This is a genomic window from Lactobacillus sp. WILCCON 0149 (assembly GCF_057197965.1).
Genome location: NZ_JBUBHO010000001.1, coordinates 1 through 113071, shown reverse-complemented (window position 1 = coordinate 113071; position 113071 = coordinate 1). Strand labels below are relative to the sequence as shown.

The following is a 113071-nucleotide window of genomic DNA, read 5'->3' as shown; positions in this document are numbered from 1 at the left end:
TCAGCTTTTCAACAGTATTTGAACTGTTATTATCTCTAACTGAAATTGAATCGAAAGACTTCAACCAACCCGCTACTTTATCAGCAACACCATACTTTTCCAATTTTTGATAATTGGTATTTCCAAAAGATGCTGCATATGAAATGATTCTATTTGCATTAGAATCTTGTCCAAATAGTTCTGGTGAAAATCCAACATTAGCATTACTTTGCACGCAGTTGAAGACTTCATCGCTTCCTATTATCAATAGATCAAGCTTAGGACTATAATTCATTTCCTCAGAAATTCCAAGGTACGGGTAATAGTTCTTAGCATAATTCTTCTTATACCAAATGAAACGAATCTTTTCTGACAAAGGTGCCTTACCATGAAACGCCTCTAATGCCTTTGAAAGCTTACGCTTAAAGCCTCTTCCACCATCAACAGGAATTAATGTTTTCCCGGGGTGATAATCAACAAATTGAACTTCTGCACCTAATTCCTCCATAATGCTTTTTAACCCATATGCTTGCAAAAAAGAGCCATAGTTCTTAATTCGTTGCATTGAAAGGATTCCTACTCTCATACTATTTTTCCCCCATTAGTTGATCCACAATCTTCTCTAGATTTGCATTGAATTTCTTATTATTGCTACTTTCACCGCTATTTTTAGTCTTAACAATATTATCGTAATTAGCAATTGTAGCAGCTAGATCAGCAATATCATAAATAGGAATGATGTTGTTCATTCTTTCAGCAATCAATTTGGTAAAGTCAACTTGGTGATTATTAACGTGTTCATTGAATTCCAACTGTCTTGGTACTACGATTGGTACTTTACCATACTGAAGAGCTTCAACAAAGCTAGATGGACCACCGTGAGTAATAACAATACGCGCATCTTTAAAAGCTTGCTGCATTTCATCAAAACTCATCATTTTGTGCATCTCACAGTGCTTGGCTTCATAAGTACTGAACCCGTACTGAATAACAACTTTTTCCTTAATTTCACCGCTTGCAACCAGTTCGTCCATCTTCTCAATTAGACGGTTAAAAGGCTGCTCGTGCGTTCCTACTGTAACAAAAATCATACAATCCTCTAGAAAATACTACCAAGGTTAATCGCTTTAGGGTAAACCTTCTTCATTTCTTCCCATTCAACAATAAACTTATCGGTAATCGGGTAGACAAGTTTCCCTGTTACAGTCGGCTTATCATAGCGGTCAAACACTTCAATGTAAACCAATTTTGCACCCATTAATTTCCCAATATAGAAGAACGGCGCCGCAACTGCAGCACCACTGGAAATGATTAGATCAGGTCTTTCTTTCCGAAGCACTTTTATTGCTAGAAAGGTATTCTTGATCAAATTCTTTAAATTACGGTTAGTAGGATAATAGCAGGGATAGAATTGCTCACCTTTAAGCTTGCTTCTAGCATCTTCTTTATCAAAAGTTACCCAGAAACGATCCTTGTTTTGCCAAAACGGCTTTAACATATACAAGTGTGTCAAGTGACCGCCACTTGATCCAACCAAACAAACTTTGATATTTTCTTTAGACATTGCTTGCTTCCTAATAAAAAAGCGAGGTTCTTTAATCCTCGCTAACTCTTACTCTTCATATATCCCGTTCGGGTGGAAGATAACACCGATTGTCTTAAAAATGATCCACAGATCAAAGAAGACGCCACTCCGGTTGATGTACTCAATATCGAGCTGCACCATATCCGCAAAATCAGCCGCATTCCGGCTAGTTGCTTGCCAAAGGCCACTGCATCCCGGCTTAACCAGCAATCTCTGTTTGTCATAGTCGGTATACTGGTCAACCTCATTTGGCAGAGGCGGCCGAGGCCCCACCAGTGACATATTCCCAATCAGCACATTCCAAAGCTGAGGCAGTTCATCCAAGCTGTGCGCTCTGATGAACTTGCCAATCTTAGTGATCCGCGGGTCGTCATGCATCTTAAACATGGCCCCTTCGACTTCATTTTGCTCCAACAGATCCTTCTTCAGCTTCTCAGCATTGACCACCATGGACCGAAACTTGTAAATCCGAAATGGTTTCTCATCTTTGCCAATTCGGATCTGTGAGTAAAAGACTGGTCCGCCGTCTTCGCCATGAATCTTGATCGCCAGCCACAGAAAAAGCGGCGACAACAGAATCAAAGCAACCGCAGAAGCCAGAAAGTCAAAGAGACGCTTGATCCCATGGTAGAGAGGACGGCCCTTGACTTTGGACTGCTTAACATATGCTGGACTACTGCTATATCCCATATCCATTTTTTCCTCTCCTTCATCCAAATTTCTACTTTAAAACAGTCCTAAGAATTTCTTCCGCTTCTTAGGCAATGGCTGCCAATTTAGGTAAACTGGATCGCCATTGATTACCGCTTGCGCATTGTCCAAGTACTTCTGCTTCTTTTCTTCACCAAATTCTTTCGCCAACTTGTCTAGCGCCTCACCCAATTGGTATTGCCGTCTTGGCAAGTCATGAGCATCGCTGGCAAAGAAGGCGCATTGTCCAGCCTTGATAAACTCCCGGCTGCAGTCTTCAATTTCTTTGCCAAACAAGCCGGTATATGAGCTGGCAGTGATCTGTACCAAAGCTCCCATTTCCAAGAATTCCTGCAATTTCTGCGGATTTGCCAGAATTTCTTTATTCCGTTCTGGGTGAACTATGATTGGCGTAATTCCTCTTCTGGTCAGTTCGTACACCATATTCTTGGTGTAATGTGGCACTTCATTGCTTGGCAATTCCAAGAGCATATAATGGCCATCTTCATCGCAAAAGAGGATGTCATCATTATCAAGGGCTTCAGTTAAGCCACCTGACAATCTGACCTCTTGTCCTGGAAAGACCGTCAGCGGAATACCCGCTTGGTCAATCCGGTCTTGAAACTCTTCCGTCAACTTGATCACATCTTGTTTATGGTTGGTGTAGCGGCCATTCAATGTGTGTGGAGTACACAAGGCGTGGGTTACGCCATCAGCAACCGCGGCTCTAGCGAGATTGAGCGAAACCTCCCAGGACTTCGAGCCATCGTCGATCCCTGGCAAGATGTGACAGTGTAAATCAACTACCGGCATGAGCTACTTCTTTCTGCCGAAGAGGCCCTTCTTCTCCTCTTCTTCACCGTAGCCATAGCCGTAACCGTATCCATAACCATATCCATAGCCGTCATCCCCATCGGCATCAACATCGTTCATAACATAACCCAAGATTGGTGAGTTAGTCAGCTTAAGCAACTCAACTGCCCGCTTAACCGCTGACTTCTGTGACTTAGCCTGCCGCACAACCAAGATCGTTCCGTCCAAAGAACTAGTCAGTTGCTGGGTTTCAGCCGCGTCCAAAATTGGCGCCAAGTCAAGCACAACCATGTCGTATTCTTGCTTCAGGTCTTCAATCAAATCCAACATGTGCTTGGAAGACAGAAGTTCTGAAGGGTTCGGCGGGATCGGACCTGCCGTCAAAATTGACAGATTCTCTACGCCACTTTCCCGAATCACACTGTTTGCGTCCATTTCCTTTGCCCGGCTAGTCAACAGAGTCGTCAAGCCGTTGCTATTGGATACATTGAAAGTGGAGTGCAAGGTTGGCCGGCGCAAGTCCGCGTCGATCAAGATCGTCTTCTTGCCAGCTTGTGCCATGGTAATAGCTACATTAGCGCTGACCGTTGACTTGCCGGCGCTGGCCATGGCTGAAGTAAAGGCAATCGTCTTTACTTCCTTGTCAACGTTCATGAAGTTGATGTTGGTCCGGATATTTCTGAACTGTTCAGAAATAACGCTTTGCGGGTTAGCCAGAGTAATCAGCTTGGCCCCGTTCTTCATCGTTTCGTTGTCTAAATGCTTCTTTCTACCGAATGCCATGCTAACCTCCTAAACCCGTCTTCTGGAACTGCCGCGCTTTTCAGCCGTATTAGCCGTAAAGGTCCAGTCCTTCGGCATCGTGATGCTTGAAATCTCACCCAAGTTGGTCAAACCAAGTTCGTTAGTCATAAATGAATCTTCCCGAACAGTCGTGTCTGACAAGTCCTTGATGATGATGATCAACAAGCTGATTACCAAACCGGCCAAAACACCAACCATAGTAATCATCTTTACCTTTGGGTATGACTTAGTCCCCTTAGAAGCTTCCGCAACGATAGTCACGTTGTTAACGTCCATGATCTTTGGAATCTGTTCTTTGAATTCCTTGGCAACCGCATTGGCAATTGCCTGTGACTTGGCTGGAGTTTCAGCCGTGGCTGACAAGGTGAAGACCTGAGAAGAAGTCGTAGTGGTTACTGAAACCGCACTGGACAATTCACTGGCTGAAACTGAGTAGCTCTTGCTTTCACGCTTGTAAACCGCTGGCTTGGCCTTAACAGCCTTCTTAACCAGGGTTCTAGTCCCATCATCATTGGTCTTGTAGACGGCCTTCTTGGCTGGAGTAGCCTTCTTAACCAGGGTTACTGGGTTGGCCAGGTACTTGGAGGCACCCTTTAAAATGACGTTACTAGTGATAATGTCCTTGTAAGTGGTAACGGCATTAACGTCAGCTTGTTGGTTGGCATAAGCCTGGTTGGCATCTGTTGACTTACGGTTGACCAGGAGCTGAGTGCTGGCTGTGTACTTTGGCACCAGAACATATTCTGAAACCCCATAAGCGATCAAGCCCAGACCAATCATCCAAATCAAGATGCTGATGATGTGCTTTCTGATTAAGATGAAGAGCCTGCGCAGGTCAATGGTTACTTCTTCATTATTCTGTTGTTCAGCGCTCACTAGTTGTCCTCCTTATAAACGTTGACATTCTTAATTCCTAAAGTCTGCCGGATGTTGTTGGAAATCCGCTGTCTTTCCTTAGTCGACATGATTTCAACTTCCATGTTGCCAAATCTTTGATTGTTGACGCTGCTGCTTGTCCCCTGTGCATAGTCCGACTTAATATTATCGGTTGCACCCCGGTAGTTCATCGCCAGGCTAATCATGTCGTTCATGCTGAGGTCAGTTTGCATGCTGTTGCCGAGGGACTTCATAAAGTCAGCGTTCAAGATGGTCTTGTAAGACACGCTCTTCTTCAAAGCTGCCATCATTACCAGCCGTTCCCGCTCCTGGCGACCATAGTCTTGCCGCGGATCACCGTGACGCAGCTGAACGAAGGCTAAAGCCTTTTGCCCAGAGATATGGTAGGTTTGCCCCTTCTTAAAGCTGTAGCCCATGTTGGTGAAGGTCAGAGGGGATACTACGTCCACCCCACCCAGCTTGGTGATGATCTTCATCGTGGACTTCCAGTTGACCAGGACGTAACCGTCAATTGGCACGCTGTAGTACTTGTCCAGGGTCTTGATGGTTTCCGTGACCCCGCCTAGGGAGTAGGCACTGTTCAGCTTGATTGGGGAAACCTCCGGATAGTCCGGCAGGTTGACCTTGGAGTCCCGGGCAATCGTGGTTACCCGCGTCTGCTTCTTGCTTGGGTTGACCGTAATAAACATCATCAAGTCAGTCAAACCGTGATATTTCTTCACGCTCCGGCCTTCAGCCCCGGTGTCAGTCCCCAGAATTAAGAGGTTGACTGGCTTCTTGGCATCCAAGATCTTGTCTAAGCTAGACCGGTTCTTGTTTGACTTGGTGTTCTTCGAGACCGGCGTGTACATCGTCGTCGCTGCATCCCTGGCATTCTTATAAGCATAACCAGCTACTAATAATATTGCAAGTAGCAGCACTCCAACAATCCCCGCGATCCAGCGGCCGATATGGCGCTTGCGGCGGCGGTGATGGTGGTGATGATGATGATGAACATGCTGTTGATCAGGTTCCGTCATAATACTCTTTTCTTACTCTCCTTACATTCCATACCCATTTTTTATCTCTATCTTTTCAAGAAATTAATTATTCTTGTAGGATAAGCTTCGCTACTAAACCAAGCACAATCCATGATATTGTCCTATTATACATCACATCTCGTTCACAAAAAAGGTCTAAACCGTTTCCAATCTATTTCCATGAATCAAATTTTCTTAACATTTATCTTGTTGATCAGTCTCTGCCTAAATTTAGGCAAATTCAGCGATTTTTCTTGTCAGCTTCTTTACAATAGATAGTAAATAGATGGACAAATTCTAAGTCTTGCAATATAGAAAGGAAGCTATAGATGATCGACAATCAAAATCATACAGTCAAGGCCTATTTGGCCGGAGTCAACCTTGACGATCCCAACTTTGACTACTCCATGACCGAACTGGCCAATTTAGCAGAGGCCAATAATTTCACCGTCGTTGGCTCTAGCCAGCAGAAGGCGGAAAACATCGTCGCCTCCAGCTACCTGGGCAAGGGCAAGGTGGCGGAAATCAAAGACCTGGCCCAGGGACTCGGGGCCTCCGTCCTCATCGTCAACGATGAACTGACCCCAGTCCAGATCCGCAACCTGGAACACATGACCAAACTCCGCGTCATCGACCGGACCGAACTAATCTTGGAAATTTTCTCTTCCCGGGCCCGAACCAAACAAGCCAAGCTGCAGGTCCAATTGGCGCGCCTGCAGTATGAACTGCCCCGCCTCCACCCTTCTGAGAACAGCCTCGACCAGCAACGCGGCAGCGGCGGTTCCACCGGCGGGGGCTTCGCCAACCGCGGGGCCGGGGAATCCAAACTGGAAATGAACCGGAGAACCATCGGCAAGCAGATCTCCGCTATCAAGCATGAATTAAAGGAAATCTCGGGCCAGGAGGAAATCAAGGCCGCCCGCCGCAACCAAAGCCACCTGCCTAAGGTTGCCCTGGTCGGCTACACCAACGCCGGCAAGTCCACCACCATGAATGGCCTGCTCAAGGCCTTCGGGGCTGGCAATGAAGACAAGCAGGTCATGGCCAAGGACATGCTCTTTGCGACCCTGGACACGTCGGTGCGCCGGATCGACCTGGACGGCTTCTCCTTTATCTTGTCCGACACAGTCGGCTTCGTCTCCAAGCTCCCTCACAAGCTGGTCGACTCCTTCAAAGCGACCCTGCAGGAAGCCAAAGACGCTGATCTCTTGATCAATGTCGTTGACGCCGCTGACCCGAACATGAACCAGATGATCAAGACTACCCTAGAAGTCTTAGACGAAATCGGGGTCAAGGACCTGCCAATGATCACCGCCTACAACAAGGCTGACCTGACAGACCGGAACTACCCGCAGATTGAAGGGGGCGACCTTCTTTACAGCGCGGTTAACCCAGCCTCAATCCAGGCCCTGGCCAAATTGATCACGACCCGCCTCTTCAGCAATTACCAGATCACTGACCTCCGCCTGCCACTGACAGCTGGTAAAGACCTAGCCTACCTGCACCAGCACTCCCGGGTCTTAAAGGAAGACTACCAAGCTGACGGAATCGAAGTTTCCGCCCGCCTGTCACCCCAAGACCGGGCCCGTTTTTCCGCTTACCAAATCTAGACCGCATAAAAAGCCAGACTCTATCTCTAGAGCCTGGCTTTCCTATTGCTAGAGGACTCTTCTTGCCCGACTAGGCCAGAAGTAGGTGGACAGGCTGGCTTGTACGACCCCTTGCTGGTCTCCAGCAGCGGTAACATACTTCCCGTCCCCCACGTAAATAGCTACATTGTATGGTTTGTTCTTGGAACCCCAAAAGAGCAGGTCCCCTTCCGCAAAGCCAGAACTTGGATCTACCGCGATCCCCTTCTTGACCTGGCTCTTGGTGCTGGAACCTGTGTTGACGCCAGCTGCCTGCTTGTAGACGTAAGCAACCAAACTGGCATTGTCAAAGGCATTTGGGCCCTTGGAACCCTTGACATAGGCCTTGCCGACCTGCTGCTTGGCTAAGGTTACGACTGCCTTAGCCCGGGCCTTAGACCCCATCGGAGCAGACCAAGAAGCTGCCAGACTGGCAGCACTGCGGGCCTTCTTGACCGTCTTTTTCTTGGTTTTGGCCTTGGTCTTCTTGACCTTCTTTGCCTTCACGGCCTTCTTGGCAGACTTGACCTGGTTAAAGTACTTGGCCATGACCCATTCCTTCTTGCCAATCCGGTACCACAGATTGCCCATGGAGTCAGTTGCCGTCTGGTAGACGAAATGGCTGCTGCCCTTCTTTAAATGAGTCGCAACATGCCGCCCCTTCTGGTAGTTGGTCCAGACGGTGACGTATTGCTTGCTGATAACTTTGATCCGCTTGCTGGCGGCCTGGGCCGGCTGCTTGACCGGCTTGACCCCTGTCGCTGAGATCCCTAAGAAAGTCAGCGCTGCAGCAGAAAATTTGATCATATTAGACTTCTTCATGCTCATTTCCTCCCTTACACCGCTAACTCTATTTTAACACGGAAACTAGAGAATCCGCCGGGCCGTTGACGGCCAGAAGTAACTGCTGATGGTTGCCAAGATGACCCCTTGCTGCTCATCAGCGGCGGAAACATATTGACCATTGCCCACGTAAATTGCAACGTGATATGGCGCTGCCACATCCCCCCAGAAGAGGAGGTCGCCTGGCTGCAGGCTGGCCGTTGATACCGGCACAGCCACGCCTTCATTAACCTGGGTATAAGTAGTCCGGGAAACGGTCTGCCCGATCGCGGTCTTGTAGACCCATTGGACTAAGCCGGAGCAGTCAAAGCTGGTCGGGCCAGTCGCACCCCAGACATAAGCCTTGCCGACTTGCGCCTTGGCTAAGGCTACCACGGCATTCTGCCGCCAAGATGAACCAACGGGTGCCTGAGAAGAAGCAGCTTGCGTCAATTGATTGGTGTTTAAGACCGGGTTGGAAGGAGTCTTGGATGCAGTCTGCTTGGTCGTCGTCAAGACAACCGTGTACTTGCTGGCAATCCACTTTTTATTTCCAACCTTCAGCCAGACCTTGTGCTTCTTGTCAGTAGCTGAGGCCTTGACCTGCTTGACCGTACCCTTCTTAAGGTACTTGTGGGTCTTCTTGCCCTTCTTGTAGTTGGTCCAAACCGGAGCCTTCTTGACTACCTGGACCTTGGAAAGGTGACCCTTAACTTGCGCGTTAGCTGGCTGGCCGCCTAGGCCCAGTCCCCCGAAAAAGAGCGCCGCCGCGCCCATGAATTTAATCCATCTTGCATTACCCATATTTTTTCCTCCAGCGGAAGCAAAATTTATACCTAATATTAATAATAAGCGCTTGCCCCCCTGGCCCGCAAGCCCCCTGATGATTACAAAATGATTACAAAAACGGGGAAGGCGCTGTCGCCCTCCCCGCTGGAAATATGCAAGTGTTGAATAATCGCTGTAGCTTGTCCTAGTGGAACAAAAAAGCCGTCGTAATGACGGCTAAATAAAAACCAAAAATTTTAAAATCGGCCGTCACCGGCTCAATTTTGGGTGTTCCAGCACAAGTTCATTCTACGCAGTTTGAGAGAAAATAGCAAGCAAAGTTGCTAGTTAATACTAGCCTTTTGCCAAACACACGTGCTATAATATTTCCGATTGAGCATAACGGTGGCGGCCTCTACGGAGGGAGTGATGCCCTTGATCTTTTCATCGGCTCCTTCCTATCATTACGGAAAGGAGCCACCGGTAATGGTTTATGCGATCGAAATCGTAAACGAGCTTACCGTGTTTCTGTTAGGCCTTGGCTGTCTATTTGAAGCCGGTGCTTTTGCGTCAGCGAAAGCTTGCAAGTTTATTGATAGCCTACGAGGACTGCGTGGAAAGTTTCACCGGAAGAAGCGCCGGAAGAACAAGAAGCGTAAGAATCAAAAAAGCCGTCGTAACGACGACTAATTTCTTAATTTAACTAAATTGAAAATTGGCCGTCACCGGCTCGATCAATGAAAGGATGGGTGTTCCCGCACTCGTCCTTTTTCTATTGCCTATTTTACGCAGTTTAGCGGAAAAATGCAAGCAAAGTTGCCGGCAAACAAAAAACCGTCGTAACGACGGCTAATTCAAACGTGTAAACTTTTAAATTGGCCGTCACCGGCTCAATCAACGAAAGGATGGGTGTTCCCGCACTCGTCCTTTTTCTATTGCCTATTTTACGCAGTTTAGTGGAAAAATGCAAGCAAAGTTGCTGGCAATCAAAAAAGCCGTCGTAACGACGACTAATCAAAAGATTTAAATAATTTTAAAATTGGCCGTCACCGGCTCAAGTTCATTCTACTTAGACTGAAGGAAAATAGCAAGATAAGAACACGGCTTAAATTACTCTCCGCGCGCTGGATGGGTAGAACGCACTGGAGCGGTTCGTGCTGACCTTGGACTTGATCACCCCAACCGTCGGGCTGGAGGCATGGACAAACTTGCCGCCGCCCACGTAAATCCCGACGTGGCTTGGAGCTGACTTGGAACCAAAGAAGAGCAAGTCACCCTTAGCCAACTTCTTGGTTGATACCGCCTTGCCGTAGTAGAGCTGGCTGACTGAGTAGTGCGGCAATGACAAGCCAGTTGCCTTCTTGTACACGTACATGGTCAAGCCTGAGCAGTCAAAACTGTAAGGGCCAGTTGCCCCCCAGACGTAAGCCTTGCCGACTTGCGCGTTTGCCAATGCAACTACCTTCTTTTGCTTAGCCGTCTTAGCCGCGGCTGCCTTAATTGAAGCGTACTTGCTAGTAGATACAGTGTTAGTGCCCAGAATCCACTTGTTGCTCTTGATCCGGTACCAGGTCCGCCCCTTGTACTGGGCTTGACCCGTGGCCGTAAACTTATAGCCGGACTTAACCTGGCCAACATTTTTCTTGCCGGCCCCGTAAGTATTCCAAGTGTTGATCTTGTTGCCCTTATTGTAAGCAACCAAGGTCTTCTTCACGATCGTAATATTGCTGTCCTGGCTGTCACTTGCCGCGTAGGCCGGCTGCGCCCCGCCCAGCCAAGCTGCCAATAACAAAAGCACTAAACTGAATTTCCGTTTCATCTTTCTTTTTCCGCTCCTAAATTGAATTCGCTTTTTCTAGTTTAAGCAAGTTGTGTTACAGAAAGGTTACAGAAAAAATACAGTTGTTTTTTAATCGCCAGGCAAAAGAAAAAGGACGCCAGCTGGCGTCCCATATAAAGGATATTTCTCGATTAAATCAAGCGCTTGGCGGTTGATGGCCAGAAGTAGTAGCTCAGGCTCTGCTTGATCACGCCCTGGCTTGGAGTAGCCGCGTGAACAAACTTGCCGCCGCCCACGTAAATCCCGACGTGGTATGGGGAAGACTTGGAACCCCAGAAAAGCAGGTCCCCCTTCTTCAAAGTTGCAGTAGAAACAGCAACCGTCTTGCCTTGGTGCACTTGCGTGTAAGTGGTCCGGGTAATGTACTTGCCCAGAGCGTGGCTGTAAACATAGCTGGTCAAGCCTGAGCAGTCAAAGCTGTAAGGACCAGTTGCGCCCCAAACGTAAGGCTTGCCTACTTGCGCCTTGGCCAAGGCAACAACCTTGTTTTCCTTAGCCTTCTTGCTCTTGGACAGCTTCTTAGCCGCCGCAGCCTTCTTAGCTGCCTTGGCAGCGGCCTTCTTAGCTGCGGCTGCCTTCTTGGCCCAAGCTTCAGGACTCAAAGTGTAAGAAGCCAGAACCCATTCGTTGTCAGCGATCTTGTACCAGGTTTGCTTCTTGTACTTGACTTCGCCGATTACCGTCAAAGTGGTCCCGTGCTTGAAGCTGATGCCAGTATCATTGGCCGCGCCGGTCTTGACCTTGTAATTCTTCCAGGCCTTAACGCTGTAGCCGGCCACGTAGTTGATCACTACTTGCTTGTTGACAGCCTTAACAGTAGCTGCCTGGGCTGCCGGAGCTTGGGCAGTAGCTGCTGCAGGAGCAACCAGGGCCAGGGCCAGTAAAACTTTGACTAATAAACTCTTGAACTTCAAAACTTTGATATCCTTTTCTATTCTGATTTTTTACGCAAGATCTATAATAGGTTACCAATGTTACAAGAATGTTACAAAAAGAATACTAGACTGTTAAAATTAAGCCCATTTTAAAAAGGCCAGCGATTTTTGCCTCGCTGACCTTCTTTTTTATCGTTGTTATCGTAATTTTAGCAGGTAATGGTAATTTAGATGACCCGCTTGGCGGTTGATGGCCAGAAGTAGGAGCTCAGGTACTGCTTGCGGACCCCTTGGCTTGGAGTAGCCGCGTGCACGTACTGGCCGCCGCCCACGTAAATCCCAACGTGGTATGGAGATGACTTGGAGCCCCAGAAGAGCAGGTCGCCCTTCTTCAGCTTGGCAGTTGAAACCTTAACGGTCTTGCCCTTCTTTACCTGGGTGTAAGTGGTCCGGGAAATGGACTTCTTGATCGCCTTCTTGAAAACGTACTGGGTCAAGCCTGAGCAGTCAAAGCTGTAAGGGCCGGTAGCGCCGTATACGTAGCGCTTGCCAACTTGCTTCTTGGCCAAGGAGACAACCTTGTTCCGCTTGGTCGTCACACTGGCTGCCTGGGCCTGGTGGCTGTTTGCCTGGATTGCGACAGGAACAACCAGGGCCAGGGCTAAGGTTAATTTTGCTAAGATCTGCTTAAACTGCTTCATTACGTTGTAACTCTCTTTCTCTTTTCTCGATGCTTATATCATAGCCGATGAGTGTTACAGGAAATTTACAGACCGTTTGCAGTTTCTTTAATAAGCCTTTGCAGTTTTTTAACATCCGGCAATTTTTCCGTAAAAAAAGGCCCTGGTCAAGAGCCAGAACCTTAATTTATTAAGCCCGCAGCTTCTCAGAAGCAGCTGAAGAGCTTTCAGGCGCGGCCACGACTTCATTGCGGGCATCAACTGCCCCCTCAGTGGCCATGTTGTGGAAATTGTTAAAGGACAAAGAGATCATGTCTTCCAGGGCTGGTTCAGTAAAGGAGCCCATGTGCGGAGTCAAAAGCACCCGCGGGTAAAGGTCCATCAAGGACTGAACTTCTGAGTCCGGCACGTCGCTTTCAGAGGCGAAGCTGTGGCCCATGATCTTCTTTTCATTGGAAACCACGTCAGCGCCGTAGCCAGACAGGTGGTTGCTGGAGACAGCAGCAGCGATGGCGGCTTCATCAGCCAGTTCTCCCCGGGCCGTGTTGACCAAAACCGCCCCTTCCTTCATCTTAGCGATGAATTCGGCGTTCATCAGCTTGTCGTTCTTGCCTGGGAAGTATGGCACGTGAACGGAAACGATGTCACAAGTTGCCAGCAGTTCGTCTTCTGTGACAAAAGTGCAGTATTGCTTGGCGAAGTCGGATGGGTATGGGTCATAGGCATAAACTTCAGCGCCCAGAGCCTGCCACATCTTGCCTTCTACTGCCCCGATCTTGCCGGCCCCGTAGATGCCAACCTTCAAACGGTTGAATTCCGTAGCGAAGTAGTCTGGGTGCATCCCAAAGTCCTGTTCATGGACATGATGGGCAGCTTCACCAACGTGTCTTGACAAAGTCAAACCCAGGGTAAAGGCCAGGTTGGCTACCGCATATGGGGAATAGTTTGGCACGCGGGCAACGGAGATCCCCAGGTCTTTAGCAGCTTCCAGGTCAAAGTGGTCCACGCCGACTGACCGGGTAAAGACCCAGGAGATCCCGTAGTCCTTGAACTGCTGCAGGTTGGTCCGGTCACAGAGGCAGTTGCCCCGGACCAGGACGGCGTCGCAGTCAGCAGCTTGCGTGACGTTTTCCCGGTTCAAGTATTCAGGAATGAGCTTCAAGTCGTAGTCGTACTTGTTCAGTTTTTCAAAATAGCTTCTTTCAAGCGGCCTAACGCCGTAACATGCAATTCTCATCTTGAATACCTTCTTTTCTAGGACTTCACTTTACTTGTTTCAATAATTGCCCCTATTTTATTTAATTCCTTTCTCATTTACAAGCCCTTAGCTTAACTTCTTAACTATTTAATTTTCTCCCGCCTCCCTAAGGCAGGTAAGGGCTGACAGACTTTGCTTTCCGTAAATTCTTCCCTTAAAAGTCCAACTTTTCTTTTTAATCTAGCAGAAAAAAGGCAAAGAAAAGCGCCCCTGAGGCGAGTGCCTCAAGGACGCTGATTTGGTCATTTTGAAGTTTGCTAATTAGATGATCCGCTTGGCAGTTGATGGCCAGAAGTAGGAGCTCAGGTACTGCTTGCGCACGCCCTGGCTTGGAGTAGCGGCGTGAACGTATTGGCCGTTGCCGATGTAGATACCTACGTGGTATGGGGAGGACTTGGAACCCCAGAAGAGCAGGTCGCCCTTTTGCAGGCTGGCAGTTGAAACGGCAACCGTCTTGCCTTGGCGAACCTGGGTGTAGGTGGTCCGGGTGATGTACTTGCCAATAGCGTGGCTGTAAACGTAACTAGTCAAGCCGGAGCAGTCAAAAGCGTTAGGACCGGTTGCCCCGTAAACGTAGCTCTTGCCGACTTCCTTCTTGGCCAGGGATACGACCTTGTTGCGCTTGGTGGTCTTAGAAGCAGCTTGCACGGTGCTGTTTTGAGTATTTGCAGTGTTGACTACAGCGAAACCGGCGAAGGCCAGGGATACGGCTGCTAAAACTTTGGCTAATGACTTCTTGAACTTCAAAATGATTTACTTCCTTTTCTTAACTTGATGTTTAACATCTTACAGGAGAAATATTTCAATTCTGTTTCAAAAAGGTCACGCCTTTTTTACAGTTTATGAAAAAAAGCTTAATCTTGCATTTTTTTGACCAAGGCAGCCAAGCTGGCATAGGTCGCTTCCAGGTCGTCGTTGACCAGGACATGGGCGCGATTTTCCAGGTCTGCCGGCAATTCATTCAATTCGCTGCCGGCCAGCCGCTTCTTGATCTGGTCACTTGAATCGCCTCTGTCAGCCATTCTTTTGGCCAAAGTATCCAGGCTGCAGGTCACATAAAGGAAGTAAACCTGGTCACCTAAGGCCTTTATGTAGGACCTGGCCCCCTCGATGTCCACGATCAAGCTGACCAGGTCGCTCTTTCCCCAGGCTCTTTCCAGCCCTTCTTTACTGGACCCATACTGGTAGTCCCCGTATTTGACATGTTCAAAAAAGTGCAGCTTGGCAAAAGAGGCATCGTCTTCAAAATAGTAAGCTGACTCGCTTTCCCCAGGCCGCCTTGGCCGGGTGGTGTGGGTAATCACCCGGGGGATCTGGTAGCGGTCAGCCAGGTATTCAGATATGGTTGTCTTGCCAGCCCCGCTGGGACCGGCGATCAAGATAATTTTTTTAGCCAAAAAGAGAGTCTCCTAACTTGAATTTTTTCGCTCTATACTATATCATAGCCTAGTTGAAATTTTAACCGTTTGAGAATTAAGGAGATTGCCATGAAGAAAGCCGATGTTGAATTAGGTGCCGTCGTTAACGCCAAGTCAGAAGAAGAACTGAAGAAGCAGTTCCAAGGCACGGTGGAAAAGATCTATGAAAACTCCGCCCTCCTGGCCATCACTTCCTTTGACGACGTTGACGCTACTGCCGTCAGCGACCTCAACTACAAGCTGGTCGTCAACTTCAAGAACATGAAGCCGGCCCGGTCAGCCAAGAAGGCCAAGGCCCTCTCCACCAACAACATTACCATCGAAAAGGTGGCCCCGACCATGAAGGCTGACGACAAAGATAAGGACAAAAAGGAAAAGAAGGCTCCGGCCAAGAAGAGCAAGTAAGAGAACTCCGCGGTTATCCCGCGGAGTTTTTTGTTAAGATAGTAGGGAAAGCGAGTTGACTATAAATGAAAGAAAAAACTAAAAGCCTGCTCTACTGGTTCATCATCCTCCAGCCTTTCCTGGATTTGGACTTCTTCTACCGGGGGAAATTGGCGACCATCCTGCCCTTCACCATCCCGACCATCATCCGGATCGCCGGAGTAGTCGTCCTGGTTGGCCTCCTTGTCTGGGGGCAAAAGAAATTGCCCCCGGCCTGGCTCTGGGCCTACCTGGCTATTCTGGTCCTCTATGGGATCTTCCACCTCTGGCACATGCAGAACTTTAAGAGCCTCAGCCCGAACGACTACGGCTACTCGAATTTCGGGGAGATTTTTTACCTCTTCAGAATGCTCCTGCCCCTGGCCTTGATCTGGGTGACCAAGAATCTGGAAATCAGCCAGGACTTCTTGTTAAAAGCCTTCGCCTGGGTCAGTGGCCTCTTCACCGGCACTATTGTCTTGAGTAACCTCTTCGTGATTTCCCTGAAGTCCTACGAAACCGGGGTGATCTCCGGCAACATCTTCACCTGGTTCATGGGGCCGCTTTACGGCTACTCCCACAGCGCCTCCAAGGGTTTCTTCTACTTTACCAACACCTTGAGCGCCATCCTCTTGATGCTGGCTCCGGTCGTCTTCTACCTGCTGCTTGAGCGCTTCTCCTGGAAGAGTGGCCTTTTGGCTCTCAGCCAGACTTTGGCCATGCTGGAAGTCGGCACGAAAGTCGCCCTCTACGGCTTAGCCGGGACCCTGACCGTCAGCTTGATCGCCTGGCTAATCCACCTGCTTTTCTTAAAAAACGTCAAGTTTTCAAAAGGCGGTCTGGTCACCCTCTTGGCCTTAGCCGGGATCACCGGGGTCTGCTGGCAGGTCTCCCCGGCTGTCCAGCGCTACAAGTACGAGATCTACTGGGCAAACAGCCATGACTCTAAGATCGACAAGGAAAACGCGATCTTAAAGGCGGGCCTGGCCAAGTACAAGAATGACCCGGACAAGCTGAAGGAGTTTGAGCAGGACTTTTTGGCCAAATATTACCAGAAGTACGCCTTAAACAAACGCTTCATCACTAAGTCCTACCCATATAAGTACGACCCGCAGTTCTGGATCGACTTGCTTAAAGAGCCGGCCAGCGTCCGTTTAGCCAACCGCAAGGTCGAAGAAGCCATGCTTAAGCAGGTGGTCAAGTACGACAACGATCCTTTGGACAAGTGGCTGGGGATCGGTTATATGCGGCAGACCAACATCTTCAACCTGGAGCGGGACTTTACGGCCCAGTACTACTCCTTAGGGATCATCGGCGCCTTTCTTTACCTAATCGCCTATCCAGCCATCATTCTTTACGGGGCCTTTGCCTGGCTGAAGGAAAAAGCCTGCCGGACCTTCTATTTAACCAGCCTGCTGATCGCTAGCGCGCTACTGCTGGGGGCCAGCTACATGTCCGGCAATGTCCTGGACTTCCCGACCTCTAACCTGCTTTTGGCCTTCCTCGACGGCGGAATTTTGTCCTACATCAAGGAAGAAAAAGGCCGAAGCACAGGACTCCGGATAGTCAGATTTGAGAAAAAGTAATAGCAAACCAAAATAAAAAATCGTCTTCTAACTTAGAAGGCGATTTTTGCTTTGTTTTCAATTCTTACTTGCTTTCCTTGTCAATAAAGGAACTGTCCGGGACCCGGATCAGGTAGAAGCGCTTGGCCTGGCGGCCAGCGTGCAGGCCGATCCCGTTAACCGCGGTGTTCTTGTACTTGGCCGTATAGATGGCCACGTAAGCCTGCTGGTAGCGGGAATCTTCCTTCTTCAGCTCCTTAGTGCTGAAAGGCAGAGCCGCCGCCGTTACGTTGATTGGATCCTTGCTATAGGAAACCGTAGCCAGGTGGCTGGGCACGGTGTACTTTTTCCCACTGACGTAAAAAATGTACTGCTGGTTCAAATCCCGGTTCTTGGTAGACTTGACCTTGACATAGTAGCTCTGGCTGGCGCTGGGCTGCAGGACCAGGGGCTGGTAGGTCACAGATGAAGTAATCCGGGAAGTATCCGTCAAGTTCGGGTCGTCAAAAAGGCTGATGGCCAAGAGCCAGCCGGCCAAAAGGCAGAAGCTGACGACTTCCAGCAGGCTGATCAGGGAGTTGCCCCATTCAAACTTGTGCTGGCGCTGGATAATCATCTTCAGCCGCCGGCGCCGGATATTTTGCACGATAAAGACCAGGTAAACGATGGCTCCCACCCAGAGGGCCACCCCCAGTACGTTCCAGCTCCACATAATTATGCCTCTTTCTTAGTCTCGGCCTTGGCTTCTTTGGCCGCTTCCTTGGCGGCTGCTTCGCCTTCCTTGACCTGCTTGATCTTTTCGCTCATGGCGTCAGCCAGGCGGTCAGCTGCTCCTTCAACGTCAGCCACTAATTCGTCGCCATCCATGAAGAGGTCGATTCTGAAGTGGGAAGCGTTCAGGTATTCGCTGGCCGTTTCAAAGTAAACCTTGACCGGCTGGGCTTCTTCTTCGTCAAAGAAGTTGATCAGCTTCTTGTAGTTGGCCAAAGGCAGGTTGATGATGTTGGTTTCCAGGGCAAAAGTGATGGGGTTCTTCCCTTCCAAAACCAGCTGGACCTGCATGAGCCGGTCCTTCTTCAAGGCCGTGGCCACTTCCTGGACCATGGTCAAGGCGTGTTCACGCAGCTTCTTTTTGCTCCGGGAGACTTCGGAATACTTGATGGTCTCCATGTCAGACAGGTAGGTCTGTTCTTCGATTGCTTTAGTTAAGTCTTTCAGGTTGATCTGCATTTTTTCTCTCACCGTCCATTTATGTCTGTATCTACATTAACTAAAAAAGTCCCCGGGTGCAAGCGAAAAAAAGAGCCGGCCAGGGGGCCGGTTCTCATTAGGATTAATAGGAAATGTAGGTTGTCACCAGCACTCGACTGATTTATAACCTCCGGGGCGGCAGAAACATGGGGAAAATACCGCCGCTCCGGGAAATAGAGCCCGCCGCGCGGCAGGTCCTCTATTACCATGCTATTTTACCATATCTGCCCGCATTAATCCTTTATCATGTGCGATTAACGCGAAAAAAAATCTAACTATACTTGAATTATTAAGGGCTTATTCTGGCCAGAAGAGATCGTTCAAAGTTTTGCCAAGAGCCTGGCAGATGGCAATGCAAAGGTTGACGGTCGGGTTGTAGTTGCCCTTCTCAATGGCGCTGATGGTCTGCCGGGAGACCCCGACGATATCAGCCAATTGCTGCTGGGAGAGGTCCTTTTCCGCCCGGGCCGCTTTAAGGCGTAAATTTTTCACGGCTAGGCCTCCTCATGGCGGTCAATCACGGCCTTGAGCAAGAGGCTGCCCACGATCGCCAGATAAGAGACCAGAACCACCGGGCCAACTGCCGCGTCAGTTGCCGCCCCATTCTTGAAGTAGACGATTCTGCCGCTAGTTATGTCGCCAATCTGGCTCATGAACTGGGAAAAGAAGATAAGGGTCCAGGCAGCCGCCAGGCTCAAGCGGCCCTTAACCGGGAAGGCATCCTGGAAGATGCAGTAGCAAGTCAGAACCGTCCCGCCCAGCATGACGGTCGTCAGGCTGGAGGCAAAAGGCGTGGCCAGGGGCCGGTTAAAATTGATGCAGGCCAGGCTGTAAAGGATATTGGCGACAAGCACCGTCCAGAAGGCGTATTTGTAGCCCCGCCCCCGGAGCAGGAGCTGGCGTTCGTCCAGCCGCTGGTGATTCTGCTGGTCTTTAACGGCAAAGAAGACAGCTAAACAGACGGTCAAAGCACAGATCAAGAAAAGTGTCATGATTTTTTCCTTTCATAAATCCTGATGTCAAATATACTTTACATTGATTATCAACTATGTCTGTCATAATGTCAACTATATTTGACATCATTTTTTGACAAGTTGGATAAATATGTTACACTTAGGATGTCAACAAATAAAGCGGTTACATTTTTTATCTATAGAAAGGTGATTGTCATGTTTGATTTCAAGGACTACGGACCGGATCCATGTGCTTTAGACTTAAAGCAGGCGGCCTTAGAGAATGAGAAGTATCGTGAAACTTTGTGGACAGGAGATCACTTCCAGGTAACCCTGATGTGCATCCCTGCCGGCGGCGGCGACATCGGCCTGGAGATCCACCACGACAACGACCAGTTCATCTACCTGGTCAGCGGGACCGGCCGGGTACAGCTGGGCAAGGAGAAGGACAACTTGACCGTGGACAAGATCGTTCACGCTGGTGAAGCTGTCTTCATTCCAGACAACACTTGGCACAACGTCACCAATGCCGGTGACGAGCCAATGAAGTGCTTCAGCTTGTACGCTCCGGTAAAGCACGCGCATGGCACGACCGAATCGACCAAGGCCGACGCGATCGCCCAAGAAGGGCCACTGGAAGGGTCTAACGAATAATTTTTAAGCACGTGAATCTTTCACGTGCTTTTTTGTTGGAATATGCTGATTTTTTTAATAAGGAGACTATAATTTGAAGTAGAAAATGGTTGTCGGGTATTTTTTATTAGGAGGAAGAAAATGAAGGCAATTAAACAGCTCTACCATGAGCACAAGATCATCACGCTGATTCTGACCTCGCCAATCTGGCTCTTTGTCCTCTTCTCCGTCTTGTTTACGGCCAACGAGATCTACAAGTCAACCCAAGAAGGCGTGGTAACTGAAGTTCTGAACAAAACCCTGCCCAAGCACGGCTATAGCGACATCTACTATTTAAACCAGGTCAAGGCCGACAGCCATTTCGGCATGGGGACCACTTATGTCAGCAGCTTCTCAACCAAGCGGACAGTTAAAAAGAACCAGGCCCTCTTCGCCAAATCCGGCAAGAAGATAGACAAGGGCGATGCCGACCTCCCCTACTACAAGGAAGTCACTGTCCGCCGGAGCGGGATAGGCTGGAAGGTCACTGTTTCTGACTCGATTGGACAAGAGGAAAGCAGTTATAGCGTAAAATGACAGCAAATAACAAAATGGAGCAAGGTTGGCCCTGCTCCATTTTTCGTCTGCTCATCTATTTAAATTGTTCCCAGTAAGCATCATCTGCTTTAACTATTGGGTCCTCCGGCAAAAGTCCCTGCCGGATCAACTTGTCCCTGGCAAACGCGTAGTCCAGGGATTCCTTTTGTTCTTTTTCTGAATCCATAAGGCATCCCTCCCCTGCTGCTATCCTACTTCATTTTTTACCCAAAACCAACAAAAAAGCCGCCAGAAGCGTACTTGCTTCTAGCGGCTTTCTTACTCAAGGCACTTGCCAAACGGCAAATGTGACTCCTTCTCGTTCACATCAAGGGTGTGTCAGCATCGACGCTTCCCGCGTCTGGCCAAAGGCCTGATGCCCTCTATCTCAAAAATACGCACCTTTGCGTTTTCCTCGACTCGTCGATATTTGATTATACGCTCTTTCCCAAACCTTGTAAAGCTACTTGCCCAGCTTCTCCCGCAGCTTGAGCCGCTTGATGTACTTGTTCCAGGCTTCTTGAAACAGGGTCGATAGCAAGAAGCCCAAAGCGATCGACACCGTCACGATAGCCACCCGCATCATCATCTGCTGGGCAGCGATATACTTGCCGTCAATGAGCCGCCTGACCACCATATAAGCCGGCGCTCCCGGCACCAGCGGCACCAGACCCGGTACACTGAACAGGGTGACGGGACACTTTTTCCACTTGGCCAAAACAACAGCGACCAAGCCCACGGCAAAAGCGCCCAGGGTGTTGGAAATCATCCGGCCACCTGACGCCTCCGTCACCAGCCAGTAGACCATCCAGCCCGCGCAGCCGCAGATCCCGCTCCAGTGAATCACCCGGTGGGGGATATTCACCGTCAAGGCAAAGCCGACCGTGGCAATGTATGAAAAGACCAAGTTGATCAAGACGTCCCAGATGTTGAAACTAACCTGCATCCCCAGCATGACTATGCTCCTAAAAATCTAATCATGATCCCGACGCCGCCGCCCAGGGCAATCGCCGTCATCGCCGCCTCACACATGCGCACGATCCCTGACACCCAGTCGCCCATGAAGAGGTCTCTCAAGGCGTTGGTCAAGGCCAGCCCTGGCACCAGAGTCATCAAGGCCCCGATCAAAATATTGTTCACGTTGCAGGCCGGGAAAATCCGGCTGATGATAATAGTGAGCAGGCCCATCTCCATGGCCGCGATCAGTTCAGCCAAAAAGCGGACCTTGGTGTGACGTTTAAGCCAGGAGTCCATTAAATAGCCGCTGGCCCCGATCAGGCCGGCAACCGGGAAATCGGCCCAGTCATAGACATCCAAAAAGAGGACCATCAAGGTGGCACTCAAGATCCCGGCCCCAATGACCTGCAGCCATAAAGGGAAAGTCGGGGTCTGCTCCTCGACTTCCCGCAGCTTTTCTTCCAGCTGCGCCAGGTCAATCCGCTTGTCGGCAAATTCCCGGGAGAACTCATTGACCCGGTCAACCAGTTCCAGGTTGATGGCCCGCTTCTTGACCGATTCCAGTTCCGTCACCGTGCTGCATTCCCCATCATCCAGGCTGACGAAGATCCCGGTTGGCATGGCAAAAACGTTGACCTCCTTGATGCCGGCGTTGATGGCGATCCTGCGCATGGTGTCCTCCACCCGGTACATTTCGCTACCGCCGGCCAGCATGAGGCGGCCAGCCTTCAAACAAGTATGAACGACTCTTTTCATGTACGCGTCTGTGCTCATTTTTTTCACCGCGAGCCTGCCTAAAGGCAGCTAAATCAATTATTCATGGCTTCAATATCGACGACCTTGTCGACCCAGTCACCTCTGAAGAAGTCCCGTTCGTGACTGACGACGATGACCCCGCCTGGGAAGTTGACGATGGCCTTTCTAAGGCTGTCCTTAGTTTCATTGTCCAGGTGGTTGGTCGGTTCGTCAAGGAAAAGCAGGTTGGCCGGCTCAAACTGCATCTTAGCCAGCTTCACCTTTTCCTGCTCGCCCCCGGACAGTTCCTTTAAGGGGCTCATGACCAATTGGGCTGTCAGTCCCATCCGGGCTAAAGCCTGGCGGAGTTCCTTGGGCTTCTTCTGGTCAAATTCACTCTCTAAGTACTGCAGAGGTGTCATATTCTGGTTGGGCCAGGTCAAATCCTGCTTAAAGTAGGCCAATTTAGCCGTGGCCGACAGGTCAAAGCCCCCATAGATAGGCGAAATCTGCCCCAAAAGGGTCTTAAGCAGGGTAGTCTTGCCGATCCCGTTAAAACCGGTGATGGCCACCTTTTCCCCATTGCCTACGGAGAAGTTGAAGGCTTCCTTAACCAAAGCCTGGTCATAGCCGATCACCAGGTCCTGCGTTTGCAAAAGCAAGTTGGAGGCTGTTTCAACGTATGGGAAGTCAAATTTAGCCTTCTTGCCGTTTTGCGGAGGCGTCAAAATTTCCATCCTGTCCAGCTGCTTTTGCCGGGACCGGGCGCTTTTGGCCCGGGTGCCGGCCTTGTTTTTTCTGATATAGGCTTCAGTCTTGGCAATCTGCCGCTGCTGGTTGGCATAGGCCTTCAGGTAGGTCTGCCGGTTGGCTTCCTTTTGCCGCATGGCCTGCTTTAATGTCCCGGTATAGCGGGTAATGGTCCCGAAGTCGATGTCGATAATACAGTTGGTGATCCGGCCCAAAAAGTCATAGTCGTGGCTGACGACGATAAAAGCACCGGTAAAATCATTCAGGTAGTCGACCAGCCAGTCGATGTGGCCGACGTCTAAGTAGTTGGTTGGTTCGTCCAGGACCAAGACCTGGGGCTGCTCTAAGAGGAGCTTGGCCAGGATCAGCTTGGACCGCTGGCCCCCGGAAAGCTTGGAGACGTCCCGGTCAAAGCCCAGTTCGGCCAGGCCCAAGCCACTGGCCACCCGGTCGATTTCAGTGTCCAGGTCGTAGAAGTTGTTTTCTTCCAGGTAGGTCTGCAAACGGCCTGCTTTGGTCAACAGGGCCTCATCGCCGCTTTCGCTGTAGTCGATGTAGAGCTGGTTCAACCGGGCTTCATCTTGGTAGAGCTGGTCAAAGGCAGTTTTTAAAAAGTCCCGCATGGTCAGGCCGGGCGTCAGTTTGGCGTACTGGTCCAGGTAGCCGACGGAGAGCTTGTTTTGCCACTTGACGCTCCCTTCATCGGGGAGGATTTCCCCGGTCAGGATTTTGATCAAGGTGGACTTGCCGACCCCATTTTGGCCGGTGACCCCCATGTGGTCTTCCTTGTTTAAAACAAAATTGGCGTCTTCATAGAGGGTCTTTTCCGCAAAGCCCTGGGTCAAGCCGCTGACGGTCAGTAAACTCAAAATTTTTTCCTTTCTTACAGGTGGAAGTCTTCCGCCTGCTTGCGCTCACGGTCGTACTTCTGCAAGGTCTTGAGGATCCGCGGCCAAAGATAGCGCGGAGCGGTCAAGTGCAGGTGGTCGTCAGCCACCCGGAAGTAGCTGGGACTGAGCTTGGTCAAGCCGGAGAGGAATTCCTCATCCAGGTGGTACTTGTCAGAGATCCGCTGGATTTCGGCAATGGCGTATTCGGTGTAAGACGAGCTCACGAAGACCAGGATGGCGCCGATGATGCCCCAGACCAGGGACTGGGTATTGGTCAAGGCGAAAGAGTGCCGGCAGATGTAGAACATGGCGATGAAAGTCATTACGCCGGCGATTCCGCCATAGATGTATGGATAGTAGCGTTTTTTCACGAAAATCCCTCCTAATTCTATCAACTATCTTAACGTATTTTGCCCCCTGGTTAGTAGGAAAATTATTGCTGAAAAGGAAAAAATAAGAGGGATCCAGAATCCCTGGACCCTCTTATTCAACCACAATATTTACCTTGTCATGCTTTTGGGCAGCTTGGGCAAACATTTCAATGAGCCGGTCACAAAGCTGCCGGGACTGGTCAAAGCGGAATTTCTTCTTGCGATAATTCAGCAAGTCATTGTAATACTCTTCCGCGTCCACGTAGCAGTCAGGCTCTTCTGCCCAAGGGCCTTGCTCAAAGAAATAGTCACGGCTCATTTTTCCCCATTCTGACTTAGGAATTTTAGGATATTCAAAAAGGTCTTCCACAAATCCCTCCCAAACCCGCAGTTTAGTTCTGCCATAGGAAAAATCAACTTCGGGTTCATCTTGTAAGTCTCCATTATAAAAAGTCTCATCAACTTTGGTCTGGCCAGTGTCCATTTTTGAGCAGCTCCTTATCACTATTTCTCTTGAAAAAGCTGGCGGACCTTCCGGCTGTTTCTTACCGAAAAATATTGGACGTCGCCAGTGATGAAGGTCAGCTTTTTCTCCTTCAAATCCACTTCTTTAACGTTGGCGGGGTTGATGACGCAGGATTCGCTGACCTGCACCAGGGCCGGGTACTTCTCTGGCAGTTCCTTCAGCTTGCCGATGAATTCCGCCCAGCCGGTCGTCTTGACCAGGCGAAGCTTGTGGGGAACCGACGTCGTCTCCACGTAAACCACATCTCCCATGCTCATGTTTCTGACGTCATGGCCGAATCTGTAGCTGAAGGTGTTTTTCTGGATATAGCGATACTTGGCGATTGCGTCCACTGCCTGCTCCAGGGAATAAGTGACATCCCGGCGCAAATCGTCCACGTTGCCGTTTTTGACGATAAAATTGCTGGCCCCCAGCCGTCTTTGGAAGGTCAGGAAAGCCATGTCCTGGTGGCTGGTCACAAAAATCAGCTGGGCCTTGGGGTCATGCTTCTTGATGATCTCGCCCAAGTCCAGGCCGTTTTGCTCGTCCAGCTTCTTGCCGATTTCAATATCCAAAAAATATATGCCGGACGCGAGCGGCTTTTTGGTCAAAAAATCCAGGGCCTCATCGTAGCTGCCTGCCGCCTTGACGACAGCAAAGTCCAGCTCTTCTTCATCGCTTAAAATAATCTGCGCCCGCTTGATGCAGTCCTTGACCAAATCGATCTGGTCTGGCTCATCGTCGCAGATAAAAACTGGATACTTTATTTTTCTCCCTCCTTCAGAACCATCAGACTAAATGTAAAAGTGTTGCCTGTCGTATCTATATCAACGATCATTTGCCCGGCATACTTGTTCACGATCTCCAAGGCGTTGCTTAAGCCCAGGCCGGCATGCTGGTCCTTACTCGTGTAGCCTGGCTCAAAAATCCGCGGAGATGGGATATCGGCGGTCTTGTTTTTGATGACAAATTCGAAATCGCCGTTTTCTTGGTAGAACATAGCTTCAATCCGGCCGCCTTTTAGGCCGTTGCTGGCCTCAATAGCATTGTCAAAAGAAATCCCGATGACCCGGACCAGGTCCATTTTTTCCATTTCAGAGACCAAAGGCAGGTGGTCGATGTCCTTCTGGCAGCTGAAGCGGTAGGGAATCCCTTGATCGTAGATTTTCGACAATTTGGTAATCACGATGCTTTTAAGCAAATCGTCATGGATATGGTTGACATCTTGAAACTTGGCCAAGGCATGCTCATCAAAGTTTTCCCTTGAGTACTCATTCAGCTTCTCCAAAAGCTGCTGGGAGTCGTTTTGGGCCGCTGCCAGCTTGAGGCTGCTCAGAATATTGCGGTAGTCGTGCTTGAAGCGGCGGAGGCGGTCCTCATCCTGCTCCAAAGAAGCCGCGTAGCTCTTCAGCTGCTGGTTGGACTCATAGAGCTGGCGGTTCTGCGCTTGCAGGTGCCGCTCTTCTGCTTCGTTTAAAAGGGCGGTCTGATTTTTGATACTGAGACTAAAGCTGAGCACGGCATAGATGCCTTGAACGGCCAAGATGCCCAAGAGGATCGCCAGGCCAACCGACATCTTCTTCACCTGCATCCCGACGACGTAGGCAAAAATTGTCGAGACATACAGGTAGGACAGCAGAAACAAGCAGTTCGTCTGATAGCGGACGTCGCTGATATATTTGCGGATTTTTGGCAAAAGCGGCCAAGCGAGCAAAAAGCCAGCCAGCAGGAGACCAAGATCAATCCACAAGCTGGCCGCAAGAGTTTCCGGAAAAGACCAGCTGATGATATTTACTATAATGTCTTCTAGCAAGCCAATAATACCAATAATTAAGGCCGCGCTTACTGCCTGCTTGACCTTTTTGCCTTTGATCTGGGTTAAAACCAAGAGGGTCAGCTCAAAGATTTTTAATTGCAGGTCAATGAAATAGGACGGAACCGACTCAATTGTGATCCCGTCAATCACACCAATGAGCCAGATGCCAAAAAACATGGTCCAAGCTCGGCGGCTAACTAGCCGCTGGTCAAGCAGCCGCAAAAAGCAGGCAATATCAATCATAGGCGCCAGCATCATGGTGCCGGCATCAAGCAGATACAATAAAATCATCTATCCATCCTGTTTTCGCTTCGTTCCCTTTTCAGTCCTCATGATACAACAAAAAGCGCAACTGAGTTGCGCCTTTATGCCTTAATATTAACCAAAAATTGCCTTAATTCTGTTCCAGCAAATGAGTGAAATCTTGTAAGTACTACCTCGCTTATGACTCTTTCTCTTAATAAAGCTAACCGTTGGATCTAAGCCTTGTAAGCCTAAAATATCCTGATTACTGTTTTGCATCTTCTTTCACCTCTTTTCTAATCCGCAAACAAGAACCTTTCATTCCCAATGACTGGCAGCCACTTGCCCCAATTGTGGTCCCTGGCGCCCAGCAAGATGGCCAAAAGTCCAACGGCACCGGTGGCCAGGTCCAGGGAATTTTTCAAGCCATAGACTCCAGGAAGCAGAATCCTGTCTTCATCAAAGACCAAGTAGTTGGCCAAGTGCTGCAGTTTTTCTTCCAAAAAGCCCTCATAACCCAGACTTTCTGCCGCGATGTCGCCCAGCATAAGTCCCGCGAAGCCGTCAAAGAGGCCATTCATGTAGGCTAATTTGACCCGGTTAGTCGCGATCAAGCCCTTGATCATCCTGCTGTCGCCTTTAACCTTGACCCCGTCTTTCGCGAAGTCCAGCAGGACCAGGAGCAAGCCACAGGAACCCGAATTAAGATAGGGCAGATAGCTTTCCTCGCCATTGACTTCCCCTTTTAAAAAAGTTCCGCCTTTTATTTGACTGACTTCCTGCTCTAAAAAAGTACTCAGCCTTTCTTCTGCAGCTTTTAGCAAGTTATTCTGGTCCAGGTACTTGCCAGCTTTTTCAAGATAAAGAAGCATCCCTAATTTTCCAGTAAGCAAGCCAGCTTCCTCCCAAGCATCATAGCCAGCTAATAGCTCTTGGGCAATTTTTACCAGCTCCTGCTTTCTAGCCTCATCTGGTTCAAGCAGCTGCAGGGACAATTTGGCCAGACCTATCCCCGCCAGGCCGCTCTCTAGCGACAAGTCTTTCATCTGATCAACTTCAATTCCATCGATCAGCTTTTTGCCTAATTCCTGGTCAACTTCTGAATACAAGACTGCCCCCATCCCGGCCGCGCCGGTAAAGAGTCCATGCTCCATTTCACTTGCCTGGCAAATTGCCTTTTGATTATTCAGACACCACTTTTTAAAAGGCTCCCGGTCCTCCGGCAAAGCGGACAAGACCAAGCCCAGACCCAGCGCTCCATTTTCAATATTCAGCATCCCTGCCGGCTCAATAAACTGGACAATATCGCCCTTAATCAAGCGCTGACTTGTCCAATCGATATTTGCTTCTATCCCTTTCGCGATGCCCGCAATCAGCTGGTCCAGAGACTTCTGCTCTACCGCTGGCAACTTCGGCAAAGTCAGGTCAGCTTTTTCAAAACACTCTCTTTTGAATTTCCGTAAAAAATCTCCCGCCGCCTGGTCCAGATTTTCCAGCCTGACTGCTTCGCTTACTTCCGGCTTTTTGGCCAAATGACTGACGTCGATGACCGGCAAAAGGGTGTATTCAATCATTTTGTATAAAGATAACCAATCCTGCTGGCCCATGGTTTTGGCCTGCAGGTCGCTGAAACCTGGCGTGGACAAGCCTGGTTCATAAGTCTGATCAAGTGGCCCTGCCTGTTCAAAATCAATCAATACCGGTCCCTTTTTGCCCAAAAGAACATTGCCTGGCTGCAAGTCACCAATGGCTATCCCTCGCTGGTGGATGTCCTCTACCGCCGCAAACAGCTGCTTGGCCAGCTTTTTTACCATTTTCAGATAGCGGCCATGATCTTGCTGGAAAGGATACTTTTCCTTGATCAGCTGGTCCAAGTTTTCTGCTGGCAGATAGTCCTCGACCAGATAATAATGAATCCAAACCTGGAAAGAATCCCGCAGCTTAATGACATATGGGGAGTCTTGCAGCTGCCTTAAGAGCTCTGCTTCATGCTTGATCCGGCTGAAGCCATCCCGCAGGTTCGCGTCGATCCCGGCTCCCTGCCGGCCTTCCTTGATCAAGTACTTCTGCCCGGATTTTTGCCCCAGGTAAATCCCGCCGGCATTGCTAAAAAGCAAGGCTGACGAAATATTGTACTGACTCAAGCGGGAAAAATCGCCGCGGCCTGCCCTTTTTTCAGCTGGAAAAGGATCTGACACAAAATCTGGCTGCTGGTAATAAGGCAGACGCTGGTCTGGCACTAACTGACCTTGCTCGTCCCTTATGCAATAGTTGCCTGCCTCATCGCGGAGCTCCTTAAAGGCTCCATAGCGGTAATAGACGTTGCTTCTTTTATACCGCTTGTCAGACAGGATATAGGGCCCTAAATCATACTCACTCGTTAAAGCCGCCAGGTCAGCCGCGGCCTGCTTGAACTGCTCCGTATCCTTTGGATAAGCCGTGATAAACTTGCCCGACTCAGTCCGGTCAGCGTTTTTGGAGTTTTTGACGATCCATTCGCCCCGGCTGACCGTGAACTTGAAGCTGATTTTTTGCTTAAAAAGATAGTCAGCTGCTGCCCTTAAAAGCTCTCCTTCGTCCTTGTATCCGGCTGACAAGTGGATCTTCCAGCCCTGCGCCGGCAGCTCGCCAGGCGCCAACATATAGGTCCAGTGGCGGTCACTCCAGGTCTGCCAAGCTGCTGGCTTAGTTACTTGACAAGGCTGCATTTTAGGCGCCGCGTCTTCAAAAAAGCTGCTCTTTTCAGCCAAGAGAAAGGGCACATAGTCCTCGATCGCGTACTTCATTTTTACTTGAACAAGTTGTCAAAAAAGCCGTAGAAGCTGCCATAAATGGTGTGAAAGCAAATCAAGCTGCGGCGGACGTCACCATTTTTATCCTTCTTTGCCTTCTTCAGCTGCAAATTCAAAACTTCTTCAATCAGGTTTTCCATTTTTCCCTGCCTCCTTTTGCCTATTAGTTTAGTGCCTTCCCTCTTATTTTTTTCAAGAAGTCATTATCGGGCAAAAAAGACTCATAAGCGCAAAAAATACCCCTAGCTGAGCTAGAGGCATGATTTGCTGTCTTTTTTCCACTTCCTACCAAGAATCACTGCTTCTTGGCGTAATTGAGTTGGCTTCGTAAATCGTGTAGTTGGTGATGGTCTCATTGCTGGAGAAGTCGACCCCATTGTAAGTCTCGTTCAGACTGTTCTGCCGGGTTTCCTGGTTGGTCAAGGTTTGCGTGGCCAGCCCCAGGCTCTTTCTCAGCTTGTTGGACCACTTCTGCAGTTCTGCAGTTGACGCGATCTGGAAGCTGGTCCCGGAAATCGTCGCGTCGTGGCCCTGGATATAGCCGCTGGAGATGTTGCTTGCCGCGCTTCTGTAGTTGATGGCCAGGCTGGTCATGTCGCCAAAAGTCAAGTTAGTCTTGACGTACTTGGCAAAAACCTTGAGCAGCTTCTGGTAGTTGGCTAAACCGTTGACGGACAGGCCCTTCTTGACCACGGCCTGGATGATCTGCCGCTGCCGCATTTGCCGGCCATAGTCACCCCGGGGGTCGTCATAGCGCATCCGGGCATAAGCGATGGCGTGGCGGCCATCCAGGTGCTGCTTGCCCTTATGGAAGTCACACCAGTCATAGCTGAAGCTGAAAGGCACGTTGACGTCGACCCCGCCTAAAGCGTTGACCAGGCTCTTCAAGGCCTTCATGTTAACTTCCACATAATAGTTGATCGGCACGTTGAGCATGGCCGAAACGGTCTTGACTGACCCGCTGCTGCCGCCAAACTGATAGGCGGAATTGACCTTGAACATGTAATAGCTCTGGCTGCTCGTTTCACCCAGAATCTCCGTCAAGGTGTCCCGGGGAATCGAGGTCATGGTCGCCTTCTTGGTCGTCGGGTTGACGGTCACCAGGATGATGGTGTCCGAATTCCCTTGGTCATGCCGCCCTTCCAGCCCCTGGTCGACCCCTAAAACCAAAATCGAGATTGGCTTCTTGGCCGCGATCCGGGCGCTGGTCGCGGTATTGCCGTTATTGCCGTTCATGCTCACCAGGGCTGAATGCAGGGAGAAGTAGGCATGCGCCCCCCAGGTCGCCGCGATCATAACGACAAAGGTCACTAAGAGACCGATAATCGTTGGCACGGGGCGGCGGGATTTTTTCAAAAGGCCGGCCTGGACGAGCGTCACATTGCGAAATATTTTATTTTGTCTTCTACTGTGTTGCTCTTCCATGGATTGACCCCTTTAGTAATTTGCTATTATTTATTTTCTCATTAAAAAGCCGTTTAATAAACCAGACGTGGGAATATTTAGACTATCTTATTTTTTTGGCAAAAAGCCGCTTTGATAGTAGAATATCTAGTATCGTAAAATAGAACGTAAAGTAATGAGAAAAAGAAGAGGTACTTGTATGGAAATCCCTTATCGCAGCGAGGTTCCCAAAGAGCAGACCTGGGACTTGACCCGGGTCTTCAAGACTGAGGCGGACTGGGAGTCCGCTTTTAAGGCAGTCAAGCAGGAAGTCAAGGCCCTGCCGGACCTGGAAGACGGCTTCACGGAAAGCGCGGCCGTTCTCTATGACCGCTTGACCCAGATTTTCGCCGTTGACCGCCGCTTGTCCAAGATCTACGTCTATGCCAGCATGGCCAGCGACGTCGACACCAGCAACCAAAAGAACTTGGCCCTCAATTCCCGCGGCCAGAGCCTGGCTGCTGAATACCAGGCCGCTGTCGCCTTCATCCAGCCGGCTGTTTTAGCCTTGGGGAAAGAGGCCCTGGACGCCTTTTTCAAGGAAGAGCCAAGGCTGGAAAACTACCGGCACTATTTGGAACAGATCGTCAAGCAGGAAGAGCACGTTTTGCCAGCTGAAGAGGAGAAGCTGGTATCGGCGGCCGGGGATGCCCTGTCAGCTTCAGCCAACACCTTCAACGTCTTGACCAACTCCGACCTGCAATTCCCTTACATTGAAGATGAAGACGGAGAAGCAGTTGAACTGACGGAAGCCAACTACGACATCTTGATCCAGTCCCAAAACCGGGAAGTCAGAGAGGATGCCTTTGACGCCCTTTACGCTGGCTATGGCCAGTTCGCGTCAACTTTTGCTTCCACCTTGGCCGGCAATGTCAAGGCCCACAACTTTGACGCCCAGACCCACCACTACCAGGATGCTTTGGCCGCGGCTCTGTCTGAAAACAACATCCCTGTCGAAGTCTACAACCAGCTTTTGACCAGCGTCCACAAGCACCTGGACCTCCTCCACCGCTATGTTAACTTGCGGGAAGAGATCCTGGACCTTAAGGGCGACCTGCAAATGTGGGACATGTACGTGCCAATCACGGGCAAGCCAAGCCTCAGCTACACTTTCGATGAAGCCAAGGCTCAGGCAAGAGAAGCCCTGCAGGTTCTGGGTGAGGACTATGTCAAGCACGTCGACTACCTCTTCAACAACCGCTGCATCGACTACGTGGCCAACATGCACAAGCAAAGCGGGGCCTACTCCGGCGGCGCTTATGACACCGACGCCTATGAGCTCTTGAACTGGCAGGGGGACCTGGATTCCCTCTACACCCTGGTCCATGAGACTGGCCACTCCGTCCACAGCATGTACACCCGGGAGAACCAGCCATACGTGTACGGAGACTATCCGATTTTTGTCGCGGAAATCGCCTCAACGACCAATGAAAATCTGCTGACCAACTACTTCCTGGACCGGGTAACGGATCCAAAGACCCGGGCCTTCCTGCTCAACTACTACTTGAGCTCCTTTAAGGGAACGATCTACCGGCAGACCCAGTTCGCGGAATTCGAGAAGTTCATCCACGAAAGCGACCAGGCGGGTGAAGCCTTGACGGCTGACTACCTGTGTGGCTTCTACGACCGGCTCAACCAGCAGTACTACGGCCCGGCGATCAGCCTGGGCAGCGACATCGACCTGGAATGGGCCCGGATCCCCCACTTCTATTACAACTTCTACGTCTACCAGTACGCGACCGGCTTTGCCGCGGCGACTGCCCTGGCTAACAAGATTACTTACGGCAGCCAGGAAGACAAGGAGAAGTACCTGGACTTCCTCAAGTCCGGCTCCAGCGACTACCCGATCAACATCATGCAAAAGGCCGGCGTCGACATGACCAAGTCCGACTACCTGGAAGATGCCTTCAAGGTCTTCGAAGAAAGACTGGACGAATTTACTGACTTGATCAAAAAATTATAGAAAGCAAAACGAAGCTGCTCAAAGAGAGCAACTTCGTTTTTTGCTGTTAAATTTGATACATGTTCAATCTTAGTGGTGTGAAGCACCAGTAGCCGCGTCTGGTTCAGCCTTGATTTGGTTAGCCGCGGTAACTGGGTATGGCTTGCGCACCCGCGGGTCAGTGCTGGATGGCTTGGTGTCGCCAGCGTACTGGAAGTCAGTCAAGCGGGCGTGCTTAACGTCTTCAATCGTCTTGCAGCCAGTCAGTTGCATGTCGATCTTCAATTCATCGTTCAATTCGTTGATGACTGAAGCAACCCCGTGCGGGCCACCCAAAGCCAGGCCGTAAAGGTAAGGACGGCCAATGCCGACCAGGTCAGCACCCAAAGCCAAAGCCTTGAAGACATGGGAACCCCGGCGAACGCCACCGTCGAAGATAACCGGGCAGCGGCCGTTGACTGCTTCAACGACTTCTGGCAATACGTCGATAGTTGCCGGAGCACCATCGATTTCCCGGCCACCGTGGTTAGTCACGTAAACGCCGTCCGCGCCGGCAGTCAAAGCAACTTCAACGTCTTCAGCACAGTTGACCCCCTTGACGATAACTGGCAAGCCGGACATTTCCTTAATCCGCTTGATGTCGTCCGGGCCGATGTTCTGGGCGCTGGAAGCGTACATTTGCGCAACGGTTTGCCCTTCACCCTTGGCACCTTGGAAACGGGTGAAGAAGTCAAGCGGTACCGGGAAGGCAAAGTTGGTCCGCAGGTTGGCTTCCCGGTAGCCTGATACCAAAGCGTCAACCGTCAAAAGGATGGCCTTGTAGCCGGCCGCGTTGATGGCGTCAAAGACCATCTTGTTGAAGTCCCAGTTCTTTGACAGGTAAAGCTGGAACATCCGCGGAGCATCTGGCGCGGCAGCGGCGATTTCTTCAACCGGCTTGTTGCCGTAAGTGCTGGAAGTGAACATGGCCCCGGCCAAAGCAGCACCCTTTTGGGTCGCTACTTCAGCGTCAGCGTGGGAGATCCCATGACAAGCAATTGGTGAGATCATGATCGGCGTCTTCAGCTTCATGCCCAAAAATTCAGTTTCAGTTGACGGGTTGTCCATCCCAGTCAAGGCCCGGGGAACGATTTGGTAGTGGTTGAAGGCAGTAGTGTTGTTTCTCCAAGTCCATTCGTATTCTGAACCTGAAGCCACGTAGTAGTAAGCCCCTTCCGGCATTACTTCCTTGGCTCTTTCTTCAAGCTCATCGACGTTAACGAATTTTAAGTCTTCATCTGCTTCGCTTTGCGGGAAGCCCTTGATGTAATGTGTCATGGAAATCTCCTCAATCATTTAAAAATTACTATCAATTACTGTTTACTTACAAGATTTATCATAGCATTAATCGCTTACTTTTGGGCCAATCTTTTACTTTTTAGGATCAGCTTAAAAAATTAAAAGTGCAATTGCCCCGTGGCCAAGCCGACCACGTACAGGAAGACGCAGATGATGGCGGTGTAGATCCCGCACCACTTGAAGGCCTGCTTCAAAATCGTGCCTTCACTGCCTTCCTGGCCGATAGCCGTAGACGCAACCGTGATGGACTGCGGGGAAATCATCTTCCCGGCAGTGGCCCCGACCATGTTGTTGGCCACGACCCAAGTCTGGTTCACGCCCAGGCTTTGGGCTGCTGAGGCTTGCAATTTGGCGAAAAGGATGTTTGAACTGGTGTCTGACCCGGTCACGAAAGTACCTAAAGCACCAATGATTGGCGCGATCAATGGATAAACCGGACCCATGATCTTGACCAGAACGACCGCGATGGCGCTGGTCATGCCGGCGTAGCCCATGACCTTAGCCAGGGCCACGATAGCGGAAATAGTTACCGCTGTCTTGCCGATCCCTTTAATCAGGTCCCAGAGGATGCCAAAAGTTTCCTTAACGCTCAAGCCCTGGATCAAGGCCCCGATAAAGGTGGCAACCAAGATCAAAGTCCCTGGTGAAGACAGCCAGTTGAGGCTGAACTGACCAGCATTTTTGCCAGTGTAAACCTGGAATTTAACAGTCGCGGAGTTGAGCAGGCTGTTAACGGCTGGGAACAAGGAGGAAGCGGCCAAAACGAAGACGAAAACCAGAATGAATGGCGCGCAGGCCTGGAGCAGTTCGCCAGCTGAGTGCTTGGCGATTTTTTCAGTTGAAGCCGCGTATTCCGGAGCATCCTTGTGCTTTTTGGCTAAAAAGGCAGTGACCAGGATGCAGATGATGGAACCAGCGATGGCTGGCAATTCTGCCCCAACGTACTTAGCAACCAGGATCTGCGGCAGGGCAAAGGCCAGCCCGGACATGAAGGTAATGAAGCCTACCCCCTTGATGGCCTTGGCGCCCCCGCCGACCAGGCCAACCAGGATGTAAGGGATGACCAGGATCAAGACGCTCAGCTGCAGAGAAACCACGAAGGCCGTGTTCATCACGTCCAGGCCGGCAGTCTGGGCCAAGGTAATGACTGGCAGGCCGACCGCCCCGAAGGCAGTTGGCGTGGTGTTAGCCACCAGGCAGATAACGGAAGCTTCAATCGGGTCGATCCCGAAGGTCATCAAGATGCTGGCCGGGATGGCAACGGCAGTCCCGAAGCCGGCGATGGCTTCCAGGAAGCCCCCGAAGCCCCAGGCGATCAAGAGGACCAGGACCCGCTTGTCGGTCGTCAGACCACAGAGCATGTCCTGGATTTTTTGCATGGCGCCGGATTTAAAAGTTACCTTGGAGGTGAACATGGCGGCCACGATGATGTAGACAATCGGGAACAGGCCGCCCAGGATCCCTTCCAAAGTCCCGGTCAAAGTATCAACGACTGGCAGCTGGAAGGCCGTAATGGCCAGAATGATTGCCAGGATAAGAGAAATAACGGCTGCCTTGGCCGCAGGCATCTTCAAGGCTGTCAGAGAGACGATCAGCCAGACGATCGGGATCAAGGCAAAAATGAATTTAACCCACATTCATGTAGCTCCTTCTATAAGTATTTTTCACAAAGATTATTGTACATGAAAGCGCTTAAAAATTCATGTGAATATTGATTTAAAGCCTTGATATATCAACGTCTGTGCTTGAATTTATTTCACAATGTTTTTGCTTGCTAAAAGAAGGATCCAAAAAAGCCCCGTTATTGCGGGGCTCTATATATTTTTTCACAAACTTGTTTGTTAACAAAGTTCTCTCGATTGATCGCGAAAAAAGATTTAAAAAATTTGCTATTTAGCGTTGGGAGTGCCTAATTTTTCCAAAACGTAGTCGCCGTTGCTGTCCTGGCTGATAATCCCGTTTTGGTAAGTATCGGTCACGCTGGTGTCATCCCTGTCGCCGGTGTAAGAAAGGTTGTGGGTTACCGTGTAGTTGACATAAGTCTTGCCGCTGCTGGCCGGGCTGGTGGACAGGACACTGACGACTTCGTTGTACTCAGAGACTGAGTCAGAGTCATCCCAGTTGTCGTGCAGTTTCTTGATGCTGAGGTAGCCAGTATTGCTGCTGCCGTTGACCCAATCTTCGCTGTCATTGTCGTCCCAGATCTTCTGAAGGAGGTCTTCAGCGTCTTCGGTGCTTGCCAGGCCTGGCCAGGATGGAGTCAGGACCCAGCTGCCGTTGACGGCCTTGATTTGGTCGCTGCTTTGACTGTCGTCATCGCTAAAGTCATAGTCGTCATCGTCGTTGGCATTTTCCTGGTCAGCTGGGGTAGTCACGTACTGGTCAAAGTCGTGGATCGTGTCTGACTGGCCGATGCCGGACTTTTTCACGTAGAGGCTCATCCCTGACGTAATCTCATAGTCCTTGAAGCTGGCCTGGCCCTTGTCGTCCAGGTCGGCTACCTTCTTGTCATTGATGTAGACTTCCCCATTAGGCACGCTGCTGACCGTGAAGCTACCAGTCAAGATGTTCAAGCTGACTTGGTGATTGCTAAACAAATCCAGCTTGACCGGACTAGGCGAAATGGTCTTTCCGCTCAAGTTGGCTGAAACTGAGAAGGTGTAACGGCCGGCGATTACCGGATCCAGCTTCTTTTGGTAGTAGTCACCAGACGCGGTCAGCTTGCCCACGTTTTTCCCGTTCATCTTGATCACGGAATTCTCGTGGTTGGTCACAACAGTTGGCGAGTAGGTCTTAACCATAAGCTTGTATTTCGGGAAAAGGAAAAAGTAGTGGCCGTCTTCGCCTAAGGAAACGGTGTCCTTGAAGATATCGTCAAAGTCATCTTCCCTCTTCCACTCGCTGCCCAGGTTGTTGGCCTTGGTCTGGTTGGCCTTGTAGTATTCCTGCAGAGGCTGCACGCTCTCCTTGGTCAGCTGAAAGCTGCTGTCGTCGGTCTTAACGTAAGGTGACAGGTCTTTCTTTGGGTCCTTCATCCGGGTCACGATTTCGTCGATTTGCTTGTCCTTGGCATAGTGGGCCTTGCCAAAGCTGTAGCCGGCCAAAAGGACCAACAAAACAGCCGCGGTGATCAAGATTGGTTTCTTCCACTTCTTGGCCTTTTTGAGATCGGCCCGCTTTTTGACTGTTTTAGCTGGCTTAACAGGTTGGACTTGCTGAACCTGTTGAACTGGTTGAACCTGCTGGACTTGCTGAGTTGGCTTAATTAATTTAGCCCCGCATTTGGCGCAGAAAGTGGCATCGGCCTGGTTTTTGGCGCCGCATTTAGCGCAGTAGATCATTTTTACATCCTCCTCTTTGATAAAAAGCCTGTATGCTTAACTGGCAAAAAATACTCTCAAGGCAAGTATAGCATATAAAAAAACAATTTTAGCCAAAAGAAAAAGGAGCCAAAAAGCTCCTTAAATTCTATATTTGCTTATGCCCGCTTCTTTCTGGCGTGGGTGAAGTAAACCAGCAGATAAGCCGTTACCTCAATTAATGAAATGAAAAAGGTCACTGGCCAGTTGGTGACGTAGCCCAAGCAAAGCCCGGCCCAGACCCCCAAAAGGGCCAGGCCGACCGACCAGGCCAACATGCTGGGAATCGACTTGCCCAGGTAGCGGGCCGTCGACGATGGCATGGTCAAAAGGACAAAGACCAGCATGGACCCGACCACCTGGGACCCGATTGAAACTGCCATGGCCAAGGCTACCAGGAAGACCACCCCGACAAAGCCGGTATTGATGTGGTGGGCCGCTGCCCCGATATGGTCAAAGGAGTCATAGTTTAGCGGCTTCTGGATGACAAAAATGATCAGCAAGACGACCACTGACAGGCCAACCAGCTGGTAGACGCTGGATCTGGACACCCCGATAATTGACCCAAACAAAATGTTGGTCGCGTAGCTGCTGGCAGAGCTGGACAGGGACAAAAAGAGGATCCCAAGGCCGATAAAGAAGGCTGAAATCGCGGAAATCGACGACTCCTTCTGCTCAGTCCGCATGGACAACTCCCCGACCCCGATCGAGCCCAGGAGGGCAAAAATCAGCATCCCCGTCAAAGGCTTCAGTCCCATCAAGACGGCAAAAGCTGCCCCGGCGAAGCCGATTTCCGACAGGGTGTGGGCCAGAAAACTGAAATTGCGGGCCACGACATAGACGCCCACCACCCCGCAGGTAATCGCGATGAAAGTGGCCGCCCAAAAGGCATTGCGCATGAATTCGTAGGCAAACATCAGTTGAAACTCTCCTTAAAATCTTCCATCTTACCTTGGCGGACTGTCCCGTCGCTTAAGTAAAGATAGTCCTTCATATAGCGCTTGGCCAAAGGAATATCGTGGGTGACGAACAGGACCGTCATCTTGTGCTCATGGTTAAGGTGGGCGATCAAGTTCATCAACTCTTCCTTGGCCTTGGGGTCCAGGCTAGCCGTGGCTTCATCCAAAATAATGAAGTTTGGCTGGTCCAAGAGAGCCTGGGCCAGATAGGCCCGCTGCTTCTGCCCGCCGGAAGCCTCCCCCATTCTGGTATTCGCCAGGCCCTTTAAGTGGGTCTCCTGCAAAATATGGTTGACCTGGTCCTTAACCTTCTGGCTCTTCCAAAAAGGCGTGTTCAGCTCGATAAAAGACTTGATCGACAAGGGATAGTCCGGGTCGATATTGCGGAACTGGGGCACATAGCCCACCTTCACGTCGTCAGCCAGCTCAAAATAGCCGTGGCTCGGGCTCAGCATCCCCATCAGTATTCTGACCAGGGTGGTCTTCCCGGCCCCGTTAGGGCCTAACAGAGCCGTCATGGACCCGGTCTCCAGGCTGAAATTAAGCTTTTTAAAAATCTCCTGGTCGTCGAACTTCATGCTCAAGTCCACGACCCGCAAAGCTTTACTCATTTACTTACCTCTAGTTTCTCTATTGCTTCTTCAGCAAGTCCAGCATCTTGTCCTGGACGGCACTTTCATCGCTTGAGCCGATGATCCCGTTAGCCGCCCGCTTGGCTTCCGGCAAAGCAGTAGCTGTCGCGTAGCTCTGGCCTACATATTGCAGCATGGCCACGTCGTTGCCCCCGTCGCCGAAAGCGACCATTTCGTCAGCCGGGATATTGTAGCGCTTGCCCAAAAGCTTGAGCCCAACCGCCTTGTTCATGCCCAGCTTGCTGATGTCAACGGCTGAGTCGCTGCCGGCCACCATGTCCAGGTTCGGGAATTCCCGCTTGAGTTGCTGGGCAAAGGCTGATGACTCCCCTTCCTTGGTCGCCACGGTGAACTTGAAGATCCGGTCCTTGACGCTTTCGTAGTCATCCACCACTTTCAGTTCCTGGTAAAAAAGGTGGAGGTAGTTGCAAAATTCTTCCCCGTAGCTCTTCAAGGTGTAGGCGCTATTCACCCCGGCCAAGACAGTCGGGTGGTCCTGGCCGTACTTTTCCTTGATCTGGTGGATCGTGGCCAGTTCATCGCTGTTTAAGTCCACGATGTTGAGGATTTCCCGGCCTTTGAGGACATAAGCCCCGTTTTCAGCCACGAAGTAGAGCTGGCTGAGGTATTCTTTCGGAAAACGGGTCACCAGGTTTTCATACTGGTTGCCGCTGGCGATGACGAACTTGACCCCCTTTTCCCTGGCCAGGTCCATGATTTGCGCGAACTTGTCCAGGTCGTAGGTTTTCTTGGAAGTCAGCCAAGTTCCGTCCATGTCAGTTGCAAACAATTTAATCATTTTTTCTTCCTTCCTAACTGCTTTTTCGCTAACAGATCTTTAACGTTATAGAATACCAAAATTTCGTCCTCCTTGCAAAATTGCGGGCTCACGGGGGGCGGTGCGGGAGTTTGGCTGTGGCTACGGTAAAAACGGGGATGAGTTTTGCGAGATTTGGACGTGGCTACGGTAAAAGCGGGGACAGTTTTGCGGGATTTGGACGTGGCTACGGTAAAAACGGGGATAGTTTTGCGGGATTTGGACGTGGCTACGGTAAAAACGGGGATAGTTTTGCGGGATTTGGACGTGGCTACGGTAAAAGCGGGGATGAGTTTGCGGGATTTGGACGTGGCTACGGTAAAAACGGGGACAGTTTTACGGGATTTGGACGTGGCTACGGTAAAAACGGGGATGAGTTTGCGGGATTTGGACGTGGCTGCGGTAAAAACGGGGATGAGTTTGCGGGATTTGGACGTGGCTACGGTAAAAACGGGGATAGTTTTGCGGGATTTGGACGTGGCTGCGGTAAAAATGGGGATAGTTTTGTGTAATTTGGATGTGGCTACGGTAAAAACGGGGATAGTTTTGCGAAATTTGGCCCTGGCTACGGTAAAAATGGGGATAGTTTTGCGGGATTTGGACGTGGCTGCGGTAAAAACGGGGATAGTTTTGTGTAATTTGGACGTGGCTGCGGTAAAAACGGGGATAGTTCATCGCTTCGAGCCCCGCTTTTTACTGAGCCACAGCCTTTTTCAAAAATTTTAGCCCCGCTTTTTACTGGGCCACGACCTTTTCCAATAATTTTAGCCCCGCTTTTTACTGGGCCACGACCTTTTCCAATAATTTTAGCCCCGCTTTTTACTGTACCACGGCCTTTTTCAATAATTTGAGCCCCGCTTTTTACTGAGCCACGACCTTTTTCAATAATTTGAGCCCCGCTTTTTACTGAACCACGACCTTTTTCAATAATTTTAGCCCCGCTTTTTACTGAGCCACGACCTTTTTCAATAATTTTAACCCCAGTTTTTACTGAGCCACATGAACCTAAAAAAATAGAACACCTACTTCAAACAATCTCCGAAATTCTTTTCTAAAATTTCCTCAGCTTTCACTTGCTCGGTTAGAGATAAATGCGAATTAGCAGAAATATTGGTTGAATATTTGTGCCATTCTCTTAAGGTCAACAGTTCCTCCGGCGAAAACTTATCAAAAGTGAAAGTTATCCCAACAATTTTATTCGCTTTGCCGCTCTTGACCACTTCGTAGCTCAAATTGCCAAAAAATGGCACCAGTTGAAGTACAGCGGGCTTAATCTTATTCCTCATTACCTCATAATTCGAATAGCTATCCGGCACTGCCAGAATTTCCCGCAGCTGCTCAAAGGACACCTGGTAGCAGCCGGCTGCTGAAGCTTGCAGCAGCTTGCGGAACAAAGTCTTGGCGTTGTTCAGGCTGATTCGGCGCAGCAATTGATAATTCCAGCAGGTGAAGTCCTTCGTGCAGCCGTTAAACAGGAACGAGTACTTCTTGCTAACGCTGACCGTCAATTTCTTGTCTTCATACTTAGCCTTTTGAAAAAGCTTGCTCTGTTGCATGAACTCAGCCAATTCGCTTAACTGCTGATCAAGCCGCAAAAAATCACGCCCACCATAGCCAGCCCCAGTCCGCAACTCACTTCGGGTCAACTGGAGCGTGCCGCACCCGAAACCATAAAGCCGGCCCACGATCAGCCACAACATATTCTGCTGCTTTCCGGTCAAGCCTGTGAGCGGATAATCATTTAACCGCCCATGATACGTCACGTTCTGCGCAAGCGGAATTCCAAGCCTGACAGCCTGGCTGATCTGTCTGGCTTTATCCAGATGCGCCTGCGTCAACTTAAAACGGACATTGGCTGGATAGGTCCGCCGATCAGGCAGGCGCTGGCTTTGAATCGCCTGCTCAATTGCCTGGATCTGCTGCTGATTCAGCGAGGCGAACCCGTCATTGCTCAAAAACAGATTCAAGACCGACAGCTTGACCACCTGCGAACCAGCCCGCTGCAGATCCTCCTGGTTCTTCAGCTTGAAGTCATCATTCCCCAGCCGGTTGATCACCACCACAATCGTCTTAATAAAATTGGGACTGATCCCCATTGGCTGCAGGACTTGCGCCAGCGCCTCCTTGTGGTAGCTAATCTGATCATAAATGCCCCGGCCCAGCCGGTTAAAGTCGAAAAGCTTCCCCACAATTTTGCGCACCTTGACTTCAATACAATAAATGCCGGTACTGGTAATCACCAAATTATCAATTTGGTTATCGCCAACTGGCCGATTTCTATCATATTTGCAGGGCAGAATCACATTATGAAAAACTGCCGCCGCGACGGACTTGACCGCCTGATCGACTAGCCACTCACCCGCCGCGCCCGCTAATAGATTTTCCGCATTCACCAACTGCTCTTGCGTCAAAGTCGCTGCCTGGTCCGCCCCCAGCTGGTTATAGCTGACCAGCAAGCCGTTCAGCTCGCGCACCCCAGCCAAATTCTGATCAGACAGCTGCCGGGTGTGGTCATAGTCCGGATTGATCAGCTGCTCAGCTGCCTGGGCCGATTGCACGACGGCGTCATTTTCAACTTCTTCACTGGCCAGGTACCAATTTGTCCACATTCGTTCCATAAGATCGCTCCTTTGCTTAGTCTCTCTACTGACTATTACACGAAAGAAGCGATTTTTACCTAAAATAAAACGAAAACGGTCTTCTGAGACTGCAAGTCACAAGAAGGCCGCTATCGCATCGATCCATAAATTATTACGGACGATCTTCGCTTTAATTAAGAATGATCAATTGTATAGCTATGACGTAGCCAAACATAACCAAAGACTTTTGTCATAAAAATTGATCCAATAGATATTATAACAGCCTCTTTTTCGAAATTACAGAAGGTGGCTGTATTTACCATGCCCTAAATCAGATATTTGACTTGATTCTCCAGGAGCCATTTCCCGATTAGGCCCTTATTTCAAAATAAAATTGCCTAAAATCGTTGATAACACTTGACTTAGAGTAGAAAAGAACTCGGAAAAATCCGAGTTCTTTTTTTGAGAAAATTAGTTCTTTTGGTCAATTGGTTTCTTCCAGAAGCCCAAGATCAAAGCAGCAACGATTGAGCCGATAGCTACGGCGCCCAGGTAGCCAAGCCAGTTGGTTGACAGAGCGATAACCCAGAAACCGCCGTGAGGTGCAGGCACGCCGACGTGCCACAGACCTACCAGGGCCCCACCGACAGCACTGCCGATGATTGATGAAACGATAACGTGCAGCGGGTCAGCACTGGCGAATGGGATGGCCCCTTCAGTGATGAAGGAGAAGCCCAGGATCCAGTTGGAAACGCCGGCCCGGCGTTCGTCTTCAGTAAACTTGTCCTTGAAGAAAGTAGTAGCGATCGCAGTCGCGAATGGGGCTACCATACCACCGACCATAACAGCAGCCATCAAGATAGCTGAAGTCTTGGAAGTCGGGTCGTTGGCAAAGGCACCTGAAGCGAAGACGTAAGCAGCCTTGTTGAAAGGACCACCCATGTCGATACTCATCATGCCGGCCAATACAGTGGTCAAGAGAACCAGGTTGCCAGTGCCCATGCCGTTCAAGAAGTTGGTAATAACCGCGTTCAAAGCACCGAAGATTGGGTTGACGATGTAGTACATAATCAAGGCAACCAGGAGCAGGCCGAAGATTGGGTAGAGAAGCATTGGCTTCATACCTTCAACGCTCTTTGGCAGCTTAGCGAAGAGCTTCTTGAGGCCCAGGATCAGGTAACCGGCGATGAAACCGATGGCAATCCCGCCCAAAAAGCCGGCTGGTGAAGCGGCCTTGGCGTTAACATTAACAGCGTAAGAGCCACCTAAGGATGAGTTGGTGATTGAGGCCATGAAGCCACCGACGAAACCTGGCATCAAGGCTGGCAGGTCACCGATTGATTCAGCGATGTAGCCGGCCAGAACCGGAACCATGAAGGCGAAGGCCAGGTTACCAGCACTGTTCAGGAAGATGAAGGCCGGACTCTTGGCACCACCCATGTATTGTTCAACCAGGAAGGAGATGGCCATCAAGATACCACCACCGATAACGAACGGAAGCATGTGGGAAATCCCGCTCATCAAGTGCCGGTAGATGGTTGACCATACGCCGCCGTTGCTTGCTGAAGTGCTTTCGTTGGCTTCACCGGCTTCAGCGTGGTAAACGCTGCCCTTGCCGGACAGGATGTCGTCAACCAGTTGGTCCGGCTTGTTGATTCCGTCAACAACTGGGTGCTTAACCAGTTCCTTGCCGTCAAAGCGGGCCATCTTGACCTGCTTGTCGGAAGCAATGATAACACCCTTAGCCCGCTTGATTTCGTCAGCAGTCAGTTCGTGCTTAACGCCTTCTGAACCGTTGGTTTCAATCCGGACTTCAACGCCGCGCTTTTCACCGGCCTTGATCAAGGCTTCTTCAGCCATGTAAGTGTGGGCGATCCCGTTGATGCAGGCAGTAACGCCAACGATCAATGGCTTTTCGTCTTCACTTTCAGCCTTCTTGGCTTCTGCTTCCTTCTTAGCGGCCAGCTTGGCTTCACGTTCAGCGTCTTCCTTGTCCTTGTCAGCTTCTGCCTGGCTGAAGAGGTCGATAACTTCGTCAGGAGTCTTGGCTGCCTTCAGCTTTTCAACCAGGTCAGGGTTGATCAAAAGGCTGCTCAGCTTAGCCAGGGCTTGCAAGTGGGTGTTGTCAGCACCAGCTGGGGCAGTGATCATGAAGAAGAGGTGGACAGGCTGCTGGTCTAATGAGTCGAAGTCCACGCCCTTTTCGCTCTTGGCAAAAAGCACCCGGGCCTTGTTAATGTATTCGTTTCTGGCGTGAGGCATGGCAATCCCGCCGCCGATCCCGGTAGTGGATTCCTTTTCCCGGGCCCAGATGGATTCAACGAACTTTTCCTTGTTGTTGACGATGCCCGTAGCTACTTCCAAGTCGGCCATTTCATTGATGGCGTCATCCTTGGTGGTGGCCTTTAAGTCCATAATCATGGACTCTGGGCTCAAAATATCTTTAATCCGCATCTTTTTTCCCTCAGTTATATAAAAATTACTCGATTACTTTTTTATCGCTTTATTCAACGACGTCGATCTTGATTTGCGGCAAAACAGCGTCGATTTGGCTCTTGACCGCGATGTCTTCAGTGAAGGCCGTAGCCCCGCCGCAGGCACTGCCGACCCGGAGGCCTTCAGCAGCGTCGTGCTTTTCAAACCAAGTGCCGACGAAACCGGCAATCATGGAGTCCCCGGCACCAACTGAGTTGACCGCCGTACCCTTGGCCGCGTTAGCGTGGTAGACGTGGTCAGCAGTTACCAGGTAAGCACCTTCGCCAGCCATGGAGATCATGACGTTTTGGGCACCCATCTTCTGCAGCTTCTTGGCTGCTTCCAGCATGTCGGCAGTTGATGAGAAGCTGGTGTCAAAGAGGTCAGCCAGTTCGTGGTGGTTTGGCTTGATGACCAATGGGTTAAACTTCAAAGTCCGAAGCAAAGCTTCACCAGTCGTGTCAACAACGAATTCCGCTCCCTTTTCCCGAATCAGTGGCAAAAGGCTTTTGTAGAAGTCAGTTGGCAGGCTTGGAGCCAGGCTGCCGCTCAAAACAACGACATCGCCTGCTTCCAGGTCGTCCAGGCGGGACTTGAAGGCTGCTACTTCCTGGTCGGTAATGTTCGGACCAGCCGCGTTGATTTCAGTTTCCACCTGGGCGTGGATCTTAACGTTCACCCGGGTGTCGTCGCTGATGCGCACGAAGTCGCTGTTGATCTTCTTGACGTTCAATTGGCGGATCAATTCTTCGCCGGTAAAGCCGCCGACAAAGCCCCAGGCGGTGTTGTCCACGCCTAATTGGTTAAGAATCTGGGAAACGTTGATCCCCTTGCCCCCAGCCAGGAACTGGGTGTCGCTTGACCGGTTGGTCTCCCCGTCCTTGACTTCTGGCAGTTGCAGAACATAGTCCAAAGCTGGGTTGACAGTCACGGTGTAAATCATTATTCAGCCTCCTCAAGTTGAATATTTACTGGCAATTTCTCCCGGTCGCCTGCTTCCAGGCGGCTGATGATGGTCACCTGGTCGGTCTTGGCGAATTCGGCAAAAGTTACCGCGTTAAATTTGCTGCGGTCGATTAAAACGAAAGCCTGCTGACTTTGCTGGATAGCTGTCCTCTTCACGGCAGCTTCCTCAGTGTCCGGCGTGGTCAAAAAGCCGGCCGGGCTCAAGGCGTTGGCCCCGATGAAAGCCGCGTTGAAGTTCAGCTCCTGCAGGCGGGAGACAGTGGTCGCGCCAATGGCCGCGTGGGTCTGCCGCTTGACGTGCCCGCCTAAAAGGCAGCAGTCAATTCCCGCGTCAGTCAGGGCCAGGGCTGTTTCCAGCCCGTTGGTCACCACGTGCAGGCCGCTAATCTCTTTCAAGAAGGGAACCATTTCATAAATGGTCGTCCCCGCGTCCAAAAAGAGATAGTCGTGCGGGTGCACCTTCTTGGCGGCCAGCCTGGCAATGGCCAGCTTGTCTTCCTTGTTCAGATTGAAGCGGATCTGCTGAGCCACGTCCTGGCCAAAGGCCTGCAGGCTCTGTGCTCCGCCGTGGACCCGTTTAAGCAGGCCCCGGTCTTCCATTTCACTCAGATCGCGTCTGATCGTCGACTCAGATGTCGAGGTCAAGCGGCAAAGTTCCGTTACGCGGCAAATCTGATGTTCGTCTACATAATGGGCAATCATTTGTTGCCGTTCTTCCGTCAGCATCTTTATCTCACCTCGATATATATTGTAAAGGCTTTCTCGGTCAAAAGCAATCATTTTCCGTCAAAAATGAGCGCTTTTTCTAAAAAATTGACTGTTTTTGACTGAATACAAAAAAACCAAGCAAAAAAGGCCAGGGCTTCCTGGTCTTTTATTTAGTCATATAGATATTTCTGGCAGGCCTGGCGGGGATCTTGCCCGTTTCTGATCGCCAGAGCCAGTTCGATCGTCACGTCAGCGATGATCGACTGGGGGTCGATCACCTGGTAAGGGTGGTCCGGCGCCTGCTCCTGGGCTAAGGAAAGTTCCGTGCAGCCCAGCAGGATCACGTCGCAGCCATAGTCGTCGTGCATCTTGCGGAGAATCTCATGGTAGAGTTCCTTGTCGACGATCCCCTTCTCCTTGATGTCCCGGTAGATCAGTTCCGTCACCATCGGCTGGATCTCCGGACCTCCGAATTCGACTTCCCGGCCGATCCGGTGGATCTCGTCTTCATAAAGGTGGTCGTAAATTGACCCTTCAGTCGCGATCAAGCCGATCTTCGGGCTGTCCGGGTACTGGTCAGCATACTTGTGCACGGCAATCCGCATCATGTGCAGGAAGGGAATGTCGGTCAAGGCCGCCAGGTCGTCGTAAAAGTAGTGGGCCGTGTTGCAGGGCATGACCATGAAGTCCGGCTCCAGCTTGGCCTGGCCTAAAACATCTTCTTTAAGCGCATTGAAAAAATTCGGCTGGCTGTGGTCCTTGATGTAGGCCGTCCGGTCTGGCACCTGGGCATCATTGACCAGGATGTAGTTCAAGTAGTCCTGGTCCTTGCTGATCTTGACCCGGTGGTTGATCAAGCGGACATAGCTTTCGGTCGCGATGGTCCCCATCCCGCCAATAATGCTGAAGAAATGCTTCAAATAATATCAATCCTTACTTTTCTAATTCCTGGACCACCTGCCGGGCGATGACAATGTCGCCGGCATATGGGGTGTCTACCCCGCGAACCTTCTGGAAGGCGTCAGCCCCCTTGCCGCAGAGCAGGACCACGTCGTCTGGGCCAGCTTCGGAAATAGCTTCCTTGATGGCCTTTTCCCGGTCCAGTTCGATAACCGTTTCACACTTGGAGTGGTCGATCCCGGCATCGATTTCCTCACAGATGTCCTGGGCACTTTCAAAGCCAGGGTCGTCTGTGGTCAGGTAGGCCTTGTCAGCTTCAGCCGTCAAGCTTTCGCTGAAGCCAGGCCGGCGGGAAATCCCCTTGTCCCCAGGCGCGCCGACAACGACGATGACCCGCGGGTTGGTGAATTCCCGGCGCATGAAGCGCATCAAAGCCAGCATGGAGGCCTTGTTGTGGGCATAGTCCACCACGATCAAACCGTGCTTTTGGGTAGTGACGGTTTCCATCCGGCCTGGGATGGTCACGTGCCGGATACCTTTAGCGCAGTCTTCGTAGCTCATCCCGGCTAAACCAGCCCCGATGATAGCACCGGTAGCGTTGGTTTCGTTGAAGTCCCCGATCATCTGCAGGGTGTATTCACCAGAGATCGGCAGCTTGCGGGCCTTGCTTGAAGCTGTGGTCAAGGTGAACTTGGTTTCAGCCAGGTCAGTTTCCACAGACTTGTAGCGGAAGTCGATCGGCTTCTTCAGATCCGGGTTTTCAAAGCCGTCCCGGGCAAACAGGTAGATGCTGTCCGGGTTGGTCGTGGTCGTTGCTGCCGCGTAGACATCGGCGAAGCGGTCAGTTTCCGCGTTGATGATGCACTTGCGGGAGTTGACCAAAAGCTGCAGCTTGCAGTGAAGGTAGTCCTCAAAGTCCGGGTGCTCGTTGACCCCGATGTGGTCCGGGCTGATGTTCAAGAAGAAGCCCAGGTCGTAAGTCAGGCCAAAGACCCGGCTCTTCTTGTAGGCTTGGGATGACACTTCCATAACCATGTGGGTCATGCCGTTGTCCACTGCCCGCCGCATGTCTCTGAACAAGTCCAGTGATTCCGGCGTGGTCAAGCTGGACTTAAAAGTGTCTTCCGGAGCTGGCCCGAGGATGTTGTTGACTGAGGACAAAAGAGCGGTCCGGCCGCCGTTGAGCTGGTCCAGCATCCCCTTTAAGAAGTAGGCGGAAGTGGTCTTGCCCTTGGTCCCGGTAAAGCCGACCAGGAAGAGGTCGTCTTGCGGGAAGCGGTAGAAGGCAGCTGACAAAAGAGCCATCGCCTTGGACACGTTGCGGACGATCAAGGCATGCATCCCCGTGCCTTCCGGGTATGGCTGCTCAGCCACGTAGGCAATTGCCCCATTTTCCTTAGCCATGGTCAGGTAGGTTGGCCGGAAGCCCGCCCCCTTGCAGAAGAAGAGGCTGTTGTTCTGGACGTCGCGTGAGTCATAAGAAACAGCCTCCATCCGGCTCTGGACAGTGTCCTGGACGGCACTGGACTTGAGCAGGTGGTGTTCTTTCAAGATTAAAATACAGGTGTTTAATGAGATGCTCATTTTTACTCCTCACTGTCAATTAAGATTCAGTTCAAATTATACCACAGGTCTATGAGCGAAGTTATTGGCCTGGGGATCCCGGGGCAAGAGAATGATAAAACTGGTCCAATCCTTGTTTGATTCACAGCGGATCGTTCCCCCGTGCAATTCAACGACCCCCTGGACGATGGACAGGCCTAAGCCCGTACCGCCGGTCTTGGTGTTGCGCGAGCTTTCCACCCGGTAGAAGCGGTCAAAAATCTTCTTCAATTTATCCTTGGGAATCGGTTCCCCGTTGTTCTCCACCCGCAGCTCAACCTGCTCATGGTTGATCAGGTTGGCCACCAGATTGATCCGGCTGGCGCCAGCCGCGTACTTCAAGGCATTGGAGATCAAGTTGTTGTAGACCCGGACCAGCTTTTCCACGTCGGCGTTGACGATCAAGTCATCCGGCCGGGCCTTGACGTTAAAGGCAATGCCCTTCTTTTCAGCTTCCAGTTCAAAGCCGGCCGCCACCTGCTCCATCATGCCCTTGATATTGATCGGGGTCACGTTCAGCTTGGTCTTGGTCGACTTCAAGGTGGTGTACTCAAAAAGATCATTGGCCAGGGACTTCATCTGCTCAGCCTTGTCGTAGGCGATATTAATGTACTTGAGCATGTCCTCCTGGCTGGTCACGGCCCCGTTCTTGAGCAGGCCCAAATAGCCGATGATGCTGGTTAAAGGGGTCCGGATGTCGTGGGAAACATTGGTGATCAATTCGTCCTTAGACTGCTCGATTGCCTTTTCTTCATTGATTGCCCCAACGGTTGAGTCAACCAGGGAGTTGATGGAGTCGATCACCTTCTGCATATCAGTGTTGACGCTGAAAGAGATCCGGTGGTCAAAGTGACCGTTGGCGATATAGTGCAGTTCAGAAATGATGTGCCGCAGCTGCATCTGGTGATAGCGGCGGATCAAGCGCCAGTATAAGACAACGACATCGGCCACGCCCATCATGATAACCCCGATTCTCTCCCAGGACCAGATATGGTAGCCAGGCCCGATCGTCATTGTTCTTTTCAAAAAATAGATGCCGTTGACCAGGCTCTTGTCCTGCAAGATCGCCAAATGGTAGAGGATGATGACCGACATGTTCAAGAGCAGCATGATGATGACTGTCACCACGCCTTCCGCGAAAAGCTCGCTCTTTTCAGCCGCGGTCAGCTTGACCCGGGGCCGCTTGCCCTGGACGACTTGCTGTTCTTTTTTATCTTGCTTAGGCTTCAACCTTGTAACCTACACCCCATACAGTCTTGATGACTTCCTCGCCATCGGTGGCCTTCTGGATCTTGTCCCGCAAGTGGGAAACGTGAACCATGACCGTCTTGGCGCTAACGATGGACTCTTGCTGCCAGACCCGCTCGAAGATCTCATCAGCTGAGAAGACCCGGTTGGGGTGGCTGGCCAAAAGGTAGAGAATGCCGAATTCCAGGGCCGTCAGCTGGATTTCCTTGCCTTCGACCGTCTTGACCTCATGGGAGTCCTTGTTGATGATCAAGGGACCAACTTCCAGAACGTCAGGTTCTTCTTCCTTGACCTGCTTCTGGCTGCGGCGCAAAAGGGACCGGACCCGGGCCATTACTTCCAGGGGATTGAACGGCTTGGACACGTAGTCATCAGCCCCGGTGATGAGCCCCTGGATCTTGTCCATGTCGCCGGTCTTGGCGCTGACGATGATGATCGGAATATCGGAATCTTTGCGGACTTCCTTGACCACATCGATCCCTGACATGTTCGGCATCATCACATCCAGAATCATCAAGGCAATATCCGGCGTGGTCGAGAGCTTGGTCAGGGCTTCCTTGCCATTATATGCGGCAATTGGCTCATAGCCTTCATTCTTCAAATAAATGCTTAAGAGTTCCACGATTTCGTGGTCATCGTCGACAACGAGAATTTTCATCTGCTAAACCTCTTCTATTCCAAACTTATCTAACCTATATTGTAACCTTTATTTTAACCAATATACCAAAAAGAGCGTACTTTGACGTACGCTCAAACTTGGATTTTAGCAAAACATAAGATTCGCCCTTATTGGATTTCTTTTTTACCGGTGTAGAGCTCGTAGTAGTAGCCCTGCTTGGCCAAAAGCTGGTCGTGGTTGCCGGCTTCCAGGACCCGGCCGTGGTCCAGGACCATGATCAAGTCGGAGTTGACGATGGTGGACAAACGGTGGGCAATGACAAAGCTGGTCCGGCCAGCCAAAAGGTTGTCCATCCCGGCTTGCACCAGGCGCTCAGTCCGGGTGTCGATGGAACTGGTGGCTTCGTCCAGGATCATGACCGGCTTGTCAGCAATCATGGCCCGGGCAATGGAAAGCAGCTGCAGCTGCCCTTGGGAAAGGTCACCGCCGCCCCCGTCAATGACCGTTTCATAGCCGTCATCCAGGTCATGAATGAATTCGTCGGCCCGGGCCAGGCGGGCTGCCTGGTAGACGTCGTCATCCGAGGCGTCAGGCCGGCCGAAGCGGATGTTTTCCATAACGTTGCCGGTAAACATGTGGGTTTCCTGCAAAACGATGGAGACGGACTTGCGGAGGTCATCTTTTTTGATATCCATGATATCGATGCCGTCGTAAGTGATCGTGCCGGAATTGATTTCATAGAAGCGGTTGATCATGCTGGAGATGGTGGTCTTCCCGGCCCCGGTTTCCCCGACCAGGGCCACCTTCATGCCTGGCTTGGCATCAAGGGAGATGTCATGCAGGATCTGCTTGCCTGGCACGTAGCCGAAGTTGACGTGGTCAAAGACGATGTGCCCCTTGACTGGGACGTACTTAAAGCCGTTTTCAGTTGGGACCTTCCACTGCCAGGCATTCTTGACGCCTGGCTTTTCTTCAATAGTGACCTGGCCATCGTCGACTTCAACTTTTTCATCCAGAACCTGGAAAATCCGCCGGGCCCCGGCAATGGCTAAAACGATAGCGTTCAGCTGCTGGGAAATCTGTGCGATTGGCATGATGAAGGCCTTGGACAGCTGCATGAAGGAAGCCAGTGCCCCCAAGGTCAGCGGAATATTGCCGGCTAAGATAGCCGCCCCGCCGATCAAGGCAATCAAAACGTAGAGCAGGTTGCCGATGTTGCCCATGATCGGGAACAAGATGGTAGCATAGGTGTTGGCCTTGCCTGAGGCAACCCGCAGCTGTTCGTTGTATTTGTCAAAGTCCGCCTTGGCTTCTGGCTCATGGGAGAAGACCTTGATGACCTTCAAGCCGTTGAGCATTTCTTCGTTGTAGCCGTTGACCAGCCCCAAAGTCTTTTGCTGCTGGTCAAAGTAGTAGCTGGACTTCTTGGTCAGGTAGCGGACAACTCCCAAAGACAGGAGGACCACTGCCAAAGAAACCAGGGTCAATTGCCAGCTGAGGTAGAACATCCCCGCCAAAACGAAGACCACGGTAAAGACCGAGTTGGCGAACATCGGCAAGGCTTGAGAAATCATCTGCATCAAGGTGTCGATGTCGTTGGTGTAGCGGGACATGATGTCGCCGTATTCGTTTTGGTCGAAAAAGGCGATCGGCAGCCGCTGCATGTGGCTAAACATTTCATTTCTGATCTGCTTTTGCACCTGCTGGGACAAAACCATCATCAGCAAGGTGAAAAGGTAGTTGGCTACCAGACCGATGGCGTAAACGCCGGCCATGAGCAAAACTGCATGAGCCAGAGGGCCGAAGTCCGGGCTCTTTTGCTTGAGCATGGGCGTGATATAGCGGTCGATAACCTGTTCAATGAACAAGGAGCCGACAACAGAAGCTGCCGCGCTGATGATCACGGAGACCAGGGAAATGATCAAAGATGCCGGACTAACCCGGTAGACGTACTTCAGCAGGCGGTTCAAGGTCTGCATTTGTGATGGTTGCTGAGCTTGTTTTTTAGTCATCGATTATCACCTACTTGCTGTTTTCTTCCTGGAACTTGGCGATGGATGAGTACAAGTCGTTGCGCTTGATCAATTCATCGTGAGTTCCGACGTCTTCGATCTGCCCGTGGTTCATGACCACGATCCGGTCAGCATCCTTGATGGACACGATCCGCTGGGAAATGATGATCTTGGTCGTTTCCGGCAGGTCCCGCTTCAAGGCTTCCCGGATTTCCCGCTCGGTCTTAGTGTCAACGGCACTGGTAGAGTCATCCAAGATCAAGATCTTTGGCTTCTTCAAAAGAGCCCGGGCAATGGTGATCCGCTGCTTTTGCCCACCGGAAACGTTGTTGCCGCCTTGTTCGACCATGGTGTCGTAGCCGTCCGGCATTTCCCGGATAAAACCGTCAGCGTGGGCAATCTTGGCTGCTTGGACGATTTCCTCGTCACTAGCGTTTTCATTGCCCCACTTGAGGTTGTCCTTGATGGTGCCGGAGAAGAGGACGTTCTTTTGCAAAACGACCGCCACGTTGTCGCGCAAAGTCTTGAGGTCGTAAGAGCGCACGTTGTGGCCGCCGACTCTGACTGCCCCGCCGGTCACGTCGTAAAGGCGGGGAATCATAGAAACCAAGGTCGACTTGGAGGATCCGGTTTCCCCGATGATCCCCAAAGTTTCCCCGGACTTGATCCGCAGGTCGATGTCCTTTAAGGCGTAGTGGGCATCTTCCTTGTCGTACTTGAAGTCAACGTGGTCAAAAACGATTTCCCCGTTGGTGACGCTGGTCAAAGGCGACTTGGCCGGGTTGACGATGGTCGGCTTAGCCGTCAAAACGTCAGCTACCCGGTGCCCGCTTGACTGGGCCATCATCAGCTGGGTGAAGATCATGGACAGGATCATCAAAGACATCAAGATGGACATGGTGTAAGAGAACATGGAGACCAATTGTCCAGTTGCCAGTTCGTGGCCCACGATCAGTTTTGCCCCAAACCAAGACAGGGCCAGCATGACAGCATCGATCATTAAAGTCATGACCGGGCCGTTGAAGGCCATGATGAACATGGCCCGGCTGAAGAGCTTGTAGATCTTGCTGGTGGACTTTTCAAAGTTCTCGATCTGCTCTTCTTCATGGACGTAGGTCTTGACTTCCCGGACCCCGCGGATGTTTTCCCGGACCTTCCGGTTCAGTTCATCATAAGCCCGGAAGATTCTCGGGAAGTACGGCCGGGCATTCTTGATGATCAAGATCATGGCAAAAGCCAAAACCGGAACGGCCACAAGGAAGACCAGGGTCAATTTCCAGCTGATCGTCGCTGCCATGACAAGCGAAATGATCATCATAAACGGTGCCCGGACGGCCATTCTGATGCTCATCTGGTAAGCCTGCTGGATGTTGTTGGTGTCGGTCGTCAGCCGGGTTACCAGACTGGCGCTGGAGAACTTGTCAATGTTTTCAAATGAGAAGTCCTGCATGTGGTAGAACATGTCCTGGCGGAGGTTGGCGGTAAAGCCGGCTGCCGCGTGGGCTGAAAAGTAGCTGGCGCTGGCCCCCATAACCAGGGAGACCAGGGTCAGCAGGATGGTGAACAGACCCATCTTGCGCACGTAGTCCATGTCGCCCTTGTTGATCCCGTTGTCAATCAAGAGTCCCATGATATACGGGATATACATTTCAATGAAGACCTCGACGACCACGCACAAAGGAGACAAGAGCGTCTCTTTTTTGTACTGGCGGACGGACTTCAATAAAGTCTTAAGCATTGATGACCTCCTTTTTCATTGCTTTTTATAAAAAATCGTCAAACAAAAACAAATAGATGCTCAGCATCTATTTGTTCTTTAATTATCAGCTATTTATTTTACACCCATTTAAAATAAAAAGCACGCTATTGATTTACTTTTTCTTCATGGTCAGCTTATCCGGGCTGAGAGAGGTCCCTTCAATCCCGTAGTGGCGGCGAAGCAGCCAGCGGATTCCGTAAGCAACAGCGGCCACCAGGATGTCAGCCCAGCCTGGCAGAACCGGGTTGATGACGGACAAGGCCGGAATTGAGAGGACAAAGACGATCAGCATGATGATCAAAAGTGACCCCAGAAGGCCCCAGATCACCTTGCCCCAGGCCGGCTTGCCGGTCTTCGGGTCAGGCTGCATCCAGGAGTTGTATTTGGTGAAGTACCAGCCCATGGCCAGACCCATCACGATCAAGGTCACGATCCCGGAACCAGAGGATGTGGACTTGCTGTTGTCCGTGAACAATTGCAAGACCCCAAACAAAACCGTCAGCATAGCCGTGTAGAAGAGGGCCCCGTCCAGGGCAACCAGCTTGTCTGGCACCTTTTCCGGCTTAACGACCGGGTGCAGGATCTGGCTGGCCTTCAGCTTTGGCGCCGCGCCAAACAAAACGTTGGCCGGCTGCCCCTTGATCTGGGCGTCGTAGATTTCCGGCAAAAGGCTGTCGATCTTGCCGTCAGCGTCGCCTTCGCTCAAGCCCCCGGCAACCAGTTCCTTCTTCAAGCGGTAGATGTAGTCCTTGTTCTTGTTGGACAATTTCCCCCGGAGTTCTTCCGGGTTCTCCTGCTTGATGCTTTCCGTCTTGGCTTCTGCCTGCCCCTGCTTTTGCAGCTTGGCTTGAGAAGCGTTCTTAACTTGCTTTTCTTCGCTCACTTCTGTCTCCTGTCTTATACGTTAAATCTGAATTCGATGATGTCGCCGTCCTGGACTTCGTAGTCCTTGCCTTCCAGGCGGACTCTGCCAGCTTCCTTGATCTTCTGCATGCTTTCGTACTTGTCCAGGTCTTCGAAGGAAACGACTTCGGCCCGGATGAAGCCCCGTTCAAAGTCGGAGTGGATGACCCCGGCGACTTGCGGCGCCTTCATGCCCTGGTGGAAGGTCCAAGCCCGGGTTTCCTTGCCCCCGGCCGTAAAGAAGGTTCTAAGACCCAGCAGGTGGTAGGCAGCCCGGATCAAACGGTCCAAACCGGATTCTTCCACCCCTTCAGCTGCCAGCATTTCTGCCTTTTCTTCATCGTCCAGGCCGGCGATTTCTTCTTCGATGGCCGCGGAGATGCCCAGGCAGCCAGCGCCTTCCTTGTCGGCGTGGGCCTTGACGATTTGGTAGTACTTGTCGCTTTCCGGATCAGCCATGGATTCTTCAGCGATGTTGGCCACGTAAATGACTGGCTTGGAAGTCAAGAGGAAGAGGCCCTTGACGATCTTGGCTTCGTCGTCATTGAACTTGATGGACCGGACCGGGTCGCCGGCTTCCAGAACTGGCTTGATCTTTTGCAGGACATTGTATTCAGCCATGGCTTCCTTGTCCTTTTGCTGGGCCATCTTCTGCACCTTGCCGATCCGGCGGTCAACTGAGTCCAGGTCAGCGTAGATCAGTTCCAGGTTGATGGTGTCGATGTCTTCTTCCGGGTCAACCTTGCCGGAGACGGAAGTGATGTTTTCATCGTCAAAAGCCCGGACCACGTGCACGATGGCGTCGGTTTGGCGGATGTTTTCCAGGAACTTGTTGCCCAGGCCTTCACCCTTGGAAGCCCCCTTGACCAAGCCGGCGATGTCAGTGAATTCAAAAGTCGTGTGAACGACCTTCTTGGCCGGGATCAGTTCCTGGATTCTGGCCAGGCGCTTGTCCGGCACTTCAACCATCCCTACGTTTGGTTCAATAGTCGCGAATGGGTAGTTGGCCATTTCCGCACCCGCCTTGGTAATTGCGTTAAACAGAGTTGACTTGCCGACGTTTGGCAAACCGACGATACCAGCAGTTAAAGCCATATTTTGTAATTCCTCTTTCTTGTTTTTTCTTGCTTGCGTGTTTAATTCTTGGCCTTTTGGCCAGATTAGTCAATGCCTAGCCGAAATTTGGCCGGGCGATGTCTTCCTTTGGCACGTAAAAATCGCTCTTCAGGTTGACGGGATCATTGCTCTTGGCTAAGAGCTTCTTGACCTTCTTGTTGAAGTCAGCCCGCGGCATCATGACCACATGCCCGCAGCCCATGCATTTCAGGCGGATGTCGGCGCCCAGGCGCAGGACCTCCCAGTTGTTGGTCTGGCAAGCGTGGGGCTTCTTCATTTCAACCGTGTCCGCCAAGTCAAAAGTAATGTTTTTAGTCATCGAGATTCACACCTAACAAATCCAGAATCCGGTTCAATTCATCCGGGGAAGCAAAGTCAATTGACAAGTGCCCCTTCCCCGTCTTGTTTTCAGTAATGCTTACCGGCGAGCCGAACTTGGCCGCCAATTGGCTTTCGCTGGCCCGGACAAAGGCCGACTTGCCAGCATTCTTTTTCTTCTGCTTCTGCCCGCGTTCATTCATCTTGGCTACCAGCGCCTCGACCTTGCGGACCGGCATCCCTTCCTTGACCACCCGCTTGGCCAGTTCATCGATTCTGTCCTTGTCCTTCAAGCCCAGGAGGGTTCTGGCCTGGCCCATGGACAATTCCCCTCTTTGCAAAAGGCCCTTGGTCTTCTGCGGCAGGGTAAGCAGGCGGAGGTAGTTGGTGATGTAAGGACGGGACTTGCCCATCTTCTTGGAAACCTCTTCCTGGGTCAGACCCAGGTTCTTTTGCAGCATTTCATAAGCCTGGGCTTCTTCCAAAGGAGTCAGGTCTTCCCGTTGCAGGTTTTCCAGGATGGCCACTTCCATCATCTGGCTTTCGTCAAACTGGCGGATGATGGCCGGGATGGTAGCCTGGCCGGCTAATTCCGAAGCCCGGCAGCGGCGCTCACCGGCGATGATTTCGTAGCCGCCGACTGACCGGCGGACGATGATCGGCTGCAGAACCCCGTTTTCCTTGATGGATTCGGCCAGTTCGGCCAGCTTCTTTTCGTCGAAGTTCTTCCGCGGCTGGTAGGGGTTGGGCCGGACTTCTGCCAGAGGCAGGTTTTCGATTTCCTCGGCCGGCTTTACCTGGGGCTCTTCTTCAAAAAGCGCCCCCAAGCCCCGGCCCAGGCCGCCCTTCTTCTTTTCCTGTTTCTTATTTCTTGAGTCTCTTGCCATGAGCCTTCAGCACCTCTTTTGCTAAGTCATCATAAACCTTGGCCCCGCGCGAACTTGGCGCGTATTCCGTGATTGCCTCCCCATAGCTTGGCGCTTCGGCCAGCTTGGTGATCCGCGGGATGATCGTCTTGTAGACCCGGTCGCCGAAATATTCCTTGACCTGCTGGACCACGTCAGCCCCCAGGTTGGTCCGGGCATCCAGCATGGTCAAAAGGACCCCTTCCACGCCCAGGTCCTTGTTGAAGTGCTTCTGGACTAAGCGGATGGTGTTGAGCAATTGGCTCAGCCCTTCCATAGCGTAGTATTCGCTTTGGACCGGAATCAAAATCGACTGGCTGGCCGTAAAGGCGTTGATGGACAATTGCCCCAAAGAAGGAGGACAGTCGATAAAGACGAAGTCGTACTTGTCGCCCAGGTCTTCAATAGCCCCCTTCAAGCGAGTTTCCCGGGCCATCATGCTGATCAGCTCGGTTTCCGCCCCGGCCAAATTGATCGTGGCCGGCACGATGTCCAGCTTCTTGCTGCTGGTCGGCTTGATGGCTGAGGCAATCGGGATTTCATCGATTAAGACATTATAGATGTCGTACTCGATGGTTGACTTCTCAATCCCCAAGCCTGAGGTGGCATTGCCCTGCGGGTCAATGTCGACAATCAATACCTTGTAGCCTCTCTTAGCAATGGAAGCGGCCAAATTGATGGTCGTCGTGGTTTTGCCAACGCCGCCCTTCTGGTTGGCGACTGCAATGACGCTGCCCATGCTAGTCCTCCTTTTTCTTTCTCTGATTCTTCATCACAATGGTGATCTGGTATTCATCCGGGCTCTTGGCCTCGGTGACTTTGACTTTCACGCCGGACTCTTTGGCCAGTTTGACCGCCTGCTTGATCGTGTTGATCTGCAGCTGCATGTCCCGATCATAGCGGACCACCGGCTTCTTTTTAACAACCGGCTTAGGATTGGCCAGTTTAACCGCCCGCTCTTCCGTCTCTTTCACGCTGAGGCCCTGCTCGGTGACCTCCTTGGCCAATTTCACCTGGTCTTCCTCGCTTAAGCCCAAGATGGCCCGGCCGTGGCGGGCGCTAAGGTCGCCTTTGGCCAAAAGGTCTTGCACGGGTTCAGCCAGCTTGAGCAGGCGGAGCTTGTTGGCCACGTAGGACTGGGACTTGCCGATGTCCTGGGCCAGCTGGGTCTGGGTCAAGTCGTTGAGCTCCATCAATTGCTCATAAGCCTGGGCCTCATCGATCGGATTCAGGTTTTCCCTTTGCAGGTTTTCGATCAAGGCCAAAGAAGCGGTTTGCTGGTCATCGAGATTGTTCACGATGGCCGGGATCTTTTCCCAGCCCAGGCTCTTGGCCGCCCGAAAGCGGCGCTCGCCGGCAATGATTTCATAGCCGCCCTGGTCCTGGCGAACGATGATCGGCTGCAAGAGCCCTTCTTCTTGCAAGGTCTGGGCCAATTGCTGGATGGAATCGTCGCTAAAAGTCCTTCTTGGCTGGTAGCGGTTCGGATGGATTTCCGCTAAAGGCAGGTCCTGGACCTGCTTGTTTTGGGGAATTTCATTTCGATGGAAAAAACCAAAAGCCATTTGGGAACCTCCAAAAAACTACAAGGGTTTCCGGTTCGGCGTGCCTGCCTGGCGCGGGTACTTGCCCGGAGTTGCCTTGACCTTGTCAATCAGGACGAGGGTCCTTTCTTCATCGCTGCCCGGCAAGGTGAAGACCCGGCTGAAGACAGCTTCGCCGCCCAGTTTCTTCAGGGCGTTCTTGGCGTCTTCCAGCTCTTCGTCAGCCCGCGGCCCCTTTAAAGCCAGGAACTTGCCGCCGACTTTGGCCAGGGGCAGGCAGTATTCGCTTAAAACGCTCATTCTGGCCACGGCCCGGGCGGTTACCAGGTCAAACTTTTCCCGGTAGTCCGGGTTCTGCCCTACATCTTCGGCCCGGCCGTGCACCAAGTTCACGCCTTCAATGCCAAGTTTCTCCAGCAAGTCGGACAAGAAGTTCAGCCGCTTGCCTAAAGAGTCAACGATGGTGACTTCCAGGTCAGGACGGAGAATCTTGATCGGCAGTGACGGAAAGCCGGCCCCGGCCCCGACATCGCAGAGCTTGGCCCCTTCGCCAAAGGCTTCCGGCCAGAGCAAAAGCGGGGTCACGCTGTCGTAGAAGTGCTTGAGGTAGACCTCGTCTTCGTCCGTGATCCGGGTAAGGTTGACATGTTCGTTGACCCGGACCAATTCCTTAAAATATGTTTTAAATTGTTGCTCTTGGACAGGAGACAACTTAAAATTAGATTTTGACAATGTTTCTGCAAAAAGTTCAGGATTCATTCTTTCACCTGTGAAACTGTGTTTCACACCCTTAAATGTAACGCAAAAAGCAATCTTGCGCAAAAAAATGTTACACAAACTATCTTAACAATTATGGATTATTTTTGCTTGAAGGTCAAAAATAATCCTTGGAAAATTACAGCTAAAAACAAAGGATAAAAAGATGCTCTTAGTTATTTTCGTCATTCTCTATATCGCCTGGCAGACCTACAAGGGCTACCACGTAGGTTTCTCCAAGCGGATCGTCAACTTGATCTTCGCCGGTCTGGTCTTCATGCTGGCCATCATGCTGCAAAACCCAATCGGCAATCTGATCTACACCCAGTTCGTCCAAGGACAGGCGGGGGACTCCAGCATGGTCTTGCAGGCCTGCCGCTTCGGGGCCTTCTTCGCCCTCTTCTTCATCCTCAAGCAGGTCGCCAAGATCTTCAAGGCCTGGCTGCCAGATCAAGAGACCAAGACTGGTTTCACGGCCACTTTGGACCACATCGCCGGGGCCATCGTTTCTTTCGTGGCCTCCTACTTCTTCATGTATGTGGTCCTGTCCATCCTCAACTCAGTCGGCGTCAGTCAGCTGAGCCAGATGATCAGCGATTCCCAGCTGCTCAGTTTCATCGTCAACGACACGCCTGGTCTGTCAACCGGGGTCTTCAAGACTCTCTTCAGCGTCAGCCGGACCACTGCCTAAAAAAAGCAGCTTCACCAGAAGGTGAGGCTGCTTTTCGTTTTCTTTTAGTAATCCAGGCCGACTTTTTCTACCCGTTCATCGTTATAAACGTAAACGGCGCCTAAGCGGCGGCGGTTGACCCAGCCAGCAATTGGCTGACCGGCAAAGAAGCAGCGCTTGCACTCAATTTCCGCGTCAACGGAATTCTTGGTGAAGGTCGTCACCCCGGCAATGTTGGTTTCCACCGGGTAGCCGGTCCGGGAGTCGATCAAGTGGTGGTACTTGTGGCCATCCACTTCCAAGAAGCGCTCGTAAGTCCCGCTGGTGACCACGGAGCATTCCGGGATCATCATGGCCGTGATGTTTTCTCCCCGCGGCTTCAATGGATCTTGGACGCCTACCGTCCACATCCCGTTGGCCCGCTTTGGACAAGGGTTGACGAAGAGGACGTTGCCGCCTAAGTTGATGATGCCGGCTTCGACCCCGTAGGCCCGCCAAAGGTCCCGGATCCGGTCGGCCGTCCAGCCCTTGGCGATCCCGCCCAAGTCCAGCTCCATGCCTTCCTGCTTCAAAAAGACCGTGTGGTCGTCGTCGTTTAATTCGACTTGCCAAGGGTCGATCAGCTTCATTTTCTCTTTGATTTCCGCGTCACTTGGCACGCGGGCGTCCTTAAAGCCGATGGACCAGAGCTTGACGAGCGGGCCAATCAAGGCGTTAAAGCCGAAGTTTTCCCGGCTGGTCTCAACGGCCAGCTTAATCAAGCCGTAAACGCTGCTGGAGACCTGGACAGGATCCTTGCCTGCTTGATCATTGACCCGGGTGACTTCGGAAAGGCCGTAGCGGGGGTCATCCGGCTTGCGGTTGACCGTCAGCAGGTCTTCAAAGTGGTCGATCAAGGCCTTGGTCTGGTCCAGGATCTTTTCCGGGTCTTCCCTTGCCCCGTAGATCTGCAGGCTGATGTGGGTCCCCATGGCCCTGTGCTGGGCCATGACTTGGTCAGTTGATATGTATTTGATGATTCCCATTTTTAAAAATCCTTACTCTTCTAGATACTTGGCCCGGAGCTGGTCCCGAAGGGCCGGGCTGACGCCCAATTGCCGGGTCAAAAAGGCTTCCATGCCGCCGTACTCCTGGTCGATGGTGATCAAGGCGCTGTCTAAGTACTCATTGTTCACCGTGCCCAGAGACCGGAGGTTGGCCCGCTGAACCAGGCTTTCCCCGTTTTCCCGGGCTTCCTTGTCCCTTTTGGCCCGGTAGCCGTTAAGACAGGGAGCGGATAAAAGATAGTCCTGGCGGATGGTTTCCTGGTCAACCCCTAAGACTGTCAGCAAAAAGACGGTCGCCAGGCCCGTCCTGTCCTTGCCTTCTGAGCAGTGGTAGATGGTCCCGCCTTCTGCTTCAGCAAGATAAGCCAGCACTTGGCCAAAGGCCGCCTGGGCGTGCTTTTCCGTCACCATCAGCCGGTAGCTCTCCACCATGTGACGGAAGCCCGCCAAGGGGTCTAAGCTATACTGCTTGGCTAATTCCGCCAGGCTGGCCGCTGCCTTGGTCTGGTCCCGGCTGTTGACGGGGATGTTGACGTTCTGGATGCCGGCCAGCTGCTTGTCCGGCCGCTTGCGGCACTCTTGGGGAGAACGGAGGTCGATGATGGTTTTGACCCCGCGGGCCCGCAAATAGTCAGCATCCTCCTCGCTGATCGCCGCGACCATCCCGGTCCGCAGCAAAAGTCCGGCCTTGATCCTCCTGCCGGCAAAGCCGGTATAGCCGCCAAGGTCCCGCGGATTGCGGACCGTTTTCAAGGGTAAAAGCTCCATTGCCATCTTTTTCTCCTCCTTCACTTTCTCCCTACAATTTTAAACCAAAACAAGGCGGAAGCGCCAAGCCACCGCCTTGTTTTTAGATTTTTGCTTTTTCGTCCTTACTTCTTAGCTTGTTCTACGAAAGCAAAGAAGGCTTCCATGACCTTGTCCAGTTGGGCGATTGAAGCTTCGTCAACCAGGTCGCCGCTTTCCTTGTCAAAGCTGCTGTAAGCCCGGCCGATCAGCAATTCGTTGCCTGGCAAAACGTTGGCCGTCATGTCTGGTGACAGCAGGATTTCCCGGGCATCTTCCTGGGCGCGGGAAGCGCCTTGGCCGCCCAAGGATACGCCGACAACGCAAACTGGCTTGTAGGCCATGACCTTGCTGCCGGCGTGGCTGCCCAGCCATTCCAAAGCACTCTTCAAAGCGGCTGGGATACCGTGGTCGTATTCTGGAGTAGCGATGATCAAGCCGTCAGCTTGGTCAACCTTTTCCCGCCAAGCAGAAACTCTGGCGTCAGCTTGCCCTTCCTTGTAGAAGGCTGGCAGGTCGCCAATTTCAGCGACTTCGATTTCCGCCTTATCGCCAAAGCGCTTGGCGATGAACTGGCAGAGCAGACGGTTGAAAGAAAAATCGGCATTAGTTCCGACAATAGCTAATAATTTCATTTGGCAATCCCCCCACTTACTTCGTGATTTGTGCGTACCAGGCGTCGACTTCGTCAAAGAAGTGTTCCAGGAAGTCAACGGTGCCGGAAATCTTCAAATCGCCATTTTCGTCAAAGGCAGAAGCTGCCCCGCCCATCATGAATTCGTCGTCGTTGAAGACAACTGGGTGCAGGCCTGGGGAAGCCAAAATCGTCTTCAGCTTGGTCTGTGACCGGGCAGCCCCTTGGGCCAGCGGTGAAGTTGACACAACAACAACCGGCTTGCCATTAAACGGGTGGGAGTTGGTTGACAGCCATTCCAGGGCACTCTTCAGAGCACTGGTTACTGAGTGCTGTTGTTCCGGTGACCCGATCAAAACCAGGTCAGCGGCGGCAACTTGCTCACTCAATTTGGCCACGTCGGCCGGGTCTTCCTGGCCTTCCTTAAACATCGGCAACCCCTTCACGGTCGCGAATTCAAAATCATACTTGTCAGCGAAGTGCTTGGCAATGAACTTCAGCAGCATTTCGTTGTAAGACTTGTCAGCGTTAGATCCGTTAAGAGCTAAAACTTTCATAAAAAACCACCTTTCAGATTTTCCATTACTCCCCTTATTATACCCAAATTAAAGGGATTTCAGCAGGCTTTTTGTGAAAAAATTACAAGGATAGAAAGAGCCAATCGATAGAAGGATTTTTTTAATGGATTAGCGGTCAAAAAAGGGTCTCCAGCTGCCGCCTGATAATCCGGACAAAGTTGTCCTGGTCGTAGTCAATCAAGCCATCGACCAGCATTACAGCCAGGCCGTTGGTGATGATCCAGTTGAGGGCAATCACGCGCTTCTCCAAGTCAGAGTCAAAATCGCGCTGGTACTGCTCATGCAGCTTGCTGCGGCCCAAATCCATCAAAATGTCGCGGATCAAGTCATCGCCGAATTCACCATTGACGAAAATCGTTGAGAACAGGTTCCGGTGGTCGCGGGCAAATTGCAGGTAGGACAAGTCGACATCATATAAGGGCTCATCAATAAATTTCTTCTGCAGGATTTCATCGCGCAAGGTGTAGGAGACGCGCTTAAGCACTTCCTTGCGCAGGCCATCCATGTTCTTGAATTCCAAATAGATCGGCTGGGTTGAAAAGTGGCCAGTTTGGGCAATGCTGCGGGCGGTCAGGTTCTCGATCCCGTTGGTCAAGGCCTTCTTGTAGGCGATGTCCAATATTCGCTCGCGATTAATTTCTTTCCTTCTGGCCATCATTTACTCCACCTAATTTCATCATATTCTGCTAACACTTTTAATACTTCATTCCTAACAAAAAACGTTTTTTACACTGGACTTTATTAGACTAAGCTAATGAATCAAGACTACCCAGCCTATAAAAAACGTTTATTCGTACTAATTTATATATTAGCACAATATTTAGGGACAGGCGTATTTTTAGGGAAAAGTTAAGAAGATGAGGCGGCTTGTCTGCCGGGGAAGGCAAAATAAGGTAAAATTTAAACAAAAGCAAATGGAGAAAAGAGGACAATTTATGACTACACACGGACGTTCATCCTGTACTTCAATCTTGATCGGGAAAAAGGCCAGCCTTGACGGCAGCGTGATTATCGGCCGCAACGAGGACTCACGGACGGCCTGGCCTAAGCACCTGGCCTTCCACCAGCGGCAAGAAGGAGCCCAGACTTTCAAGTCACATGATAACAAGTTCACAATTGACTTGCCGGAGGAAGCCTTTGCATATTCATCCACGCCAGAATGGACGAAAAAGTACGGGCTTTTTGAAGAAGACGGAATCAATGAATTCCATGTGGCGATGAGTGCTACGGAAAGTGCTTATGCCAACGAACGGGTTCTGGCCATCGACCCCTTTGATACCGAAAAGGGCCTTTTGGAAGAAGCCATGGTAACCATCGTTTTGCCTTACGTCAAGACGGCGCAAGAAGGGGTCAAGCGCTTGGGCGAGATCGTGGAAAAGTACGGGGCTGCTGAATCAAACGGGATTCTGTTTGCGGACAGAGACGAGGCCTGGTACTTGGAAATCGGGTCAGGCCACCACTGGGTTGCCCAGAGAATTCCGGATGACTCCTACACGGTAGTGGCCAACCAGCTGTCAATTCAGGAGATCGACTTTAACGATCCAGCCAACTTCCTTTATTCAGCCGGTCTGCAGGAGTTCGTTTATGACCACCAGCTTTGGCCACGGGAAGCCAAGTTCAATTGGCGGGAGATTTTTGGCACGAGAAGCGAGAGCGACCTGCACTACAACACCCCGCGGGTTTGGTACGGGCAGAAGCTGCTGACCCCATCAGTTAAGCAAGAGCCGCAATCTTTTGACTTACCATTTATTCAAAAGGCGGACCGGCCGCTGAGTATCCAGGACGCCCAGGCGGTGCTGGCCAGCCACTACAGCGACACGGATTACGACTTGACCAACCCAAAGAACGAGGGCCAGGCGACCTTCCGGCCGATTGGGGTGGCAACGACCCAGGAATCCCACCTCTTGCAGCTTAAGGGCGAGGACATGTACCACTGGCTGGCCATGGGGGTTACGGCGCAGAGCGTCTACATTCCCTTCTTCCCGCAGGGGACCAAGGTGCCTTACATGTGGGGCAACGGCAAGGTCGACTACAGCCCGAACTCTGCCTACTGGATCTTCAAGTTGGCCGGAGTCCTGGTTGACCGGGACTGGGGCAAGTACGGCAAGGAACTGGCTAATGCCCAGACTGAAGCCAAGGAAAAGGTCCTGCGCTTGCGGTATGAATACGACCAGAAGCTGCATGCTGACCCAAGCCAGGCCACAGCGATCGCGGATGAGGCCAATGCCAAGATGGCCAAGACGGTGACGGATATTTACAACAAGCTGATCAGCAGCTTGATTACCCAGCAGACGGGCGATTCCCCGCTCAGCTTCCAGATGGATCCGAACTTGTAAAAAAGCATATTAAAAAAGGCGTGAACCCGCATCCCTGCAGCGTTCACGCCTTTTTTCATCTAAATTAATGGTAGCTGATCGTCTGGACCGCTCTTTTGGCATTGATCTTCCTAAAGAAAACCGGTGCCGAGACACCTTTGAGGATCTGGTCGTTGGTATAAGTCACGATCACCGTGTCATCATAGCCAAGCCCGCGGAGCAGCTTGCGGTTCATGGTCGCCAATAGCTGCCCCTTTTTAACTTCCTGGCCGGCTTCAACTAAAATGTCGCAGCCGCCCCCGCCCAGCTCTACCGTGTTCAAGCCCAGGTGGATCAAGAGATCCAGCCCTTCCTTGGTCCGGATGCCGATCTCATGGTTGGTCGGAAACAAGGAAGTAACCGTGCCGTTCAAGGGAGCGTAGATCAAGTCGCTGGACGGCTGAACCGCGAAGCCCTCACCCAGTCCCTTGCTGGCAAAAATCTCATCGTTGACGTCCTCGAGCGGGAACAGCCTGCCCTGGACCGGAGCCAGAACCTTGCTCAGCCGGGCCCTGCTCTTTAGCAAATCAAAAATTCTAAACATAAATCAACCTCAAAATGATATTCAGACTAAAATATGTAAGCGCAATCATCACTGTCTAGTTTATCATTTTGATGGTAGATTTACTACATGTTCCCGCTAACAATTGCCATTTTCCAAAGTCAATTCTCCGCCAAAGGCTTCCAAGCGGCCAACTTCAGCCAGGTTGATCTGGCCAGCAAAAGTCTCGTACTTGCCAGACGGGTATTGCTCAAAGCTTAAGGCATCCCCTTCCTTGCTCTGCAAGACGCCATATTCTGCTTCTTCCTCATCCTTCATAACAAAGGATACGACTTGCCCGGCAGCTAATTGCCAGAAGTCCAGCATCTGCTTGATGTTTGCTGCTTTGCCTTGAACTTCAAAGGGATCTTCTAATTCTCTTTCCTTGAGCTGGCGCCGGCAGCGGCTGATATCTTGCAAATACTCTGACTTATCAATTACTCTGTCAACTGCCGTCTTCTTAACCAGCAGCAATGAATCATCCCTGCCAATTTCGTCGACAGTCAAATACAAGCTGAAGTCGTCATCAGCACACAAGAGCCGGCCAACCGCGAATGAAGCTGGATCTTCTTTCAGATGAACTTCACGCAAATCATCTACAGTTGTACCTTCAGTATCCCGCGTCTTAGGATTGTCCAGCAGCCATTCACCGGAGAAAGCGGCTAGCCGCCGGAGTTGACTGACAGCAACTTTTCCTGCGAAAGGCCGGTACTTGCCAGAAGGATATGCCGCAAAATTAACATGACCGGCAGAAATTTCATCGATATATCCCCATTGCTGGTAATCTTCGCCTTCCAGGCCAAAATACACAACCTGCCCGGGCAATAAGTCCATAAAGCTTTCAACTGACTTGATCATGCTAGCTTTGTCTTCCAGCTTGAAAGGATCTGCCAGGCCTTTTTGCGTCAGCAGCTTCCGCCGGCGCTGGATCTCTGCCAAATAATCCGATTGATCCAGCAGCCGCGTGACCGCTGACTTTCTGATCAAGAGCAGCGAATCATCCCGGCCCAGCTCATCCAAAGTCAAGTAGAGCTGCCAGTCGTTTTCTTCAAACAAGAGGCGACCAACTTCAAAACTGTCTTCGGCAGCGTCTGTGTAGATTTCGTATAATTTTTCCATCCCTAACGACCTCACATTTCTTACTCGTTTTCTTATTTAAGCATACTCTTTTTCCAGATTTTTTCTGCCAAAAATTCAAATCCGGTCGTTTTTCCTCGTATCCGGTCAAAAAAGGCCCCGCCTGAGCGGAGCCTTTTTGATCTTATTTTCTTTGCGTCAGCTGCCCGTCCATCATGTCATAGATGTGGTCAGCGTATTTTTCCAGTCGCGGGTCGTGGGTGACCAAAATGATCGCCTTCCCGTGGTCCTTAGCCAGCTTCTTAAACAAGCGGCCGACTTCTTCCACCCGTTCACTGTCCAGTGATGCCGTTGGCTCATCAGCCAGCAAAATCTTCGGGTTGGCGTACATGGCCCGGGCGATTGCCACCCGCTGCTTCTGCCCGCCTGACAGGTTTTCCGGATACTTCTTGACCAGGTTCTCAATCCCCAGGTCAGCCAAGAGATCCTTTAATTCTTCCTGGCTCAAGTTGCCGGTCTTCTTCACCTTGTCCACCAGCTGGAATTGTTCCTTAACCGTCAAGTAAGGCACCAGGTTGTAGGCCTGCAAAACAAAGCCCAATTTGTTCAAACGCAGGCGGCTGCGGTCCTTCTCCTTCAACTGGCTGATATCCTGGCCGTCGATTTCCACCTGCCCGCTCGTCGCGTTCTGCAAGGCGCCCATAATCGTCAGCAGGGTGCTCTTCCCGGCCCCGCTTGGTCCCATCAACAGAACCACGTTGCCAGTGTCCGCGCTGAAGTCGACCCCCTTTAGGGCAACCGTCGCTGCATCCCCCTGCCCGTAAACTTTTTTCACGTTCTTGATCTCAATCGCTGCCATTTTAGCCTCCAATTGCCTGTACCGGGTCAATCTTCAAAATCGTTCTGACTGGGTTAAGCCCGCCCAGCAATGCCATTAACAACATCCCGCCGATCGCTGCCACGAAAATCCCTGGCGTAAAGGCCATCGGAGCAGATGCCGGCATCGCGGCCGCCGTGCCCCAGATGGCCAAAAGGGCCAAGACCAAAGCGCTAGTTACCAAAAGCAGACTCTGGCTGACCGTAGCCCAGATCAAAGTCTTGGCCGGCACGCCTTGTGCCCGCAATACCGCGTAGTTCGGCAGCTTCTGGATGGTCAAAATGTACAGGAAGACTGCTACGATGACCAGGGAAATGATGAACATGAAAGCAATCATCAATTCAAAAGTCAGGTTCTGTTCAGAGTAACCTGGCAGTTTTTGCGTAAATTCCTTAACCCCGTAAGTCTTGAAATTCTTCCCCTTAACGGACAATTTCCGCTGGGAAATGATCCCGGAAGCTTCAATCCCCGGTGCCACGTTCTTCAATTCTTTCCATGCCGGCAAAAAGCCATACATGATCGGCTCAATGTTGATCTTGGCATCCTTGACGAAGCCGACGATCGTGTACTTGTGGTCTGACCCGTTCAAGGTCACCTTGTCGCCCAGCTTATAGCCCTTGTCCTTAAAGCGGCTGTCAGCTGTAACTTCGTACTTGCTCTTAGCCCGGCGGCCAGCGATCAAGTCCTGGTCCTTGTAGATGAACTCACCCTTCTTGACCCCCATGTACTGGGCGTTGATCCCGCTTTGTCCCTTCTTCTTGGCCACTACCTGCAGTTCGCCAACAACAGCTTCCTTCTTAGTCAGGTCAATTTTCTGCAAATCGTCCTTGGTCAAAACCGAGCTGTTCATGGACAGGTTGGCGTTCTTGTTCAAGACCACGCTCTTGGTCTGCCAGCTCTCCAAAGCCACCGTGTTTTCCCGGGCCAGGCCGTATGCCAGGCCCCAGGTTGCCAAAATCATGTACGCGATCAGAAAAATCATGAAAACGATCAAGCCGTACCGCTTCTTTTCATGCTTGATCTCTTTTAGTGCTAAAAACATTTTTTCTGCTTTCTTCCTTTCTTATATCCTCTTTTACCCTATTCGTGGCCGCTAAAGAGCTTCTCTAAAGCCTCGCGCTCCCGGTCTAAGTAAAAATCAGCCTTTTCCGGGTCCAGCAAGGCTTCCTTGATCGCCTCATGCGACAGGGCCATCGCCGCCCAGGCACAAGCCGGCATTTGCTTAGGCTTGCTGCTTGGCAAAAGCGCCTCGTTAGCCGCGTAGTGCAGGCGGATCAAGTCATAGTACTGGCTGCCAGTGGCCTTGGTCACAAAGTCCTTGGTCATCTGGTAGAGCTCGTTTGCCCCCATCCGGCCGGTCAGACCCGTGTGCAGGTCCCGCATGGCCAGCTTGAACAGGTATTGGTAAGCATCCGTCAGGTCCTCAAAGTACTTGTAAAAGGCCCCCCGGGCAATGCCGGCTTCCTTGACGATCCGCGCCACCTGGGCGCTGGCCAAAGTATGGGCGCTGAATTCTTTGAGCAGGGCGGCTGTAACCCGATCCTGCTTGTCTTTGCTTAAATTCTCAAAAGTTGCCTTGACCATTTTTTACCTCCGTGACACCATGTCACCTTTAACTGTTTTCTAGTATAAGACCAAAGTGACATCGTGTCAACATAAAAAGTGACGCGATGTCATTTTTCTTGCACAAAAAAGGGCTGCCGGAGCAGCCCTTCCCTGTGATAATTAATTTGTGAAGCTTAAAAATTAAAATGTTGTTTTGTTGTTTTGCTATTGTTTTTATGTACTTATTGCTAGGTACTTGATCTTTTCGGTTTTTGGTTAATTCTTGATTTGCTTAGTTGATTAGTTCTTGATTAGTTTTTGATTCGGATTTTTAAAGGTTGCCGCGCGGAGGGAGCCGTGCTTTAGTCTAACGGGAAGATCTTGTCTGGGTTAAGGATGCCCTTAGGATCGAACAGAGCCTTGACCTTTCTGAGCAAGTTGGTGTAATCCTTGCCATAGAAGTCTTCGTAGTAGTTCTGGCGGGCGTAGCCAACCCCGTGTTCACCGGACATGTTGCCGTCCACTGACTTGGCGGTCTTGTAGAGTTCGGAGATAACGGTGTCGCCCTTCTTGGCGAATTCTTCGTCAGTCATGTCGTCTGAGCAAAGGTAGATGTGCAGGTTACCGTCACCGGCGTGGCCGAAGTTAGGAATCCGCATGTTTTCTTCCTTTTCCAGTTCTTCGATCCGGTGCAGAACCAGCGGAATCTTGCTGATCGGCACTGAAACGTCGACTTCGTCCATCTTTGGAGTTGACTTTTGGATGGCCAAAAGCAGCTTTTCCCGGGCGTCCCAGATGGTCTTGGCTTCTTCTGATTCAGCGTTCAAGACAGTTTCCTTCAAAGCGTGGAATGGCTTAACTGCTTCCAAAGCCTGGGCCAGTTGGGCTTCAGCGTCGCTGGCCGTGAAGGAGTCGATGCCCAGGATGATGAAGCCGTCGCCTTCCTTGATTGGGAAAGTAGCGTCGTAGTACTTTTCCCACAGGTTCAAGACCTTGCGGCCCATGTATTCAACAGTGGTTGGCACAACGCCGGAAGCCAGGATGGCTGGCACTGATTCGATGGCATCGTCCAAAGTCGGGAAAGGAATGATGGCGTTCAAAGCGTGCTTTGGTCTTGGGTAAAGACGCAGAACAGCTTCAGTGATGACGCCTAAAGTCCCTTCTGAGCCGATGATCAGGTCCTTCAAGGAGTAGCCGGATGATGACTTAACTGACTTGGAGCCGAACTTGTAGACCTTGCCGTCAGTCAAGGCAACCTTGACTTCACGGATGTGTTCACGGGTTACCCCGTACTTGATGGCCTTCAAGCCGCCGGCGTTGGTGCTGATGTTGCCGGCTACAGTAGCCCAGTGCATGGCTGGTGCTGGCATGTAGGTAAATGGCTTGTCTGCCAAAAAGTCTTCCAGTTGGTTCAGACGGATGCCTGGTTGAACAGTGATGGTCAAGTTGGCTGGGTCATAGTCGATGACCTTGTTCATCTTAACCATGTCCAGGGAGATCCCGCCATGCACAGTCAAATTGGCCCCCATCAAGCCAGTTGAGTTGCCCCGTGGAGTCAAGGCAATTTCGTGGTCGCTGGCGTACTTCAAGACGCTGGCTACTTCTTCAGCCGTAACCGGTTGAATTACCAGGTCAGGCATGGCCCGGACAGTCTTGAATTGGTCGTGATCCCAGTGTTCAGTTACTTCAGTAATAAAACGTTCTGGGTCGGCAATCATTGGCCGCAAGTTTTCAATGTCTTCAGCAGTTAACTTATGATATTCCATTCTAGCTCACCTTACAGTTTTCTTTTTTGTGTTTCAATCTCTGTTTCTATTAAATCACATTTGAAAGCGTTGTCAATTTTATGAATTCTTGCACAAAAGAAAAAAGGCCGGTCAGCAAGCGCTTCCTAGCCTTTTAAAAGTGTAAAAAAATTTTCTTTTTTCGTACTTTGTGAAAAATTGTCATGCCTTTTTACGAAAAACAAGCTGGTCTTCCCCGCTTTGGTCTGGGGCAAAGGCATAGCCAAAGCCCGTGAAGTCCGGCAGGTCAGACAGGTCCCGGCCCCCTTCAGCCAGCCAGCGGACCAGACGGCCCCGGGCCATCTTGGCATGAGTTGCCTGGGTCCGCCATTTGCTGTTTTTCTCTTCCTGGAAGACAACTTCAAGCAAGCGGTCGCCATCTTTAAGATAGGGCGCCAGCAGGCGGCTGTATTCCTTAGAAGCCAGATTGAGGACCACGGAATCATCTTGGTAGAGCTCTTGGTAGACTTTTTCTCCCCAGAATTCATAAAGGCTCTTATACTTGAAGTTAGGCAGGGGGCTCTTCATTTCCAAGCGGTAAGGCACGATCCCGTCAAAAGGCCGCAGGCTGCCGTAAAGGCCGGACAGAACGCGCAGATGCTGGTCCAGGTAGTCCAGTCCGGCCTGGTCTAAGACATCAGCGGCCAGGTACTGGTACTGCAGGCCGCTGTAGGCAAACAGAGCTGGAACTTGCCCTTGATTCAAGTCAGCGGCCAGCATCTGCCGGGCTTCTTCAGTGATTTTGGCATTGGCCCGCCAGACTTTTTCCAAGTCAGCTTGGTTTAAAGAATTCAAATAGGACCAAAGCTCCTGGGCTTGATCAAGAAAGACGGGTTTGGTCTGCGGCAAAAAGCCGCCATCCGTCTGCATTTTTTTAGCGGGGGAAATTATGATCTTCATTTTTTACATCCTTACAATAATTTAGTAAAATAAAACATGTGTTTAACAATAAGGAGGAGCAAGCAATGATCAACCCTGATTTTGCGATTATCTTAAATTTTAACCCAAGTGGGGAAAATGTAAACGCGGATGCTCTGGTCCGCCGGGCAAGAGACATCGGTGCCCGCGCCGTCAGCGGCCCGGAAGAATTACAGGCAGCCTGTGAAAAGTACACCATTGCCTACCTGCCAGAGCAAAGCGGCAGACACTACAAGGCAGATGAAGTCGTGGACGCTTTGGTAGCTGCAAGAAAGAATAGCCAGGCACTGGTGATTGACGTGGATGCCGCAGACGAAGCTGACCAGGCGGCTTTAGAGGCCTTAAACAGCTGGATGCACAAGTTTGGCCACGCGGTTAATGAAGGGCAAGCCAGCGAATTATCAGCTGACGCGGAAGATGCTTTCGTCTTGACCAACCGGCACGCGCCATATCAAGTCTACCTTTTCTTAAAGGCCCCTTATCCTGCAGAGGTCAAGGTGACTGGCTTGACGGAAGAGCCAAACCGGATTGAATGGATTGACGGCCGGGAAGAATGTGCTTTTGTTTTTGAAGCAGGCGTCTTGACAGTTCAGTTAAAGCAGCAGGAAAGTCCTTTTGCCTGGCAGCTGGTCCGGATTCAAGGCCACCGGCCGGAGGACGATATCGCGGAGACAAAATTTTAAATTCATATTAAAAAATCCCTCCGTACATTTTAATCGCTAAGCGATTCGTGTTATACTGAACACAATCTTTTGAATGAACAGATTGGAGTTATTAATGACTTCTCGCAAAGACTACCGGAAGAAAAACACTCAAGGCAGCAAATACCTGATTATCGCGGGCGTGGCGGTTATCGCCTTAGCCTGCGCGGGCATTTGGGGACACAATGCCTACCAGCAGCACCAGGCAACGGTTCTGGCGGAGAACAAGAAGCAGGTGGCATACAACAAGAAGCACTTCAACGCCAACGTCACCATTTATGGCGTCAAGGTAGGCAAGCTGACGGTTGACCAAGCGGTCAAGAAGATCCAGGCCAAGGCCGTCAACAAGCTGGTCTACAAGGATGGTAAGATCAGTGCTGTCAGAGACAGCAAGCTGACCACCATCAGCAAGGAAAAGGTCCAGAAGTACTTTGACAAGCAGTACACCCAACTGCCGACCAACAAGAGCTACACTTACGAAAACACGGCTCTGAAGAAGGGCAAGAGCAAGCTGAAGGCGATTACCTCGGCCAGCGTGGACTACTCTGTAGCTGGGAAGACTTTTACCCTGGCGGCTAAGGACTACTTGACTCAAGTCAGCTACTACAACGGCGCTGTTCACTATGACGACACCAGCAAGCTGACGAGCAAGCTTAACGCCATGGACAAGGAAGTCAAGACTTTGGGCAAGAGCTACAAGTTCAAGACTCCTGCCGGGTCAACCATCACCGTTACCAACCAGAGCTACGGCTGGGGGATCTGGACGGCCAGCGCTAAGAAGGCGGTTCTGGCAGCTTATGAGAGCGGCAAGAAGACCATTGACGGGAAGAACCACATCTATGGCGAAGGCTACACCACGCAAGGTTTGGGCTATGGCAAGAGCAACAACGGGCTGGGCAACAGCTATGTGGTTGTATCAATCGCCAGCCAGGACATGTGGGTGGTTGTCAACGGCAAGGTGGTCGTAACTGTATCTGACGTGGTTACGGGGACGGCCAACAAGGGCGACAACGCTACGCCTACTGGGGTTTGGTACATCATGTACAAGCAACAGGACGCTACTTTGAAGGGGCAGAACGACGACGGGTCGAACTACGCTTCCAAGGTCAGCTACTGGATGCCGTTTACTTTGAGCGGCTGCGGGCTGCACGACGCGTCATGGCGGACCGACTGGTCAAGCACGGCCTACCTGGAAGGCGGGTCACACGGTTGCGTTAACATCCGGCCTAGTGAAATCAAGTCCGTTTGGGACGCGGTTAAGGTGCACATGCCTGTGATCGTTTACTAAGAGCATATGAAAAAGGATCTATCTTCTTTGTGGAAGCTAGATCCTTTTTTGATGTGTTTTCTATTTATCAGTTAATTCCCTCAGTTTCTGGACAGGTTCGCTCTCCTTGAGCTTTCTCTTCCCCTTCTCCATGAGGATCCCTGCCTGCACGCCCTTCAAGAACGGAGCTGACCGCTTCAAAGCCTGGCCACCAGCATAGCCTAAAGCCAGCAAAAGGGCGATTCTCTTAGCATGTTTCATCTTCATTTTGCTCACCTTATTTCTCACACATCTCTGACCATTTCTTACCATCTATATTATAGCGCTTTCTTCAAGCCGGATGATACAAAATATTTCCCCAAAAACTTGCTTGTTTATCATGTGCAATCGGTTACAATGTAAGTGTAAATACAATCTTCCATTCTTTGAGGTAAACACAATGAACAACGATTTTAAAGATATCATGCAAAATAGAAAGTCTATCCGGCACTATGATTCCAGCGTTAAGATTTCCCGTGACGAATTGCTGGAAATCATTAATGAGTCCATCTCTGCCCCAAGCGCCTGCAATCTGCAATCCTGGCACTTCGTTATCGTCGACACGCCTGAAGGCAAAGAAAAGCTTCATGACTTCTTGATGCCGTTCAACTACCAACAGGTTGACACGGCTCCTGCTACCATCATGGTCTTCGGCAACACCAAGTCATATCTGAAGTACCGTGACCTGTGGAATGGCATGGTTGAAGCCAAGAAGGTCACCCCGGAAGCCCGTGACGCCGCGGTTAACACCTTCCTTCCGCTTTACGAGAAAGCTGACCGGCAAATGTTAGTCGCAGATGCAATGGTTGATGCCTCACTTGTCTCCATGCAACTGATGCTGGTTGCCCGTGAACATGGCTACGAAACCAACCCAATGGCTGGCTATGACGCAAGCAAAGCTGCGGCAGAATTTGGCTTGGACCCAGAACAATACATTCCAGTGATGGCCATCTCTATTGGCAAGCCAGACCCAAGCGAAGTTGTTCCAGATACTGTCCGTTATGATGTAAAAGACGTAACGGAATTCGCCTAAATCTTATTTTGAATACATACAAAAAACTGTTTCCAACTCTCACCGGAAACAGTTTTCTTATGCTCTATTTAATTACTTCTGCAAGGCAGCAGCAACCGCGGCGTTGACGTCAGCTTGTTCACTGGCAATCAAGTCTACCCGAGTAGCGATGACCTTCCGGTCCATCTTGATTTCCCGGTTCAGCAGCATGTCGCTTTCCTTGTCAGTAAAGAAGGCGTTGTATTCGTCATAGCGTTCCTGAGTCTTGAAGACGCGGGAGATGACAGTGATGAAGGTAGCGAATTCCATGTCGCCGCCGACCGTCTTTTCCATCCATGCCCATTCGTCTCTGATCCAATTCCAGGCCAGCTGTTCACCCGCCGGGTTGGACAAAACGCCGTTGAACCAGCCGCGCAGGTCCTGTGGCTTAACGATTTCTGCGTTTTCGAACCAGGATACAATCTTCTTCAGTTCGCCTTTGTCCTTGCTCTTCACGATCGCGGCTTCCAAGTCCATCTTGAATGATGGGTCGCTAGTTGCCTGGTACAAACCGATCAGCTTGTCAGTCAATTCGCTTGACCCGTAGTTTTCAACTTCGTTGATCAAAACGTAAGCCCGGATGTCTGCGGACAATTCTGCCAGCTTATCAGCGTATTCCACGTAGATTTCGTGGGCTTGCTTTTCTGAATCAGCGTTGCGGCCGTAAAGACTTGCGGACAAAACGTATGGCCGGGTCTGGATGTCTTCATCGCTTTCCCCTGCCTTAGGCAGCCAGCCCAAACGGGCAACTTGGTCCTTGGACAAGTCGTTGTACAAAGCCCGCAGGTTCTTGTCGGCTTCGCTGCCGGCTGGGGCAAATTGCCGCAGCTTAGCAGCAGTCGTGTACAAAGCGTCGTTAACAATGTGGCTTTCTGAGTTCTTGAAGAGTTCCAGAACTGGTACCACGTCAGCATATGAAGCCTGCTTGCCTTCTGCCAAAAGCCGCAGGTCTTGCAGCAATTGCAATTGGGAAACTGGGTCCAAGTCCTTGGCTTCCTTCATGATGTCGTCCATCAAAGTCTGGTCGTACTTCACGATGAAGTGAGAGTTGTTGCCCACGTTCAAGCGCAGAGCGTGACCAGCTTCTTCTCTAAGAGCTTGGTAGTCGCCCAGGTCGATTTCAGTTTCTGACATGATCTTCGGTGCCTTAAAGTTGGCGTTAAGCGGAATTTCCCACTTGCGGCCGACTTCCTTGCCTTCGCCGATGAAGAATTGCTTCTGAGTCAGCTTCAAGTGGCCGTCCTTAACAAAAGCATTCACCACTGGGTAGCCAGGCTGGTCCAGCCAAGTGTGCATGATTTTCCCAATGTTCAAGTCAGTAGCCGTTGACAAGGCATCCCAGAGGTCGTCACCGGCCGCGTTGCCAAACTTATGCTCGTCAAAGTAGCGCTTAAGGCCCCTTCTCAAAGCTTCGTCGCCCAAAAGTGACCGGACCATGACCAGCATTCTTGAACCCTTGGCGTAAACAATCGCCCCGTCAAAGAGGGCATCGATTTCAGCCGGGTCGTTGACTTCCACGTGCACTGACTGTACCCCGTCGGTTGCATCCCGGGTCAAGGCAGCCGCTGCTTCAGAAGTCTGGAACATTTCCCAGATGTGCCAGTTAGGTTCCAGGTGGTCAACTGACAGGTATTCCATCATATTGGCGAAACTTTCGTTCAGCCAGAGGTTGTCCCACCATTCCATGGTTACCAGGTCGCCGAACCATTGGTGGGCCAGTTCGTGGGTCACCACAGTCGCAACCAGCTTCTTCATTTCCAAAGTGGTGTTGTCCGGGTCCAAAAGCAGGTAGGCTTCCCGGTAGGTTACCAGGCCCCAGTTTTCCATGGCGCCGGCTGAGAAGTCAGGCAGGGCCAGCTGCAGTGATTGCGGCAGCGGATATGGAGTTTGGTAAAAGTCTTCGTAGAATTCGATTGCCCGCTTGGCAATGTCCAATGAGAAGGTCAGTTCCTTTTCAGTGTGGGCTTGAGTTGAGTAAACCCCGATCAAAACCCCGCTCTTGGTGTGGGTGGTCAATGACCGCATTTCACCAAAGGCAAAAGCAACCAGGTAGCTGGACATGCGGACAGTTTCCTTAAAGTAGTGAACGCCGTTTTCTACCCGGTCTTCCGGCATGTTGGCCAGGACAGTTTCGCCTTCGTGTTCGTCGAACTTCAGGGCCAGGGAGAAGGTTGCCTTAGCTTCTGGTTCGTCGACACATGGGAAGGCTTCCCGGGCAAAAGTAGTTTCAAACTGGGTCCCGATCAGTTCCTTCTTGACGCCGTCAACTTGGTAGTAGGACGGGTAGATCCCCATCATGGTGTCAGTCAATGGAGCTGAGTAGTCGATCGCAATGACCGCTTCCCCGGTCTTGCCGGCTTCGATCTTGATGCCTTCAAAGTCGTCGCCGAAGGTAAACGGCACTTCCTTGCCGTCAACCGTGACTTTGCTGATGGTCATGTACTTTTGGTGGACCAAGACAGTTTCTTCCTGGATTTCACCATGGATGGTGGAAGTCCCTGAGAAAGATCTTGCTGCCCGGTCAACGTCGATGTACAGATCGTAGTGATCTGGATGGAATGTTTCGTAAAAGCGCTTAACAGCCATTGTTTCCTCCTATAATCCGCGGCAGATTTTCCCGCGATATTTTGTATTCACACTTCTCTATTCTAGCAAAAAAGCCGAAATAAAGCCGCTTTAATGCAAAATATCTGGATTTTGCCCTAACAATTAATTCCATTTTTGAAATAATAGTTTGAAGTAAATTCCACTTTATGTCATTCTCTTGACAATTGTTACTAATGTTACTTATTCGTTCGACTAATTTAAAGCGCTTAAAATGATAATTTTGGCCCTCTTTTCTGCTTTTTTATGACATTTTTGCCAAAAAATTGTTCATTTTACCAGATTGTTAACGAGCTGTGGTCGTTTTGTAACGTTCCTGTAATATTCCTTTAGTAGCATAGACTTAGTTTTTAAGAGAAGCAAGTGAGGAGTTTCTACCATATGAAGTTCAAACGTAATTTCAAGAAAGTTTTATCAGCAACTGCTTTTGCAGCTGCCCTCGTGGTTGCTCCCGCCGCTAACGTTTCAGCGGCAACCAATGACGCAAATTCTACCCAACAGTCAGCAACTGCAACTAGTCAAGACAAGCAAGCCAGCCAAGACCAGGCCGCAAGCCAGTCTAGCGCTGCCAATCAAAGCTCAGCTACTGCTGCTTCAGCAAGCTCAACCAGCTCAAGCACTTCTACTTCTACTAACACGGTAAAGAAGACCACTAAGAAGGCCAAGAAGACTACTAAGAAGAGCAAGAAGAAGGCTGTTAAGAAGACCAAGAAGACTTCAAAGAAGAAGTCTACCAAGAAGGTTGCTAAGAAGACTACTAAGAAGAAGGCAACTAAGAAAGCTAAGAAGGCTGCCAAGAAGACCACTAAGTCTGCTACCGCAGCTGTAACTGCCAGCGCTGACCAAAGCCAAGCCGCTGACCAAAGTTCAGCTTCAAGCCAAAGCTCAACTGACCAGCAAGACGACGCGGCTAAGAAGGCTGCTGAAGCTGCTGCCAAGAAGGCCGCTGCCGCTAAGAAGGCTGCCGCAAAGAAAGCCGCTGCCAAGAAAAAGGCTGCTGCTAAGAAAGCCGCCGCTAAGAGAAAGGCCGCTGCCAAGAAGAAAGCTGCCGCAAAGAAGAAGGCTGCTAAGAAGTCAGCTGAAAAGGCAGCCAAGTACTGGATCGCTATGCGGGAATCAGGCGGTTCCTACACTGCCAGAAACGGCAACTGTTACGGCCGCTACCAACTCTTGATCTCCTACCTGGGCGGCAACCTGTCCAAGGCAAATCAAGAACGGACTGCTGACCGCTACGTATACGGCCGTTACGGCTCATGGGTCAACGCCAAGAGATTCTGGCTGGCTCATAACTGGTACTAAAATCAGACAATGACGAAGGAGGAATCGCTTGATTCCCCCTTCTTTTTTGCTCTTTTTTAGCTTTTTGTCTTTTTCAAAAAGTGATACCTTTTTACTTATTTTACAAAAGTGACCTTTTGCTTTACAATATTTAAATAGTCTTTGAAATGTCTAAAATTGGGAGGAAATCATGCAGCTCAGCAACGACCAGCTTGCAAACATCGCACACGACTACTACATCAGCAAACTCAACATCGCCGAAATTTCCGCCAAGTACAACCTGTCCCGCTACCTTATTGACAAAGCTTTGAACGACGCGGAAAAGACCGGCATCGTCCAGATCAATATCAAGGAAGGAGCCAAGCGGAATCCCGGCCTGGAAAAGACCTTTCGCCAACAGTTTGGCCTCAAGGAAGCCTTTATCTTAAAGAAGCTGGAGACCAAGAACCAGGACAGCGAAAAGATCGTCAGCTTCGCGGCTGAACAGATCCAGAGCTACATGCAGTCCAGCAAAAACGTCGGCATCACCTGGGGGACGACCATGCTCGACATCATCAACTCCTTTACGGATGTCAAAAATGATGACCTGACCTTCGTCCAGCTGGTTGGCTATCCCCTCCAGGGCAGCGGGCGCAAGAATCCGCTGGAAAGCGTCGCTGCTGCCCAATGCGGGGGCCAGTTCCGCGCCCTGCCAGCTCCCCTTTACTCCTCCAACCCCGACCTGGTCAACTTGATCAAGAAGGAGCCTTTTTACGAGAAGCTGGATGAGCTCTATGACAATATGGACCTCCTGGTGGCCAGCCTGGGCACCTTGCAGGCTTTTGAAGAAGAAAGCTTCCTGCATGAAAAATACGAAAGCCTCCTCTTTAAGAACATCCACCAAAAGAACATTTCCGGCATGATCTTCGGCCGGCCATACGACCATGATGGCCACTTCTTCAGCTCAATTACTGACAAGATCATCGGCATTTCCGACCAGCAGATCGTCAAGACCCCCGTCCGCTTCGTCGTGGTCAACGACCGCTTCAAGTCTGAAGCCCTCCTGGGCGCCCTCAAGTCCGGCATCATCACCCACCTGGTCACCAGCGAAAGCATCGCTGACCGGGTCCTGCAGCTGCAAGAAGAAGGCAGCCGGTAAAAAATTAATTATTTCCACTGCTTAGCAGGCAAAAGGACCAGCTCCGAAAAAGAGCCGGTCCATTTTTCAACCGGTATAATCTGGCTATCCCCTATTTCACATGTAAAAGTCTTTCTCATTTTCTAATAATTTCCTGCCCAGTTGCTTCTTAATAAAGCAGCTTAGCTTTTCGTATAGGGTTGTAATTTAATGGCAAAAGGCTTATGATTTCTTTTGGTAAGCGCTAACAAGCGCTGCTGTGTGATTGATAGGATTATGTTTGATAGGGGGAAATATCATGCGTAAGTTTATTTTGGCTGCTGGTGCCCTGGGCCTGGCAGCTGCTTTTACCGCCTCGCCTGTCAAGGCCTGCACGACTGTAGTAGTTGGCAAGAAGGCCACGACCGACGGATCAACCCTGGTCGCCCGCAATGAAGACGTGGGCGCCTGGTCCAAGCACTTCTATGTTCACCAGGCAACCAGCAATGGCCCGACCACTTATGTTTCTGAAGACAACGGCTTCAAGACCAGCCTGCCAAAGACGGCCCTGCGCTATACCAGCACGCCAGACGGCGAGCAGGAAAATGGCCAGTGGATTTTTGGTGAGAGCGGGATCAACAGCGAAAACGTGGCCATGAGTGCTACGGAATCAGCTACGACCAACAAGAAGGGGGTGAAAGCTGACAAACTGGTCAAGAACGGGATCTCCGAAGCTTCCATGCTGGACGTGGTCCTGCCTTACATCCACTCTGCTAAGGAAGGCGTCCAGCGCCTGGGCCAGATCGTTGAAAAGCAAGGCAGCGCCGAAAACAACGGGGTCATCTTCAGCGACAAGAACGAAATCTGGTACATGGAAATCGGCTCCGGCCACACCTGGGCAGCCGTCAGAGTTCCAGACAACAAGTACGCCGTCATCCCTAACCAAATGGTGATCGGCAAGCTCAACCTCAAGGACTCTAAGAACTACATGGCTTCAAGCAACCTGGTCAAGAAGGTCAAGGCCTGGTCCAAGAACAAGAAGATCAAGCTGGCCGGCTATGCAAAAGGCACGGTCAACTACGCCAAGGCTTTTGGTACCAACGACAAGACCGACGCCATCTACAACCGGCCGAGAATGTGGGACGGGCAGAGAATCTTGACGCCAAGCAAGAAGCAGTCAATTACCAAGAAGTCCTACACCCTCTTCCTTAAGCCGGACAAGAAGGTCAGCCCAGGCAAGGTTGGCCAGGTACTTTCCTCCCACTTTACGGGAACCAAGTACTCCAGCTACGGCAAGTGGAAGGGCGGCTACCGGCCAATCAACGTGCCAACTGACGTAGAATCCCATATCCTGCAGATCAGAAACAATGTACCTAAGGAATACGCTGCTATCCAGTGGCTGGCCATGGCCTCCCCGGCGACCAGCGTCTACCTGCCCTTCTACACCAACATCAGCGACACGCCAAGCCAGTACAAGGTTGACGGCGACTACCAGGACCCGACTAATACCAAGTCTGCCTACTGGACTTACAAGACCACGGCCATGGTGGTTGAAGCATACAAGCACAAGAAGTTTATCGACAGCGCAACTGGCAAGAAGACGGACCTGATCTACAAGGACGTTAATCCAACCAAGAAGGCCGTAACTAAGCAGCTGGCGGCCAACCTGGCCCAAAGCGACAAGGCAGCCAAGACTTTGTCCGGTGACAAGCTGACGGCCTACTTGACTGAACAGAACCAGAAGAACGCTGACTACGCGCAAGGCAAGTGGCAGACCATGAACAAGAGCCTGATCGTCCACTCTAACAAGCTGGCGCCAATGACCAAATCCAAGCTCACTTTCAACAAGTAATTTTATTGCCGTAATCTCCATAGTAACTGTAAACAAGAAACATTTTAACAAGTAAAAATAGCAACATCGATATTTTAAACCGCACGAAAAAGGCAGCTCCATTCTGGAGCTGCCTTTTCACTTACAAACTTTTACTTTACTTACAAGTACTTTTCAAACTTGCTTTTAAACTTTTACCACAGGCCGATCAGCTTCATCCACAAGCCGCCGATGCCGCCGTAGACTACCAGGTAGAAGAGACCCAAAACGAAGCACATCTTCCACCAGTCAGTCTGCTTAACATAGCCTGGGGCAAAGAGGGCGGTTGCCGGCCCACATGAGTAGTGGGTGGTTGACTGGAAGATCGCCCCAGTCATCCCCAGCATGATAGCCGCAAACATTACCGGTACGCCGGCACTCTTGGCAATCAAGAGCAGCGGAGCGTACATGGCAACAACGTGAGCCGTGCCGGAGGCAAAGAGGTAGTGGCTGTAGAAGTAAACCAGAACCAGGATAGCCATGACCAGAACTGGTGACATGCCACCGATAACAGACTTGATGGAAGCCTGCAGCCATGGAATCACGCCACCCTTAAGGCTCAGTTGGTTAGCCATGAAGATCAGGATTGAGAACCAAACGACAACGTTCCAGGCACCAGTTTCGCTCAGCATGTCCTTGGTAGTCAAAACCCCGGTTACCAGCAGAAGCGCGGTTGCCAGGAAGGCTACCCAGGTAGCGTCCAGGCCGATGAAGCTGGACAGCATCCACAAGACAAGAGCCAGGATGAAGACAGCCATCATAACCTTTTCAGAGGCCTTCATGGCGCCCATTTCCTTCAACTGGCCGTCAGCCCATTCCTTAGCGTTAGGAGTTTCCTTGATCTTAGGCGGGTACATCTTGTAGATGATGATTGGCACTAAGATGAAGGAGATCAAGGCTGGCACGATAGCGGCTGCTACCCAGCCGAACCAGGAAATCTTGACCCCGTTAGCCGCTGCCAGACCAACCGCGGCCACGTTAGGAGCTGAGGCGGTCATAAAGAGGCTGGATGAGATCGTGTTGGCGTGGAATTCGTTGAAGACCAGGTAAGAACCGATCTTGTCTTCCGTACCATCAGAAACCTTGGAACCGAAGGTGTCGGACAAGGATTCGATGATTGGCAAAACGATCCCACCAGACCGGGCAGTGTTGCTTGGGGTGGCTGGTGAAACGACCAGGTCGATCATGGACAAGGAGTAGGCCAGACCCAAAGTCTTTTTACCGAAGGCCCGGACGAAGATCAAGGCGATCCGCCGGCCCAAGCCAGTCTTGGTAAAGCCCCGGGCAATCATGTAGGCCATGGCGATGGTCCATGGAGTTGAGTCAGCGAAGGCTGACAGGGCTGGCTTCATTTGGACCAGGCCCAGGCCGATGATGATGACGTAGGCGATGATAGATACCCCGGCGATTGGCAGAGGCTTGGTGATGCAGGCAATGATCGTCGCAAGGAAGATGGCGAACATGTGCCAGCCGGCAACGGTGATGGTTGCCGGACGCAAAGGAGTGAGCAGGAAGAGCCCAATTCCGATGATCAAAGGCCAGATGAAGCCTTTGTAATTAACTTTTGCTAACATTTTTTCTCCCGCTTTTTGAAAAAGACTATTCTTCCGGCTTAGTCCGGTCGATGTTGGTCATGGCCATGTAGTCCATCCATTCATCGTATTGTTCTTCAGTTACCTTGCCGCTCTTGAGGGCAGCTTCCTTCAAGGTCGTGCCTTCGCGTTGAGCAGTTTGGGCGATTACGGCAGCTTCGTGGTAGCCGATCTTTGGTGACAGAGCAGTAACAGTCATCAAGGAGTTTTCCAGCAGGTCGTCCATTCTTTGTTCGTTGACAGTCAAACCGTGGATCATCTTGTCAGCGAAGCCAGTGATAGTGCCGGCCAGGATTTCAGCTGATTCCAGGAAGGCAGCGATCATGACAGTCTTGAAGACGTTCATTTCGAAGTTGCCTTGGCTGGCAGCGAAGTTGATGGTTACGTCGTTGCCCAATACGCGGGCTACAGCCATGGTTACGGCTTCAGCTTGTGTTGGGTTAACCTTGCCTGGCATGATTGATGAGCCTGGTTCGTTGGCTGGGATGTTCAGTTCACCGTAGCCGGCACGTGGGCCAGAAGCCAGGAAGCGGATGTCTTGGGCAATCTTGAACATGTCGTTGGCCAAAGTCTTGAAGGCGCCGTGCATTACGCTCAAAGCTGAGTGGTGAGCCAGGCCCCAGAACTTGTTGGTATCAACCTTGAATTCGTGGCCGTAAACTTCTGACAGCTTGCCGGCGATTGCTTCAGTCATGCCTGGAGCAGCGTTCAAGCCAGTACCTACGGCAGTACCACCGATAGCCAATTCGTAAAGGCTTGGCTTCAATTCTTGGATGTAGGCCAGGTCATGCTTCAAGGCTGAGATGTAGCCGGAAACTTCTTGGCCGAAAGTCAAAGGAGTAGCGTCTTGCAGGTGGGTGCGGCCAACCTTGACAGTCTTCCAGTACTTGTCTTGCTTTACCTTAAGTTCGTCAATCAAGTGTTGAATAGCTGGTTCCAGCTTGTCGACAGCTTCAACGGCAACGATGTTCATTGCAGTTGGGTAAGTGTCGTTTGAGCTTTGGCCACGGTTGACGTCATCGTTTGGCAGGATGTTCAAGCCTGGGTGAAGCTTGTTAGCCAGGTTGGCAACAACTTCGTTGACGTTCATGTTGGTTTGAGTACCTGAACCAGTTTGCAATACGTGAAGTGGGAAGTCCTTGCGCAAGTCTTCGTCGCTAAGAGCCAGCAATTGGTCGATAGCTTCTTCGATTGCTTGTCCCTTTTCAGCTGGTTCATCGCCAACTTCAACGTTTGATTCAGCAGCAGCCTTCTTCAAGTGCAGGAAAGCACGGATGATAGCCAATGGCATCAATTCGCCGGATGGGAAGTTGTTGCGGCTTCTTTCAGTTTGCGGGCCCCAGAGAGCTTCCTTAGGAATCTTAACTTCACCGATCGTGTCTGATTCAATACGGTATTCTTGTTCTGCCATCTTACAAATCTCCTTACAATAAACTTTTACAAAAATCTTGCTTAACTACTTGCATTATATAACGGCTTTTTTGAATTTTGTTAAAAATGACACAGCTTTTTGTTGTTTTTTAAAGAATTTCAAGGGCTGTCTATTTTTTGAAATTTGAACAATTTTTTGGCAAAATTCTTAAAATGTAAAAGTTTTCAAGCTGAAGTAAGCGGTTGCTAGAAGTATTTCGCAATTTAATTTGACGTAGGGAAAATTTTTTGGCCTATTTTTTACAGGGAGTTAATGAAAAATGTAACTTGTGAAATGTTCATTTGCTAAAAGTGATTTAGACAGTTCCTTCTTATAATAATACGCTTTCACTGTTCTTAAGAAGAATGCGCAAAATGAGCATAGCGGAAAAAACAGATTTTTTCAGTCATACATCCCCCGGCACAAACGCAAAAATACAAGGAAGACAAAAAGCTCCAGAAGTTGCTAAACGCTTCTGGAGCTCTTTGTTTATGGACTGATTTTTAGGAAATCAGGACTTACTTTTCCTGCTTTCTTTTCTTAAAGCTGAAGCCAAAGAGAGAAATACCTGCCAGCAGAGAAAGAATACCTGCCAAGAAGCCGGTCTTAGCGTCCTTCTCACCGGTTTGCGGGAGCTGAGCCGCGGCTGGAGTCTTTGCTGCGGAAGCAGACTTAGCAACAGCTTCAGCGGCTGGTGCTTTTGCAGCTGACTTAGTCACAGGAGCTGGAGTCTTAGCAGCTGACTTAGTTGCTGGCTCTTCATCCGTGTTCACTATAGTCACAACGTCACCGCCGTCAGTATCTTCATCTGTATCAGCTGGTTCTTCAGTATCAGTTGGTTCAGTAGATGGTTCTGCGGACGGCTCGGTAGTCGGTTCTGTCGTTGGCTCAGTAGACGGTTCGGTCGATGGTTCCGTATTTGGCTCTGTTGATGGCTCAGTACTTGGCTTAGTAGATGGATCCGTTGACGGTTCTGTACTTGGTTTAGTTGGTTCTTCCGTCGGAGTCGTCGGTTCAGTCGGCTTAGTCGGTTCCGTTGGAGTCGTCGGCTCAGTCGGTGTGGTAGGTTCAGTCGGTTTAGTCGGTTTAGTCGGTTCAGTCGGCTTGCTTGGCTCCGTTGGACTCGTCGGTTCAGTCGGCTTAGTCGGTTCTGTTGGGGTCGTTGGCTTGGTTGGCTCAGTCGGTTCCGTTGGGGTCGTTGGCTTAGTCGGCTCCGTTGGAGTTGTTGGTTCCGTTGGACTCGTTGGCTTGGTCGGCTCTGTTGGCTTAGTCGGTTCCGTTGGGGTCGTTGGCTCGGTTGGCTCCGTTGGAGTCGTCGGTTCTGTTGGCTGTGTTGCCTCCAAGGCAGCCAGGCGGGCCTTAGCCAGGTTCAAAGCGTGCAGAGTTGCGGCTACTCTTGCCTTGGCTTTCGTCAACGTTTCCTTCTTATCCGCCAAATCAGCTTCTGCCGCGGTCAAAGCAGCTTGAGTGCTTGCCGCATTAGCCTTAGCGTCTTCAACTGCCTGGTCTTCCTTTTCTGTAGAAGTTGACAGCTTGGCACTTTCTTCTGCCTTAAGAGCAAGTTCACTGACTTGAGCATCAGCATTTGCCTTTGCCTCTGCAGCCGCAGTTTCTGCAGTCTCTGCTTGAACCTTTGCTGCCTGCAGGTCAGCCAGCTTTTGCTTAGCGGTTGCCAATTCAGATTGTGCCGTTTGACTGGCCGCATTAGCAGTGGTCACTTTTGCCGTAGCATCTTCTACCGCGGCATTTGCGTCAGCTGCAGCTTTTTCTGCATCCCCGACTGCCGTTTCAGCCGCGTCAACACTAGCTTGCGCGCTTTGCAAATTCTTCGCGCTCTCTTCAGCCTCTGCCTTAGCAGCCTCCAGCTTGGCGGTCAAATCTGCCACCTTACTTTCTGCTGCCTGCAAAGCCTCTGCCGTGCTCTTTACTTCGGCTTCAGCGGTACTTGCTGCTTCAGTCTTTTCCTTTAAAGCTGCCTGCTTTTCCGTCAAAGCAGTCTGAGCGCTGGTCAATGCCGTTTGTGCTGTTGCCGTTTCTGCCTTGGCCGCGCTCAAAGCAGTCTCTGCCTTAGTCGCCAGATCTTGCGCCTTGGTCAAAGCCTCCGTCTTAGCTGCCGTCGTTTCCTGGGCAGCAGCGTAGGCTTCTTGTGCCTTCTTTACAGCTTCATCTGCCGCGGCCACTTTATCTTTTGCCGCCTGCAGATTACTATTAGCCGTCTCTAGATTGCTAGTCGCGGTAGCTAGATATTTCTTTTCTGGTTCCAGGTAAATGTACTGGTATTGGTCCCGCGCGCCTTCTTTTTTAGACAGGTCAGTCATCGCGTCAATTACCTTCTGCCGATCCCCTGTCCCTAATGCCGGAACTTCGTATTCAGTTGATGTGTCATTAGTGAAGCTGACTGAGTTAAAGTGGATCTGCAGGTAGTGATCGATCGACACGCCCAAGTATTCCGTTCTGGTTGGGTTGGCAAAAAGGAAGGCCTTCATGTGGCCCCAATTTGACCCGGAGTCGTCAACAAGGCAGCCCAAGATTGATTCATAGATCGCCTGCTTAAGCTTGTTCATGCTGATCGTGCCAGTGTAGGCCTGCATATTTGTAGTTGCGTTTCTGACTGCCGTGTATTCAGCAAGATTCTTGGTCTTTTCATCTTGCGTGTAATTCAGCCAGACAAAACCGTTGGTCGCGTTCTCTGATTCGCTGTTGCTATAGATGCCGCGGCTGCTGTAGTCCATTGCTACTCTGTTTAATGCCAGCACGTCGTGGCCTCTAGTCCCCAGCAGCCAGTGGTCGGCATCATATTCTTTTGCTACGTCACTGGAATATTGCACTGAATTCTGGCTGACCTTGTAAGCCTTCCGGCCATTGGCCTCGCGCAGCGGATTGATCAGGAAAGCCGCGTACAAAGTCAGTTCCTTAGCGTCATCCGCGTTCATCACCTGACCGTCGACAAATTCCACCTTCCGGCCTTCATCAGCGGCCGCGGAAATATAGCGGTTGTTGTAGGTGAAGCCTGGCAGGCCCTTTTGCCCAACTTCGTACAGCTTCTGGGCCGCTGCCGCCTTGCTATTTTCGTCAGCAGCATAGTATTCCTTAGCCGCCTCTAAAAAGCCGTCTGGCAAAACAATCTTGTTGACGTCGCCTTCTGCCGTTTTGGTGGCTTGAAGATTGGCTTCCGCGTCAGTTACAGCCTTTTGGTAAGTATTCTCAAAAGTATTCTGCCGCTCTTCCGTCAAATTCTTGTGGTAGTTATAAGCGGCTTGCGCGGTCTTGACCTTCTTTTCTAAATCCGGAACTTCGCCGCTGTATAAAACTTCAGTTGCCACTTCGGTATCTACGGCAGACTTGGCTTTTGCTTCGTCATTGACGGCCGCGGTCTGCTCTGTCTCTGCCGCAGTCTTGGCAATTTGTGCATCATCGTAAGCCTTTTGAGCTGCTTCTTGGTTGGCTGTCTTTTGGTCAGCATTGGCCTTGGCTGAATCGTAGACAGTTTGAGCTTGATCAGCTGCTTTTTGGGCCTCTTCTTCTGCTGCCTTGGCCGTTTCCTGGGCCTTTACCGCATCATCATTGGCCTTTTGAACTGTACTTGCCTCTTCGCTCGCGTTTTGCAAATCTTGCTCGTTCTTCGCTACGGCAGTATGTGTTGAGTTTGCTTGGTCAGTCGCCTTTGCTAAGTTTTCTTGCGCGTTTTTAAGATTAGCAGCAGCCTTGTCTTTAGCCGCGGACTTTTGCGCCGCCTGGCTTTGAGCCGTTTCTTGAGCTTGAGCGGCGGAAGCTGCCTGCTCTTTGGCTTGCTCTGCTGCCTCTTCCTTTTGGCTGACCTCTTTTGCCTGCTCGCTGGCCGCTTGGCTGGCAGCAGCTGAATTATTCCGCGCGTCCTGGAGGGCTTGCCCTGCCTTAGTTTGCGCTTCTTTTGCCTGGTCTAAATTGGCTTGATCAGCGGCTTGAGTGGTCTTGTTTGCCTCTGTAGTTTTAGCAGCTTCTGCTTGCGCGTCTTGAGCCGTGGTCAAATCGGCCTGGGCAGCTTCATTGGCCTTTTGCGCCTCATTGACGGCACTTTCCTGGTCAGCAACCGCGCTTTGCGCTTGGTCTGCTGCCTGTTGAGCCTGCGTGTTTTCTGCTTCAGCCGTCTTAACGTTCTCTTGCGCCGTCTTCAAGTCATCCTGGCTGGAACTAGCCTGCACGTCATTAGTGGCCGCGCTGACTGGCTGCGGTAAGTTTGCCGCGCCCAGGCTGACTGCCCCAATACCAGCAGCCGCAACTGCCGCCATCTGCTTGATCCGGGTCTCGCTTCTCGCTTTCATGTTTTTCCCCTTTTCACTCTTAAATAGTAAAATCACATATATATTTAATTATAAAGGATGGAGATATCCCCGGAAAAGTGGGAAGTATCGGAAAAATAAAGATTCTTTTATCTATTAGAAAGGCAAAAATATCATCAAAATGCAATAAAGCTGCTAAACTATTTTCGCCCAAAGGATCTGTAATTAGCTTATAATTTTAGTTAAACCGTCTGAAAAAAGAGCCTTTACAGGCCAACTTGTGCTAGGCTTGTGATTGCGAAAGGAAGTTTTTTATCATGGCAAGAATGTCGCGCAGACAGTACCAAGAAAGACAAGAACAAACCGCGCAAAAACAGACGCGGCAGGCAAACCCTAATTCTGTTCCCCGCCTGGATACTGACGGGGCTTCAAGAAGCGAGCAGAAGGTCCGGCTCAACTTCTGGCAGATCTTCGCTGACCGCCCATACGTCACGGTCATCATGATCAGCCTGGCCATCTTCTGCATCCTGGCCAAGTGGTGGATTGGCCTGGCCATCATCATCGTCTTGACCATCGCCGGCATCTTCGTGATCGGCCGCTCCCACCACCCTAACCGGGTTCTCAGTCTGGAATTCAAGCTCAAGGCCTCCCGCAAGCTGAGCATGATCAAGGCCCTGCAGCTTCTGGGTTCAACCATCATGTTCCTGGCCGCCTACATGCGGCAGATCGTCAGCGTTGACTTCACCAGCGCCGGGACAACCGACAGTTTGACCGTCGTTCAGAACATGCTCTCCAGTCAGGGGACTTTCGGCCAGCAAGGGTCCTACTTTTTGAACCTCTTCAATCAGCTGACCGGGGGCTCTCTTTGGGGGACCTACCGCTACGCCACTAACAGCTCGCAGATGATGAACTCCACTGCCGGTACCATGATCATCCTCTGGATCTTCCTCTTGATGATCGCCCCAGCCTTCTGCGTTTTGTCCCAGTTCTTCAGAGAGCCTTACTCCCGGCACGTGATGACGGTGGCCTCCTTGATCTCCACCATCTCCTTTGCCTTGACGCCAACTCTGATGAACCGTTGGGTCATCTCATATGCCGTGGAAAACCAGATGAGCCAGGCTGCAGCGGAAAAGGCTGTCCAGGTCGGCAGCATGGTCTACCCGGCCATCATCTCCGCCGTCTTTGTCCTCGTCCTGGCTATCTACCGGGAGATCAAACGAGATGAATTTGAATAGCAATGAAAAAAGCTTCAGTATTGCTTTACTGAAGCTTTTTTGCTTGATTCTAAATCTACATTTCCTAGCCCAGCAATTTCTGGTACAAGGCGTAAGTCCGGGCGTCGTAGGCCACCATGATGACCCGCATTTCGTAATCCTTGTGTTCTCTCAGCCACTTGCGGACCTCACCGAAGGCCACCTTGCTGGCCGCGTCCAGCGGATAGCCGTAGACCCCGGTTGAAATCGCGGAAAAAGCGACCGAGTGCAGGCCGTTTTCCTTGGCCACCCGCAGGCTGTTTCTGTAGCAGGCAGCCAAAAGCAGAGGATCGCTATGCGAACCCGAGTAAACCGGCCCTACAGTATGGATGATGTACTTGGCCGGCAGGTTAAAGCCTGGCGTGATCTTTGCCTCACCCGTCTCGCAGCTGCCCAGGGCTCGGCAGGCCTCATTTAATTTTGGTCCCGCTGCCCGGTGGATGGCCCCATCGACGCCGCCACCTCCCCGCAATTCCCGGTTAGCCGCGTTGACGATCGCGTCCACCTTCAAAGTCGTGATATCTCCTTGCCAGATTTCCAAATTCATTAGTCTTTTTCGTCCTCCTCTAAGTACATTTCCCGGAACTTTTCCAAATCAGCCTGCTTGAAGCCCAGTTTTCTGGTAAAAAATTTGTCAAAACTGCCCCAGCCCTGCCGGATAGTCTCCGTGATTCCTTTAACCGCCGGACCTTCACCCCGGGTCACGTTCATCTTCGCGATCACCTGCGACAGCTTCTCATTAGTCGGATGCTGCTTCTCAATGGAAAAATCGTACAGCTCATCCGTCAGCAAATAGTCCTCAGCGATCGTCTTGTCGTCTACGCCCAGGGCCATCAAGATCAAAATACTGATGATCCCCGTCCGGTCCTTCCCGGCCGCGCAGTGGTAGACCAAAGCCTGGTCCTCCGGCAGTTTCAGCAGCTCCTCAAAAACCCGCTTGATCCCCTCTTCTGAGTGCTCATTTAACAAAACCTGCTGGTAAATCTTGGGCAGGTAGTCGTCAAATTCCGGCAGATGGTGGAAAAAGTGCAAGAAAGGATGGGCCTGGTTGAAGCGGTCCCCTTCAGCATAAAGGCCAATATTCACAAAACGGACCCCCGGCCAGGTCTGGTCCGGATACCCTTTTTGCTCCCGGCTGGACCGCAGGTCACAGTCCACCGTAATGTGCAGGTTGGCCAGAATCACCCGGTCCTTGGTCGACAGCTCGTTTAAAGCCGCCGACCGGTAGATCTTCCGCCACTTGACCCGGCGGCCGTCCAAGCCTTGATAGCCGCCCAGGTCACGGAAGTTGACCGGCATGTCCAGCTCAATCACCCTTTGCATCTCCATTCTGCATCCCTCTTTTCCAAAAATCCGCGAAAATTTCTTCTACCCTCCATTTTAGTTTTCCCGTAATTTTTTGGCAAAAAAACCGCCCCAGCCAAAGGCGGAGCGGTAAAAAATCTTATTCCAAAAACTTGTCCCTAAGCCGGTCCAAATCTCCTTGGCCAAAGCCCAGGCTGGCAAAGTAGCGGTCAAAGCCGCCCCAGGTCTGCCGGATCGTTTCCGTAATCCCATAAAAAGCCGTCTGGCTGACCTGGGTCTGGTTCATCTTGGCAATCTGCTTGCCCAAGCGGTCATTTTCATCCGCCTCATCCCAGTCCCGGCTGTATTCCCGGCTGAGCAGGTAGTCCCGCAGGATCTCCCGGTCATCCAGGCCTAAGGCCATCAAGACGATCACCGACACCATCCCGGTCCGGTCCTTGCCCATGGAGCAGTGGTAGAGCAAGGCATCGTCATCTTCCAAAGCCAGCATCTCCTTAAAAATCTCCCGCATCACCAGGCCCGTTCTGGGAGCGACAAGATTCTGCTGGTAGATCATGGCCAGGTAGGACAATTTGGGCAGCTTGCTGGAATACTTCTCCCAGGCTGCCTCAGCTTCTTCCTCTTCATCCCCGCTCTCGCTGTAAAAGTGGGCGTCGATCAGTTTGGCCCCTGGCCAGAGCTTGTCAGGGAAGTTGTCCTGCTCATGCCGGGAGCGCAGATCGCAGTCCACCACAATCTTCCGCCGGGCCAGTTCCGCCTGGTCAGCCTTGGTCAAGTAGCTCAAGGAACCCGACCGGTAGAGCCGGCCCCACTTGACAGTCCGGCCGTCCTGGCTCTTGTAGCCGCCCAAATCCCGGCAGTTGTAGCCGGCTTCCAATTTTACGATCCGCTTTGGCATTTTTTATCCCGAATCATAAAACTTACTAAATCTTGATAATCACATCAGTATTGGTAAGTTTTTCTGATATTCCTTTCTAGTGAAATCTATGGGTAGATTCAACTTGGCAAAAGAAATCAGATTTTTAACCTTTTGAAGTTAAGGTCAGTGAGTACGGTTGGCTGTCAAACAACGCCAAATGGCGTCATCCAATAGCTTTTTATCTGCCCCACTGGAAACTTTTAGCATGGCAGTCTTGAAGGCATCTTGCCCGCAAAAAAAGCAGGCAAGCATATCGTGATGCCTTCTCGAAGCAGTCAAGCCGCGATTTTAATACCCCGAACTGAGTTCGTTAAAGCTGACTGCTCTTACATGCTAGAGCCTTCAACTTTGTAGTATTACTTGCTTTATGCTTCTTTTATCCGACTGTCAAGAATCTCCTTAACTCGCTTATAAGGCGTGTAAAGCGTGATTTCTTCGTCAGTTAATCTACTCAATATATTTTTTGCAGCGGCGATGTTCGCATTCATCTCGCCGCATTTCTTGCATTTAGTCAGTTCATGATGACTGCCGTATCTTTCTTCAAAATGCTGCCTGCAGATCGGACAGTACTGAGAAGTATATGCCGGATTGACATCATGAGTTTCAATCGAGTTCTTGCTTGAAAGATATTCAATGCGTTCATCCAACTGGCCCTTAGTCCATGAATTCAAGCGCTTGCGCATCTTTTTTGCGAATCTGCTGTTATCTGATTTGACGCCTTTTTCTTTTACGAACGTCAAATCTTCCTTGGCAATGACTGCTGGATGCTCTGTCTCAATCATCCTGTTTATCGCACAGTTGATAAAGCTTTTGACATTTTCTTGCGCTGAGCGGTAGCTCTTGCCATACGACTTTCTGCCGATATTGTTCTGCTCCAGATTCTTAAGCTTGCCAAGCAGTTTTCTTTTCTTCTTCGAAGCTGTCTTAGACAAAGGTTTGTCTGCCTTTTCCAGTTGCTCAAGCTGCTGATTGAGCAGCCAGCGCAAACTCATATAAGGCTGCCGATTTGCGTTTCGCTTGCCGTACTTGTCAACGATGGCATTGGCAAGCTTGCTGAAGTTTTTACCATATTCATTGCCGCTGCTGCAGGAAAGCAAGGTGGCAAGCCCCTTGTCAATGCCGATCGCCTTCTTTGAATTGTTACTGTAACGCTTGCTAGTGATCAGCTTATGAACTTCGAGGCGCTGCTTGATGCGGTCAAGCACTACTGTGATATCGCCGGTGCGTGGATAACTCCACGGGCTGGTCATCTCCACAGAAAACTGCTTTCTAGGCACGTCTGAACTGAATGAAAAAATATTTCCCTCAAATGCCCAATTCAAGTCACACTTCATGCTAGAGCCAAGCTTGCCCGACTTGCGTGCCCGGTAGTGATAGCGGTACGTAATCCGGCGCAGGTAGCCGTACGCATGCTTGATTTGCTTGTCTTTCAGCTTAGTTTCTATCTCGGCAAGAGATTCGGCATATTCTTCCGGCAAATCGATTGGCTTGTGAAGAAGAACGGCTTGCCATGCACTTTTAAATTTCAAGATAAAGAACAAAAGGTGGCGCTGATCTGCAGAAAGATTTTCATTTCCTTGGATCACTTTCTTCAAGCGGTTAGCCAGATTCGACCACATACTTTTTATGTTGGCGCATGCTTCACGGAGAGCGCCTACCCAGTGCTTGGTCTGAAAGTTGTAGACTGTTTCCAGCTTTCCTTTTGCGCCTTTAACTGGCTTGTCCCACTTGCGAACTTGGTTGCGCAGGGCCTGCCAGCTATTAACCGCAAGCATCGACTTGATGCCGCAGTAGCGGTTCAAAAAGAAATGCCGACATCTGCCGTATCTTTCAAAGAAGTCGGACATTCTGGCAAATTCTTCATCGCTTAACTTTTTGGAGTAGACTCTAACTGTCTTGGGCTGAGTCTTTTTCACTGTCTGCTTGATTGAAGAGCTTTTTGCTTTCTTGGATGACTCTTGCATTCTGATGCGACCTCTTTCCATACAGCTTAGCTGAGAAAACAGTGATTATAGATAAAACGTCTTCTACAAGTTCTGAATTTGGATCAACGTTGTCTGTCTGATTGATGACAACTAGCTCTACGTCGTTTGCCTGGCAGATCGTCTCAATCATTTCAAAGCCAAAACGAACAAGTCGGTCTTGGTAATTTACCACGACTCGCTCGCACTGCTTCTTGCAGATCATGTTGATCAGCTCTGTCAAGCCCTTTTTCTTATAGTTGAGACCAGATCCAACGTCTTGAATGATCTTAAACTGATAGCCATTGACTTCGCAATATCTGGACACCACGTCCTTCTGCCTTTGGAGATCTTCTTTTTGATGACCAGAAGAAACCCGGCAATAGCCGATGGTCAGTAGCTTCTTAGGCTTAGATGCCTTCACATTTCCTTGCAGAACTTCATCTAGCATTTCTTTAGTGTAGCGACGTTGATTGGAGGCGGTTCTAAGCGGCGTAATCAATCCCTCAGCTTCCCAATTGCGGAGAGTTGACTTGGCAACGTTAAGGTACTCAGCTGCTTTTGATATGGACATGTATTCGCTCATCGTTTCTTCCTTCCAATCTTTCGATATAGATATTATATCAAGAATTGGTAAGAAACGTTGCTATTTAGCATCGGATGAAATGAATAATTGTTAGCAGTCACACCCTTCATCCTGTCAAAAACTAAAAATCTTTACCGTGGGCAAAGACCCGGGTGGCCAGAACCGCCCGCTGCCAGCCCGCATAGAGCCGGTCTCTTTCCTCTGCTTCCATCTTCGGTTCAAAGGCAGCCCCGGTCTTGGCAATCTCTTTCAAGCTGCTTACATCTTCCCAGTAGCCGACGGCCAAACCAGCCAAAAAGGCTGCCCCCAGGCCAGTGGTTTCCAAATCCGCTGCCCGCTCAATCTTCTTGCCTAAAAGGTCAGCCTGGAACTGGAGGAGGTAGTTGTTGTTTGAAGCCCCGCCGTCGACTCTGAGAACTGGAATTTCAATCCCCGAGTCCTTCTGCATGGTATCGACCACATCCCTGGTCTGGTAGGCCAATGATTGCAGGGTCGCCTTGATCAAGTCCTTGTCACTGCTGCCTCTGGTCAGGCCAAAAATCGCCCCCCGGGCTTCACTGTCCCAGTATGGTGCCCCCAAGCCGGTAAAGGCAGGAACCACGTAGACTTCATTGGCATCTTTTGATTCCAGCGCCGCCTGCTCAGATTCTGGGGCTGAGTTCAGCAGCTTGACTGAGTCCCGCAGCCACTGAATGGCTGACCCGGCCACGAAGACGGACCCTTCCAAAGCATAGTTTACTTGATCGCCCAGCTTGTAGCCAATCGTCGTCAGCAAATTGTTCTTGGATTCGATCGGTTCCTCCCCCGTGTTCATCACGATGAAGGACCCGGTCCCGTAGGTGTTCTTGACCATCCCCGGCTTGACGGCCAATTGGCCAAACAAGGCAGCCTGCTGGTCCCCGGCCATCCCGGCAATCGACACTCTGCCCCCGAAGAACTGGTATGGGTCGGTTTCCCCGTAAACTTCAGAATTTGATTTAACTTCCGGCAGCATGGCCCGCGGAATCTTCAGCAAATCCAGGATCTCCTGGTCCCAGGTCAAGTCATGAATGTTAAAGAGCATGGTCCGGCTGGCATTGGTGCAGTCAGTTACATGGACCCGCCCCCGGGTCAGTTTCCAAACCAGCCAGGTGTCGATCGTGCCAAAAAGGAGCTCCCCTTTTTCTGCCCGCTCCTGGGCTCCTTCCACATGGTCTAAAATCCAGCGGATCTTCGTGGCGGAAAAGTAAGGGTCGATCACCAGTCCCGTCTTTTGCCGGATCATATCGCTATAGCCGTCTTTAACCAGCTGCTCAGCGATTTCGCTGGTCTGCCGGGACTGCCAGACAATAGCCGGGTAGATTGGCCGGCCAGTCTCCTTGTCCCAGACCACCGTGGTTTCTCTTTGGTTGGTGATCCCGATGGCCGCCAGCTGGTCCGGCCGGATGCTTGAATTGATCAAGGCCGTTGAAGTCGTGATCTGGACCGCGTTCCAGATTTCTTCAGCCTGGTGCTCTACCCAGCCGGGCTTGGGGAAGTACTGGGTGAATTCCCGGGCCACGCTGGCCACCTGCTCGCCGGCGCGGTTGAAGATGATTGCCCTGGTTGAGGTCGTCCCCTCGTCGATTGCCAAAATGTATTGTTCGCTCATGTTTTCTTCCTTTAAACTTATCCTTTTTTGCTTTACTTACTGCTTTTTCGCCGTTTTTGCGAAAACGCTTACCATTTAAGTCTAAGCCAGTTTGTGAAAAATGCAAGCTAAAAGGACCTGGTCTTTAGATTATTATTTTTCTCCCTTTTAGTTTATAATCAGTGTAATTGATTACGATAAGGAAGAATTTGACTATGGCTGATAATTTGATTCGCATTGCCTACCTCTACGAAGACTTGATGAACACCTACGGGGACTCCGGTGACGTCAAGATCCTCCGCTACTTTTTGCATAAAAAAGGCTACCAGACCCAAATCGACAACATTTCCCTGGGCAGCCAGTTCAACGCGGCTGACTATGACTTTGTCTTCTTCGGCGGCGGCCAGGACTATGAACAAAGCATCGTGGCCAAGGACCTGCAGCGCTTCAAGGATACCCTGAACGACTACATCCAGGCCGGCAACCCCATGCTGGCCATCTGCGGGGGCTACGAACTGATGGGGACCTACTACAACACCATTTCCGGGACCAAGATCAAGGGCCTGGGGATCCTGCCCCTGCACACGGAATTTGACCCGGAAAAGCGGATGATCGGCGACACCAAGTACGAAACTGAATGGGGCCCGACCATCGGCTTTGAAAACCACTCCGGCCAGACCTTCCTGGACGACCGGGAAATGCTCAAGCCTTTCGCCAAGGTGGTTGAAGGCTACGGCAACAACCATGAGGAAAAGGAAGACGGGGTCCGCTACAAGAACTTCATCGGCTCTTGGTCCCACGGCCCGATGCTTAAGAACGAGAATGTCGCCAGCGCCCTGGTGGACATGATTTTAGACCGGCATGCTGCCCGCGTGGCCCAATAAGACAGCTTTTTGACCAGCTTTTTAGGAGCTGGTCTTTTTTTCGCGATTTTTTAAAAAATTTTGCTATTTCACACTTGTGCTATACCACAGATGTGGTATAATAATTGTCGTAGGGAAGTGAGAACGATGAAGATCGATATTATTCGATACCTCGACGACAAGCACCTGACCATTTACCGGGTGGCGAAAGAGTCGGGTTATGGCTACACTACCCTTCACAAGTCATTTAACAAGCAGCAATCAAATGCGACGTCAATCAACTTGCGCGATCTCGACGCGATCGCCCGGGCCCAGCACGTGGCGATGTGGCAGGTTCTGCGTGAGCTGGAGAATGATTATCTCAGCGATGACGATGATGACTAAACTAAATACGAAGGTTGGTTTAACCGCTGAGCAAGTCCTATTGTGTTGATTTCGATTGATGCAGAAGGGCTTTTTAGTTAGCCTAAAACCAGCACCTTATTTTACTCAGAAAGAGGTAAAATCATGGCTTACGACAACTTTAACGATATGGATGATCTTTTTAGAGACTTAATGAACGGAATGGGCGGCTTTAATTCCGAAAACCGCCGCTACTTGATCAACGGCCGGCAGGTAACTCCGGAAGAATTCGCTGAATACCAAAAGACCGGGCAACTCCCAGGGCAAGGACAAGCTAAGAATGTCCAAGGCAAGCAAAAGAAGGCCAACGGCATTTTGGAAAAGTTAGGCCGGAACTTGACCGCTGAAGCCCGGGAAGGCAAGCTCGACCCGGTCATCGGCCGGAACAAGGAAATCCAGGAAACGGCAGAAATCCTCTCCCGCCGGACCAAGAACAACCCAGTTCTGGTCGGGGACGCCGGGGTCGGCAAGACCGCGGTCGTTGAAGGCTTAGCCCAGGCGATTGTCCACGGGGACGTGCCGGAAGCAATCAAGAACAAGGAAATTATTTCCATCGATATCTCCAGCCTGGAAGCCGGAACTCAGTACCGGGGCTCCTTTGAGCAGAACATCCAGGACCTGGTCAAGGAAGTCAAGGACAGAGGCAATGTCATCCTCTTCTTTGACGAAATCCACCAGATCCTCGGCGCTGGCGGCATGGGTGACGGCAATGGCTCCAAGGGGATGAGCGACATCTTGAAGCCGGCTTTGTCCAGAGGTGAAATCACCGTAATCGGGGCCACCACCCAAGACGAATACCGGAACACCATCATGAAGGACGCCGCTTTGGCCCGCCGTTTCAATGAAGTAACGGTCAACGCCCCAAGTCCGGCTGACACCTTCAAGATCTTGATGGGGATCCGGTCCCTGTACGAAAAGCACCACAATGTGGAACTGCCAGACGACGTCTTGAAGGCCGCCATCGACTACTCAGTCCAGTACATCCCGCAGCGGTCCCTGCCTGACAAGGCCATCGACCTTTTGGACATGACCGCCGCTCACCTGGCTGCCCAGCACCCAGTGACCGATGCCAAGACCATCGAGAAGCAGATCAAGGAAGAAAAGCAGGCCCAGGAAAAGGCCGCTGAAAAGGAAGACTACGAAGCAGCCCTGGAACACAAGACCAAGGCTGAAAAGCTGGAAAAGCAGCTGAGTGAAAACCACGAAGAAAGAAAGACCGTGGCTACTCCAGCTGACGTGGCCGCTGCCGTTGAACGCCTGACCGGGATTCCGGTTTCCAAGATGGGCGCCAGCGACATCGAACGTCTGAAGGGGCTCAGCAGCCGCTTAAAGGGCAAGGTCATCGGCCAGGACGAAGCCGTTGAAGCTGTAGCCAAGGCTATCCGCCGCAACCGGGCCGGCTTTGACGACGGCAACCGGCCAATTGGCTCCTTCCTCTTCGTCGGCCCGACCGGGGTCGGCAAGACGGAACTGGCCAAGCAGCTGGCCTTGGACATGTTTGGCTCTAAGGATGCCATCATCCGCCTGGACATGTCTGAATACTCCGACCGGACGGCCGTTTCCAAGCTGATCGGGACCACCGCCGGCTACGTGGGCTACGATGACAACTCCAACACCTTGACGGAAAAGGTTCGCCGCAACCCTTACTCAATCATCCTTTTGGACGAAATTGAAAAGGCTGACCCGCAGGTCATCACCCTGCTCTTGCAAGTGCTTGACGACGGCCGCTTAACTGACGGGCAAGGCAATACGGTCAACTTCAAGAACACCATCATTATCGCTACCTCTAACGCCGGCTTTGGCAATGAAAAGCTGATGGGCAACGCTAAGAAGGATGAAAAGCTGATGGACCGGCTGGCTCCTTACTTCAGACCGGAATTCCTCAACCGCTTCAACGCGGTCATCGAATTCAGCCACCTGACCAAGGAAGACTTGAAGGAAATTGTCAACTTGATGCTGGCTGACGTAAACAAGACTTTGGCCAAGAAGGGCATCAGCTTGACTGTCAGCGAAAGCGCCAAGGACTACTTGATTGAACAAGGCTACGATGAAGCTATGGGCGCACGGCCACTGAGAAGAGTCATCGAGCAGGAAATCCGTGACAAAGTCACCGACTACTACCTGGACCACTTGGATGTCAAGAAGCTGAAGGCTGACATGGTCGACGGGGCTCTTGAAATCAGTGAAGACAAGTAATTCATTTCTTTAACCAATTTGCATAATCATAAAAAAGGCAGTCTTTTGACTGCCTTTTTTACTTTATCCGGATTTTTTGTATTATAATCAATAGGTAATATAAGAACGCTTACGGAAGGTTGCTATATGCCAGATAATTTGTACGATTTTAGTGAAGACGCGCGGGAAACTTACGAACGCTCTCCTTTTCCCATCCTAATCTACCAACTGATTGGCGGGCAATACAAAGTCATTCTCTTATCAGATGGCTACTGCCAGATGGTCCAGTCAGACCGGGAATCAATGCTGGGCTATCTCAACCAACGCAGCTTCAACCGGATCCACCCGGATGACCGGAACCGGCTGCTGGCCTATTCTAGAAAAATGGGCCAGCAAGCCAGCGGACAGATGACCTATCGCCTGTCGATCGGCGGTCATTATCACCAGCTTTTAGCTTATTGCAAATCACAAATAACTAAAACTGGTCAAAAGCTCTTGGTCGTCCATTATTTTGATCTGACGACAGGCGGCAGTGACTTAATCGACAGCCTGGATCCCTATCTCAAAGCTCCTAAAAAGCATGACTTGATCGACGGACTGACCGGCCTGGCCAATATGACCAACTTCAACGAAAGTGGCGGCCACTACCTGCGCGAAATCATCAAGGACCGCGGCCAGGCAGCCGTGGTTATTCTGGACATCAAAAACATGCACGTCTACAACAACCGCTTTGGCTACCTCAAGGGCGATGCCTTCCTTTGCCAATTGGCCACGCTGCTAAAAAAGGAATTCCCGGATGCCCACCTGGTCCGCTACTTCCAGGACCAGTTTGTCATCATTACTGACTCCAGCCAGATTGACAATCAGCTGGTCAAGCTGAATCTGAAGGTCAAGGCACTTTCTGAAGGCCACCTGGCCACTATTCACTGCGGAATCTACCTGGCAGATGAAGCTAACGAGCTGGCCCTGGCCGCCGTTGACAAGGCCCGCTTTGCCCTGTTTGCCTCCAGCAATTCAAACCGGGTCTGCAACTACTATACGGCCAAAGTTCAAGAGAAAGTTGACAAGCGCGACTACATCCTGGGCCACTTCAGCGAAGCCCTGCAGAAGGGCTGGATCAACTCTGACGTGCAGCCAGTCATCAACCTCATGAATCACAAGATCGCAGCCTTTGAACTCCTTGCCCGGTGGAAGGATCCGGTCTACGGGACCATGTATCCAGAAGACTTTCTGCCGGTGCTGGAAGAAAGCCAGCTCTCCCACCTGCTGGACCTGCATATTTTGGAAGAAGCCTGCAAAATCTACGCCTGTCGCCGGAAACAAGATCTGCAGATCGTCCCCCTCGTGATCAATTTGTCCACCGATGACCTGGAAAACGAGCTTTTCCTCAAAGAAGTCAACCGGCTGATGCAGAAATACCAGCTGCCCCACAGCCAGCTGATCTTTGACCTGGCCGTTTCCAGTGCCTGCAAACCGGAAACGATCAAGCAGCTTTTAGCCGCTTTGGAAGACAATCACTACGCCTGTGCCTTTGACTGCGCCAGCAGCAGCTACCCGACCACGAACTTTTTGACCCACTACTCTTTTGAATTCATGAAGTTTGACCTGCTTTCGCTGAACCCGGTCCGCTCCAAGGAAGCCGCGGTTCTGTCCAACCTGCTCAGCGCCTGCAAGCAGCTGGGAATCCGGCCGATTTTTAAAAATGTGGAAAACAAGCTCCAGCTGGACTTCCTCAAGTCGGTTGGGGCCGTCTTGGTCCAAGGCAACTGCCTCTTTCCAGCCACGCCTTTCAAGGACAGCTTGAAGCTGCTCGGGCAAAAGGGATATTCAGCTCAAGGCAATGAGGAGCAGACCTTCTATCAAGAGATAAACCAAATCGACTTGCTGGATCCAGCCTACCGCTTCTTTGACCATAAGAAGCCTGGCCTGGGCAGCTCCGCTCCCGTGGCCGTCTACTTGATTGATGGCAACCAGGTCCGCCTGGCCTATCTCAATCCGCCCGCCCAGGACTGGGTGGCCAAGGTCAATGGGACGGAAAAAGACTATGTCAATGAACTGGAGCTGGGTCAAGACAGCAATAGCCTTCGCTTCTGGGACGCGGTCAAAAGCTGTTCAGAAATCGGCGACAGCTCTTCTTACGTCTTAACGGGGCCACACTTTCACTACCGGATTCTCCTGCAGCTGGTGGCGGAAAACGGCACGACCAAGGCCTTCCTCTCAACCATGGACGGGCAGCCAGTCCGCAATCCAGTCTTTTTGGACAAGGACAAAGGAAAAATCAAGACGGACAACCTTTGGGACGCTATCACCCAACAGATCAAGCTCGGCCTTTTCTGGAAGGACAAAGAGCGCAATTTCATGGGGGCCAACCAGCACTTTTTAAACTACTATGGCTTGTCTTTGCCTGAAGTAATCGGCCATAATGATAATGAGCTGGGCCTCAACATCCACCCGGAAAACTTCCAGGAAAGCGAAGAGCAGCTTTTGCGTGACGGGGTCCCAATCAGAGAACTGGGCAAGACCCTGGCCCGGGGAAGGGTTAGGGAAATATTGGTCTTTAAAGCGCCTGTTTATGACAAGGGACAGATCGTCGGCCTGCTTGGCTTCTTTACGGACGTGACCAACACCAGCAAGCGGATCAACCAGCTGGAACATGAAGCCGCCAGAGACGACTTGACCAGCTTGAAAAACCGGCACAATTTTGCCCGGGACTTCAACTACCTTACCGGCAAGCCGATCCTGGTCATGATGCTGGACGTCGACCACTTCAAGAAGTTCAACGACAATTTTGGCCACCTCTATGGCGACGAGGTCTTGAAGAAACTCAGCCAGCTTTTGCTCAAGATCTACGGAATCGGCCACTGCTACCGATATGGGGGCGATGAATTCTTGATTCTGCGCGACTTTACCGATATTGACACGGTTGAAAAGCAAGACAGGCAGCTGCGGATCGAACTGGAGCATGTGCAGATCCTGGACCTCTACATGAACATCACCGTCTCTGCCGGCTATACCTACGGGATCGCCCATAACAGCGATGAAATCAAGAGCATGATCCGCCTGGCCGACCACAACCTTTACCAGGTTAAGAAAAACGGCCGCAAGGGCAGCTGCGGCAGTCCCTACAAGCCTGCTTATTATTAACAAAAAGAAACAGCGTGGAAGCTTAATTTGCTTTCACGCTGTATTTTTATCTGTTGTTTTTTTGCAAGGAAATACTTTATTTTAGTCGGCTAATTCGACTGCCCGGCTGCTGGCCTTGCTTTTGTACAGGTGGATACCCAGACCCAGCAGGTAGCCGGCAATGCCAAAAGTCAGCCAGCCCAGCCCGAGTGAGAAGAAGGGCAGGTAGCGGCCGGCCAAGGCCAGGGCGGCCTTGGCAAAAGCAGTAGTGGAAATTACGCTTGGGGCCGCGTTCAAGCCGTCAAAGAGGGCCGGGATGATGGTGAAGTAAACCGCGAACTTGTAAACTGCCGGGTCATTGTTGAAAAGCTTGCTGGTCAAGCCACAGAAAATCAAGGCGATGGCCAGTGGGTAGAGGAACATCAAAACCGGGGTTGACCAGGCGATGATGGTGGTCAGGCCAACATTGGCAATGGCAAATGAGAGCAGGCAGTTGAAGGTCAAGAAAGTCCGGTAGGAAATTTTTGGAAAACGCTTGTGGAAGTCCTGGGCAAAGGCAACTACCAAGCCGATAGCCGTGGACATGCAGGTGATGGTGGCCAAAGTAGCCAGGAGGGCTTCCCCGAAAGTGCCCAGGTAGTGGCGGGCGATTTGGGCAAAAGCAATCCCGCCGTTTTCAGACAATTTGAAGTAGTGCAGGCTGCTGGCGCCCAGGGCAATCAAGATAAGGTAGATGATGGCGATGCCGGCAAAGCCGATGGCACCAGTCTTGGCCAGGGCCAGGGAAGTTTCCTTGCCTTCCTTGAGCTTGAAGCCCTTGATGGCCGTAACGACCGTAATCCCGAAGGCCAGAGCAGCCAAGGCGTCCAGGGTGTTGTAGCCCTGCAGGAAGCCGTTGGTCAAAGGAGCAGTAAGGTAGTCGGCACTTGCCTGGGTGCTGCTGGCAGCCCCCATTGGCTTGAAGATGGCGATCAGAAAGATGATGAAAAGCAGGGCCAGGAAGGCTGGGTTAAGGATTTTGCCAACCCGGTCGGTGATCTTCCCTTCACTTAAAGAGCAGTAGTAAACGATGCCGAAGAAGATGGCTGAGTAGATCAAAAGAGCCCAAGGCTGCATCCCCTTTGAGAAGTGGTCAGAAAACATGGAGAAAGGCACAGTTGCCGTCCGCGGAGTCGCGAAGAGCGGCCCCAGGGTCAGGTGAACCAAGATCAAGAAGGCCAGGGCGAACTTTTTCCCCAGCGGCCGGGCTAAACCGAAGATCCCATCAGCCCGGGTAACGGCCAGGGCCAATAAGGCGGCCAGAGGGATCAGAGTCCCGGAAATGATGAAGCCGATGGCGGCGGGAAGCCAGTTTTTGCCAGCCATTTGCCCCAGGTGAACCGGGAAGATCAAATTCCCGGCCCCGAAAAACATGCCGAAAATCAAAGAGGCGATGATCAAATACTGTTTGCTAGTTAACTTTTTCATGATAAATCTCCTTGCAATCACTAATGATATCCGGAGATCAGCGCTAATCTCGAGTTGCTAAAAAACGAGTAAAAAAAAGTCCCTGCAGAAACGATTGTTTCTACAAGGACGCTTGCGCGTGTTACCACCTTTGCTTCACCGCTTTGTCGCCAAAACGGCCTTACCCCGTGCTGGCCCGTCGGCCAAGACGTTGTCGCTGTAAAGGGCGAACCCATTTGACACTTCGCAAAGACGTCGCGCCAACCACTCAGAGCCTACTTTCGCCTTGGACCCGTCTGCCGCTTTCCCAGCTGACCGCGGCTCTCTGTGAGACTTATGTCCGGGGCTACTCTGCTCTTTTCAGTGTTTCAACTCGTTTTTTAACTTGTTTATAATCTAATACTTTTCTCAGCTAAATGCAAGCTTTTTGTCCAAAAAAATTTAAATCAACCGCAAAAGGGCCACGCTGGCCACCCCGGTGACCACGATCCACATCAAGCTCTTGGTGAAATAGGCCACGACAAGTGTCGGCAGAGTCGCGGTCAGATACTGCCAGTCGACCTTGGGCAAATGCCCCTGCCTGGCCGTAAAAAGGCTGCCGAACCACAAGGTGGTCATGATGACGATCGGCACGAACTGCAGGAATTCCACCATCCACTTGGGCAGGCAGAATTTTTTCAAAATCAGGAAAGGCAGGATTCGCAAGAGAGTTACCCCGCCGCCGCAGACCAGAAAAGTTATCAGTAATTTACTCGAAAAAGACATGCTTGATCACCATCCCCACTAAACAACCGACTACCGTCACCACAATCGTGGCCACGCTGGCCGGCAGGAAGATCAGACCTAAGTAGGTCAGAACCATCGTTACCCCGATCATGACCAGCTGCAGCTCAATCTTGACCGACTGGTCGGTGATCAGCTGCAGATAGAGCAGCCCCAGGAACATGGCGACCACCGCGTAGTCCAGGCCCAGGGCCTTGGTGTCGGTGATTACGCTGCCGATCAAAGCTCCAAATAGGCTGGACAGGCACCAGGCGGCATAAGCCACGATATTGGCCGCGTTCAGCCAGTCATAGCTTAGCTTGCCCTTGGTATAATTCAGTTTGGTGATTGCCAAAGCAAAAGTTTCATCAGTTACCAGGCTGCCCAGCCAGAGATTTTTAACCAGTTTCTCGTCCTTGAATTTCGGTGCCAAAGTCATAGTCATCAAAAGCATCCGGGCACTCATCAAATTGGTGGCCGCGAAGATTGAAAACAGGCTGCTGCCGGCTGGAAGCATGCTGACCAGGGCGAACTCGCCCGAAGCCGTGTACACCAGCAAGGACATGACAAAAGTCTCCAAGGGACTAAAGCCGTTGGTATGCGCGATAATGCCAAAAGCGGTCCCGATCCCCACGTAGCCGAGCACGGTCGGCAGGGTATCCTTGACCCCGGTTTTGGCGTCTAATACATTGTTCAATTGTTTTCCCCCATGTTAATGATCAAATCATTGCTTTGATTTTAACACAGTTTCCCTTGAGCTGACGGGCTTTTTTGGCAATATGCATAAAAAGTTCTAAAGATTTCTTTGCAATTTGCCCCGGCGGGGACTGGGCACGACCTGCAGGCAGGTGGCCAGGATGATCAAGAGCCCGCCAATCATCTTCATGATGCCGAAGTCGCTGCCTAAAAGAGAAACCGATAAAATCGTCGCTACTAGTGGTTCAAAGGCTTCCAGCATGCTGGCCAGGCTGGCTGAGATATACATGACGCTGGACAGGTAAAGTGAGTAGGCGAAAACCGTACCAGCGATCACGATGTAGATCACCAGACTCCATTCCTTGACCGTAACCCCTTTGGCTGGCATGAGGGTCAAAGACGGGCTGAGGATAATCCCGCCCAGCAACATCCCCCAAGCCAAAATGGTGATGGTCCCGTACTTTTTGAACAGCTTGGCCGGCATGGCAATCGCTAGCGCCTGGGTCAAGGCACTGAAGAAGCCCCAGACCAGGGTATTGGGGGTAACGGCCAAATGAGATAAATTGCCATTGGTCACCAAAATCACCGTCCCAACCACTGCCAGCAAGATCGCGATCAAATCGATTCTCCGGGGCATTTGCCGGGTCTTAGCCGCCATAAAGCAGATGATCAAGACCGGGGCCAGGAAGACCAGGACGGTGGCTGTCGGCGCGTTTGAGGCCGCCACCGTATAGAAGTAGGTGAACTGGGCCCCGGTAATGCCCAATATGGAGAACACGGCCGCGTAAACCAGGTCGCGGGGATTTTTGAAAATGGCAAAGGTCCCCTTCCCCTTGTGAACCAAGGAGATGAGCAAGAGGCTTGCCCCAGCCAGCCAAGACCGGACGTCAACCAGCCAGAAGGTATTGATGTTGGGGTTTTGGTAGAGCATTTCCGCCGCGGTCCCCGAGGTTCCCCACAAGGAAGCACCAATAACTGCCAACAGGATTCCCAAATGCTTGTCTTTCATCTTCTTCACCGTCATCGTTTCACGTGTAACATTCTATTTCTGTCTGAAAAAGACAGATCCTTTTACATTATGACAGCTTTATGAGATTTTTGTTAGTCTCTTTCTAAAAAAGGCAAAATAAAAAGCAGCGAAAACGCTGCTTGAGTTTATTTCTGCTACTTCTTCTCTTCTTCTGCCTTATCAATCAGGTACTTGAAGAGGCGGTTCATGATGGCCGCTTCCGGGGCCGGGTTAGCGTGCATTTCTTCCGGGTGCCACTGAACGGCGATGATTTTGCCGTCAGTGCTTTCCAAGGCTTCCGGCACCCCGTCGCCGGCGCTGGCTGATTCAGTCAAGTCCGGGGCCACTTCCTTGATCAGCTGGTGGTGGAAGGAATTGGTCATGAGGCTGCTTTCGCCCATGATTTTTTCCAGGGTGGTTCCGCTCTTGATCTTGACCACATGAGTGCCCACGTCCGGCCGGGTGGCCTGCATGTGCTTTAAAGTATGACCTGGCCGCAGTGACAGGTCCTGCCACATGCTGCCGCCATGGGCCACGTTGATGATCTGGGCGCCCCGGCAGATGCCCAGGACAGGCTTGCCGGTCTCTTCTGCCCGCTTTAACAGGGCCATATCGAAGGCGTCCCGGTCCGGCCAGGTTTCCCCGCTCTTTTGGTCAACTTCTTCACCATACAGGTGAGGGTCAACGTCATGGCCACCGGACAGAATCAAACCGTCAACCAGATCCAGCTGCTGAAAGGCCATCTCGCTCCCGCCAGCGGTAAATGGAATTACCAGGGGAATCCCGCCGTTCTTGAGGACTGAGTCCACGTAGGCGGCATTGACATAGGTCCGGGGCTCGCCCATGAAGGGACCAGCCTGGATCGTGACTTCTGAACCAGAGATGCCGATAACTGCTTTTGCCATTTTTTATTCTCCCATGTCTACAAACTTCTCCACCGCCAAGGCGATACCGTCCTGGTTGTTGCTGGCCGTGACGTAGTCAGCCGCGGCCTTGATTTCGTCGATCGCGTTGCCCATGGCCACCTTAAAGACCCCAGGCAATTGGAAACCGGAGAGGTCATTGTTGTTGTCGCCAAAAATCATGGCTTCTTCCGGCTTGATGTTCAACAGATCCAGCAAAGTGGTCAGTGCCTTGCCCTTAGAGGTGCCGGGTGTGTTAAATTCCAGGCACTGGCGTCCGGAAGCAGAGATTTCGAACTCCCGCTCAGTTTCCGGACTGAAGCTGGCCTTGAACTTCTTCATCTTGCTTGGCAGGGAAACGAACTCACCCTTGATGAATTCGTAGTGCTTGCCAGGTTCAAGCCGCTTGACCCCCATGTTCCGGGCCCGGGCGGTAAAACCAACGCCAAAAGTGCTGGCGCCAGGCGCCACGTAAAAGTCCTTGGTGTCCATAAAGTAGGGACCCATGATCCCCTTTTGCTTCAAGCTAAGCAGGTGCTTGACGTTTTCGTCAGTCAAGGGGCTGGCGCTCAAGACTTCCCCGTCCATCCGCTGGACCAGGCCGCCGTTGTAGCAAATAGCAAAGTTGTCTGCCAGGTCCAGCTTGAAGGGCTCAAAGACCTTCAAGACGCCAGGCAGGGGCCGGCCGGACAGGGGCACCACGTAAATTCCCTTTTCCCGGGCCTTTTTCAAGGTCGCCAGGGTCTTAGGGCTGACCTTCTTTCTGGAAGTCAGCAGGGTCCCGTCCAGGTCCACCGCGATCAATTTAATCTTCATGCATGTATCCTTTCATCTTTGCTACTATTTTACGGCAAAAAGCGGCTGCCTCCTAGTCACTTGCACTAGTTGACTTGTGCTTGGTGTTTTGGCTGTTGCTTGGGCCCGGCTTAGTCTGCTGCTTGAGCAAGTACTGCTGGATCATCTTCACCACCTGCTTGTTCTGCGGCAAGCTGGAGTGCTGGGCTTCAGCCCCGGTGACGGTCATCATGGTGTAGCCTTTGACCTGGTTTTGGAAGATGTACTTGCCGGCTTCCACACTGCTTTCCGGCACGATCCCGTCAGATTCGTAGTTTTCCCCGCCGGATAGGGAGTAGACGATCAGATTTTTCGGCAGGCGCTTGCGGTACTTGATAAAGTCCGTCAGCATTTGCGTCTTGTACTTGGTGCTCTTTTCACTGAAGTTGTATGGCGAACCCAGGGTCATCAAACGCTTGATGGTGATTTCGTCTGAATAGTCGCTGTAGTAGTGTTCCAGCCAGTAGGTCCAGATGAGGCCCCCGTTTGAGTGGCCAAAAGCCTTGAAGTTGTTGAACTTGTAAGTCTTGGCAATCTCGTAAAAGGCATCGTCCAGCCAGCCGGCCTGCTTCTTGATATTGCTGTAGCCGTCATGGTTGTTTTGGAAGCCGACCACGATAAAGGGTTCATTGTCCCCTTTTTTAATTGAGCCAGAGTAAGTCAAGGTCCCGTCTTCACTAATTTCGACCTTGAGCAGGCTGTGCTTGTAAGGAGTGTTCTCGTTAAGCAGGTCAACCAGTTCGTTGAAACGGTTGACGGTGGCACTTGAGCCGGGAACCATGATTAAAGGCGACAGCTGGGACCTTTGCCGCTCAGCGTGTTCCTTGTTGGTCTTTTTCATCCAGGAATAGCCTGGAATGGCCAATAAAATGATGATCGTCAAGGCAATGACGATCAGTTTCCAGTTGCGGCTCTTAAACATGACGGTCATCCTCCATTTCATAGTCCTTCAGCAGGGCCTTGGTCCGGTTGTCCAGTTTAACGGCTGGAATCATCATAACCACGTCCAGGCAGAAGAGGAAGATACTGAAAATCAAGGTTGGCCAGTTGCCGTTAGTAGCAAAAAATGGCACCAAGGGCCCCGGCGTCCCGGTCAAAATCGGGTAAACCGGCGTTGGCACGATGTGCAAGGAAATCGCCAAAGCCGCGATCAGCATGTTCACGACTGGCACGAAAACCAGCTGGAGAACATAGATCGGGTTGAGGATTACCGGCAATCCGACCAAAAAGCCCCGAGGAGAGCTGAATAAAAGCGGCCAGAGGTTCATCTTGGCTACAGTTTCCGGTTCTTTGCGTCTTCCCCAGATCAAGATGGCTACGGCCAAAGCCAGAATAGCCCCGCAGCCGCCCATGACCCCGTAAGTCGAGATCAAAGATCCACCCAGGTATGGGTAAGGGATCTTCCAGATTGACCCCCGCCGCAAGACGTAAGTCAAGTTGGCGGTTGCCGCGGCTGAATTTTCAACATTGCTCAAATTGAGAATCGGGGCATCGATACCCAGCCAGCTGAGGAAGGAGGCCAAGGCTGTTGACGGTACTGTCAAAAGGAGGTTGTTGGAGTTCTCAACCGATGAAGTTACAGCACTCAAGCTGAAGTTAGCCTTAACCTTGCTGATGACGGCATAGAGGATCCCACCGACAATGACGCCGCCAATTACAGTGACCAGGGTTGGCTTCAAGGCCTTGATCGCCCGGTCCTGAACTAATTTGGTGTGTTCATAGTTGACAGACTCATAATCGGCTCCCAGCCAGTGAAAGACCTGCCCTACCCCATAACCCAGCAAGAGGGCAAAGAAGGCGTACTGGAAGCCTAAATAGCCCCCAGAGAGCAAAGAAATCCGCCCAGTCAGGCCCAGCTGAAAGAGGTAGACCATGACTAAGAGACTAGTTGTCGCACTGATCCCGGCCATCGTGGCATCTTTACGGTAAATTTTGGCCGTAAAAGATGCTGAGAAATAAACCGTGAACAGGCAAAAAAGGCCGAAGATAACTTCAACCACGGACTGCGACAGGCTGGTCCCGATGTCCCAGAAACGGTCGCTCATGATTTTGTCAAAATCAAATAAATTGTAGATAAAACTTTCCGGCGCGAAGACGCTGTCCTGCAAAACCTGGAAAAAGGCCCCGACCGTCGCGATCGGCATTAGAACAGCAAAAGTCCGCTGAGCCACTCTGAAAAAGGAGCGGCGGCGCAGCCAAATGCACCACTTAGCTAATTTGTCCATTTACTCTTCCCCCCACAAAAACTACTTTAATTATACAAATTCAAATTACGAATGAGCAAATTTTTCTCCGCTTTTTTCACAACAAAAACCGGACCAATTCCTGGCCCGGTTTAAAAAAGTAACAAAAGAAATGTATTTATTCAACACTGTTAGCTGTCTCAGTTGCCAATGTGGGGTTAACCAGCATTACCAAACCGATGATGAGTGTTAGCAATCCCATGGTAGCTGCCTGCTTTCTATGATGTTTGTGTTTAAAATTATAAGCTATATTTTTATTGTAACGGCCAAGCAGAAAAAATGCGAGTCATCTGCCCATCCTTAAGAAATGCTTTAGAAAAGTAAGTAACTTGTAACTTAAAAGAAAACAAACTGCAATTATCCTGTAATATGCATATAGAATTTAAGCAAAAAAGAAAACAGAGAATAAAACAAAAAGAGCCAGACTTCCGTCTGACTCTTGACTCGCGCGGCAGCTTCCTATCCTCGCAGGCAGTTTCCCACCAACTACTTTCGGCGTTAAGAAGCTTAACTGCTGTGTTCGGCATGGGAACAGGTGTATCCTTCTTGCCATTGCCACCGCACTCTCT

At 51.1% G+C, this 113071-nt stretch carries 106 protein-coding genes, 1 rRNA gene and 1 pseudogene (1 of these 108 cut by a window edge); 22 read left to right on the top strand and 86 right to left on the bottom strand.

All coding sequences use genetic code 11. The features are described 5' to 3' along the window. From ACYVUV_RS00540 to ACYVUV_RS00505, 8 genes are all read right to left on the bottom strand, one after another. Positions 1-544, bottom strand: the 5' portion of a protein-coding gene (locus ACYVUV_RS00540) for a polysaccharide pyruvyl transferase family protein (RefSeq protein WP_484498885.1). The gene continues 542 nt to the left of window position 1, outside the view; the window shows 544 of its 1086 coding nt (coding positions 1-544); its start codon is at positions 542-544; its stop codon lies beyond the left edge, outside the window. Between the two features lie 22 nt (positions 545-566). Next, positions 567-1070, bottom strand: coding sequence for a glycosyltransferase (locus tag ACYVUV_RS00535; protein ID WP_439774957.1), 504 nt, complete (start codon positions 1068-1070; stop codon positions 567-569). An 8-nt stretch (positions 1071-1078) separates the two neighbouring features. Next, positions 1079-1528 (bottom strand): PssD/Cps14F family polysaccharide biosynthesis glycosyltransferase, encoded by a 450-nt coding sequence (gene pssD, locus ACYVUV_RS00530; protein ID WP_439774966.1) that lies wholly within the window; start codon positions 1526-1528, stop codon positions 1079-1081. Positions 1529-1591: 63 nt separating this feature from the next. Further along, the gene (locus ACYVUV_RS00525; protein WP_439774956.1) at positions 1592-2260 is read right to left on the bottom strand and encodes a sugar transferase; all 669 of its coding nucleotides are present in this window, start codon (positions 2258-2260) and stop codon (positions 1592-1594) included. Positions 2261-2290: 30 nt separating this feature from the next. Then, positions 2291-3067: a tyrosine-protein phosphatase gene (locus tag ACYVUV_RS00520; protein WP_484498884.1), complete on the bottom strand. Its 777-nt coding sequence runs from the start codon at positions 3065-3067 to the stop codon at positions 2291-2293. A gap of 3 nt (positions 3068-3070) precedes the next feature. After that, positions 3071-3850 (bottom strand): CpsD/CapB family tyrosine-protein kinase, encoded by a 780-nt coding sequence (locus ACYVUV_RS00515; RefSeq protein ID WP_439774954.1) that lies wholly within the window; start codon positions 3848-3850, stop codon positions 3071-3073. A gap of 9 nt (positions 3851-3859) precedes the next feature. After that, on the bottom strand, positions 3860-4747 hold the full coding sequence (locus tag ACYVUV_RS00510) for a YveK family protein (protein ID WP_439774953.1): 888 nt from the start codon (positions 4745-4747) through the stop codon (positions 3860-3862). Then, positions 4747-5787, bottom strand: a complete 1041-nt coding sequence (locus ACYVUV_RS00505; protein WP_484498883.1) for an LCP family protein — start codon at positions 5785-5787, stop codon at positions 4747-4749. Before ACYVUV_RS00505 ends, ACYVUV_RS00510 begins: the two co-directional genes overlap by 1 nt. A 329-nt stretch (positions 5788-6116) precedes the next feature. Between ACYVUV_RS00505 and hflX the strand changes: the two genes are divergently transcribed. Further along, positions 6117-7397 (top strand): GTPase HflX, encoded by a 1281-nt coding sequence (hflX, locus tag ACYVUV_RS00500; RefSeq protein WP_439774951.1) that lies wholly within the window; start codon positions 6117-6119, stop codon positions 7395-7397. Positions 7398-7445: 48 nt separating this feature from the next. On the opposite strand, the gene ACYVUV_RS00495 is transcribed toward hflX, so the two are convergent. Then, complete coding sequence (locus ACYVUV_RS00495; RefSeq protein ID WP_439774950.1) at positions 7446-8237, bottom strand: C40 family peptidase; 792 nt, start codon at positions 8235-8237, stop codon at positions 7446-7448. A gap of 45 nt (positions 8238-8282) precedes the next feature. Beyond that, entirely contained in the window at positions 8283-9041 is a 759-nt protein-coding gene (locus tag ACYVUV_RS00490; protein ID WP_439774949.1) for a C40 family peptidase, read from the bottom strand. Between the two features lie 450 nt (positions 9042-9491). Between ACYVUV_RS00490 and ACYVUV_RS00485 the strand changes: the two genes are divergently transcribed. After that, entirely contained in the window at positions 9492-9695 is a 204-nt protein-coding gene (locus ACYVUV_RS00485) for a hypothetical protein (RefSeq protein ID WP_439774948.1), read from the top strand. A gap of 415 nt (positions 9696-10110) precedes the next feature. On the opposite strand, the gene ACYVUV_RS00480 is transcribed toward ACYVUV_RS00485, so the two are convergent. From ACYVUV_RS00480 to ACYVUV_RS00455, 6 genes are all read right to left on the bottom strand, one after another. Further along, a complete protein-coding gene (locus ACYVUV_RS00480) occupies positions 10111-10824 on the bottom strand; it encodes a C40 family peptidase (protein ID WP_484498882.1) in 714 nt (237 codons plus the stop codon). Between the two features lie 152 nt (positions 10825-10976). Beyond that, complete coding sequence (locus tag ACYVUV_RS00475; RefSeq protein ID WP_439774946.1) at positions 10977-11759, bottom strand: C40 family peptidase; 783 nt, start codon at positions 11757-11759, stop codon at positions 10977-10979. Between the two features lie 188 nt (positions 11760-11947). Beyond that, positions 11948-12421 (bottom strand): C40 family peptidase, encoded by a 474-nt coding sequence (locus ACYVUV_RS00470; protein WP_439774945.1) that lies wholly within the window; start codon positions 12419-12421, stop codon positions 11948-11950. A gap of 169 nt (positions 12422-12590) precedes the next feature. Further along, positions 12591-13637: a 2-hydroxyacid dehydrogenase gene (locus ACYVUV_RS00465; RefSeq protein ID WP_484498881.1), complete on the bottom strand. Its 1047-nt coding sequence runs from the start codon at positions 13635-13637 to the stop codon at positions 12591-12593. Positions 13638-13919: 282 nt separating this feature from the next. Further along, positions 13920-14405, bottom strand: a complete 486-nt coding sequence (locus ACYVUV_RS00460; protein WP_484498880.1) for a C40 family peptidase — start codon at positions 14403-14405, stop codon at positions 13920-13922. A gap of 107 nt (positions 14406-14512) precedes the next feature. After that, positions 14513-15055 (bottom strand): guanylate kinase, encoded by a 543-nt coding sequence (locus tag ACYVUV_RS00455; protein ID WP_484498879.1) that lies wholly within the window; start codon positions 15053-15055, stop codon positions 14513-14515. A gap of 90 nt (positions 15056-15145) precedes the next feature. Between ACYVUV_RS00455 and ACYVUV_RS00450 the strand changes: the two genes are divergently transcribed. Together ACYVUV_RS00450 and ACYVUV_RS00445 are read left to right on the top strand one after the other, a co-directional pair. Continuing rightward, a complete protein-coding gene (locus tag ACYVUV_RS00450) occupies positions 15146-15481 on the top strand; it encodes a hypothetical protein (protein ID WP_439774941.1) in 336 nt (111 codons plus the stop codon). A gap of 65 nt (positions 15482-15546) precedes the next feature. After that, positions 15547-17085, top strand: coding sequence for an O-antigen ligase family protein (locus ACYVUV_RS00445; protein ID WP_484498878.1), 1539 nt, complete (start codon positions 15547-15549; stop codon positions 17083-17085). A 64-nt stretch (positions 17086-17149) separates the two neighbouring features. Here ACYVUV_RS00445 and ACYVUV_RS00440 read toward each other — a convergent pair whose 3' ends face one another. The 4 genes from ACYVUV_RS00440 to ACYVUV_RS00425 all read right to left on the bottom strand — a co-directional run bounded on the left by ACYVUV_RS00440 (position 17150) and on the right by ACYVUV_RS00425 (position 19307). Continuing rightward, positions 17150-17776, bottom strand: coding sequence for an LVIS_2131 family protein (locus ACYVUV_RS00440; protein ID WP_484498877.1), 627 nt, complete (start codon positions 17774-17776; stop codon positions 17150-17152). Positions 17777-17778: 2 nt separating this feature from the next. Then, the gene (locus tag ACYVUV_RS00435) at positions 17779-18294 is read right to left on the bottom strand and encodes a hypothetical protein (protein ID WP_271027621.1); all 516 of its coding nucleotides are present in this window, start codon (positions 18292-18294) and stop codon (positions 17779-17781) included. Positions 18295-18612: 318 nt separating this feature from the next. Next, complete coding sequence (locus tag ACYVUV_RS00430; protein WP_439774937.1) at positions 18613-18807, bottom strand: helix-turn-helix transcriptional regulator; 195 nt, start codon at positions 18805-18807, stop codon at positions 18613-18615. 2 nt (positions 18808-18809) lie between these two features. Next, positions 18810-19307, bottom strand: coding sequence for a hypothetical protein (locus tag ACYVUV_RS00425; RefSeq protein WP_484498876.1), 498 nt, complete (start codon positions 19305-19307; stop codon positions 18810-18812). A 177-nt stretch (positions 19308-19484) separates the two neighbouring features. Here ACYVUV_RS00425 and ACYVUV_RS00420 point away from each other — a divergent pair, with 177 nt between their 5' ends. Continuing rightward, positions 19485-19922, top strand: a complete 438-nt coding sequence (locus ACYVUV_RS00420; RefSeq protein ID WP_439774935.1) for a cupin domain-containing protein — start codon at positions 19485-19487, stop codon at positions 19920-19922. Between the two features lie 120 nt (positions 19923-20042). Beyond that, the gene (locus tag ACYVUV_RS00415; RefSeq protein ID WP_484498875.1) at positions 20043-20477 is read left to right on the top strand and encodes a hypothetical protein; all 435 of its coding nucleotides are present in this window, start codon (positions 20043-20045) and stop codon (positions 20475-20477) included. A gap of 55 nt (positions 20478-20532) precedes the next feature. On the opposite strand, the gene ACYVUV_RS00410 is transcribed toward ACYVUV_RS00415, so the two are convergent. From ACYVUV_RS00410 to ACYVUV_RS00360, 11 genes are all read right to left on the bottom strand, one after another. Next, positions 20533-20664 carry a prevent-host-death family antitoxin gene (locus ACYVUV_RS00410; protein WP_484498874.1) on the bottom strand — a complete coding sequence of 44 codons (132 nt, stop codon included), beginning with the start codon at positions 20662-20664 and terminating at the stop codon, positions 20533-20535. A gap of 276 nt (positions 20665-20940) precedes the next feature. After that, a complete protein-coding gene (locus tag ACYVUV_RS00405; RefSeq protein ID WP_439774932.1) occupies positions 20941-21432 on the bottom strand; it encodes a threonine/serine exporter family protein in 492 nt (163 codons plus the stop codon). A 2-nt stretch (positions 21433-21434) separates the two neighbouring features. Next, a complete protein-coding gene (locus ACYVUV_RS00400; RefSeq protein WP_439774965.1) occupies positions 21435-22190 on the bottom strand; it encodes a threonine/serine exporter family protein in 756 nt (251 codons plus the stop codon). A gap of 53 nt (positions 22191-22243) precedes the next feature. After that, complete coding sequence (locus ACYVUV_RS00395) at positions 22244-23788, bottom strand: ABC-F family ATP-binding cassette domain-containing protein (protein WP_484498873.1); 1545 nt, start codon at positions 23786-23788, stop codon at positions 22244-22246. A gap of 14 nt (positions 23789-23802) precedes the next feature. Continuing rightward, the gene (locus ACYVUV_RS00390; protein WP_296227260.1) at positions 23803-24180 is read right to left on the bottom strand and encodes a hypothetical protein; all 378 of its coding nucleotides are present in this window, start codon (positions 24178-24180) and stop codon (positions 23803-23805) included. Between the two features lie 112 nt (positions 24181-24292). Continuing rightward, positions 24293-24664 carry a hypothetical protein gene (locus ACYVUV_RS00385; RefSeq protein WP_484498872.1) on the bottom strand — a complete coding sequence of 124 codons (372 nt, stop codon included), beginning with the start codon at positions 24662-24664 and terminating at the stop codon, positions 24293-24295. A 20-nt stretch (positions 24665-24684) separates the two neighbouring features. Next, complete coding sequence (locus ACYVUV_RS00380; protein ID WP_484499360.1) at positions 24685-25434, bottom strand: DNA-binding response regulator; 750 nt, start codon at positions 25432-25434, stop codon at positions 24685-24687. 14 nt (positions 25435-25448) lie between these two features. Further along, the gene (locus tag ACYVUV_RS00375; protein WP_484498871.1) at positions 25449-26792 is read right to left on the bottom strand and encodes a sensor histidine kinase; all 1344 of its coding nucleotides are present in this window, start codon (positions 26790-26792) and stop codon (positions 25449-25451) included. Positions 26793-27040: 248 nt separating this feature from the next. Further along, positions 27041-29530, bottom strand: a complete 2490-nt coding sequence (lanKC, locus tag ACYVUV_RS00370) for a class III lanthionine synthetase LanKC (RefSeq protein ID WP_484498870.1) — start codon at positions 29528-29530, stop codon at positions 27041-27043. A gap of 2 nt (positions 29531-29532) precedes the next feature. Next, complete coding sequence (locus ACYVUV_RS00365) at positions 29533-29676, bottom strand: hypothetical protein (RefSeq protein WP_201330044.1); 144 nt, start codon at positions 29674-29676, stop codon at positions 29533-29535. Positions 29677-29821: 145 nt separating this feature from the next. Beyond that, positions 29822-30961 carry an LCP family glycopolymer transferase gene (locus tag ACYVUV_RS00360; protein WP_484498869.1) on the bottom strand — a complete coding sequence of 380 codons (1140 nt, stop codon included), beginning with the start codon at positions 30959-30961 and terminating at the stop codon, positions 29822-29824. 178 nt (positions 30962-31139) lie between these two features. Here ACYVUV_RS00360 and pepF point away from each other — a divergent pair, with 178 nt between their 5' ends. Further along, complete coding sequence (gene pepF / locus ACYVUV_RS00355; protein WP_484498868.1) at positions 31140-32942, top strand: oligoendopeptidase F; 1803 nt, start codon at positions 31140-31142, stop codon at positions 32940-32942. A gap of 69 nt (positions 32943-33011) precedes the next feature. Here pepF and ACYVUV_RS00350 read toward each other — a convergent pair whose 3' ends face one another. The 6 genes from ACYVUV_RS00350 to ACYVUV_RS00325 all read right to left on the bottom strand — a co-directional run bounded on the left by ACYVUV_RS00350 (position 33012) and on the right by ACYVUV_RS00325 (position 40008). Continuing rightward, entirely contained in the window at positions 33012-34238 is a 1227-nt protein-coding gene (locus tag ACYVUV_RS00350) for a lactate oxidase (protein WP_439774925.1), read from the bottom strand. Positions 34239-34357: 119 nt separating this feature from the next. Further along, positions 34358-35896, bottom strand: a complete 1539-nt coding sequence (locus tag ACYVUV_RS00345; RefSeq protein ID WP_439774924.1) for an L-lactate permease — start codon at positions 35894-35896, stop codon at positions 34358-34360. 252 nt (positions 35897-36148) lie between these two features. Then, positions 36149-37600, bottom strand: coding sequence for a zinc-ribbon domain-containing protein (locus ACYVUV_RS00340; protein WP_484498867.1), 1452 nt, complete (start codon positions 37598-37600; stop codon positions 36149-36151). 137 nt (positions 37601-37737) lie between these two features. Further along, positions 37738-38535, bottom strand: a complete 798-nt coding sequence (locus ACYVUV_RS00335) for a metal ABC transporter permease (protein WP_484498866.1) — start codon at positions 38533-38535, stop codon at positions 37738-37740. Further along, complete coding sequence (locus ACYVUV_RS00330) at positions 38535-39188, bottom strand: metal ABC transporter ATP-binding protein (RefSeq protein WP_484498865.1); 654 nt, start codon at positions 39186-39188, stop codon at positions 38535-38537. The genes ACYVUV_RS00335 and ACYVUV_RS00330 overlap by 1 nt, the downstream gene beginning before the upstream one ends. A 19-nt stretch (positions 39189-39207) precedes the next feature. Then, the gene (locus ACYVUV_RS00325) at positions 39208-40008 is read right to left on the bottom strand and encodes an HAD family hydrolase (RefSeq protein ID WP_439774920.1); all 801 of its coding nucleotides are present in this window, start codon (positions 40006-40008) and stop codon (positions 39208-39210) included. 159 nt (positions 40009-40167) lie between these two features. Here ACYVUV_RS00325 and ACYVUV_RS00320 point away from each other — a divergent pair, with 159 nt between their 5' ends. Beyond that, positions 40168-40752, top strand: coding sequence for a hypothetical protein (locus ACYVUV_RS00320; RefSeq protein WP_484498864.1), 585 nt, complete (start codon positions 40168-40170; stop codon positions 40750-40752). Between the two features lie 296 nt (positions 40753-41048). Here ACYVUV_RS00320 and ACYVUV_RS00315 read toward each other — a convergent pair whose 3' ends face one another. Continuing rightward, positions 41049-42644, bottom strand: coding sequence for an NERD domain-containing protein (locus tag ACYVUV_RS00315; RefSeq protein WP_439774918.1), 1596 nt, complete (start codon positions 42642-42644; stop codon positions 41049-41051). Positions 42645-42711: 67 nt separating this feature from the next. On the opposite strand from ACYVUV_RS00315, the pseudogene ACYVUV_RS00310 reads away from it, so the two are divergent. Then, positions 42712-42861, top strand: a pseudogene (locus ACYVUV_RS00310) (IS110 family transposase); the annotation flags it as partial. Between the two features lie 215 nt (positions 42862-43076). Here ACYVUV_RS00310 and ACYVUV_RS00305 read toward each other — a convergent pair. The 16 genes from ACYVUV_RS00305 to rsmG all read right to left on the bottom strand — a co-directional run bounded on the left by ACYVUV_RS00305 (position 43077) and on the right by rsmG (position 60439). Next, the gene (locus ACYVUV_RS00305) at positions 43077-45059 is read right to left on the bottom strand and encodes a PTS fructose transporter subunit IIABC (protein WP_439775587.1); all 1983 of its coding nucleotides are present in this window, start codon (positions 45057-45059) and stop codon (positions 43077-43079) included. Between the two features lie 49 nt (positions 45060-45108). Further along, positions 45109-46023, bottom strand: coding sequence for a 1-phosphofructokinase (gene pfkB, locus ACYVUV_RS00300; RefSeq protein ID WP_484498863.1), 915 nt, complete (start codon positions 46021-46023; stop codon positions 45109-45111). Next, entirely contained in the window at positions 46023-46772 is a 750-nt protein-coding gene (locus tag ACYVUV_RS00295; RefSeq protein WP_439775589.1) for a DeoR/GlpR family DNA-binding transcription regulator, read from the bottom strand. The genes pfkB and ACYVUV_RS00295 overlap by 1 nt, the downstream gene beginning before the upstream one ends. Positions 46773-46924: 152 nt before the next feature. Continuing rightward, positions 46925-47674 (bottom strand): aspartate/glutamate racemase family protein, encoded by a 750-nt coding sequence (locus ACYVUV_RS00290; protein ID WP_484498862.1) that lies wholly within the window; start codon positions 47672-47674, stop codon positions 46925-46927. Positions 47675-47687: 13 nt separating this feature from the next. Next, entirely contained in the window at positions 47688-49238 is a 1551-nt protein-coding gene (locus tag ACYVUV_RS00285; protein ID WP_439775591.1) for a UDP-N-acetylmuramoyl-L-alanyl-D-glutamate--2,6-diaminopimelate ligase, read from the bottom strand. A 36-nt stretch (positions 49239-49274) separates the two neighbouring features. Beyond that, positions 49275-50486, bottom strand: coding sequence for a sensor histidine kinase (locus tag ACYVUV_RS00280; RefSeq protein WP_484498861.1), 1212 nt, complete (start codon positions 50484-50486; stop codon positions 49275-49277). Beyond that, the gene (gene croR, locus ACYVUV_RS00275) at positions 50476-51162 is read right to left on the bottom strand and encodes a response regulator transcription factor CroR (protein WP_201330739.1); all 687 of its coding nucleotides are present in this window, start codon (positions 51160-51162) and stop codon (positions 50476-50478) included. Before croR ends, ACYVUV_RS00280 begins: the two co-directional genes overlap by 11 nt. 128 nt (positions 51163-51290) lie before the next feature. Continuing rightward, on the bottom strand, positions 51291-53135 hold the full coding sequence (locus ACYVUV_RS00270; RefSeq protein ID WP_439775593.1) for an ABC transporter ATP-binding protein: 1845 nt from the start codon (positions 53133-53135) through the stop codon (positions 51291-51293). A gap of 10 nt (positions 53136-53145) precedes the next feature. Beyond that, a complete protein-coding gene (locus ACYVUV_RS00265; protein WP_484498860.1) occupies positions 53146-54873 on the bottom strand; it encodes an ABC transporter ATP-binding protein in 1728 nt (575 codons plus the stop codon). A gap of 133 nt (positions 54874-55006) precedes the next feature. Beyond that, the gene (locus ACYVUV_RS00260; RefSeq protein WP_439775595.1) at positions 55007-55777 is read right to left on the bottom strand and encodes a DUF1129 domain-containing protein; all 771 of its coding nucleotides are present in this window, start codon (positions 55775-55777) and stop codon (positions 55007-55009) included. A 14-nt stretch (positions 55778-55791) separates the two neighbouring features. Further along, complete coding sequence (ychF, locus tag ACYVUV_RS00255) at positions 55792-56892, bottom strand: redox-regulated ATPase YchF (RefSeq protein WP_439775596.1); 1101 nt, start codon at positions 56890-56892, stop codon at positions 55792-55794. A gap of 76 nt (positions 56893-56968) precedes the next feature. After that, positions 56969-57232 (bottom strand): DUF951 domain-containing protein, encoded by a 264-nt coding sequence (locus ACYVUV_RS00250; RefSeq protein ID WP_439775597.1) that lies wholly within the window; start codon positions 57230-57232, stop codon positions 56969-56971. Continuing rightward, on the bottom strand, positions 57225-58118 hold the full coding sequence (locus ACYVUV_RS00245) for a ParB/RepB/Spo0J family partition protein (protein ID WP_484498859.1): 894 nt from the start codon (positions 58116-58118) through the stop codon (positions 57225-57227). The genes ACYVUV_RS00250 and ACYVUV_RS00245 overlap by 8 nt, the downstream gene beginning before the upstream one ends. Beyond that, positions 58096-58875 carry a ParA family protein gene (locus ACYVUV_RS00240; RefSeq protein ID WP_003621113.1) on the bottom strand — a complete coding sequence of 260 codons (780 nt, stop codon included), beginning with the start codon at positions 58873-58875 and terminating at the stop codon, positions 58096-58098. The genes ACYVUV_RS00245 and ACYVUV_RS00240 overlap by 23 nt, the downstream gene beginning before the upstream one ends. A gap of 1 nt (position 58876) precedes the next feature. Beyond that, a complete protein-coding gene (gene noc, locus ACYVUV_RS00235) occupies positions 58877-59701 on the bottom strand; it encodes a nucleoid occlusion protein (RefSeq protein ID WP_484498858.1) in 825 nt (274 codons plus the stop codon). Positions 59702-59719: 18 nt separating this feature from the next. Further along, entirely contained in the window at positions 59720-60439 is a 720-nt protein-coding gene (gene rsmG, locus ACYVUV_RS00230; RefSeq protein ID WP_484498857.1) for a 16S rRNA (guanine(527)-N(7))-methyltransferase RsmG, read from the bottom strand. 163 nt (positions 60440-60602) lie between these two features. Between rsmG and ACYVUV_RS00225 the strand changes: the two genes are divergently transcribed. Then, the gene (locus tag ACYVUV_RS00225) at positions 60603-61127 is read left to right on the top strand and encodes a CvpA family protein (protein WP_439775601.1); all 525 of its coding nucleotides are present in this window, start codon (positions 60603-60605) and stop codon (positions 61125-61127) included. A gap of 44 nt (positions 61128-61171) precedes the next feature. Here the strand turns inward: ACYVUV_RS00225 and ACYVUV_RS00220 are convergent, their stop codons facing one another. The 5 genes from ACYVUV_RS00220 to ACYVUV_RS00200 all read right to left on the bottom strand — a co-directional run bounded on the left by ACYVUV_RS00220 (position 61172) and on the right by ACYVUV_RS00200 (position 64808). Then, positions 61172-62131, bottom strand: a complete 960-nt coding sequence (locus ACYVUV_RS00220) for an FAD:protein FMN transferase (protein WP_484498856.1) — start codon at positions 62129-62131, stop codon at positions 61172-61174. Positions 62132-62143: 12 nt separating this feature from the next. After that, positions 62144-62926: a tyrosine-protein phosphatase gene (locus tag ACYVUV_RS00215; RefSeq protein WP_484498855.1), complete on the bottom strand. Its 783-nt coding sequence runs from the start codon at positions 62924-62926 to the stop codon at positions 62144-62146. Positions 62927-63024: 98 nt separating this feature from the next. Next, positions 63025-63573, bottom strand: a complete 549-nt coding sequence (locus tag ACYVUV_RS00210; RefSeq protein ID WP_439775604.1) for an NADPH-dependent FMN reductase — start codon at positions 63571-63573, stop codon at positions 63025-63027. 16 nt (positions 63574-63589) lie between these two features. Then, complete coding sequence (locus ACYVUV_RS00205; RefSeq protein ID WP_439775605.1) at positions 63590-64129, bottom strand: NAD(P)H-dependent oxidoreductase; 540 nt, start codon at positions 64127-64129, stop codon at positions 63590-63592. Positions 64130-64265: 136 nt separating this feature from the next. After that, complete coding sequence (locus tag ACYVUV_RS00200) at positions 64266-64808, bottom strand: TetR/AcrR family transcriptional regulator (RefSeq protein WP_439775606.1); 543 nt, start codon at positions 64806-64808, stop codon at positions 64266-64268. A gap of 277 nt (positions 64809-65085) precedes the next feature. Here ACYVUV_RS00200 and ACYVUV_RS00195 point away from each other — a divergent pair, with 277 nt between their 5' ends. After that, positions 65086-66486: a C69 family dipeptidase gene (locus tag ACYVUV_RS00195; RefSeq protein ID WP_439775607.1), complete on the top strand. Its 1401-nt coding sequence runs from the start codon at positions 65086-65088 to the stop codon at positions 66484-66486. Between the two features lie 64 nt (positions 66487-66550). Here the strand turns inward: ACYVUV_RS00195 and ACYVUV_RS00190 are convergent, their stop codons facing one another. The 7 genes from ACYVUV_RS00190 to yaaA form a co-directional block, all read right to left on the bottom strand. Beyond that, positions 66551-67048 carry a PTS sugar transporter subunit IIA gene (locus ACYVUV_RS00190; protein ID WP_439775608.1) on the bottom strand — a complete coding sequence of 166 codons (498 nt, stop codon included), beginning with the start codon at positions 67046-67048 and terminating at the stop codon, positions 66551-66553. Between the two features lie 96 nt (positions 67049-67144). Beyond that, positions 67145-68164: a hypothetical protein gene (locus tag ACYVUV_RS00185; RefSeq protein WP_484498854.1), complete on the bottom strand. Its 1020-nt coding sequence runs from the start codon at positions 68162-68164 to the stop codon at positions 67145-67147. Positions 68165-68306: 142 nt separating this feature from the next. Beyond that, entirely contained in the window at positions 68307-68981 is a 675-nt protein-coding gene (locus tag ACYVUV_RS00180; protein ID WP_439775610.1) for an ABC transporter ATP-binding protein, read from the bottom strand. A 1-nt stretch (position 68982) separates the two neighbouring features. Continuing rightward, positions 68983-70041: an FtsX-like permease family protein gene (locus ACYVUV_RS00175; protein ID WP_439775611.1), complete on the bottom strand. Its 1059-nt coding sequence runs from the start codon at positions 70039-70041 to the stop codon at positions 68983-68985. A 38-nt stretch (positions 70042-70079) separates the two neighbouring features. Further along, a complete protein-coding gene (locus ACYVUV_RS00170; protein WP_484498853.1) occupies positions 70080-70583 on the bottom strand; it encodes a TetR/AcrR family transcriptional regulator in 504 nt (167 codons plus the stop codon). Positions 70584-70906: 323 nt separating this feature from the next. Beyond that, a complete protein-coding gene (locus ACYVUV_RS00165) occupies positions 70907-72310 on the bottom strand; it encodes an FAD-binding oxidoreductase (protein ID WP_439775613.1) in 1404 nt (467 codons plus the stop codon). A gap of 180 nt (positions 72311-72490) precedes the next feature. Then, positions 72491-73228, bottom strand: coding sequence for a peroxide stress protein YaaA (yaaA, locus tag ACYVUV_RS00160; protein WP_439775614.1), 738 nt, complete (start codon positions 73226-73228; stop codon positions 72491-72493). Between the two features lie 65 nt (positions 73229-73293). On the opposite strand from yaaA, the gene ACYVUV_RS00155 reads away from it, so the two are divergent. After that, positions 73294-73929: a hypothetical protein gene (locus ACYVUV_RS00155; protein ID WP_484498852.1), complete on the top strand. Its 636-nt coding sequence runs from the start codon at positions 73294-73296 to the stop codon at positions 73927-73929. A gap of 94 nt (positions 73930-74023) precedes the next feature. Next, a complete protein-coding gene (locus ACYVUV_RS00150) occupies positions 74024-75235 on the top strand; it encodes a L,D-transpeptidase family protein (RefSeq protein ID WP_439775616.1) in 1212 nt (403 codons plus the stop codon). A 60-nt stretch (positions 75236-75295) separates the two neighbouring features. Here ACYVUV_RS00150 and ACYVUV_RS00145 read toward each other — a convergent pair whose 3' ends face one another. After that, a complete protein-coding gene (locus ACYVUV_RS00145; protein ID WP_439775617.1) occupies positions 75296-75481 on the bottom strand; it encodes a hypothetical protein in 186 nt (61 codons plus the stop codon). 172 nt (positions 75482-75653) lie between these two features. On the opposite strand from ACYVUV_RS00145, the gene ACYVUV_RS00140 reads away from it, so the two are divergent. Beyond that, positions 75654-76286 carry a nitroreductase family protein gene (locus ACYVUV_RS00140; protein ID WP_439774983.1) on the top strand — a complete coding sequence of 211 codons (633 nt, stop codon included), beginning with the start codon at positions 75654-75656 and terminating at the stop codon, positions 76284-76286. A gap of 72 nt (positions 76287-76358) precedes the next feature. On the opposite strand, the gene ACYVUV_RS00135 is transcribed toward ACYVUV_RS00140, so the two are convergent. Further along, positions 76359-78890 (bottom strand): M1 family metallopeptidase, encoded by a 2532-nt coding sequence (locus tag ACYVUV_RS00135; RefSeq protein ID WP_439774984.1) that lies wholly within the window; start codon positions 78888-78890, stop codon positions 76359-76361. A 399-nt stretch (positions 78891-79289) separates the two neighbouring features. Here ACYVUV_RS00135 and ACYVUV_RS00130 point away from each other — a divergent pair, with 399 nt between their 5' ends. The 3 genes from ACYVUV_RS00130 to ACYVUV_RS00120 all read left to right on the top strand — a co-directional run bounded on the left by ACYVUV_RS00130 (position 79290) and on the right by ACYVUV_RS00120 (position 83134). After that, complete coding sequence (locus tag ACYVUV_RS00130; RefSeq protein ID WP_484498851.1) at positions 79290-80207, top strand: aggregation-promoting factor C-terminal-like domain-containing protein; 918 nt, start codon at positions 79290-79292, stop codon at positions 80205-80207. Between the two features lie 169 nt (positions 80208-80376). Next, positions 80377-81324 carry a sugar-binding transcriptional regulator gene (locus tag ACYVUV_RS00125; RefSeq protein ID WP_439774985.1) on the top strand — a complete coding sequence of 316 codons (948 nt, stop codon included), beginning with the start codon at positions 80377-80379 and terminating at the stop codon, positions 81322-81324. A gap of 277 nt (positions 81325-81601) precedes the next feature. Then, a complete protein-coding gene (locus ACYVUV_RS00120; RefSeq protein ID WP_484498850.1) occupies positions 81602-83134 on the top strand; it encodes a C69 family dipeptidase in 1533 nt (510 codons plus the stop codon). A gap of 173 nt (positions 83135-83307) precedes the next feature. Here the strand turns inward: ACYVUV_RS00120 and ACYVUV_RS00115 are convergent, their stop codons facing one another. From ACYVUV_RS00115 to ACYVUV_RS00105, 3 genes are all read right to left on the bottom strand, one after another. Further along, on the bottom strand, positions 83308-84726 hold the full coding sequence (locus tag ACYVUV_RS00115; RefSeq protein WP_439774987.1) for a DASS family sodium-coupled anion symporter: 1419 nt from the start codon (positions 84724-84726) through the stop codon (positions 83308-83310). Positions 84727-84751: 25 nt separating this feature from the next. Beyond that, on the bottom strand, positions 84752-86155 hold the full coding sequence (locus ACYVUV_RS00110; protein WP_439774988.1) for a class II fumarate hydratase: 1404 nt from the start codon (positions 86153-86155) through the stop codon (positions 84752-84754). 518 nt (positions 86156-86673) lie between these two features. Next, complete coding sequence (locus ACYVUV_RS00105) at positions 86674-90456, bottom strand: LPXTG cell wall anchor domain-containing protein (RefSeq protein WP_484498849.1); 3783 nt, start codon at positions 90454-90456, stop codon at positions 86674-86676. Between the two features lie 275 nt (positions 90457-90731). Here ACYVUV_RS00105 and ACYVUV_RS00100 point away from each other — a divergent pair, with 275 nt between their 5' ends. Continuing rightward, a complete protein-coding gene (locus ACYVUV_RS00100) occupies positions 90732-91649 on the top strand; it encodes a cytochrome C5 (protein ID WP_439775900.1) in 918 nt (305 codons plus the stop codon). Positions 91650-91713: 64 nt separating this feature from the next. On the opposite strand, the gene ACYVUV_RS00095 is transcribed toward ACYVUV_RS00100, so the two are convergent. From ACYVUV_RS00095 to glpK, 6 genes are all read right to left on the bottom strand, one after another. Beyond that, positions 91714-92214 carry an O-acetyl-ADP-ribose deacetylase gene (locus ACYVUV_RS00095; RefSeq protein WP_003620452.1) on the bottom strand — a complete coding sequence of 167 codons (501 nt, stop codon included), beginning with the start codon at positions 92212-92214 and terminating at the stop codon, positions 91714-91716. Continuing rightward, positions 92214-92996 carry a tyrosine-protein phosphatase gene (locus tag ACYVUV_RS00090; RefSeq protein WP_439775901.1) on the bottom strand — a complete coding sequence of 261 codons (783 nt, stop codon included), beginning with the start codon at positions 92994-92996 and terminating at the stop codon, positions 92214-92216. The genes ACYVUV_RS00095 and ACYVUV_RS00090 overlap by 1 nt, the downstream gene beginning before the upstream one ends. Positions 92997-93111: 115 nt before the next feature. Next, positions 93112-93870 (bottom strand): tyrosine-protein phosphatase, encoded by a 759-nt coding sequence (locus ACYVUV_RS00085; RefSeq protein WP_439775902.1) that lies wholly within the window; start codon positions 93868-93870, stop codon positions 93112-93114. Between the two features lie 386 nt (positions 93871-94256). Then, positions 94257-95855, bottom strand: coding sequence for an RNA-guided endonuclease TnpB family protein (locus ACYVUV_RS00080; RefSeq protein WP_484498848.1), 1599 nt, complete (start codon positions 95853-95855; stop codon positions 94257-94259). Further along, entirely contained in the window at positions 95779-96438 is a 660-nt protein-coding gene (locus ACYVUV_RS00075; RefSeq protein ID WP_484498847.1) for an IS607 family transposase, read from the bottom strand. Before ACYVUV_RS00075 ends, ACYVUV_RS00080 begins: the two co-directional genes overlap by 77 nt. A 121-nt stretch (positions 96439-96559) precedes the next feature. Continuing rightward, positions 96560-98068 (bottom strand): glycerol kinase GlpK, encoded by a 1509-nt coding sequence (glpK, locus tag ACYVUV_RS00070; protein WP_439776284.1) that lies wholly within the window; start codon positions 98066-98068, stop codon positions 96560-96562. A gap of 194 nt (positions 98069-98262) precedes the next feature. On the opposite strand from glpK, the gene ACYVUV_RS00065 reads away from it, so the two are divergent. From ACYVUV_RS00065 to ACYVUV_RS00050, 4 genes are all read left to right on the top strand, one after another. Beyond that, the gene (locus tag ACYVUV_RS00065; protein WP_439776283.1) at positions 98263-98931 is read left to right on the top strand and encodes a type 1 glutamine amidotransferase; all 669 of its coding nucleotides are present in this window, start codon (positions 98263-98265) and stop codon (positions 98929-98931) included. Between the two features lie 126 nt (positions 98932-99057). Further along, entirely contained in the window at positions 99058-99294 is a 237-nt protein-coding gene (locus ACYVUV_RS00060; RefSeq protein WP_270449283.1) for a transcriptional regulator, read from the top strand. Positions 99295-99417: 123 nt separating this feature from the next. Then, a complete protein-coding gene (locus tag ACYVUV_RS00055; RefSeq protein ID WP_439776282.1) occupies positions 99418-101508 on the top strand; it encodes an ATP-dependent Clp protease ATP-binding subunit in 2091 nt (696 codons plus the stop codon). A gap of 126 nt (positions 101509-101634) precedes the next feature. Beyond that, positions 101635-104631 carry a diguanylate cyclase domain-containing protein gene (locus ACYVUV_RS00050; protein ID WP_484498846.1) on the top strand — a complete coding sequence of 999 codons (2997 nt, stop codon included), beginning with the start codon at positions 101635-101637 and terminating at the stop codon, positions 104629-104631. Between the two features lie 81 nt (positions 104632-104712). On the opposite strand, the gene brnQ is transcribed toward ACYVUV_RS00050, so the two are convergent. The 9 genes from brnQ to rrf all read right to left on the bottom strand — a co-directional run bounded on the left by brnQ (position 104713) and on the right by rrf (position 113065). Then, on the bottom strand, positions 104713-106077 hold the full coding sequence (brnQ, locus tag ACYVUV_RS00045) for a branched-chain amino acid transport system II carrier protein (RefSeq protein ID WP_439775053.1): 1365 nt from the start codon (positions 106075-106077) through the stop codon (positions 104713-104715). A gap of 420 nt (positions 106078-106497) precedes the next feature. Beyond that, the gene (locus ACYVUV_RS00040; protein ID WP_439775052.1) at positions 106498-106821 is read right to left on the bottom strand and encodes an AzlD domain-containing protein; all 324 of its coding nucleotides are present in this window, start codon (positions 106819-106821) and stop codon (positions 106498-106500) included. Continuing rightward, the gene (locus ACYVUV_RS00035; RefSeq protein ID WP_439775051.1) at positions 106805-107515 is read right to left on the bottom strand and encodes an AzlC family ABC transporter permease; all 711 of its coding nucleotides are present in this window, start codon (positions 107513-107515) and stop codon (positions 106805-106807) included. The genes ACYVUV_RS00040 and ACYVUV_RS00035 overlap by 17 nt, the downstream gene beginning before the upstream one ends. A 96-nt stretch (positions 107516-107611) precedes the next feature. Next, complete coding sequence (locus tag ACYVUV_RS00030; RefSeq protein ID WP_439775055.1) at positions 107612-108523, bottom strand: DMT family transporter; 912 nt, start codon at positions 108521-108523, stop codon at positions 107612-107614. Positions 108524-108678: 155 nt separating this feature from the next. Then, positions 108679-109428 (bottom strand): gamma-glutamyl-gamma-aminobutyrate hydrolase family protein, encoded by a 750-nt coding sequence (locus ACYVUV_RS00025; protein ID WP_439775050.1) that lies wholly within the window; start codon positions 109426-109428, stop codon positions 108679-108681. 3 nt (positions 109429-109431) lie between these two features. Then, positions 109432-110241: a Cof-type HAD-IIB family hydrolase gene (locus ACYVUV_RS00020; protein WP_439775049.1), complete on the bottom strand. Its 810-nt coding sequence runs from the start codon at positions 110239-110241 to the stop codon at positions 109432-109434. Between the two features lie 52 nt (positions 110242-110293). Beyond that, entirely contained in the window at positions 110294-111181 is an 888-nt protein-coding gene (locus tag ACYVUV_RS00015; RefSeq protein ID WP_439775048.1) for an alpha/beta hydrolase, read from the bottom strand. Continuing rightward, the gene (locus tag ACYVUV_RS00010) at positions 111174-112484 is read right to left on the bottom strand and encodes a PTS sugar transporter subunit IIC (RefSeq protein WP_439775047.1); all 1311 of its coding nucleotides are present in this window, start codon (positions 112482-112484) and stop codon (positions 111174-111176) included. The genes ACYVUV_RS00015 and ACYVUV_RS00010 overlap by 8 nt, the downstream gene beginning before the upstream one ends. A gap of 464 nt (positions 112485-112948) precedes the next feature. Further along, positions 112949-113065, bottom strand: a 5S ribosomal RNA gene (gene rrf / locus ACYVUV_RS00005). Positions 113066-113071: the final 6 nt, after the last annotated feature.

What these genes read in the sequence shown, in the direction of transcription:
- ACYVUV_RS00535 (WP_439774957.1), bottom strand. Translation starts at nt 1,070, where the DNA reads ATGATTTTTGTTACAGTAGGAACGCACGAGCAGCCTTTTAACCGTCTA.
- ACYVUV_RS00525 (WP_439774956.1), bottom strand. Translation starts at nt 2,260, where the DNA reads ATGGATATGGGATATAGCAGTAGTCCAGCATATGTTAAGCAGTCCAAA.
- ACYVUV_RS00520 (WP_484498884.1), bottom strand. Translation starts at nt 3,067, where the DNA reads ATGCCGGTAGTTGATTTACACTGTCACATCTTGCCAGGGATCGACGAT.
- ACYVUV_RS00515 (WP_439774954.1), bottom strand. Translation starts at nt 3,850, where the DNA reads ATGGCATTCGGTAGAAAGAAGCATTTAGACAACGAAACGATGAAGAAC.
- ACYVUV_RS00505 (WP_484498883.1), bottom strand. Translation starts at nt 5,787, where the DNA reads ATGACGGAACCTGATCAACAGCATGTTCATCATCATCATCACCACCAT.
- hflX (WP_439774951.1), top strand. Translation starts at nt 6,117, where the DNA reads ATGATCGACAATCAAAATCATACAGTCAAGGCCTATTTGGCCGGAGTC.
- ACYVUV_RS00495 (WP_439774950.1), bottom strand. Translation starts at nt 8,237, where the DNA reads ATGAAGAAGTCTAATATGATCAAATTTTCTGCTGCAGCGCTGACTTTC.
- ACYVUV_RS00490 (WP_439774949.1), bottom strand. Translation starts at nt 9,041, where the DNA reads ATGGGTAATGCAAGATGGATTAAATTCATGGGCGCGGCGGCGCTCTTT.
- ACYVUV_RS00485 (WP_439774948.1), top strand. Translation starts at nt 9,492, where the DNA reads ATGGTTTATGCGATCGAAATCGTAAACGAGCTTACCGTGTTTCTGTTA.
- ACYVUV_RS00480 (WP_484498882.1), bottom strand. Translation starts at nt 10,824, where the DNA reads ATGAAACGGAAATTCAGTTTAGTGCTTTTGTTATTGGCAGCTTGGCTG.
- ACYVUV_RS00470 (WP_439774945.1), bottom strand. Translation starts at nt 12,421, where the DNA reads ATGAAGCAGTTTAAGCAGATCTTAGCAAAATTAACCTTAGCCCTGGCC.
- ACYVUV_RS00465 (WP_484498881.1), bottom strand. Translation starts at nt 13,637, where the DNA reads ATGAGAATTGCATGTTACGGCGTTAGGCCGCTTGAAAGAAGCTATTTT.
- ACYVUV_RS00450 (WP_439774941.1), top strand. Translation starts at nt 15,146, where the DNA reads ATGAAGAAAGCCGATGTTGAATTAGGTGCCGTCGTTAACGCCAAGTCA.
- ACYVUV_RS00445 (WP_484498878.1), top strand. Translation starts at nt 15,547, where the DNA reads ATGAAAGAAAAAACTAAAAGCCTGCTCTACTGGTTCATCATCCTCCAG.
- ACYVUV_RS00440 (WP_484498877.1), bottom strand. Translation starts at nt 17,776, where the DNA reads ATGTGGAGCTGGAACGTACTGGGGGTGGCCCTCTGGGTGGGAGCCATC.
- ACYVUV_RS00435 (WP_271027621.1), bottom strand. Translation starts at nt 18,294, where the DNA reads ATGCAGATCAACCTGAAAGACTTAACTAAAGCAATCGAAGAACAGACC.
- ACYVUV_RS00425 (WP_484498876.1), bottom strand. Translation starts at nt 19,307, where the DNA reads ATGACACTTTTCTTGATCTGTGCTTTGACCGTCTGTTTAGCTGTCTTC.
- ACYVUV_RS00420 (WP_439774935.1), top strand. Translation starts at nt 19,485, where the DNA reads ATGTTTGATTTCAAGGACTACGGACCGGATCCATGTGCTTTAGACTTA.
- ACYVUV_RS00415 (WP_484498875.1), top strand. Translation starts at nt 20,043, where the DNA reads ATGAAGGCAATTAAACAGCTCTACCATGAGCACAAGATCATCACGCTG.
- ACYVUV_RS00410 (WP_484498874.1), bottom strand. Translation starts at nt 20,664, where the DNA reads ATGGATTCAGAAAAAGAACAAAAGGAATCCCTGGACTACGCGTTTGCC.
- ACYVUV_RS00405 (WP_439774932.1), bottom strand. Translation starts at nt 21,432, where the DNA reads ATGCTGGGGATGCAGGTTAGTTTCAACATCTGGGACGTCTTGATCAAC.
- ACYVUV_RS00400 (WP_439774965.1), bottom strand. Translation starts at nt 22,190, where the DNA reads ATGAAAAGAGTCGTTCATACTTGTTTGAAGGCTGGCCGCCTCATGCTG.
- ACYVUV_RS00385 (WP_484498872.1), bottom strand. Translation starts at nt 24,664, where the DNA reads ATGGACACTGGCCAGACCAAAGTTGATGAGACTTTTTATAATGGAGAC.
- ACYVUV_RS00375 (WP_484498871.1), bottom strand. Translation starts at nt 26,792, where the DNA reads ATGATTTTATTGTATCTGCTTGATGCCGGCACCATGATGCTGGCGCCT.
- lanKC (WP_484498870.1), bottom strand. Translation starts at nt 29,530, where the DNA reads ATGAAGTACGCGATCGAGGACTATGTGCCCTTTCTCTTGGCTGAAAAG.
- ACYVUV_RS00365 (WP_201330044.1), bottom strand. Translation starts at nt 29,676, where the DNA reads ATGGAAAACCTGATTGAAGAAGTTTTGAATTTGCAGCTGAAGAAGGCA.
- ACYVUV_RS00360 (WP_484498869.1), bottom strand. Translation starts at nt 30,961, where the DNA reads ATGGAAGAGCAACACAGTAGAAGACAAAATAAAATATTTCGCAATGTG.
- pepF (WP_484498868.1), top strand. Translation starts at nt 31,140, where the DNA reads ATGGAAATCCCTTATCGCAGCGAGGTTCCCAAAGAGCAGACCTGGGAC.
- ACYVUV_RS00350 (WP_439774925.1), bottom strand. Translation starts at nt 34,238, where the DNA reads ATGACACATTACATCAAGGGCTTCCCGCAAAGCGAAGCAGATGAAGAC.
- ACYVUV_RS00345 (WP_439774924.1), bottom strand. Translation starts at nt 35,896, where the DNA reads ATGTGGGTTAAATTCATTTTTGCCTTGATCCCGATCGTCTGGCTGATC.
- ACYVUV_RS00340 (WP_484498867.1), bottom strand. Translation starts at nt 37,600, where the DNA reads ATGATCTACTGCGCTAAATGCGGCGCCAAAAACCAGGCCGATGCCACT.
- ACYVUV_RS00335 (WP_484498866.1), bottom strand. Translation starts at nt 38,535, where the DNA reads ATGTTTGCCTACGAATTCATGCGCAATGCCTTTTGGGCGGCCACTTTC.
- ACYVUV_RS00330 (WP_484498865.1), bottom strand. Translation starts at nt 39,188, where the DNA reads ATGAGTAAAGCTTTGCGGGTCGTGGACTTGAGCATGAAGTTCGACGAC.
- ACYVUV_RS00325 (WP_439774920.1), bottom strand. Translation starts at nt 40,008, where the DNA reads ATGATTAAATTGTTTGCAACTGACATGGACGGAACTTGGCTGACTTCC.
- ACYVUV_RS00315 (WP_439774918.1), bottom strand. Translation starts at nt 42,644, where the DNA reads ATGGAACGAATGTGGACAAATTGGTACCTGGCCAGTGAAGAAGTTGAA.
- ACYVUV_RS00305 (WP_439775587.1), bottom strand. Translation starts at nt 45,059, where the DNA reads ATGCGGATTAAAGATATTTTGAGCCCAGAGTCCATGATTATGGACTTA.
- pfkB (WP_484498863.1), bottom strand. Translation starts at nt 46,023, where the DNA reads ATGATTTACACCGTGACTGTCAACCCAGCTTTGGACTATGTTCTGCAA.
- ACYVUV_RS00295 (WP_439775589.1), bottom strand. Translation starts at nt 46,772, where the DNA reads ATGCTGACGGAAGAACGGCAACAAATGATTGCCCATTATGTAGACGAA.
- ACYVUV_RS00285 (WP_439775591.1), bottom strand. Translation starts at nt 49,238, where the DNA reads ATGAGCATCTCATTAAACACCTGTATTTTAATCTTGAAAGAACACCAC.
- croR (WP_201330739.1), bottom strand. Translation starts at nt 51,162, where the DNA reads ATGAAAATTCTCGTTGTCGACGATGACCACGAAATCGTGGAACTCTTA.
- ACYVUV_RS00270 (WP_439775593.1), bottom strand. Translation starts at nt 53,135, where the DNA reads ATGACTAAAAAACAAGCTCAGCAACCATCACAAATGCAGACCTTGAAC.
- ACYVUV_RS00265 (WP_484498860.1), bottom strand. Translation starts at nt 54,873, where the DNA reads ATGCTTAAGACTTTATTGAAGTCCGTCCGCCAGTACAAAAAAGAGACG.
- ychF (WP_439775596.1), bottom strand. Translation starts at nt 56,892, where the DNA reads ATGGCTTTAACTGCTGGTATCGTCGGTTTGCCAAACGTCGGCAAGTCA.
- ACYVUV_RS00250 (WP_439775597.1), bottom strand. Translation starts at nt 57,232, where the DNA reads ATGACTAAAAACATTACTTTTGACTTGGCGGACACGGTTGAAATGAAG.
- ACYVUV_RS00245 (WP_484498859.1), bottom strand. Translation starts at nt 58,118, where the DNA reads ATGGCAAGAGACTCAAGAAATAAGAAACAGGAAAAGAAGAAGGGCGGC.
- ACYVUV_RS00240 (WP_003621113.1), bottom strand. Translation starts at nt 58,875, where the DNA reads ATGGGCAGCGTCATTGCAGTCGCCAACCAGAAGGGCGGCGTTGGCAAA.
- noc (WP_484498858.1), bottom strand. Translation starts at nt 59,701, where the DNA reads ATGGCTTTTGGTTTTTTCCATCGAAATGAAATTCCCCAAAACAAGCAG.
- rsmG (WP_484498857.1), bottom strand. Translation starts at nt 60,439, where the DNA reads ATGAATCCTGAACTTTTTGCAGAAACATTGTCAAAATCTAATTTTAAG.
- ACYVUV_RS00225 (WP_439775601.1), top strand. Translation starts at nt 60,603, where the DNA reads ATGCTCTTAGTTATTTTCGTCATTCTCTATATCGCCTGGCAGACCTAC.
- ACYVUV_RS00220 (WP_484498856.1), bottom strand. Translation starts at nt 62,131, where the DNA reads ATGGGAATCATCAAATACATATCAACTGACCAAGTCATGGCCCAGCAC.
- ACYVUV_RS00215 (WP_484498855.1), bottom strand. Translation starts at nt 62,926, where the DNA reads ATGGCAATGGAGCTTTTACCCTTGAAAACGGTCCGCAATCCGCGGGAC.
- ACYVUV_RS00210 (WP_439775604.1), bottom strand. Translation starts at nt 63,573, where the DNA reads ATGAAATTATTAGCTATTGTCGGAACTAATGCCGATTTTTCTTTCAAC.
- ACYVUV_RS00205 (WP_439775605.1), bottom strand. Translation starts at nt 64,129, where the DNA reads ATGAAAGTTTTAGCTCTTAACGGATCTAACGCTGACAAGTCTTACAAC.
- ACYVUV_RS00200 (WP_439775606.1), bottom strand. Translation starts at nt 64,808, where the DNA reads ATGATGGCCAGAAGGAAAGAAATTAATCGCGAGCGAATATTGGACATC.
- ACYVUV_RS00195 (WP_439775607.1), top strand. Translation starts at nt 65,086, where the DNA reads ATGACTACACACGGACGTTCATCCTGTACTTCAATCTTGATCGGGAAA.
- ACYVUV_RS00190 (WP_439775608.1), bottom strand. Translation starts at nt 67,048, where the DNA reads ATGTTTAGAATTTTTGATTTGCTAAAGAGCAGGGCCCGGCTGAGCAAG.
- ACYVUV_RS00185 (WP_484498854.1), bottom strand. Translation starts at nt 68,164, where the DNA reads ATGGAAAAATTATACGAAATCTACACAGACGCTGCCGAAGACAGTTTT.
- ACYVUV_RS00180 (WP_439775610.1), bottom strand. Translation starts at nt 68,981, where the DNA reads ATGGCAGCGATTGAGATCAAGAACGTGAAAAAAGTTTACGGGCAGGGG.
- ACYVUV_RS00175 (WP_439775611.1), bottom strand. Translation starts at nt 70,041, where the DNA reads ATGTTTTTAGCACTAAAAGAGATCAAGCATGAAAAGAAGCGGTACGGC.
- ACYVUV_RS00170 (WP_484498853.1), bottom strand. Translation starts at nt 70,583, where the DNA reads ATGGTCAAGGCAACTTTTGAGAATTTAAGCAAAGACAAGCAGGATCGG.
- ACYVUV_RS00165 (WP_439775613.1), bottom strand. Translation starts at nt 72,310, where the DNA reads ATGGAATATCATAAGTTAACTGCTGAAGACATTGAAAACTTGCGGCCA.
- yaaA (WP_439775614.1), bottom strand. Translation starts at nt 73,228, where the DNA reads ATGAAGATCATAATTTCCCCCGCTAAAAAAATGCAGACGGATGGCGGC.
- ACYVUV_RS00155 (WP_484498852.1), top strand. Translation starts at nt 73,294, where the DNA reads ATGATCAACCCTGATTTTGCGATTATCTTAAATTTTAACCCAAGTGGG.
- ACYVUV_RS00150 (WP_439775616.1), top strand. Translation starts at nt 74,024, where the DNA reads ATGACTTCTCGCAAAGACTACCGGAAGAAAAACACTCAAGGCAGCAAA.
- ACYVUV_RS00145 (WP_439775617.1), bottom strand. Translation starts at nt 75,481, where the DNA reads ATGAAGATGAAACATGCTAAGAGAATCGCCCTTTTGCTGGCTTTAGGC.
- ACYVUV_RS00140 (WP_439774983.1), top strand. Translation starts at nt 75,654, where the DNA reads ATGAACAACGATTTTAAAGATATCATGCAAAATAGAAAGTCTATCCGG.
- ACYVUV_RS00135 (WP_439774984.1), bottom strand. Translation starts at nt 78,890, where the DNA reads ATGGCTGTTAAGCGCTTTTACGAAACATTCCATCCAGATCACTACGAT.
- ACYVUV_RS00130 (WP_484498851.1), top strand. Translation starts at nt 79,290, where the DNA reads ATGAAGTTCAAACGTAATTTCAAGAAAGTTTTATCAGCAACTGCTTTT.
- ACYVUV_RS00125 (WP_439774985.1), top strand. Translation starts at nt 80,377, where the DNA reads ATGCAGCTCAGCAACGACCAGCTTGCAAACATCGCACACGACTACTAC.
- ACYVUV_RS00120 (WP_484498850.1), top strand. Translation starts at nt 81,602, where the DNA reads ATGCGTAAGTTTATTTTGGCTGCTGGTGCCCTGGGCCTGGCAGCTGCT.
- ACYVUV_RS00115 (WP_439774987.1), bottom strand. Translation starts at nt 84,726, where the DNA reads ATGTTAGCAAAAGTTAATTACAAAGGCTTCATCTGGCCTTTGATCATC.
- ACYVUV_RS00110 (WP_439774988.1), bottom strand. Translation starts at nt 86,155, where the DNA reads ATGGCAGAACAAGAATACCGTATTGAATCAGACACGATCGGTGAAGTT.
- ACYVUV_RS00105 (WP_484498849.1), bottom strand. Translation starts at nt 90,456, where the DNA reads ATGAAAGCGAGAAGCGAGACCCGGATCAAGCAGATGGCGGCAGTTGCG.
- ACYVUV_RS00100 (WP_439775900.1), top strand. Translation starts at nt 90,732, where the DNA reads ATGGCAAGAATGTCGCGCAGACAGTACCAAGAAAGACAAGAACAAACC.
- ACYVUV_RS00095 (WP_003620452.1), bottom strand. Translation starts at nt 92,214, where the DNA reads ATGAATTTGGAAATCTGGCAAGGAGATATCACGACTTTGAAGGTGGAC.
- ACYVUV_RS00090 (WP_439775901.1), bottom strand. Translation starts at nt 92,996, where the DNA reads ATGGAGATGCAAAGGGTGATTGAGCTGGACATGCCGGTCAACTTCCGT.
- ACYVUV_RS00085 (WP_439775902.1), bottom strand. Translation starts at nt 93,870, where the DNA reads ATGCCAAAGCGGATCGTAAAATTGGAAGCCGGCTACAACTGCCGGGAT.
- ACYVUV_RS00080 (WP_484498848.1), bottom strand. Translation starts at nt 95,855, where the DNA reads ATGCAAGAGTCATCCAAGAAAGCAAAAAGCTCTTCAATCAAGCAGACA.
- ACYVUV_RS00075 (WP_484498847.1), bottom strand. Translation starts at nt 96,438, where the DNA reads ATGAGCGAATACATGTCCATATCAAAAGCAGCTGAGTACCTTAACGTT.
- glpK (WP_439776284.1), bottom strand. Translation starts at nt 98,068, where the DNA reads ATGAGCGAACAATACATTTTGGCAATCGACGAGGGGACGACCTCAACC.
- ACYVUV_RS00065 (WP_439776283.1), top strand. Translation starts at nt 98,263, where the DNA reads ATGGCTGATAATTTGATTCGCATTGCCTACCTCTACGAAGACTTGATG.
- ACYVUV_RS00060 (WP_270449283.1), top strand. Translation starts at nt 99,058, where the DNA reads ATGAAGATCGATATTATTCGATACCTCGACGACAAGCACCTGACCATT.
- ACYVUV_RS00055 (WP_439776282.1), top strand. Translation starts at nt 99,418, where the DNA reads ATGGCTTACGACAACTTTAACGATATGGATGATCTTTTTAGAGACTTA.
- ACYVUV_RS00050 (WP_484498846.1), top strand. Translation starts at nt 101,635, where the DNA reads ATGCCAGATAATTTGTACGATTTTAGTGAAGACGCGCGGGAAACTTAC.
- brnQ (WP_439775053.1), bottom strand. Translation starts at nt 106,077, where the DNA reads ATGAAAAAGTTAACTAGCAAACAGTATTTGATCATCGCCTCTTTGATT.
- ACYVUV_RS00040 (WP_439775052.1), bottom strand. Translation starts at nt 106,821, where the DNA reads ATGTCTTTTTCGAGTAAATTACTGATAACTTTTCTGGTCTGCGGCGGC.
- ACYVUV_RS00030 (WP_439775055.1), bottom strand. Translation starts at nt 108,523, where the DNA reads ATGAAAGACAAGCATTTGGGAATCCTGTTGGCAGTTATTGGTGCTTCC.
- ACYVUV_RS00025 (WP_439775050.1), bottom strand. Translation starts at nt 109,428, where the DNA reads ATGGCAAAAGCAGTTATCGGCATCTCTGGTTCAGAAGTCACGATCCAG.
- ACYVUV_RS00020 (WP_439775049.1), bottom strand. Translation starts at nt 110,241, where the DNA reads ATGAAGATTAAATTGATCGCGGTGGACCTGGACGGGACCCTGCTGACT.
- ACYVUV_RS00015 (WP_439775048.1), bottom strand. Translation starts at nt 111,181, where the DNA reads ATGTTTAAGAGCCGCAACTGGAAACTGATCGTCATTGCCTTGACGATC.
- ACYVUV_RS00010 (WP_439775047.1), bottom strand. Translation starts at nt 112,484, where the DNA reads ATGGACAAATTAGCTAAGTGGTGCATTTGGCTGCGCCGCCGCTCCTTT.